The following is a 115,343-nucleotide window of genomic DNA, read 5'->3' as shown; positions in this document are numbered from 1 at the left end:
GCCGAGAAAGCAGGAATTGGCGTCATGGCCAAAATGGATGCGGTCGCCGACGGCGATGCGCTTGCCCGGCCGCATGAAAGCCAGCCAGCGGTCGGGAGCCACCCGCATGTGCAGCGTGGCTTCGACCTGCGCCGCTGCTTCGCCGCGCCGCCTGATGCCTTTCAGCTGCGCCGGGATGACCTTGGTATCGTTGAAGACCAGCACGTCACCGGTCTCGAGCAGGGACGGCAGCTCGCGCACCGTCCGGTCCTCAAGTCCCTCACCCGGTCTGACAACCAGCATTTTGGCGCTGTCGCGCGGTTCCGCCGGTCGAAGCGCGATGCGCTCCTCCGGCAGATCAAAGTCGAATAGATCGACGCGCAAGAAAACCCCGCCTCAAAATTCCGGGCAGGTCACCGCCCAGGCGCCAACACCGTCGATGCTCAGCGTGCCGCCCATTGCGAAATTGGACTGTTCGCTGGCCTTGACCAGTCGCAATTTGGCTACGATCGAGCTGATGCCCTCATTGGTGAGATCGATCGCCATCTGCTGGTCGTCCTCGAATGCCTGTCCGACGATGACTTTCGTCGAACCCGGCTGACCGTCGGTGGTCCAGTTCCTGCCGCCGGCATCAAGCCATACGCGCGCAACCGCGATGACGGCAGTGTGCCCCATCAGGACGTCGATCGATGCCGCGTTGCCCTCAGCGCTGCAAACAATCGATTCTGTCGCCAGCGCCGGAGTAGCCGCCGCGACAAGCATCAGAGTGATCGCCGCGACAGCTCGGTAGGTCATTTTACGTCGGCCGCCACCTTCAGCGACACGATCTTGTCAGGATCCGGCACCGGCTCGCCGCGCTTGATCTTGTCGACATTGTCCATGCCTTCGATGACCTGGCCCCAGACCGTGTATTGGCGGTTGAGGAAGGCGGCATCGTCGAAGCAGATGAAGAACTGCGAGTTGGCCGAGTTCGGGTTCTGCGAGCGCGCCATCGAGCAGGTGCCGCGGCCGTGATTGGCGTTGGAGAACTCCGCCTTCAGGTCGGGCTTGTCGGAGCCGCCCGTGCCGGCGCGCGACGGTGCGAAAGAGGGCTTGCTGGAATTGCCGAATTTCACGTCGCCGGTCTGCGCCATGAAGCCGTCGATGACGCGGTGGAACACCACGCCGTCATAAGCGCCTTCGCGCGCCAGTTCCTTGATACGGCCGACATGGCCGGGTGCCAGATCGGGAAACAGTTCGATGACGACCTTGCCCTTGGTCGTTTCCATGATGAGCGCGTTCTCGCGGTCCTTGATCTCGGCCATGTCAGAATATCCTTTGAAACAAATGGGTTTACTTGCCGTCGGCGGCGATGCGCACCTTGATCATGCGATCGGGATCGGTGACGACCCCGTTCTGCGCCGCGTCGCCTTTCTTGATCTTGTCCACCAACTCCATGCCGTTCTCGACATTGCCGACGATGGTGTACTGGCCATCGAGCGGCGGCGCCGGCGCGAACATGATGAAGAACTGCGAATTGGCGGAATCCGGGTCCTGCGAGCGGGCCATCCCGACCACGCCGCGCTGATAGCGCTCGGTCTGAGAGAATTCGGCCGGCAGGTCGGGAAGATCGGAACCGCCGGTGCCGACAGCATCGGCGCTGAAGCCGTTCTTCATGTTGCCGAACTTCACGTCGCCGGTCTGCGCCATGAAGCCGTCGATGACACGGTGGAAAGCGACGTTGTCATAAGCGCCTTGGCGCACCAGCTTCTTGATCTGCTCGACATGCTTCGGCGCGAGATCGGGCCTGAGCGCGACGGTCACGTCGCCGTCCTTCAGCGTGATGACCATGGTGTTTTCCGGATCGGCGGCGAACGCCGAAACGGATGCGGTCACAAGACCGAAAAGAACGACAAAGCAGATGGCGAGCCTTTTGAGCTGCATGGATCTTTCTCCGAAAACCTTTGTTTCACGCATGTCGTTGCCCCAAAACCGGGTTCCACGTTGGGCGACATGCATTATTTCGCAAACTTGGCGGTGAGTGCGCCAGCCACAGCCGCCGGCACGAAGGCGCGGACGTCGCCGCCCATCGAGGCTATCTGACGGACAAGTGTGGCGGTAATGGTTCGCACCGAAGGGCTGGCGGGCAGAAAAACCGTCTGCAGTTCAGGCGCCATGGTCTCGTTCATACCGGCCATCTGCATCTCGTAGTCGAGATCGGTGCCGTCGCGCAGACCGCGGATCATGATCGAGGCGCCCTGCTTCCTGGCAGCGTCGATGACCAGCCCGTCGAAAGCCACGATTTTGATGCGCGCGCCGTCGCGGCCGAATTCGGCCTTCGTCGCAGCTTCGATGAGGCCGACCCGTTCCTCGAAAGAAAACAGCGGCTTCTTGCCGGGATGAATGCCGATCGCCGCATAGACGGTGTCCGCCACGGCCAGCGACGCCTTCAGCACGTCGAGATGGCCGTTGGTCGGCGGGTCGAAGGAGCCGGCATAAAGGGCGATGCGTTCGGTCATGGCAGGTGCTTCTAGCGAGCCTCTCTCGCAAAGGCAAATCCGATCGGCGAGCCGCCAATCCATGTCGCCGCAAAAGCCTGCCCTTGGGCCTGACTCAGGGCCCGACCCGAGGTGCACAGCCGTTTGGAACAACGGCATGCACCCAAAACAGGACTTCAAAGCGCATCGCCTGAGCCACGGTAATCGCGATGCGCTTTGAGTGAACCTTTTGGCCGAGATGAACGACCAATGAATGGGCCGATCACGAAGGCTTCACGCAGCGTTCATTAGATTGCAGCTTCAGAAGATGAAACCAAAACCCCATTTGATCGTTGCTAGGTGCAGGAGAACACGCACATGCTGATCTACATGCTCGCCACCGCAATGACCGTCGCCATGCTCATCGCCACCGTATTCGGGCTGCATCAGGAAGCAGAGCGCGTCCGCGCCAAGTCCAATGCCAAGCGGTTCGGAGGCTTCGGTATCCACAAGCCTTCACGCCACTTCTAGACCGGTCGCCGCCTGTTAACGGCGCCGGTCCATCGGGCCGGCATCGCCCATCAAGACCTACTCGGCGTTCAAGACCTACTCGGCGTTATTGTCCGGGCCAGCGCCTTCAGTACCGGTATCCAGAGTTGCGTCGCCCTCGACACTCTCTTCGGCTTCCTCGTCCGACTGCGGTTCCGTTATCCGCTCCACCGAAACGACCTTCTCGCCGTCAGCAGTGTTGAAGATGGTCACGCCCTTGGTGGCGCGGCTGGCGAAGCGAATTCCGTTGACCGGCACGCGGATGACGGTGCCTCCATCCGAGACGAGCATGATCTGGTCGTCATTGCCGACCGGGAAAGTCGCGACCAGACGGCCGATCTCAGCCACTTTCGACACATCGGTGGCGCGGATGCCCTTGCCGCCGCGCCCTATCTGGCGGAAATCATAGGAAGACGAGCGCTTGCCGTAGCCATATTCCGTCACCGTCAGCACGAACTGCTCGTGTGCCTTGAGGAATTCGTAGCGCTCGTCGGAAAGCTCCGTCTCCTCGCCGACCTCCTCATTGGTGAGCTGGAAGTCTTCGTCCTCGCCCGCCGCAATGCCGGCGGCGAGCCGCCGTTCGGCCGCCACCCGCTTGAGATAAGCCGCGCGTTCGGCCGGCGACGCATCGACATGTTCGATCACCGCCATCGAGATCACCCGGTCGCTGGCAGCCATGGCGATGCCGCGCACGCCGACCGAGTTGCGGCTCTGGAAAACGCGCACGTCGCTGACCGAGAAGCGTATGCACTGGCCGGAGCTTGCGGTCAGCAGCACGTCATCATTGTCGGTGCAGGTCTCGACGCCGAGTATCTCGTCGCCCTCCTCTTCCAGCTTCATGGCGATCTTGCCGTTGCGGTTAACCTGGACGAAATCCGACAGCTTGTTGCGGCGCACCGTGCCGCGCGTCGTGGCGAACATCACGTCGAGTTCGCCCCAGCTGGTCTCGTCCTCGGGCAGCGGCATGATCGTGGTGATGCGTTCGCCCTGCTCCAGCGGCAGCATGTTGATCAGCGCCTTGCCGCGCGACTGCGGGTTGCCGATCGGCAGGCGCCACACCTTTTCCTTGTAGACGATGCCGCGCGAGGAGAAAAACAGCACCGGCGTGTGCGTGTTGGCGACAAACAGCCGGGTGACGAAATCCTCTTCCTTGGTCGACATGCCGGAGCGGCCTTTGCCGCCGCGGCGCTGGGCCCGGTAGAGCGACAACGGCACACGCTTGATGTAGCCGGAATGGCTGACCGTCACGACCATGTCCTCGCGCTGGATCAGGTCCTCGTCTTCCATATCCGCCCCGCCATCGGACAGCTCGGTGCGGCGCGGCGTGCCGAACTCGTCGCGCACGGCGGCAAGCTCGTCCTTGACGATCTGCTGAATGCGGGCGCGCGACGACAGGATGTCCAGGTAATCCTTGATCTCGTCGCCGATCGTGTTCAACTCGTCGGCGATCTCGTCGCGGCCGAGCGCTGTCAGCCGCTGCAGGCGCAGTTCGAGGATGGCGCGCGCCTGTTCCTCGGACAGATTGTAGGTGCCGTCCTCGTTGATGCGGTGGCGCGGATCGTCGATCAGCAGGATCAGCGATTCGACGTCGCCCGAGGGCCAGCGCCGCTCCATCAACTGCTCGCGCGCCGTCTGCGGATCCGGCGCGCTGCGGATCAGCTTTATCACCTCGTCGATGTTGGCGACGGCAATGGCAAGGCCGACCAGCACATGGGCACGGTCGCGCGCCTTGCGCAGCAGGAATTTCGTGCGCCGGCTGATCACGTCCTCGCGGAAGGCGACGAACGCCTTCAGCATGTCGGTCAGCGTCAGCAATTCCGGCTTGCCGCCGTTCAGCGCCACCATGTTGGCGCCGAACGACGTCTGCAGCGGCGTGAAACGGTAGAGTTGGTTGAGGATGACGTCGGCGACCGCGTCGCGCTTCAGTTCGATGACGACACGGTAGCCCTGGCGATCACTCTCGTCGCGGATGTCGGAAATGCCTTCGATACGCTTGTCGCGCACCAGCTCGGCCATCTTCTCGATCATCGACGACTTGTTCACCTGGTAGGGAACCTCGGTGATGACGATCGATTCACGGTCGTTGCCGCGCGCCTCGACGTTGACGCGGCCGCGCATGACGATAGAGCCGCGGCCGGTCGAATAGGCGCTGTAGATGCCGGAACGGCCGAGCACGATGCCGCCGGTCGGGAAATCCGGCCCTGGAATGATCTCCATCAGCGCCGGCAGATCGATCGCCGGATGGTCGATGAGGGCAATGGCGCCGTTGCAGACCTCGCCCAGGTTGTGCGGCGGGATGTTGGTGGCCATGCCGACGGCGATACCGCCGGAGCCGTTGACCAACAGGTTCGGAAAGCGCGCCGGCAGGACTTTCGGCTCGCTGCCGGACGCATCATAAGTGTCCTGGAAATCGACGGTGTCCTTGTCGATGTCTTCCAGCAACTCATGCGCGACCTTGGTCAGCCTCGATTCGGTGTAACGCATCGCCGCCGGCGGATCGCCGTCGATCGAGCCGAAATTGCCCTGCCCGTCGATCAGCGGCACGCGCAGCGACCAGTCCTGCGCCATCCGCACCAAGGCGTCGTAGATCGAGGCGTCGCCATGCGGATGGTATTTACCCATCACGTCGGCCACCGGGCGCGCCGACTTCACATATTTGCGGTTCCAGTGGTAGCCGCTCTCATGGGCAGCGTAGAGGATGCGGCGATGCACCGGCTTCAACCCGTCGCGCACGTCGGGCAGCGCACGGCTGACAATCACGCTCATCGCGTAATCGAGATAGGAGCGCTGCATCTCCTCGATGATGGATATCGGCTCGATGCCGGTGGGCCCGCCGTCGGCGCCGCGCGGTGTCTTCTGGTCGGTCAAATCAGGTCACAATCAAATCGGGAATCACTCGGTGCTTATATAGGAAGCCGGGGCGAAACTCCAACGTCCGCGGCAGTTTTCCAGTGTCGGTTTTTGTGGTGATTTCAAAAGGATATCACTGATTGCGACGATATGGCCGAGGCGCTTTCGTGGCCGCCGGGGCAAAGCTCATTGGCAGGCCGATTTTTTGCTTCACAAGCCGGAACCACGGATGCGTTCGGCAATTTATCGCCTCGCCGCCGGAGCCGGTAGGCACCGGGCGCCTCCCCCATCACGCGGCGGAAACGGCGGTTGAAGGTCGACAAATCGTTGAACCCGGCTTCGAAGGCGATCGTCGAGATCGCCTCGTCCGACATGCGCAGCCGCACCGCCGCCCTGTGCAGCCGGGTTTTCAGCACGAACTGGTACGGCGTCATGCCCGCGACATGCCGGAAGCTGCGCAGGAAATGGTAAGGACTGGTCGCCGTTTCGCTTGCAAGCTCGGCGAGCGAGACCGGGCTTTCGGCATCCTTTTCGATGCGCCGCACCGCCTCCGCGACGCGTTTCTGATCGCGGCGGCTCGGTGACCGGGCAGCGGGCGTGAGACCGGAGGCGACGGCTGCGCCGGCAATCCGCAGTCCGAGTTCCTCGAACGCCTCGATCTCGGCCATTTCGCGCGCGGCTTCCGCCTCGGCCAGCAGCCGTGCCAGCGTCGGCAAGGGCGGCAGAAGCGGCGTCTCGAAGGCCAGCTTCTTCGCGCCCGGCGTGTCGGCGACGATCTGTTCCATATAGGCCGGGCTGAAATGATAGGACATGCAGCGGTCGCCGGCGCCATGCTCGTGCCCACACTCGTAGCAAGTGCGGGGGTTGCCGAGCAGAATTGCGCCCGGCGTCAGCATCGCCGTGCCTTGGCGTGCGCGGTAGCGGAAGGTGCCGTTGGTCACCACCGCGACACAGAAGGTGCGATGCTCTTCCTCGAACGGGCGATCAGCGACGCCGGCAGTGCAGACCACATCCGACACCCGCCAGCCTTTTCCGGACGCCAGTGTATGCACGCTCGTCGTCATGGCCGAAAGATAGCAATTTTTCCCAAGCGCAAGAAGACTGCCAGGGCCTATTCTTCCCGGTCTCCTGACAATGTGAGCAGAAAACCATGTTCAATTCATCCTCCTTTGCCGAAGCCCTGCACAGTGACGGGCCAGCCGCAGGCCTTGCCGAAAAACTGAACCTTTACGGCCGCTTCGTCGGCGCCTGGACGTTCGATGCCACGCGCCATCTCGAAGACGGCCAGGTGCTGACCGGACGCGGCGAGGTGCATTTCGGCTGGGTGCTCGAGGGCCGCGCGATCCAGGACGTATGGATCTTGCCCGTGCGGAACAGTGGCGCACAGAGCTCGCTCGGCAAATGGACCTTTTATGGCACGACACTGCGCGTCTATGACCCCGGCGTCGACGCCTGGCATATCATCTGGAGCGATCCGCGCACCCAGTATTACAGCCGCCAGCTCGGCCGCGCCGAGGGCGACACCATCGTCCAGCAAGGCGCCGACGGCACCGGCGCCTCGGTGCGCTGGAGCTTTTCTCGGATCACCGAAAATTCGTTCCGCTGGCTAGGGGAACGCTCTCAGGACGATGGCGCGACCTGGCGGCTCGAAGTCGAGTTCCTGGCGCGGCGCGTCGCCAGCGCCTGACCTGCACGGTTCCCCCTGACGCCGCTTTGCTCTACCAATGCTGGGGTCTCGGGCACCGCCCGGCGGGGAGGGTCAGAGATGCCGAGCTTCGACAGCCTGTTCAACGCCTTCGTCACCATTCTGGTGACCATCGACCCGCCTGGCCTGGCGCCGCTCTTCCTCGCCGTGACGCGCGGCATGAACCGCGAGGAGCGTAACCAGGTTTCCGTGCGTGCCTCGATCATCGCTTTCCTGGTGATGGCGCTGTTTGCAATCGCCGGCGCATCGATCCTGTCGGTGTTCGGCATCACGCTGCCGGCGTTCCGCGTCGCCGGCGGGTTCCTGCTGTTCTTCATCGCCTTCGAAATGGTGTTCGAGCGCCGGCAGGACCGCAAGGAGAAGATCGGCGACGTCGCCATCACCAAGGACATGATCCACAACATCGCCGCCTTTCCGCTGGCGATCCCGCTGATCGCCGGTCCGGGCGCAATTTCAGCGACAGTCCTGCTGTCCGGCTCGTTTCCAGGTTTGGGCGCGCAGGCAGCCCTTGTCGGCATCATCGCGATCTGCCTTGTCATCACCTATCTGGTGTTCGTGCTGGCCGAACGCATCGACCGCATCCTTGGCCAGACCGGCCGCTCGATCCTGACCCGGCTGCTCGGTGTCATCCTGGCGGCGCTTGCCGTGCAGTTCGTCGCCGACGGCGTCAAGGCGCTGATGGCGGCATGAAAATGAAAGCCGCCTCGCGCTTGATTGCCGAGGCCGTCATTTTCGTTGTCCATCTCGCGCAACGCCACTGGACGCTATCCTACTTCGCCGTCGTATCAATAACTTCGAAGTCGTGGGTGATCTCGGCGGTCTTGGCCATCATTGCCGAGGCCGAGCAGTATTTTTCGATCGACAGGTCGATCGCCCGCCTGACCTTGTCATGCGAAAGCGCGCGGCCCTTGACGATGAAATGCATATGGATGCGGGTGAACACCCGCGGCTCCTTCTCCGCCCGGTCGGCGTCGAGTTCAACCACGCAGTCTTCGACCGCCTCGCGGCCCTTTTCGAGAATGTGGACGACATCATAGGCCGAGCAGCCGCCAGTGCCGAGCAGCACCAGTTCCATCGGGCTCGGCCCCGGCGTCTTGCCGTCCGGTCCGAACGCGGTTCCCAGCACCACCTTGTGACCGCTGCCGGACTCGCCGACGAAAGTGCGCTCCTCGACCCATTTGACCCGTGCTTTCACCTGATACGTCCTTTCACCGCACACCGCTCAAACGCACAACGTCCCGAAAATCCAAGACAGATTTTCGGGACGCCAATGCGTGGCCTCAAATAGCTGGCTGTCAGCTCGCGCAGAGCCGCTCGCTCCAAGCGATCAGAACGGAATTTCGTCGTCGAGTTCGCGCGACGAACCGCCGCCACCCTTGTTGCCGCCGCCGCCGCGATTGAGACTCTCGCCCGGGCCGGACTGGCCGAAATCGGAACCGCGGCTGCTGCCGCCACCGGCATAGCTGCCGACCTGACCGCCCTCGCCCTGCCCGCGTGCGTCGAGCATCTGCAGTTCCCCACGGAATTTCTGCAGCACGATTTCGGTCGTGTAGCGGTCATTGCCGGTCTGGTCCTGCCATTTGCGCGTCTGCAACTGGCCCTCGACATAAACCTTGGCACCCTTCTTCAGATACTGCTCGGCGACCTTGGCGAGTTGCTCGTTGAAGATCACGACATTGTGCCACTCGGTCTTTTCCTTGCGCTCGCCGGAAGTCTTGTCGCGCCAGCTTTCCGACGTGGCGACGCGGATATTGACGACCGGCTCACCCGAATTCAAACGGCGGATTTCCGGGTCCGCTCCGAGATTGCCCACCAGAATGACCTTGTTGACGCTACCCGCCATGATACTTCTCCGCGCTCATCCGAAACAAATTTTCTCGCTCTCACCTTATAGACTGCGGACATTCCCCGCCTGCCGTGGCTGGCTTTTCCCACAAGGTTTTTGTTCTCTTTTCGTTCTATAACCATCAATCCGTTTTGTCAAGGAATGTCAGCAATCGATGGGTTCCGCCGTACCGTTCCATATGGGCGCGAAAAGACTGCTTGCCAATTCAATAAGCGTAGACTTATGCTTCCGGCATGATCGAAGCCGAGATTTTTCGAGCGCTTGCCGACCCGACGCGCCGCGCCGTCTACGAACGGCTCGCCGCCGGCGAGATGACGGTATCGGAACTGCGCAGCGGCCTGAGCGTGTCGCAACCGGCCGTGTCGCAGCATCTCGCAGTGCTGCGCGGCGCCGGCCTGGTGGCCGAGCGGCGAGCCGGCCGCAACGCCTATTATCGCGCCGATCCGCAAGGGCTTGACCCACTGCTCGGCTGGATCGAGCGCTACCGTGCGTTCTGGCCCGAGCGTATCGAACGGCTCAAGGCGGTTTTGAAGGATATGGACCAATGACGGCAAAACAGCATTCAGACATGACCGCAGATTCAATCGAGTTCGAGTGCGAGCTTCCAGAGCCGCCGGAAAAAGTGTGGCGGGCGCTCACTGTGCCGGACCTGCTCGCGGCCTGGATGATGCCGAACGACATCAAGCCGGAGATCGGCGGCCGCTTTGCCTTTGCCAGGCCGGATGCACCGATCGAGTGCGAAATCCTGGACGCCGAGCCCGAACGCCTGCTGCGTTACTCCTGGCGGGAGCGGCCGGCGCCTGGCAATATAGCGGATCCGCTCACCAGGCCGCTGGACAGTATCGTCACCTTCACGCTCGACCGCACTGTGTCGGGCGGCACCCATCTGCACATCGTCCACAACGGATTTGCGCGAGTAGCCACGCCTGCAATTGCCGGCGCCGGTTGCAGGCTTTCGCTCAACGCACACAGCCCCAGACAGACCATAGCCGCAAACACGCCTCGCCTCTCCCTGCGCGCGGCCTGAGCAGCACAACGGAGAAAAAGCGATGAGCGGTTTTGCCAATCTGGTGCCGATGGTGATCGAGCAGTCGAGCCGCGGCGAACGCGCCTTCGACATTTTTTCGCGGCTGCTGCGCGAGCGCATCGTCTTCATCAACGGTCCGATCGACGACAATGTGTCGGCGCTGGTCTGTGCCCAACTCCTGTCGCTGGAATCCGACAATCCCGATAAGGAGATTTCCCTCTACATCAATTCGCCGGGCGGCGTGGTGACCAGCGGTTTCGCCATCTACGACACGATGCAGTATATAAGCAGTCCGGTATCCACCGTCTGCATGGGCTTTGCCGCCTCGATGGCCTCGTTCCTGCTGATGGCCGGCACACCGGGGCGACGCATCGCGCTGCCCAACGCCAGCATCCTGCTGCACCAGCCGTCAGGCGGTTTCCAGGGCCAGGCCTCCGATATCCAGCGCCACGCCCAAGGCATCCTCAGGACCAAGCGGCGCATGACCGAGCTTTACGCGCACCACTGTGGTCGCACGTTCGAAGAAGTCGAACGCACGCTCGACCGCGATCATTTCATGACCGCCGCGGAGGCAAAGACATGGGGCCTTGTCGACCATGTTTTTGACACGCGCAAACAGGCGGCTTGAAAGCGCCAAAGAGCGAAAGCCGCCAAGCCGTTCGGCCAGTTTGATCGCCACCGGTCTGGCTTCGGCCAGAGTGCGGCGATACAGTCCGCCGATGTCTGAGATCTCACGCATTTGCTTGAACCGGCTGATTATCGGTATCGCCGTCGCGGCGATGACCTCCGGCGCGGCGTTCGCCGAAGACAGTTCACCGCCTTCGCAGAACGGCACGCTGCCCGGTGTGACCAACGACTATCGCATCGCCAAGCCGGTGCCGAACCCGACGAGGCCGTGTCCAGCAACGGCCAGTTCAAGATCGGCGATACCGATGTCAGGATTTCCGGCAGCATAACCTTCGATGTCGGCGCGGGCTCGATGAAGGCCCCCCGGTGATAGGACACCTCCATCGGCCTTCATCGCTGCGGCTCTGAAACGAACAGCCCCGCCGCTGCTTCCGCAAACGGTCGGGGCTTTTTTGGATCTGAAATCCAAACTTGCCGGGAGTACACTGCCGGCTTTTGATTTCGGATGCTTCGCGGCATTCAGCCGACGATCCGACTAGTAGTCTCTGATTTTAATGGGATCGGCAGGTCACGGTTTGTCGGGCGGCGCAAAACGCCTAGCCCTGGCACTTATGCCTGCCGCGGCTCCAGCGACACGTGGAGCCTCAAGGGACTGTCCGGTGGAGTCATTCCTTTGCTCTCCTTTTCTGTCCATTGCGACTGGTGTCGTCCGAAGCGCATATCGCAAAGCCTGCGGCGTCTCGCAGGCCGCCTTGGGGCAGCGAGGCCATCGAAAGACGGTCGGCTTCGGTTGACGTTTGGAGTCTGCCCCCCTGAGTCCGAGACGTCAACAGTTGGATAGCCGATTTACCAAAAACGTGATCGCTTGTGTGGCGAATCGGAACTTTGCATCCGTTTTGAGCAGCGCGACGTCGGCTGTGGATTACATGAACGCATTTGTCAGGAGCGTGTTCGGCCTTTGTTCTTTCCGCTTGCTCGCCCGCGCGAAAGACGGTTAAAGGCTTGGTCGAGAGTTCTCTCGAAACGGTGGCGAAATTACCTACATAGGGGATGGCCGGGACAACCCGCCATCCCACGAGATTCCAGATCTGAGGCGGCGACCGGCGATGGCCGACCATAAATATCTTTCCATTCGCGGGGCGCGCGAACACAATCTGAAGAATGTCGATCTCGACCTGCCGCGTGACAGCCTGATCGTCATGACCGGGCTGTCGGGGTCAGGCAAGTCGTCGCTCGCCTTCGACACCATCTATGCCGAGGGCCAGCGCCGCTACGTCGAGAGCCTGTCGGCCTATGCGCGGCAGTTCCTCGAAATGATGCAGAAGCCTGATGTCGACCAGATCGACGGCTTGTCGCCGGCCATCTCCATCGAGCAGAAGACCACGTCGAAGAACCCGCGCTCGACGGTTGGCACCGTCACCGAGATCTACGACTACATGCGGCTGCTGTTCGCGCGCGTCGGCATCCCCTATTCGCCGGCCACCGGCCTGCCGATCGAGAGCCAGACGGTGTCGCAGATGGTCGACCGCGTGCTGGCGGTCGAGGAAGGCACGCGTCTGTTCATCCTGGCGCCGATGGTGCGAGGCCGCAAAGGCGAATACCGCAAGGAACTGCTGGAGCTGCAGAAAAACGGTTTTCAGCGCGTCAAGGTCGACGGTGTCTTTTACGAAATCGCCGACGTGCCGGCGCTGGACAAGAAGTACAAGCATGACCTCGACGTCGTCGTCGACCGCATCGTCGTGCGCGGCGATCTGGCGACGCGGCTTGCCGATTCCATCGAGACCGCGCTGAAGCTCGCCGACGGGCTGGCGGTGGCCGAATTCGCCGACCGGCCGCTCGACGCCAGCCAGACCGGCGAGGATTCGGTCAACAAGTCGAAGAACGAGACGCATGAGCGCATCCTGTTCTCTGAAAAATTCGCCTGCCCGGTGTCCGGCTTCACCATTCCCGAAATCGAGCCCAGGCTGTTCTCCTTCAACAACCCGTTCGGCGCCTGCCCGACCTGCGACGGCCTCGGCAGCCAGCGCGCCATCGACGCCAGCCTGATCGTGCCCGACGACAATCTGTCGCTGCGCGCCGGCGCCGTCAGCCCATGGGCGAAATCGACCTCGCCCTATTACGTGCAGACGCTCGAGGCGCTGGGCAAGGCTTATGGCTTCAAGCTCGGCGACAAGTTCCGCGACCTGAGCGATGAGGCAAAGCAAGCCATCCTGCACGGCACCGGCGAGCGCGAGGTCACTTTCCAGTACGATGACGGGCTGCGCTCCTACCAGACGACAAAGACCTTCGAAGGCGTGATCCCCAATCTCGAACGGCGGTGGAAGGAAACCGAATCCGCCTGGATGCGCGAGGAGATCGAGCGCTTCATGTCGGCCACGCCTTGCCCGGCCTGCCGCGGCTACCGGCTGAAGCCGGAAGCGCTGGCGGTGAAGATTGCCGGCAAGCACATCGGCGAGGTCACCGAGCTTTCGATCCGCAAGGCCGACCAATGGTTCACCGAGCTGCCCGCCGCACTCACCGACAAGCAGAACGAGATCGCGGTGCGCGTGCTCAAGGAAATCCGCGAGCGGCTGCGCTTCCTCAACGATGTCGGGCTCGACTACCTGACGCTGTCGCGCAATTCCGGCACGCTGTCGGGCGGCGAGAGCCAGCGCATTCGGCTGGCCTCGCAGATCGGCTCCGGCCTCACCGGCGTGCTCTATGTGCTGGACGAGCCGTCGATCGGCCTGCANTCGGCTGGCCTCGCAGATCGGCTCCGGCCTCACCGGCGTGCTCTATGTGCTGGACGAGCCGTCGATCGGCCTGCACCAGCGCGACAATGCGCGCCTGCTCGACACGCTGAAGCATTTGCGCGACATCGGCAACACGGTGATCGTCGTCGAGCATGACGAGGACGCCATCCTGCATGCCGACTATGTCGTCGATATCGGCCCGGCCGCCGGCATCCACGGCGGCCACATCATCGCGCAGGGAACGCCGCAGCAGATCATGGCCAGCCCCGCCTCGATCACCGGCAAATATCTGTCCGGCGAGCTCGAAGTGGCGACGCCGGCGGTGCGGCGCGAGGCCAAGAAGAACCGGCGCCTGAAGATCGTCGGCGCGCGCGGCAACAATCTGAAGAATGTTACCGCCGAAATCCCGCTCGGCACCTTCACCGCCGTCACCGGCGTCTCCGGCGGCGGCAAGTCGACCTTCCTGATCGAGACCTTGTTCAAGGCAGCGTCGCGCCGCATCATGGGTTCGCGCGAGCACCCGGCCGAGCACGACCGCATCGAGGGCCTCGAATTCCTCGACAAGGTCATCGATATCGACCAGTCGCCTATAGGGCGGACGCCGCGCTCCAATCCCGCCACCTATACCGGCGCCTTCACGCCGATCCGCGACTGGTTCGCCGGGCTGCCGGAGTCCAAGGCGCGCGGCTATCAGCCAGGCCGCTTCTCGTTCAACGTCAAGGGCGGCCGCTGCGAGGCCTGCCAGGGCGACGGCGTCATCAAGATCGAGATGCACTTTTTGCCCGACGTCTATGTCACCTGCGACGTCTGCCACGGTAAGCGCTACAACAGAGAGACGCTCGACGTCCTGTTCAAGGGCAAGTCGATTGCCGACGTGCTCGACATGACGGTCGAGGAAGGCGTCGATTTCTTCGCCGCCGTGCCCGGCGTGCGCGACAAGCTGGAGACGCTGAAGCAGGTCGGCCTCGGCTACATCCATGTCGGCCAGCAGGCGACGACTTTGTCGGGCGGCGAGGCGCAGCGCATCAAGCTGGCCAAGGAACTGTCGCGCAAGGCGACCGGCAAGACGCTCTACATCCTCGACGAGCCGACCACCGGCCTGCATTTCCACGACGTCGCCAAGCTCTTGGAAGTGCTGCACGAGCTGGTCGACCAGGGCAACACGGTGGTCGTCATCGAGCACAATCTCGAGGTGATTAAAACCGCAGACTGGGTGCTCGACCTCGGTCCCGAGGGCGGCGACGGCGGCGGCGAGTTGGTGGCCTCAGGCACGCCGGAGGATATCGTCCGCGAAAAACGCAGCTACACCGGCCAGTTCCTCAGGGAACTTTTGGAGCGGCGCCCCGGAGGCAAGCGCGAAGCGGCGGAGTGAGTGAAGACTGGCTGGCGTTTGGAAGAACCTTCAAATGAAGATCAGAAGAGCGCTTGCCGGTGATCCTGATGCTGTCGTCCGGCTGACGCAAGCCGTCTTTGCGCCCTACGCCCAATCCGCACCGGCTGACGCTTGTCGACATGGCTAAAGCTGTCGAGACGCTCGCTACGGTCTGATCCATTTCAACTCGGGAGGACGACCATGACTCAATCTGGAAAAATCCGCGCCGGCATGGGCGGCTGGACCTTCGAGCCCTGGGACAAGTCTTTCTACCCGGACAAGTTGTCCAAGGCGAAGCAACTGCACTATGCAACCCGGCAGGTGCCAAGCATCGAGGTCAACGGCACCTACTATTCGAGTTTCAAGGAGCCGACCTTCGTCAAATGGGCAAACGAAGCGCCGGACGGTTTTGTCTATTCGCTGAAGGGCAACCGTTTCGTCACCAACCGCCGCGTGCTCGGTGAAGCCGGCGAGTCGATGACGCGTTTCCTGGGTTCGGGCGTCGCCGCGCTCGGCGACAAGCTCGGGCCGATCCTGTGGCAGTTCGCGCCAACCAAAAAATTCGACCCGGACGATTTCGAGGCTTTCCTCAAGCTGTTGCCTGAGAAGCAGGACGGCGTTGCGCTGCGCCATGCGGTCGAGGTGCGCAACGACAGCTTCGTCGTGCCGGAATTCGCCGCCCTGGCGCGCCAATACAAGGTCGCGATCGTCTATGCCGACCACGCCAAATATCCAGCAATAGCCGACGTCACCGGCGATTTCATCTATGCCCGGCTGCAGACCGGCAGCGACGACAATCCCGACTGCTACACGCCAAAGACGCTCGACGAATGGGCGGCGCGGGCAAAGACCTGGGCCCAGGGCAAGGCGCCGGCCGACCTGCCGCGTGCCGATCCCTCAACCGAAGCGCCGCTCAAACCGCGTGATGTGTTCGTCTACTTCATCACCGAAGGCAAGGCCCGCGCGCCGTTCGGCGCCATGGCGCTGATGAACCGCGTCACAGGCTGACGTTGGCGGCACATCGCGTCCACCCCTTCGGTCATGCCGCAACCACGACTTCGTTGTAGGCATCGAGATCGACGAAGAACACCTTGGTGAGCTCCGCGATCAGTTCGTCGTGGTCGTATCCTTGCGATTTCAGAATATCGACGGCGGTCATGATGTCGACGCGCTCGGTAAGCCGTCGTTTGTGGTGGTCCTCGACGTAACGTTCCATCGGCTGCCCTGGCCCAAGTGCCCCAAATGCGTTTGAACAACGATCAGATCGCAGGAAGGGGCTGCTTGCACGGAACGTGCCGGCTGAGCCTGCGCCTGATCTGTCGACGTGACTGATACGGAAAGCGGCCGACTCAACAAGGCCAAGTAAAGCCTAGCACGCAATCTTCAGCGCGCCAGAGTTGCACACGGTGTCGTTGAAGAAAAACTGAGCAGATCTCGCGACTTCGTCATCCTTGGGCGCAGCGACGCGAAGCGGAGCGAAGACCCAAGGATCCATGCCGTAACTTCAGAGCGTCGCCACGGGGCAGAATCCAGGATACTGTACGCTGGAAAACGGCTTCTGTTCTTGACCGCTGCACTCTTTGGCTGACTGCACGGCATGGATCCTGGGGTCTGCGCCGCGTCGCTTTGCTCCTTGCTTCGCCCCAGGATGACGACGGGATGAACCCTACACCGTAAGAAATTTCCTCACATCCGCCCGGTCGAGATCCTCGGCCGGGCCGGTGTGGACGATCAGGCCGCGGTCCATGATGTTGACCTCGTCGGCCAGTTCCCGGCAGAAATCGAGATACTGTTCGACCAGCAGCACGGCGATATCGGCCTGGTCGCGCAGATAGCGGATGGCGCGGCCGATATCCTTGATGATCGACGGCTGGATGCCTTCGGTCGGCTCGTCGAGCACCAGCAGTTTCGGCCGCATCACCAGTGCCCTGCCAATGGCAAGCTGCTGCTGCTGGCCGCCGGAAAGGTCGCCGCCGCGGCGCGCGAGCATCTGCTTCAGCACCGGGAACAATTCGAAGACGTGGCCGGGAATGTTGCGGTCGGCGCGCTTCAATGGCGCAAAGCCCGATTCGAGGTTTTCCCGCACTGTGAGCAGCGGGAAGATCTCCCTGCCCTGCGGCACGAATGCGATGCCCGACCGGGCGCGATCATACGCCGCGCTCCGGTCGAGCGCCTTCCCCTCGAAGGCAACGCTTCCGCTCGTCAGCCGGTGGTGGCCGACGATCGATCTCATCAAACTGGTTTTGCCGACGCCGTTGCGGCCGAGCACGCAGGTGATCTTGCCGGCGCCGGCCTTCAGCGAGACGCCACGCAACGCCTGGGCGGCGCCGTAGTGCAGCGTGGCGTTGGAGACTTCGAGCATGGTCAGCGCCTTCTCCAGCGCTTGAAGAACGAAAGATCGAAATGATGGAACGGAACGCGCCAGACCATGATCATCTCCCCAGATAGACTTCGACGACACGTTCGTCGGCCGAAACGAAATCGAGCGAGCCTTCGGACAGCACCGAGCCTTCGTGCAGGCAGGTGACCTTGACGCCGAGCTCGCGCACGAAGTGCATGTCGTGCTCGACGACGATGACCGAGTGGTCGCGGGCAATATCCCTAAGCAGCCGCGCGGTCTCCTCGGTCTCGGCGTCGGTCATGCCGGCGACCGGTTCGTCGACCAAAAGCAGCTTCGGATCCTGCGCCAACAGCATGCCGATCTCGAGCCATTGCTTCTGGCCGTGGCTGAGATTGGCGGCAAGCTCGTCGCGCTTGTCACCGAGCCGGATGATGCCGAGGATGCCGTCGATCCGCCGCGCCTCCGCCGCCGATCGGCGATGGAACAGTGCCGGGAAGATCGAGCGTGGGCCCTTCAGCGCCAGCATCAGGTTGTCCTCGATCGTGTGGCTTTCGAACACCGTCGGCTTCTGGAATTTCCTGCCGACGCCCATCATGGCGATCTCGGCCTCGTCATGTTTCGTCAGGTCGACCTGCCCGTCGAAGTAAACCTCGCCCGAGTCGGGGCGCGTCTTGCCGGTGACGATGTCCATCATCGTGGTCTTGCCGGCGCCGTTCGGACCGATGATCGCCCGCATCTCGCCCTTATCGAGCACCAGCGACAAATTGTTGATGGCGCGAAAGCCGTCGAAGGAAACCGAGACGCCGTCGAGATAAAGGATGGTGTTGCTCTTCGGCATCGCTCACTCCGCCGGCTGCGGTTCGGGGCCGGATGCGGACCAGTCGCCCGGCGTTCTCGCAGCCGAGCGAACGATCTTCGGCGGTGGCGGGACGGCAGGATCGGTGCCGGCCTCCCCAATGATCGGGTCGGCGATCGAGGCTGCCCGCAGCGCCCTGGCATTGCCGCGCCAGGAATCCCACATGCCGACGATGCCCTTGGGCAGGAACAGCGTGACGGCGACGAACAGTCCGCCCAGCGCAAACAGCCAGAACGCCGGCAGCACGCCGGTGAACCAGGATTTGCCGGCATTGACCACGAGCGCGCCGATGATCGGCCCGACGATGGTGCCGCGCCCGCCGACGGCCGCCCATACCACGACCTCGATCGAATTGGACGGCTCGAACTCGCCTGGATTGATGATGCCGACCTGCGGCACGTAGAGCGCCCCGGCAATGCCGGCCATGACAGCCGACACGGTGAAGGCGAACAGTTTGACGTTTTCCGCCCGCCAGCCGAGAAAGCGCGTGCGGCTCTCGGCGTCGCGCACCGCCATCAGCAGCTTGCCGTATTTGGAACCGACGATCGCCCAGGTGACGAAGACGGCGAGGGCCAGCGTGACGGCGCTGGCCGCGAACAATGCCGAGCGTGTCGCATCCGCCTGCACGTTGTAGCCGAGAATATCCTTGAAGTCGGTCAGGCCGTTGTTGCCGCCGAAACCCATGTCGTTGCGGAAAAAAGCAAGCAGCAGCGCATAGGTCATCGCCTGGGTGATGATCGACAGATAGACGCCGGTGACGCGGCTGCGGAAGGCGAACCAGCCGAAGACGAAGGCGAGCAGGCCAGGCACCGCAAGAACCATGATCGCGGCAAACCAGAATTGGTCGAAACCGTACCAGAACCACGGCAATTCCTCATAATTCAGGAACACCATGAAGTCCGGCAGCAGCGGATTGCCGTAGACGCCGCGCGAGCCGATCTGGCGCATCAGATACATGCCCATCGCATAGCCGCCGAGCGCGAAGAAGGCGCCGTGGCCGAGCGAAAGGATGCCGCAATAGCCCCAGACGAGATCGAGCGCCAGGGCGAGCAGCGCATAGCAGAGATACTTGCCGGTGAGCGCGACGACATAGGACGGCACGTAGAACGCACTCGTCGGCGAAACCGCAAGATTGAGCAGCGGCACGATGATGGCGACCGCCAAAAGGATGAAGATCGTGATGGCGATGCGGCGGTCGGCGCCGGCGGCGAAGAAGCGTCCGGTGATCATGCTTCCACCGACCTGCCTTTCAGCGCGAACAGGCCGCGCGGGCGTTTCTGGATGAACAGGATGATGAGGACGAGCACGACGATCTTGCCGAGGACCGCCCCAGCATAGGGTTCGAGGAACTTGTTGACGATGCCGAGCGAGAAGGCGCCGACCAGCGTGCCCCAGAGATTGCCGACGCCGCCGAAGACGACGACCATGAAGCTGTCGATGATGTAGCCGCGGCCGAGATTGGGCGAGACATTGTCGATCTGGCTGAGCGCCACACCGGCGATGCCGGCAATGCCGGATCCCAAGGCAAAGGTAAGCGCGTCGACCCACGGCGTCCTGATGCCCATCGAAGCGGCCATGCGGCGATTGGCGGTGACGGCGCGCATCTGCAGGCCCCAGGGGGTGCGCTTCATCACATAAAGCAGCACCGCGAACACGCCGAGCGCGAATACCAGTATCCAGAGCCGGTTCCAGGTCACCGCAAGCTGGCCGATATAGAACGAACCCGACATCCACGACGGATTGCCGACCTCCTGGTTGGTCGGCCCGAAGATGGTGCGCACGGCCTGCTGCAGGATCAGCGAGACGCCCCATGTCGCCAGCAGCGTCTCCAGCGGCCGGCCGTAGAGAAAACGGATCACGCCCCGCTCGATGACGAGGCCGACGAGCGCCGCGACCGAGAAGGCGAGCGGCAGCGCGATAACCAGCGACCAGTCGAACAGGCCGGGAAAGGAGGTTCGGATCACCTCCTGCACGACAAAGGTCGTGTAGGCGCCGAGCATCACCATTTCGCCATGCGCCATGTTGATGACGCCCATGACGCCAAAGGTGATGGCGAGGCCGATCGCCGCCAGCAGCAGCACCGATCCGAGCGAAATGCCGTACCAGATGTTCTGGCCCGCATCCCACAGCGCCAGCGTCGAATTGATGTTGGCGATCGCCGCCGTCGCCGCGTCCTTGACCGCGCCTTCGGAATTGGCCTCGACGGCGGTGAGCAGGGACAGGGCGTTGCGATCGCCGCGCCCGCCAATCAGGGCGACCGCCGCCAGTTTGTCGGTCTCCGGCCTGTCGGACACCAGAACCGATGCGGCGCGGGCCTGTTCGAGCAGCGCTTTGACGCTTGCCACGCTCTCGCTGGCGATTGCGGCATCGAGCGGCTCGATGTTTGTCGCGTCGGGCGTCCTGAACATGGTGTCGGCGGCGGCAATGCGCGCGGCCGGATTTTTTGCGCCGAGCGTCAGCGTGCCCAGCGCATCGCGGATGGCGCGGCGCAGCGTGTTGTTGACCTTGATCTTGGTGATCTCGCTTTTGGCCGCGTCACCGGATTTTTCACCGCTCAGCGGGTCGAGCAGCTCAACGCTGCCGCCAGCTGCCTTGCCGATGAAAACCAGCGAATCGGCCTTGCGGACGTAAAGATCGCCCTCGGCAAGCGCGCCAAGCGGACGTTCGACGGCAGTATCACCGGTGGCCGCCAGCTCGCGAACGACAGCTTCGGTGGCCGAGAAATTCGAGGCAGTGGCAAATTTGGCAATGATGGCGCGCAGATCCGCTTCGGCAGCGTTCGACGGCGACAGCATCCCCAGGAGGAGCAGCAGCGTCAGGCCGATCGCGCGGGTGAGGATCATCGATTTCTGCGATTCTTGAGGGTTGAAACTTCGCGTCCGGGCGAACTGGAGGAGAGGACGAGTTCGCCCGGACGCGTCGCGGTCCAGGTCGTGGAGAAATCCACGACCGTCAGACCCGGGAGGATCAGTTGGTTCCCTTGCCGCCGCATTTGCCGGTGGCGACATTAAAATTGCCGCAGGACAGAGGCGCGCGCCAATCGGAAATCAGGTCCTTCGAATCGGCCAGATAGTCGGACCACTCGTCGCCCATCACCAGGTCAGGCGTCTGCGAGACGGTCTCGAACTGGCCATCGGCCTGGATTTCGCCGATCAGCACCGGCTTGGTGATGTGATGGTTCGGCATCATCGTCGAATAGCCACCGGTCAGGTTCGGCACCGAGACGCCGATCACGGCGTCGATGACCTTGTCAGGATCGGTGGTGCCGGCCTTCTCGACCGCCTTCACCCACATGTTGAAGCCAACATAATGGGCTTCCATCGGGTCGTTGGTGGTGCGCTTGTCGCTCTTGATGAACTTGTGCCAGTCGGCGATGAACTTGGCGTTCTCGGGCGTATCGATGCTCTGAAAATAGTTCCAGGCGGCGAGATGACCCACGAGCGGCGCGGTATCGAGGCCGGCAAGCTCTTCCTCGCCGACCGAGAAGGCCATGACCGGGATATCCTCGGCCTTGATGCCCTGGTTGCCAAGCTCCTTGTAGAACGGCACGTTGGCGTCGCCGTTGACCGTCGAGACGACGGCGGTCTTCTTGCCGGCGGAGCCGAACTTCTTGATCGCCGCGACCTCGGTCTGCCAATCCGAGAAGCCGAACGGCGTGTAGTTGACCATGATGTCTTCGGCAGCGACGCCCTTGGCTTTCAGATAGGCTTCGAGGATCTTGTTGGTGGTGCGCGGATAGACGTAGTCGGTGCCTTCAAGCACCCAGCGCTTCACCGAACCGCCGTCCTCGCTCATCAGATAGTCGACAGCCGGAATTGCCTGCTGGTTCGGCGCCGCGCCGGTGTAGAACACGTTGCGCTCGCTCTCCTCGCCCTCATACTGGACGGGGTAGAACAGGATGTTGTCGAGTTCGCTGAACACCGGCAGCACCGACTTGCGCGACACCGAGGTCCAGCACCCGAACACCGCCGCGACCTTGTCCTTGGAGATCAGCTCGCGCGCCTTTTCGGCGAACAGCGGCCAGTTCGAAGCCGGATCGACGACGACCGCTTCGAGTTTCTTGCCGAGCAGGCCGCCCTTTGCATTCTGCTCTTCGATGAGCATCAGCATGGCGTCCTTCAGCGTCGTCTCCGAAATCGCCATGGTCCCCGACAGCGAGTGGAGGATACCCACCTTGATCGTGTCGTCAGCCGCCTTGGCCGGGACGCTCATCAGCAGGCCGGCCGTGACCGCGCCTGCCGAAAACATTTTTGTTATTGTCGAGAAACTGCCCCGCATATTTCAAAACTCCCTGACTGGTTGATCGCATCGCGAACAGACCATGCAACGGCTGTGCCAACCGCAGGAGCAAAATCAAGCGGGTCTGGATTTCCTAGCCCTATCAGCCGGTTAATATATTAGCCGCCAAAGATAAGCGCCGCTGCCAGTGCTCTGCTTGAGAAAAAGTCCCCCGCTATCGCCCAATTTTTGATCACTCGCGAATTAATGCATGAATTTTGAGCAAAAGACGGCGAACCGTTGCGGCGCTGCAGGAAAATGGGGCAAGATCGATCTTCAAAAGAGCGACCGCATGACCTCCAGGATTTCTCGCATTTTCAGCACCATGCTTCTGGTTGCGGCAACCGGCAGCGCCCGCGCCGACTTCACCGATGGCAAATTGCCGGACGGCACCTATCACTGCGAAGTCTATCTGCTTGGCATGTTCCTCAGCCTTGGCGACATCACCGTCAAGGGCAATGTCTATAGCGGCCCGGTGAGCTTCGGAACCGCCCGGCAGGGCTACAACTATCAGATGAATGCAAATGGCGAGATCACCTGGTTGGGCCCGTTGGGCGGCTACACGACCGGCGGCAACTCGATCTCGCTCACGCAAGCCACCCTGGACGGCCAAACCAGCCCGTCCTTCGACATCATCATGAAGCAGCCTGACGGCGCCTTCACCGCCTCGACCTGCACGAAGCGGTGAACGGCCGACAAGAAAGAGGCGCGAAACCTTGTGAGGTTCCGCGCCAGCAGGCAGTCGGGAGGCTATGGCTAAATGCTTTTGGCCGACATTTGTCCGGCAATGTACTCGGCCTGACGGATCGCCAGCGACACGATCGTCAATGTCGGATTTTCAGCCCCGCCCGTGGTGAACTGGCTGCCATCCGACACGAACAGGTTCTTGATATCGTGCGCCTGGCCATGCTTGTTGACGACGCCGTCGGCCGCCTTCTCGCTCATCCGATTGGTGCCGAGATTGTGGGTCGACGGATAGGGTGGCGTCGGGAAGGTCCGCGTCGCCCCGACCGCCTCGTAGAGCGCCGAGCCCTGTTTGTAGGCGTGGTTGCGCATCGCCGTGTCGTTGGCATGGTCGTCGAAATGGACGTCCGCCACCGGCATGCCGTGCTCGTCCTTGATATCGGCATGCAGCGTGATGCGGTTTTCCTGGCGCGGCATGTCCTCGCCGACGATCCACATGCCGGCCATGTGGTCGTAGTGGTCGAGCGCCGTGGTGAAGGAACGCCCCCAGCCGCCGGGATTGAGGAAGGCGGCCATGAACGGCAGGCCGAGCGACAGCGTCTCGAGTTCATAGCCGCCGACGAAACCGCGCGAGGGATCGTTGCGGGCCTCATCGCGGATGATACCGGCCATGGTGGTGCCGCGATACATATGCACCGGCTTGTCGAAGATGCCGTAGACCGAGCCGGTGGTGTGGCGCATGTAGTTCTTGCCGACCTGCCCCGACGAATTGGCAAGGCCGTCGGGAAACTGGCTCGATGCCGAATTCAGCAGCAGCCGCGGGCTCTCGATCGAATTTCCGGCGACCGCGACGATGCGGGCCTTCTGTTCCCTCAGTCTGCCGTCCTTGTCGGCATAGACGACCCCGGTTACCTTGCCCGACGCATCGTGGTTGATCTTGATGGCCATGGCATTCGGCCTGACCTCGAGATGGCCGGTCGCCTCGCCCTTGGGAATTTCGCTGTAGAGCGTCGACCATTTGGCGCCCCATTTGCAGCCCTGGAAGCAGAAGCCGGTCTGCTGGCAGGCATTGCGGTCGTCGCGCGGCTCGGAATTGATTGCCATCCGGCCGGTGTGGCACTCCTTGTAGCCGAGCTTGTCGGCGCCGGCCTTCATCACCTTGAAGTTGTTGTTGCCGGGAAGGCCCGGGATGTTGCTGGTGAGCGTCACGCCTAGCTTGTCTTCGGCCTTTGCGTAGTAGGGCTCGAGCTCGGCAAGCGTGATCGGCCAGTCGAGCAGGTTCGCGCCTTCCAGTTTTCCGTAGGTCGAAAGCGTTTTGAATTCGTGCTCCTGAAAGCGCAGCGAGGCGCCCGCCCAGTGCGTGGTCGAGCCGCCGACCGCCTTGACGATCCATGCCGGCAGGTTGGGGAAATCCTTCGCCACCCGCCAGTCGCCCGAGGTCGTGCGCTTGTCCGTCCAGGCGAGTTGGGCGAATGAATCCCACTCGTCATTGATGAAATCCTCGTATTCGTGACGGGCGCCCGCCTCCAGCATGACGACATCGATGCCCTTCTGCGCAAGTTCATTGCCGAGCGTGCCGCCGCCGGCGCCCGAGCCGATGATGACGACCACGCCGTCGTTGTTGAGATCAAATGGTGCTGCCAAGGTTTCCTCCCATTGATGTCTGTGTGCGGTTGCGACGATGGGGCTCAGAGCCACTCGATGTCGTCGAACCCGCGCGCCATGTAGCCGCCCTTGGAGTAGGATTCGCCCTCGTAGCCGAAGATCGGCCAGACCTCCTTCTGGTTGTAGAGGCTGACGACAAGCCCGCCGCGGACGGCCTGGAAGAACGGCGTGTCCTCGATATCCCTGAGCACGGCAACGCGCTGCTCCTCCCAGCCGAGACCGGTGTAGCCGTCCTTGCCCGATTTCAGGTCGAGATCGGCGATACCCTTTTCGATAAGGTCCTTGTGGGCAGGGTCCTTGCCGGCCTGCTCATCGTGCGCCTTGACGGCGATTGCGTAATATTTGTCAGGCACTTGGTCGTGCGGGTAGATGTCGCGCGACATCTGGATCAGGGTCGCCATGGTTTCGGGCTTGAGCGCGGATGTTTCGAGACCCCAGGCATGTTCCGGGCTGATGACGGCTCTGCCTGAAATGACCAGCAGCGCGCCGACACCGCCGCGCTTCAGTAGCTCGCGGCGCGATAGAACAGGCTTCGTTTCATGGACCGGCTTGCTCTCATAAATTGTGACCAATTGTTCCTCCCTTGCTTGCTATCTGCACCCGAAGGTGCCCTGGCTGGCGCCGCGCTGGCCGGCGCGGCCGAGTATCTCCTATTTGAACCGGCCCTGACGCTGCAGAACCTCGATCTTGTAGCCATCGGGATCCTCGATGAAGAAGAAGCGTGCGAGCAGCGCTCCGTCGCGGTTGAACTCGACGATCTTCTTCGGGTTCAGGCCAAGCGCGCCGAGCCGGTCATGCTCGCTGTCCAGATCGGCGACCGAAACCGCGAGGTGGCCGTAGCCGTCGCCGAGCGCATAAGGCTCCTGGCGGCCCTTGTTGACGGTGAGCTCGACCTCGAGCTCCGCCTCGGCATTGCTCAGATATACGAGCGTAAAAGTTTCGAAATCGAGCCGTTCGGCGACGTCCAGTCCAAACGCTTTTCGGTAGAAGTCGACGGACCGGGCCTCGTCGAGAACCCGAATCATGGTGTGGATCACCTTCGCCAAATGACACTCCGTGCGGTAAGCGCGATGTGCGCGTCGGCGTGATTATGCGCGGGTTGCGGCAAACGTGGTGGCAGCCGATTACCACGCGCTAATCTAACGACGGGGAAAACCGCTTAAGGACGAAAGTCCGATTGCTGTTTTCCGCTTTCCAGCTGAAGATAATTGGCCACGACAAGGTACTGCCAAAGGCGCGAATCACTGCTGATTGCGCCCAAAATCAATAAGAACGGCCAGATCAATTAGAACGGGAGGTAACGATGTGCAGGGTTTTTGCCGGGCAGGATCCGGATGGCTACCGGCAGATCAACCGGTCTATTCGTATCGACGGGCATTCGACCAGCATCCAGCTCGAGGCGACGTTCTGGGCATTGCTCGACGAGATCGCCGACAGCCAGGGCCTGACGACGCCGAAATTCATCTCGAAGCTTTATGACGAGGCCATCGAGATCAATGGCCAGATTCCCAACTTCGCCTCGATGCTGCGGACGACCTGTGCTCTCTATCTCCGCGGCCATCGGCCCGCCATCGAAGAACACACGGCGCCGAAGCGGCAAGCAGCTTAACTTTCGATCGCGACATCGAGTGCCAGGCGGGTCATATCGGTGAAGAGCGCCTGGCGTTCGGAATAATCGGTTTGCTCGCCGGTCACCACATTGTCGACGACAGTCAGCATCGACAAGGCCCTGGCGCCGAAATGCGCGGCGATGCGATAGAGCGCGCTGGTCTCCATATCCACGGCCAGCGCGCCCTGTGCCTGCGCTTCGGCGAAGCGGTCGCGCCCCTTGGGGTGATAGAATATGTCGCTGCAGATGGTCAGTCCGGCCTGATGTTCGATGCCGATTTCGGCAGCCCGGGCCAGGGCTTGGGAAACCAGCTCCGGATCGGGTCCGGCATCAGCACCATAAAGCCCAAAAACCTGGCCGCTCTCGGCACTTTCACCCCGCACCGCTTGCGAGATCACTAAACTGCGCAATTTGACCGCGGCAGTCAAGGCACCACAGGTACCGGTGCGGATCAGTGTCCTCACGCCATGGAAGTCCAGCAATTCATGGGCGTAGATCAGGAACGACGAGACGCCGATGCCGGTGGACTGGATGCTGACGGGCTTGCCGCGAAACAAGCCGGTAAAGCCGAGGGCCTGCCTTCGACGGTTGACGCAACGCGGCGCCTCGAGAAAGGTTTCCGCCATCCATTCGGCACGCTGCGGATCGCCCGGCAACAGCACTGTTGCCGCATAATCACCCTTGCCTGCTTCATTGTGCGGCGTCACGGCATGCTCCCCCAAAACCCGCCGTCTGTTTGGCCCCATAATCATGGCAGTCTCACACCATTTCGCAAGTGCGAATTAGTGAGCCCTAAGATTCCAGCACGTCCTTGACGATTGTGGCCAGTTGCTTGAGCGAAAACGGCTTCGGCAGGAAACCGAAATGCGCGTCTGCCGGCAGGTTCTTGGCGAACGCGTCCTCTGCGTAGCCGGAAACGAAGACGAATTTGATGTCCGGCTGCCGCTTGCGCAATTCGCCAAGCAGCGTCGGCCCATCCATCTCAGGCATCACCACATCGGAAACGACAATGTCGACCTTGCCGCCGAGCGCCTCGAAGATTTCCAGCGCCTCGACGCCCGAGGACGCTTCGTGGACGGTGTAACCGCGCGACGTCAGCGCCCGCATGCCGCCCATGCGCACGGCATCCTCGTCCTCGACGAGCAGCACCGTGGCCGAACCTGACAGGTCCTTGGCTGCGTCGGCGACCTTTGCCGGTGCAGCCGGCGCCTCGCCGGGCTCGCCTGCCGTTCTCGCCTCTGCAATGTAGCGCGGCAGGAAGATGCGGAACACCGATCCCTTGCCGACCTCGGAATCGCAGAAGATGAAGCCGCCTGTCTGCTTGATGATGCCATAGACCATCGACAGGCCGAGGCCGGTGCCCTTGCCGACCTCCTTGGTGGTGAAGAAGGGTTCGAAAATCTTCTTGAGCACTTCGGGGGCGATGCCGCTGCCTGTGTCTTCAACTTCGACCACCACATAATCGGCAGGCGCAAGTTCGCGGTAGGGAAGGCTCTTGCTCTCCTGTGTGGTCACGTTGCGGGTGCGCACGGTGAGTTCGCCGCCGTTCGGCATCGCGTCGCGCGCATTGACCGCCAGGTTGACCACCACCTGCTCGAACTGCCCGATGTCGACCTTCACCGGCCACAGATCGCGGCCATGATCGACCTTCAGCTTGATGTCGTTGCCGACCAGACGGGCCAGCAGCATCCGCAGATCGGCAAGCACGTCGGTCAGGTTGAGCACCTCCGGCCGCAGCGTCTGCTTGCGCGAGAAGGCCAGAAGCTGCCGCACCAGCGAGGCCGCCCGGTTGGCGTTCTGCTTGATGTTCATGATGTCGGGGAAGGACGGGTCCGACGGGCGGTGGTTGGTCAACAACAGGTCCGACGCCATGATGATGGCGGTCAGCACATTGTTGAAGTCGTGTGCGATGCCGCCGGCAAGCTGGCCGACCGCCTGCATCTTCTGGCTTTGCGCCATCTGGCCCTCGAGCGCCTTCTGCTCGGTGGTCTCGACGGCGTAGACGATGGCCGATTCTTCGGCGCCCTCGCCGGTGCCGTCGGCAACCGCGTTGACGTAGAAGCGCATGTGCCGTTCTTCATTGCCGGGCAGCAGCGTATCGATCGGTTCGATATCGGCCTGCCGTTGTCGCGCTTTTTCGAACGCCGCGGCAAAGGCGGGGCGGTCGCGCTCATGGATCACCGTGTCCAGCCGCACGCGCCGATCGACCGCGTCCCCGTCGACGACGGAGGAAAACAGCGACAGGAAAGGCGCGTTGGTGCGCAGGATGCGCCCGCGGTTGTCGACAGCCGCTATTGCCATCGGGGTCGAATTGAAGAAGCGGGTGAAGCGGATCTCCGAGGCGCGCAGATCGGCGGAAGCGTCCTCGCCTTCCGTCCGGTTGAGCACGATGGTGCGCGTCGGACCGTTGGCGCCCTCGCGGCTGGCCGAAACCCGATGCATGAAACGCACAGGCAGCGCCTCGCCCTTCACTGTCGTCAGATCGAGATCGATGACCGCATTGCGGGTGGTGCCGGGATCGGCCTTGACCGAGCGGACCAGCGCCATGCCGTCGCCAGCGACGATCTCCGCAAGCGTGACGGCACCAGGCGTGAAGCTCGTCAGGTCGATGCCCAGCCACTCCGCAAGCGTGGCGTTGATGTAGGTGACGCGGCCTTCCTGGTCGGCCGAAAAGAAGCCGGCAGGCGCATGGTCGAGATGGTCGATGGCCTCCTGCAGATCAAGGAAGAAGCGCTCCTGCTCGGCCCGTTCTTTCGAGATGTCGGCGAGTTGCCAGGCGAGCAAGGGCAGCCGCTGGCCCGGAACGCTGAAGGCGCGGGCGCGGACACGGTACCAGCGCGCGCCCGGCTCGGCGCCGGGTCGAATGGATTGGGCAAGGCGAAACTCACCGTCGCCGGGCTGGCCGTCGCGCAGGCCGGAGGCGAGCCGGTATATGGTCACCGAGGCCTCGGGAACATCGGACAGCAACCCTTCGACGGTCTTTAGATCCGCCGCAGAAGCCGCGCCCGTCATGTCGGCATAGGCCCGATTGGCGTAGACGACACGACCCTTGGTGTCGGTGACCAGAAGGCCTTGCGACATTGAATCGACGAAGGCCTTCGACAGCTCGTCACTCGTCGAGCGCGGTCTGATCTGCACGAAGCCGATGGCGGTGGCGAACAGGAAGCCGACACCGATCATCGCCAGCACGCCAAGCATTCCAAGCAGGAATGGATCGCCAAGACGTTCTCGGAAAAGGCCGAAAACGATCGCCGCCCCTGTCAGCACAACGATGAAGACGATGAGCCGGGTGACCGCGCCCGGTCGCGTGTTCTGGTCGACGATCGGTACCGGATAGAAATCGCCGCGCGCTTCCTTGGCCATCTGCCCCCTGCTCGTGAATTCCGGTACTTGCCCCTGCCCGGTTGAATCACATTCTCAGGGTCCGGAAAAGGCCTTGGCGGCAACTGTCCGCTAAAAATGACACCCGTTCGGCGCCTGGTGCGGCGAATCCGAAATTCGCATCATTCCTGGTCCGACGCGAGCGAATTTCGGATTCATCACGCCAGCAACTTGCTGAAAATCCAGCGTCGTGGATTGAAGTGGGGACGCTGACGCCCTCAATTCGCAGGAGCTTGAAATCCACCACATGGGTGTTTCAAGCTGTTCACGAAGCGCGAAACGTAACTTGCAGTCGCGTGCCGCAACAGTCTAGTGTCGCGTCTTCTTCGAAAGCTGATTTTGGGTGCACCAATGCTGCAGTGGCTGGATAGCGTGGCGGGTCCCGGTTATGCCGCGGCGATCCTGTGGACCTTTGTCGCGCTTGTCCTTGTGGTCATCGTTCTCTTCATCATCAAGCTGGTCCGCAATCTGACTTTTGGAACATTCGTTGCCGGCGGCAGGAACCGCAAGACGCGGCTGGCGGTGATGGACGCCACCGCAGTCGACAGTCACCGCCGGTTGGTGCTGGTGCGCCGCGACGATATCGAGCACCTGCTGCTGATCGGCGGCCCGACCGACGTCGTCGTCGAACGCGACATCAGGCTGTCGGCGCTGCGCCGTCCTGCCCTGACCGGAGATGGCGGCGGCCATCAGCCGGCACCGCCGCCGCGCGCGCCGCAACCGGCTCCCGCGCCAGTGAGGCAAGCACCGTCTCCGCAGCCGGCAAGCAACGCCCCAACGCCTGGCCGGGCGCATCAGCCCGCGCCGGCGCCGAGGCCAGCAGCGCAAAGCCCTCAATCGGCGACCATCACGCCGCTGCCCGCCTACACCAATGCTGTTCGGTACGCGCCATCTCCGGCAAGACAGGATTCCCCGGCAAAGCCGAATTCCCCGGCAAAAGAGGATTCCATCGACGATACGCTGATGAGGGAGCTCGAGGTCCCGTTTGATGACCCGCACCCCGCCAAGCCGGAGAGCAAGCCGGCGGCGAAAGCGCCGTCGTCTCTCGATGACGAGATGACGAAGCTTCTCGGCGAGTTGTCCAGCCAGAAGAGATAACCGGCCAACAGCCAACAAAAAAATGGCCGGAGACCGGCCAAGACAAATTCGCTGGCTGCTTTCAGACGCTTCGCCCGTTTGGACGCTTCGCCCGTGCTTCAGTCGTCGCGGTAGACCTTCTCGCGGCGTTCGTGGCGCTCCTGCGCCTCGATCGACAGGGTCGCGATCGGACGCGCGTCGAGCCGCTTCAGCGCGATCGGCTCGCCGGTTTCCTCACAATAGCCGTAAGTGCCTTCATCGATGCGCTGAAGCGCAGAATCGATCTTTGAAATGAGTTTCCGCTGGCGATCTCGGGCGCGAAGTTCGATGGCGCGGTCGGTTTCCGAAGAGGCGCGATCGGCGAGATCGGGGTGGTTGGCGTTTTCCTGCTGCAGGATTTCGAGAGTTTCGCGCGCTTCGCGCAGTATGTCGTTCTTCCAGGTGACGAGCTTCAGGCGAAAGTAGGATTTCTGCCGCTCGTTCATGAACGGCTCGTCTTCGGAGGGTACGTAATCGGCGGTAACGATGTCGTTCATTCGACTCACCCAGACAGCCCCAAATTTGGCGCCTATATATTCACGGACCGAATGCTGCACAAGCGCAATCGACGACTGATTCACGCAATTGTTAATCTCGGCCAAAATGCCTTGGGCCGCATCATTCGCATGAAGGGCGCGACCGAATTCGCGTATGATTCGTTAGGTTTGTAGGGCGCCGGCCATTGTGCGCAAGGCGTTTCTCATGACTAATCCCGCAGCGCCTTTTGACGAGTTTCGGTGTTTGGCACAAGCGAGGGACCGGTGAGCAAGCTTTATCTGCTGAGGCATGCGAAGGCCGGATGGGCCCTGCCGGGCATGCGCGATTTCGATCGTCCGCTCGACGCATCCGGCGTCGCCGACGCCGAAACGATGGGTGCGGTCATGCGGGCCTGCAGCTACATTCCGGACCTGACCCTTTGCTCGAATGCAAAGCGAGCGCGCCAAACGCTTGAGGGCCTGGCCGGTCACACCGATACGGGCCGGGTCCTGTTCCTGGAGACGCTCTACAGCGAGGATGCCGCCGGCTATCTCAACCTCATCCGCGGCAATGGCGAGCCAGGCTCGCTGCTCGTCGTCGGCCACAATCCGATGACGGAAGATCTCACTATCGCGCTTTCGGGCGATGGCGAGGAGGCTGCCAGGGGAATGCTGAACCACGGCTTCCCGACCTCCGGCCTAGCGGTCGTCCGTTTTCCAGGCAGTCTTGCCAACGCCGCGCAAGGCACCGGCTATCTCGAAGCCTTCCTGTCGCCGGCCGATATCTGACGCCATTTCAAACGTAGCGTGGTGGATTTGACGTTCCTGCCACTTCAATTTCGTCAGCGTTCAGGAACTTCAAATCCAAAACCACGCTAGAAACGATGGTTTGCCAGTGTGACTTAGAATCCGAAATTCGCTCACTGCGATGCTCCAAGGTACTGCGAATTTCGGATTCGCCACACTAGCCGGCAGCGCCTATATCGGGGCGGACCGAAGCCCCGAGAGACCGCATTTTGGCATCATCGCTGACCACTTTCACCGACGAGGCGAAGATTGCCCTGGATACGCTGTCGGGGCGCGCTACCGGGCTTTTTTCGCCATCGCTGCGGCTGGGTGTTACCGGCCTCTCCCGCGCCGGCAAGACGGTGTTCATCTCAGCCTTTGTCCACAATCTGATCCACGGTGGGCGGTTGCCGCTGTTCGAGGCGCAGAAATCGGGGCGTATCGCCCGTGCCTTCCTCGAAGAGCAACCCGATGACGCCGTGCCGCGATTCCAGTACGAGGACCACATCGCGGCCCTGGTCAACGACCGCCTGTGGCCGGATTCGACACGTGCCATTTCCGAGCTGAGGCTTACCATCGAATATGAATCGGCCTCCGGCTGGAGCCGCATGTTCTCAGCAGGCAGATTGTCGGTCGATATCGTCGACTATCCTGGGGAATGGCTGCTTGACCTGCCGCTGCTCGGGAAATCCTACGCTGATTTCTCATGCGAAGCCTTTGACATGGCCGTGCTGCCGGTGCGCGCCGACCTTTCGCAGGAATGGCGCGCGCTCTCCGCCGCAATCGACCCGAATGCCGACGCCGATGAGATGACGGCGCGACGCCTGGCCGAGAGCTTCGCCGCATATCTCAAGGCATGCAAGCTCGACGAGCGGGCGCTTTCGACCTTGCCACCCGGCCGTTTCCTGATGCCCGGCGACCTTGAGGGCTCACCGGCGCTGACCTTCGCGCCGTTGCCGGGCCTGAGCGAGCGGCGGGCGCGGCCCGGGTCGCTTCCGGCGATGATGGAGCGGCGCTACGAGGCCTACAGGACGCATGTCGTAAAGCCGTTCTTCCGGGAGCACATCACGCGCCTCGACCGTCAGATCGTTGTGATAGACGCCTTGCAGGCCTTGAATGCGGGGCCCGGCGCGATGGCCGATCTCGAACGTGCGGTGACCGAAATCCTCGCCTGCTTCCGCCCCGGTCGCGGCAATTTCCTGACCGACTTTTTTTCAAGGCGCATCGACCGCATATTGGTGGCGGCGACAAAGGCGGACCATCTGCATCACGAAAGCCATGACCGGCTGCAGGCGATCGTGCGGCGGCTTGCCGACCGTGCCGTGGCGCGCGCAAATTTCACCGGCGCCGAAGTCGACGTGGTCGCCCTGGCGGCGGTGCGGGCGACCCGGGAAGGCACGGTCAAGCAAGGCCGTGAAACGCTGCCGGTCATCATCGGTACACCGTTGAAAGGTGAAAAGATCAACGGCGAAACATTCGATGGCAGAACAGAAACAGCCATATTTCCAGGTGACTTACCGGAGAAAATTGATGCAGTGTTCGATGTCTCTGGACCAGACCGTCGGCAGAACCCAAGCCATCGGCAGAGCCCAGGTCATCGGCAGGGCAATGAGGACCCGGCGATCCGCTTCGTGCGCTTTCGCCCGCCAAAACTCGAACGCACTGCCGAAGGCGTCACGCTGTCGCTGCCGCATATCAGGCTCGACCGCGCCCTGCAGTTCCTGATCGGAGATCATCTGGCATGACCGCGCCCCGCAAGCCGGCGGCATTTCGCATCGAGCCGGAAGCCCCGCCAAAGCAACAGGCGGCCTTGCGCCAGCCCGACACCGCTGCGGCCAGAAAACCACGCACCGTAAACGCTGACCTTGCCGTCGTCACGCCGGCGGAAATCGACGTTTTCGACGAGCCGGACATCATCGCCGCCGAACCGCCGCCGGCGACCGCGCCGAGGCAGCGCTCGATATCAGGCAGCCTGTTTTTCGGAGCATTGGGCGTTCTGGTTTCGCTGGCCCTCGGCCTTTGGACCGACCAGCTGATTCGCGATCTGTTTGCCCGTGCCGAATGGCTGGGCTGGCTGGCCGCCGGCATGGCCGTGATCGCGCTGCTCGCGCTTCTGGTCATCCTTGCCCGCGAGTTCCTGGCGATCGCCCGCCTCGCCGAGGTCGAAAAGCTGCAGAAGCTGGCGCTCGACGCCATCGCCCGCGACGATCCGAAAGCCGCTCGCGCCGTGGTCGACGAATTGTCGGCCTTTGTCGCGGCCAAGCCCGAAACCGCGGCCGGCAGACGCGCCCTGGCAGACTTGCGCGACGAGATCATCGACGGTGGCAATCTGGTGCGCCTGGCCGAGACCGAAATCCTCGGCCCCCTCGATGCGCGCGCCAAGGTGATGATCCTCGAAGCGGCAAAGCGTGTATCGCTGGTGACGGCGGTCAGCCCTCGCGCTCTGGTCGACGTCGCCTATGTCGTGTTCGAAGCCGGCCGGCTGATTCGCCGCCTGTCGGAGCTTTATGGCGGCCGGCCGGGCACGCTGGGGTTCTTCCGGCTGGCACGCAGCGTTCTCGCCCATCTGGCGGTGACCGGCTCGATTGCCGTCGGCGACAGTTTCGTGCAGCAGATCGTCGGCCATGGCCTTGCCGCCCGGCTCTCGGCAAAACTTGGCGAAGGCGNGAAGGCGTCGTCAACGGCATGATGACGGCGCGCATCGGCATTGCTGCGATGGAGACCGCAAGGCCCCTGCCCTTCAGCGCCGCGAGGCGGCCCGGCATGGGCGATTTCCTGTCCGCGCTGACATCATTTGCAACCAAAAAGCAGAAGGAAACATCCGCTTCCGACACCTGACGACCGTCTCCGACGCGGCACGTCCTGGTGGCGCGCGAAGGGATGCTGCAGCACGTTTGTTCTGCCCATGATCCGAGCGCAAACCGCGTCCGATTTTCGGGGTCATGCGCAAGCGGTGACGAAGCATTAACCAATCTTGTTCATGGTCGGACGGGTTCCAAACCAGTCTCTTTGTTGCCGGGTGTCGTCGATGAAAAGCGTGATCTTGTCTAGCGTCCTGCCCATGGCAGTCGTGGTTTCAACAACCGCCGGCATGGCTGAAAAGACCTTTGCGGCAGAACGGGACAAGAAGTTCTTTCAATCGGTGAAAGGCGAATGGGTCGGCCCGGGGGAAATCGTCGCAGGCAAATACAAAGGCACGAAATTCACCTGCAATTTCACCGGTTCGACGCCGGACGGCAAGATCGGCATGTCGCTCGACGGCGGTTGCCGGGTCGGCATGTTCACCCAGCAGATGTCGGCGACGATCCAGCACAAGGGCCGCGAGGGCTACAAGGGCAGCTTCATGGGCGGTGCCGCCGGTTCCGGGCTCGACATCATCGGCGGCAATGTGGTCAGCGCCAACAAGGTCGTCTTCACCATCAACCGTAACCAGTTGCGCGGCGTCATGCAGGCTCTTGTCCCCAACGACAATTCGATGACAGTGACGGTTGCGGTGCGCGTCGACCAGCAGTTGGTGCCGGTCATCGGCATGAAGCTGAAGCGCGTCGATACGCTCGAAGTCGGCTCCATCGCGCCGAACTGAACGATCCTCTGCGCATCCAGTGAAAATGCAACGCGCTGTGCAATTTAGTGAATGGTGAATGGTGAATGGTGAATGGAATTAGATACTCACTACTGACTACTGACTACTCACTATTCACTATTCACTATTCACCAAAAAAGCGGCAGCCACCGCCACCGCTTCTTTTAGCAAAACTCAAATCGGTTCTCAGGCCTTGATGGCGGCCGTCAGCTCGTCATAGGCCTTGCAGGCCTCCTCCGCCGTCGTCGCGCCCTGATACTTGGTTGTGACCGCCTGGACCTTGGCGGTGAGATCGGCTGCCTTGGCCGGATCCTTGGTAATCGCCTCCTGAAGGGCTGCGGTCATGTCCTGGGCCTTCTTGGTCAGCATTTCGGTGGTGCAGTCCGGCGCCTTCGAGCAGGCCGATCCGGCAAGCGCCGCGATGCCAACGGCAACAAGCAAAAATGTCTTCATGTCAGTCGTCTCCCTCAAAAAGGGCGGCCGACTTGATCGTCATCCGCCCTTCACGGCCAAAGCCGCGGCGTCCTTAGCGCCCGATTGCTGCAACACACAACGCAGCCGGTGGATAAAGTTGTGGAGCGCGCCTGCAACACTGCTGCACCAGTTTCCGGATTCGGACTGTTCGATCTCAGCCGAAGCCCCTATCTTGGCGGCTCGATGCCGCAGCACGTGCAGCGGTCCCTAGAGAGAACGGAACGGCAGGCATGGCGGCAGAAGCAGCGGGCAGCGATCTGATCCACGTCGTGGCGCTGCTCGCCGCAGGTGTTGTCGCCGTGCCGATCTTCAAGCGCATCGGGCTTGGCTCCATCCTCGGCTATCTGGCGGCCGGCGTGGTCATCGGCCCGTTCGGCATCGCCATCTTTTCCGAATCGGAAGCCATTCTTCACGTCGCCGAGCTCGGCGTCGTCATGTTCCTGTTTATCATCGGGCTGGAGATGCAGCCGTCACGGCTGTGGGGCCTCAGGCGAGAGATCTTTGGCCTTGGCGCATTGCAGGTCGGCGTCTGCGCGCTGTTGCTGACCGGGCTCGGACTGGCGGGAGGTTTTCCGGTCTCGCAATCCTTCGTCGCCGGCGCCGGTTTCGTGCTGACCTCGACGGCGATCGTCATGCAGCTTCTGGAGGAACGCGGCGAGATCGCCGCGCCAAAAGGCCAGCGCATTGTCTCCATCCTGCTGCTCGAAGACCTGGCGATCGTGCCGCTGCTGGCGCTGATCGCTTTCCTGGCACCGGGCGGCGCCGATATGAGCTTGACGCAGCGGCTGACGGACGTGGGCATCGGTCTTGCCGCCATCGTCGGGCTGGTGCTGGCCGGGCGCTACCTGCTCAATCCGTTTTTCCGCATCCTGGCGGATGCCCGCGCCCGCGAAGTGATGACCGCCGCCGCCCTTCTGGTCGTTCTGGGGTCGGCGCTTGCCATGCAGCTCAGCGGCCTGTCGATGGCGATGGGCGCTTTCCTGGCTGGCGTGCTGTTGTCGGAATCCACCTTCCGCCATCAGCTCGAGGCCGACATCGAACCATTCCGCGGTGTGCTGCTCGGGCTGTTCTTCCTCGCTGTCGGCATGTCGCTCGACCTGCACGTGGTTGCCCAGAACTGGCGGCTTGTCGCCATCTACGTCGTCGCCTACATGGTGATAAAGGCGATCGGCATCTACCTCGTCGCCCGCATCCTCAAGACCGGCCACAGGGAAGCGCTCGAGCGCGCCGTCTTCATGGCGCAAGGCGGCGAATTCGCCTTCGTTCTCTATTCCGCCGCCGCGGCGGTCGGCATCATCGACAGCCAGGCTAACGCGACGCTGACGGCGATCGTCATCATCTCCATGGTGCTGACGCCGCTGGCCATTCTGGCATTGCGGTATCTGACGCCACGCGACGAGCAGTCGCTCGAAGGCGTCGACATCGCCGATGGCCTGACCGGCAGCGTGCTGATCATCGGCTTCGGCCGCTTCGGCCAAATCGCCAGCCAGCCGCTTCTGCTGCGCGGGATCGACGTCTCGATCATCGACAATGAGGTCGAGATGATCCAGGCGGCGGCCGATTTCGGTTTCAAGGTCTATTATGGCGACGGCACGCGGCTGGACATTCTGCGTGCCGCCGGCGCCGGCCGCGCGCGCGCCGTGTTGATCTGCGTCGACAAGCCCGATGTCGCCGTCCGCATCGCAAAGCTGATCAAGGCGGAGTTTCCCCTGCTCACCGTGCTGGCACGCGCTTTCGACCGCGGAACCGCACTGCAGTTGATACGTGCCGACGTCGATTTCCAGATTCGCGAAACCTTCGAATCAGCGCTTGTCTTCGGCGGCTCCACGCTGGAAGCACTGGGCGTCGACCCCGAGGAAGTTGCCGAGGTGATCGAGGACGTCCGCCACCGCGATTCCGCCCGTTTCGAGTTGCAGCTCGCCGAAGGGGTTCGCGCCGGAGCGCGCTTCCTCAAGGGCAATATCGGCACACCCATTCCGACACCGCTCAGCCAGCCGCGCCGCTCCGGTCAGGCGCTCAATGAAGAAACCGCCGGCGTTCTGCACAAATCCGAGCCTGCCGACTAAACATTGGAGAGCAAACAGATGATCGAACTGGACGAGCGCGCGCTCTCCGTCACCAAATTCTGGCGTGACGCCGGGAAAGATGCATGGTTCGAGAAGAATGACGCCTTCGACGCGGAGTTCCGCAACTGGTTTCTTGAGCTGCATTACGCTGCCGCGCGGCGTGAATGCGACGGATGGTCGGAGCATGCCGAAGGCTCACTGGCGCTGATGATCCTGCTCGACCAGTTCCCGCGAAACTGCTTTCGCGGCACCGGCCATATGTATGCCACCGACCCGCTGGCAAGGCATTTTGCCGAAAAGGCGATCGCCGCCGGCCAGGATCTGGCGCTCGACGAAGAGCTTCGCGTCTTCCTCTATTTGCCTTATGAGCATTCGGAGCATCTCGCCGACCAGCTCAAATCGGTGGACCTCACCACCGCCAAAGCCCAATCCTATCTGAAGTATGCCGTCGAGCACCTGGAGATCATTCAGCGCTTCGGCCGTTTTCCGCATCGAAACAGGATGCTTGGCCGCGAGACGACGCCGGAGGAACAGGTGTTCCTCGACGGCGGCGGGTTTTCCGGCTGAGCTCAGTGCATCGGAGCCAAAAATGGTTAGAGGTTTTGGTTCGATGCTTTAGGTCAGCCACCAATCCCGGCCGGACGACAATTGCTCGATGCCGGCGCTGTCGAGAGCGGCAAGCCGCTCTGCCACGCTTCTGCCGTCGACGGTGAGGTCAGGCGCGATCTCGGCCAGCGGCGCAAGAACGAAGGCGCGCTCCAGCATGCGCGGATGCGGCACTTCCAGCCCGGTTTCGTGGATGATCCGATCGCCGAACACCAGAATGTCGATGTCGATCAGCCGTGGACCCCAGCGCTCCTCGCGCACCCGCTTCAGCCTGCGCTCGACGTCGAGACAGAGATCGAGCAATGCATGTGGCGCGAGCACGGTCGAAATTTCGGCGGCCGCATTGAGAAAATCCGGCTGGTCGAGCTTGCCCCAGGGCGGCGTGCGGTAAAGCGAGGAGACGACAACGACGCTCGTGTTCCCGTCGGCGTCCAGCATGCGCAGCGCCGCGCCCATCGACCTTGCCGGGTCGCCGAGATTGCCGCCAAGGCTGAGGTAGACCGTGTTATTGGGGCCAGGCAACGGTCACCTCGACATGATCGAGCACGCCGGGCACCGGCGCGTTCGGCTTGCGCACAGTGATCTCGGCCTTTTTTATCTGGGGAAAGCGGGCTGTCAGCGCCCGGGCCACCTCCAGCGCCAGCGCTTCTATCAGAAAACGCCTCTCCCCGGTGATGATCTTTTCGATCACCCCGAAGGCAATGCCATAGTGGACGGTATCCTCAATGGAATCATCGACCAGCGCGCGGCCGGGTTCGACGGTGAGCGCAGCGTCGACATAGAAGCGCTGGCCAAGCGTCTCCTCCTCATCCAGCACGCCGTGCCGAGCGAAGAAGGCGCAATTTTTCATGCGGATGATATACATCGCTCAGCGTCCTGCTCGATTGGAGCGATGCGCGTCCGCTTGGGTACTACGCTCTAAGGCCTTTGATCTACGCATTTCGATTTGCGGGCTATTCGGCGGTTTCACGCGCCAGCATAGCATCCGCAACCGCCAGCGCATCCACATTGATTGCGACATCGTGGACGCGAAAAAGCCGCGCGCCCTTGAGCCTCAGTATGACGCTCGTCGCCGCTGTTCCGGCGTCTCTGGCCGAGGCGTCGCGGCCGGTGACGGCGCCGATGAAGCGCTTTCGCGATGTACCGGCCATCAGCGGAAAGCCCAAGACATCGAGCTCGGAAAACCGTGCCATCAGGTCGAGATTTTCCTCCGCGGTTTCCTTGGCGAAGCCAAAGCCCGGATCGAGCACGATCTGGTCGTCGGCAACGCCGCTTCGCCGGGCGATTTCCAGGGACTTCCCGAGGAAGAAAAACTGATCCTCGATCACGTCGGGCAGTTTTTGCCTGTCACGCCCGGTGTGCATGATGACAAGCCCGGCGCCGGTTTCGGCCGCGACCCGCGCGATGCCCGGTTCGCGTTGCAGACCCCAGACGTCGTTGAGGATATGCGCGCCGGCGGCGACGGCAAGCCGGGCGGTGTCCTCGCGATAGGTGTCGACCGAAATCAGCGCCTCGCCGAGCCCGGCGAGCGCCTCGATGACAGGCAGCACGCGGGCCTGCTCTTCCTCGATGGCTACCGGAGATGCGCCGGGGCGTGTCGATTCGCCACCGACGTCAATGACGGAGGCCCCCTCTTCCGCCATCCGGCGCGCCTGGGCAATCGCCTGTTCGGGCGCGACGAACAGTCCGCCGTCAGAAAAACTGTCCGGCGTGACATTGAGTATACCGACGATCACCGCCTTGCCGCCAAGGTCGAGATGGCGCCCATGCGCCAGCTGCCATCGCCCTGTCGTCATTGTCGATAAACCATGTGTGATCCACCAAAGATCAATTCCGTTGCGTCGGCAACGGCCGTAGCGCAAGGTAGGCAAAGAGGCAACATGATGAAACGATCCCTGCTTTGCGCCCTGATGCTTGCTTGTTCCGCCTTGCCGGCGGGCACGGCGAATTTGGTGAAGACATATAGCTATTTCAGCATCGGCGGCAGAACGCTCGATGATATCGGATCCCAGCTTACGAAACTTGGACCTCGGGTGAAAAGCACCGGGATGCGGCATCCAGGCGCCACGCAGATGGCGTTCACCACCCGCGTCAGCTATGCGGAAAGATCTAACTCCTGCGCGATTGCCGACGCCGATGTCACCGTCAAGGTCAAGGTGATCCTTCCCGAGTGGCGCCGCCCGCGCAAGGCTGATGCCGGCGTAAGGCTGTTTTGGGATACATTGTCGGCCGACATCAAGCGTCATGAGGACCGCCATGTCGAGATCGCCAAGAACCATGCCGGCGAACTCGAGGATGCGCTGAAGGCGACCCACCCGCGCAAGACGTGCCAGGAGGCCAAGGCCAAGGCAGCGGAGATCTCCGCCGCTATTCTTGCCAAGCACGACCGCGCTCAGATGCAGTTCGATCGCGTCGAAACCATCAATTTCGAAAGCCGCATCCTGCGGCTGCTGCGCTATCGCATGAAGCGCATCGAAAACGGCCGGCTGCCGGGTTAGCTTCGGCCAGACGGTAAGGGCGATTCTCGTCGAGCGAGTAAGAGACTCAGCCGGCGACGCCGAGCTTCTTCTGCAGGCTGGTCGACGACGTTGTATACTGGAATACGATGCGCTCGCCGGGGCTGACGATGCGCTTGGCCGCCTGCGCCATCAGCGCGACCTCATGGAAGCCCGACAGGATCAGCTTCAGCTTGCCGGGATACCAGTTGATGTCGCCGACGGCGAAGATGCCCGGTACCGACGTCTGGAATTTCTCGGTGTCGACCGGGATCAGGTTCTCATGAAGATTGAGCCCCCACTCGGCGATCGGTCCGAGCTTCATGGTCAGGCCGAAGAACGGCAGCAACCGAGTGCACGGCACCTCGCTGTCACCGTCGGGTCCCTTGATGGTCGCCGCCGAGAGATGGCCGTCCGTGCCGGTCAGCCCAGTCACCTGCCCGACATGGAAATCCAGTTCCTTCTTCTCCTGCATGGCGTACATCTTGTTGACGCTGTCGGGCGCCGCGCGGAACTCCGGCCGCCGGTGGACCAGCGTCACGCTCTTGGCCACCGGCTGCAGGTTCAGCGTCCAGTCGAGCGCCGAATCGCCGCCGCCGACGATAACCAGGTCGTGGCCGCGGAATTCCTCCATCCGGCGCACCGAGTAGAAGACGCTCTTGCCCTCATAAAGCTCGATGCCAGGAATTGGCGGCCGCTTCGGCTGGAAAGAGCCGCCGCCGGCGGCGATAACCACAATCTTGGCTTCAAACACCTCGTTCTCGTCGGTGATGACGCGAAAGCTGCCGTCCTCGAGCTTTTCGAGGCTCGAGACCATGCGGTTGAAGGTGAAGTCGGGCTTGAACGGCGCGATCTGCTCAAGCAGTCTGTCGACCAGGCCCTGGGCCGAGATCGATGGCCAGCCGGGAATGTCGTAGATCGGCTTTTCCGGATAGAGTTCGGCGCATTGCCCGCCGGGCCGATCGAGTATGTCGATCAGATGGCATGTCATGTCGAAGAGGCCGAGCTCGAACACGGCGAACAGGCCGACGGGCCCCGCCCCGACAATCAATACGTCCGTCCTGATGATATCGGTCATGAATGCGCCTTCGATGCGCATGACCCCGAAAATCGGAATCGATTCTCGCCGGGGATCCTGCGCCAAATCACCGTGCTACAGCGTGGTTTGCGTGGTCCAGGGAACGTGCGGCGCTGTAGAGAACGGCGCGACACTGCATGACCATTGGCCCGCTGCCAAGCCGGCGCCGGAAAAATCGGCTATATCCCCCGCTTAAGCCTCCACGCTTCAGCCCTGGCGGGCGGGCACGCGCACAACCAGGCCGTCGAGAGCGTCGCGCACCTTGATCTGACAGGAGAGCCGTGAGTTCGGCTGGACGTCGTAGGCGAAGTCCAGCATGTCCTCTTCCATCGCTTCCGGCTCGCCGACCTCCGCCGTCCATGCCTCATCGACATAGACATGGCAGGTCGCGCAGGCGCAAGCGCCGCCGCATTCGGCCTCGATCCCCGGCACGGCGTTGCGGATCGCGTTCTCCATGACGGTCGAGCCGTTTTCGGCATCCACGTCAAAATGTGTGCCGTCATGGGCGATGAAGGTCAGCTTGGTCATTTGTCACCTGAAGGGAGTCCCAGCCGAGATAATCACTCCCGCAGACAAGTCAACTGCGGCGCGAAAGCGGCGCTCCATGCCGTTTTTTTCGGAAATGGGTTTAACGGCTGATGGCGGCGACGAAATCGCGGACTTCTTCGATCAGGGAGCCAAGCCGCTTGAGGCTATTGGTATCTTCAGGTTGAAGTTCGATCGCGCCGGCGCAATCGGCAACAGCGAAGGCGCCGACGCCGCGCGCCGAGCCTTTCAGCCCGTGCGCCAGGAGCAGTCTTTGTTTCACATCGGCGTCGACGATCCTGTCGCGAACCGACAATGCCTGCTGCACGAACAGCGCCAGCACCTCCTGTTCGAGGCTGCGGTCGCCCATCGTCTGGCGCGCCAGATGCGCCAAGTCCACGGGCCGCGACCCGGCCGTTCCCGACACATCGCCGCCGGGCATCGAGAAGGCAATGCCGTTTTCGCCACGCATGACTCTGCAACTCCGTTCTTCCAGCCGCCAAAAATAGGCAGCCGCCAAAAAATAGGCCCATCCTGTGGACGACGGGTTAACGATTGGCCCGGAAAAATGTTGCGATAGGGGCGCCGGAATCACAGTTCTGTTAACCTTATATTTAAAGTTTTACGTATCGCACCGAATGCGTGTTTTCTTTACCCCGGTGTGTCATTACGATACGAAAGGTCCATTTTCAGCCTCTTGCGTGGGACACGAAAAGCAAAATCACAAGTCCCGCGGCAGCTTGTACAGGGTAGCGAAGGCATGGCGAAGAAAACAACGACGACAAGAACGCTCGACAACGACGTAGCCAGGGAACTCGAAAAAGCACTTGAAATCGATCTGAACAGCGATGCCGACGGCGACCTCGACATCGCCGCGTCGATGGAGGATCTGGAAGCGCAGATATCGCAGGCGGCCGACGAGTTGGCACGCGAGGGCCGTGACCAGGATGCCGAGGCTGTCGCCAACCAGAACCAGGATGCCGNGATGCCGAGCCTGTCGTCAACCAGAGCCAGAATGCCGAGCTTGCCGCCAATCAGGACCAGAAAGCCCAGGACCAGAGAGAGGCGGCAAACGCCAAGCAGGCTGAACCGCGCCCTGCTGAGCTGCGCCCTGTTGAAACGCGCCCCGTTGAAATGCGCCCTGTCGAAACGCGCAATGGCACGCAGTCGGCCGGCTTCACGCCGGCCAACGATCCTCGTCAAAAAGATTACAAGACGCTGCTGCACACCCTCAATCGGCGTGCCTCGAACACGATCTACTGGGTCGTGGCGCTCGTTTCGCTCGCCTGGGTCGCGGGCGCCGGTGCATTGGCAAACCTGCTGTTTGGCCCAGGCATTTGGCAAATCCGCACGCCCGGCCAGTTTTTCGCCCGTCCCGAACTGATTGGCCTGGCAATCGCTGCGATCCTGCCGGTCCTCCTGTTCTGGGCGTTTGCAGCCATGATTCGCCGCGCGCAGGAGATGCGCATCGCCGCTCAGTCGATGACGGAAGTGGCTTTCCGCCTGACCGAGCCGGAGCAAATCGCCCAGGATCGCGTCATGATGATCGGGCAAGCCGTGCGCCGCGAGGTTGCGGCCATGGGTGAAGGCATCGAGCGCACGCTTGCACGTGCCGTCGAGCTCGAAACCCTGGTCCACAGCGAGGTCAACCAGATCGAGCGCTCCTATTCGGAGAATGAATCCCGCATCCGCTCGCTTGTCGACGGGCTGGGCAGCGAGCGCGAAGCGGTGGTCACCCACGCCGAACGCGTGCGCGCCTCGATCACCGGCGCGCATGAGACGCTGAAGGACGAAATCGGGGCTGCCAGCGACATCATTCGCGACAGCATCCTCAACGCCTCGACCAACCTGTCGATGACCATCACCAATTCCGGCGACACGCTGATCGACAGGATCAACCAAAGCTCGCTGTCGATCTTCGATTCGGTGGAAGGCCGGCTCGAATCCATCACTGACCGGCTGTCGACCTCCGGCGAGGCCTTCGCCAGCCTTCTCGACACACGCATTGCCAAGCTGACGGAGACGACCGACGGCCTCACCCGGTCGCTGACCGATCTGCTCGACGATCGGACCTCCGGCATGGTGTCGCTGCTCGGCGGCGCCGCACGCACGCTCAACTCCGAATTTGAAGCCAGCCTTGACGGCATCGAGCGGACGCTGGCCGAACGCGGCCAGGTGCTGATCAGTGAGTTCCAGACCCGCGCCGAAGCGCTGGACACCGGCACCCAAAAGCTCAACGCCGCGCTCGAGGCCCGCGCACGCCAGATCAACGAGACCCTGGTCGAGCGCGCGCGCGAAATCGCCCATACCTTCCAGGAGAGCAAGGAGACGCTTTCGGCGATGATCGATCAGGGCAAGACCCAGATCGGCGCCGACATGGCCGACATCGTTTCGTCGACCTCGTCGATGCTCGAAGCACGCGCCGGCGATTTCGCCGGCCGCATGGAAGCGGCCCGTCATGTGGTGTCGCGCGCCTTCGACGCCGACATCCAGCGGCTTGCCGATGCCCGCGTCGGCATCGAGGAGGCTGTCGAGAACCACAGCCGCAAGCTTTCCGAAAGCCGCGAACACATGACGGCGGCCATGCAGGCCGATCTGGAGAAATTCGCCGAAAGCCGCGCCGGCATCGACGCGGCTGTCACCGACCAGGTGCAAAAGCTTTCCGAAGGCCGCAACCTGATCTCGCGCGCCCTGGAGGAGGATCTGCGCAAGGTCAACGAGTCGCGCGCCGCCATCGATGCGTCGCTCGGCAGCCATCTCGAACGGCTCGAAGAGGGCCGCAGCAGGCTTTCGCAGGCCTTGAATGAAGACTCCGGAAAACTTGTGCAAGCCCGCACGATCATTGACGAAATGGTTGCCGGCCATGTTGGAAAGCTCGCCGAAGGCCGCAGCATTCTTTCACGCGCTCTCGATGCCGATCTCGGCAAGCTGGCCGACAGTCGCGCCAGCATCGACGGCCTGGTCGCTGGCCAGGTCGAGAAGATCGCCGAAGGTCGCGCCTTACTCGCCAAGGCGTTGGAAACCGACATTGTCGGCATCAAGGGTCTCATCGAGACCCATTCCGCCAAACTGGCGGAAGACCGCAGCGAGCTTTCGCGTTCGCTCCAAGACGACCTGTCGGGCATCCGAGGCCTGATCGAGGATCATTCGGGCAGGCTCGCCGACGATCGCAGCCTGCTTTCGCAAACGCTCGAGGCAGACCTTGCCAAATTGGCGGAAAGCCGGTCGAGCATCGACGGGCTGGTNACATCCTCAAGCGCGCGCTCGAATCCGATCTCAACACGATCAAGGAGGTCATATCAGGCCAGTCCGAAAAGCTGGCGGAAGACCGTGGTCAGCTCTCGAAGGCGTTGGAAACCGACCTGCAGAGCGTCAATGGCCTTATCTCTGATCACATGAACAGGCTCTCCGAGGACCGTTCAATCCTGTCGAAGGCGCTCGAAGACGATCTCGCCAAGCTGGCGGAAAGCCGGTCGAGCATCGATGGGCTGGTCACCGGGCAGGTCGAGAAACTGGCCGAAGGTCGCGACATCCTCAAGCGCGCGCTCGAATCCGATCTCAACACGATCAAAAGCGTTCTATCAGACCAGTCCGAAAAGCTGGCGGAAGATCGTGGTCAACTGGCGCGAGCGTTGGAAACCGACCTGCAGGGCGTGAATGGCCTTATCTCCGATCACATGAACAGGCTCGCCGAGGACCGTTCAATCCTGTCGAAGGCGCTCGAAGACGATCTCGCCAAGCTGGCCGAAAGCCGGTCGAGCATCGACGGGCTGGTTGCCGGCCAGGTCGAGAAGCTGGCCGAAGGCCGCGACCTGCTCAGACGCGCATTGGAAGCCGACCTCAATACCATCAAGGGTGTCGTCGCCGATCAGTCTCAGCAGCTGACCGACAATCGCGCAGAGTTCGCGCGGGCGCTGGAGGCCGATCTCGGCGGTGTCAATGGTCTTGTGAACAGCCACGCCGAGAAGCTCATCCAGGACCGCTCAATCCTGTCCAAGGCGCTCGAAGACGATCTCGCCAAGCTGGCGGAAAGCCGGTCGAGCATCGACGGGCTGGTTTCCGGCCAGGTCGAGAAGCTGGCCGAAGGCCGCGACATCCTCAGACGTGCGCTGGAAGCAGACCTCNGGGCTGGTTTCCGGCCAGGTCGAGAAGCTGGCCGAAGGCCGCGACATCCTCAGACGTGCGCTGGAAGCAGACCTCAACACCATCAAGGGTGTCGTCGCCGACCAGTCTCAGCAGCTGACCGACAATCGCGCAGAGTTTGCGCGGGCGCTGGAGGCCGACCTCGGCAGCGTCAACGGTCTTGTGAACAGCCACGCCGAGAAGCTCATCCAGGACCGCTCAATCCTGTCCAAGGCGCTCGAAGACGATCTCGCCAAGCTGGCCGAAAGCCGGTCGAGCATCGACGGGCTGGTTTCCGGCCAGGTCGAGAAGCTGGCCGAAGGCCGCGACATCCTCAGACGTGCGCTGGAAGCAGACCTGCAGAAAATTGCAGCGAGCCGCAGCGACATAGACGACATCATCGCCGGGCACGTCGGCAAGCTGACCGAAGGCCGCGACGCGCTGACCCGTGCGCTGGAGGACGACCTCTCCAAGCTCGCCGACACGCGCAAGGAAGTCGACCGTTCCCTGTCCGGCCATATCGACCAGATCGCCGCCAGGAGCACCGACATCTCGGACGCCATTGCCGCCGACGTCGAAAAGATCGAGCAGGCGTTCAGCCGCCAGACCGGCATCATCGAGGAGCGTGCCGGGACCATGGAGCGCGCGCTGTCGACCGGGGTCGACAACGTCCGCAGCGTGCTCGAAAAGAGCGCCGTCTTCGTTGCCGGAGCGCTGCGCGAAAAGGTCATGGAAGTCACCAGCGCACTGCATGAGCAGGCAGGCGCGGCTTTCAGTGACGCCGATCGCAAGATCGCCGAACGGGCGGAGCAGACCTCTGCTGCCCTGCTCGCCAGGGCGGAGGATATCGCACGCACCTTCGAGGAAGCGGATCGCCGCCTCGCCGCACGTGCCGAAGACACGTCAACCGCGCTCGTTGCCCGGGCGGAGGGTGCATCGAGCGCAATCATGGCCCGCGTCGACGACACCTCGAACTCGTTGCTGGCGCGCGCCCAGGAAACGGCCGACCAGCTGGCTGCCCGTGCCAGCGAGATCGCCGGTACATTCGATGCGGCGGACCAGAAGCTGGTTGCCCGCGCGGTCGAAACGGCACAGTCGCTGGCGGAACGCGCCGGCGACATCCTGCGCAATTTCGAAGGCGCCGACGAACGGCTCAGCGTGCGCATCGGCGAATCGGCCGAAGCGCTCGCAGCGCGTGCATCGGACCTTGGCCGCATTTTCGATGCTGCCGACCAACAGCTGATCTCGCGCATCGCCGAAGGTTCGGAAGCGTTGTCGGCCCGCGCGTCCGAGATCGCCCGCATCTTCGATGAGGCGGATCACCGCCTGGTGTCGCGTATCGCCGACAGCACGTCGACGATCGGAGAACATGCCGACAACATCGTCGGGGCCTTCGCCAGCACCGAGCAGCGGGTTGCCGAACGTGCAAAGCAGACCGGGCAGGACCTGGCCGTCCACGCCCGTGACATCGAGCAGGCGCTCGCCGGCGCCGACGAGCGCCTGGCCTCCAGCGCGGCGGCCGCGGCGGCTCGCGTCGAGGAACAGGTTGCCGGCGTCGAAAACCGTCTGGTCAACACCACCGAAACGATAGGCCAGAAGCTCAACGAGCAGGTTTCGACCGCCGAGGCGCAGCTCATTTCGCGCGCCAACTCGATCGCCGAAACCTTCACGGCGGTCGGCCAGCATATCGGCCAGAGCACCAACGACGCCGCCAAGACCATCGGCACCAACACCCGCGAACTCAACACCATGCTTGCGGCACGTTCGGCCGAGATCTCGAAAATTCTCGACGAAACGGCACGGCCTCTGGTCGAGCGCTTCGCCCTGGGCGGTTCGGAACTGCAAAAGAGCATGGAAGAGGTGACCGAACGCGCCACCGAAAAGCTGCGCAGCGAAAACGCCGCTTTGGTCGACGCGCTCGCCAGCCGCACGGCCGAAACATTGTCGGCCGTTGAAGGGGCGCGTTCGACGCTCGCCGACAGCGTCGCCGACCTCATCGGCCGCATGAGCACCTCGAGCGCACAGCTCGGCCAGCTGATCGAACAGGCGGCGGCCAATCTCGGCCAGGTCGACGAACGCCTGACTGGCAGCACGCAAAGCTTTGCGGCGACAACGGAAAAAGCCGCGCAGACTTTCGCCAGCTCGGCGCGTCTTGTCGATTCGAATACGACACGGCTTACCGAGCTGTCGTCCTCGACCTTGCGCGAGGTTGCCTCGATCGCCACCAAGTTCGACGAGCACAGCCGATTGCTGTCGAGTGCTTCGGACCTGTTGAGCTCGGCCCAGAGCAACCTCGAACACACGCTGGAAAGGCAGTCGTCGCTGGAGGACCTCGCCGTCGGCTTGGTCAAGAAGTCGGAGGATCTCGAAAAAGTCATGCGCTCGTTCGAGGATCTGGTCGGCCAGACGTTGCAGAACGCCGAAGGCAAGACGCTGGAGTCGGCGGACAAGATCCGTACCTCCATTGCCGACGTCGTCGATTCGGCAACCAAGCGCTTTGCCGACGCGACCGAGGAGATGCGACGCACCGCCAGCTCGATCAAGAGCGAGCTCGACCTTACCCGCGCCGAGCTCAAGAAGGGTGTCATCGAGATGCCGGAAGAGGCAAAGGAATCGACCACGGCCATCCGCCGTGCCGTTTCCGAGCAGATCAACGCCCTGAAGGAACTCTCTGATATCGTTGCGAAATCTGGCCGCAGCACCGACTCCTCGGAGCCGCGCAACCTGCGCCCGGCACAGCAGGCGCCTGCCCCGCGCGCCACTGAGCCGCTGCGCCGCCCTCCGGCCCCGGAACCCCTTGCCCCGCAGGCGCCGTCGGGTGACACCACACTGCGCGGCGACCTGGAACGCCCGCCGGAGACGGCGCCGCGCCAGCGCGACCCTAATGGCCGCGCGCCGCAGGGCGGCTGGGTGCGCGATCTCTTGACCGGGGCATCGCGCGAAGAGGCCGCCAAGCCAGCAGCACCTTCGGAAGCGCCACGCTCGGCAGCCCCTGCCCAGCGCTCGCCGCTTCATGTCGTGGAGTCGCTCAACTCGCTTTCCGTCGACATCGCCCGCGCTATCGATCACGACGCCTCGATCGAACTGTGGAACCGCTACCGGAGCGGTGAGCGTGACGTGTTCACCCGGCGTCTCTACACGCTGAAGGGACAGCAGACGTTCGACGAGATCCGACGCAAATATCAGATGGAGGCGGAATTCCGCGCCGCCGTCGACCGTTACTGCGACGACTTCGAAAAGCTGCTCAAGGACGTCTCGCGCAACGACCGCGACAACATGATGGCGCAGACCTACCTGACGTCGGACACCGGCAAGGTCTATACGATGCTAGCCCACGCCAGTGGCCGCCTGCATTGATCAGACGATAAGCGAACGGAAAAAGGCGGGAAATTCCCGCCTTTTAGAGCAATCGCTTCGGGTTTGAATTTCACATCGTTACCGGCGCCGGCAGCGACAATTGAGTGCCCGGCCGTTCCGGCTGTGGTCAGATCACCGAATCGGTCCAGCGGACGATGTCCTTGGCGGCATCGCCGAACGCCCTGTCGAGCGCGTCGACATAGGCCTGGTTGCCGCTGCCGGAGACGGGCGCGGTCGCGTTGAAGCTCTTGGAGGCGCGCACCTCGCCATTGCGGTCGTTCAGTATCCGCACGAACAGCTCGACCTCGGCGTGTTGGCCGCCGTCGACGCGGACTTCGAAGGAACGGACCTCGACGATCACCTGATAGTCGATCGCCAGGCCCTCGCCCGGCTTGCCGACGCCGGCGAAACTGCCCGAGCGCTGGAATGTCTCGGCCAGCCGCGCCTGCACGATCAGCGGCAGCCGGTCGGCCCATTGCGCTCCCTTGAGGTACTGGATCGAGCGCACCGACGGCTTGATGACGATGTTCTGGCTGTCCAGCGCCTTGAGCGCGGAAGGCTGGGCGATGAGGATTTGTTGGCGGCCGCGGCCGCGCGCATCGAGCGACGGCGCCGACAGTTCGAATGTGTCCAGGGGCGCCGGCCCGCCGCCCGGCAAAAACGCGCAGCCGGCCAGCGAAAGCGCAAGCAATACCACACCCGCAGTGGGCCCGCCCGCTTTGACCCCGCCCAATCTAAGCACGCCCAATTTAAGCACGACCGACTTCACACGCGATCCCCGTCGTCCCCGAATCGAATGAGCAAATCGCACCCGCAGCGTACTTGCCTGCCGTTCTTGGGGCCGGCGAAAGCCGAAGTCAACGCCGCACCCTGCCATCGAATTGCCGAACCTCACCTTCGCCGCCTGACAGGATTCGCTGCGGATTGCGGCTGAGATCCGTTACCGCCTCTTCGATGCGGTTGATCGAGCGACGGCTGTCTTGGACCAGCGCTTCGACGTCCTGCAGGCCCTGGCCGGAGAATCGCGCCAGATTGTCGGTGATGGTGCCGAGGCGGGCGTTCAGCGTGTCGGCGACCTGCTTGAACGATTTCAGGGTATTCCTTGCATCGGCTATCATGCCGTCGGCCTGGCCTGAGCCGAGCAATGTATCGACCTTGACGAGGATGCCGTCGACACGCACCGAAGCGTCGTTGAGGCGCTCCGCGAGCTGCTGCGCGTCCTTGATCGTCTGGTCGATATCGTCGGCCCGGTTGGCGAATTTGTTGGTCACCTTGGCGATGTCGGCGGCAGCCTCGTTGGCGTTTTCGCTGGCCTTCTGGATGTTGGCCAGCGCGGTGCGGACCTGTGCCGGATCGATGCCGTCGAGAACGCCGTCGACCTTGGCCAGCGTGCCTTGCGTCCTTTGGGCGAAATCGTTGATCGACCCCACCGCGGTGTCGACATTCCTGACGACCGTGTCGAACTGCTTGCTGGTTTCCTTCAGGTTCTCGGTCACCGTATCGACGTTGGCGACAATACTCTTGATCTGATCCTTGTCGACGGCGTTGAGCAGCCCTTCCGCCGCCTTCAGCGTGCCGTCAAGCTTGCCCGAGACGCCCCTCAGTTCCTCCGACAGCGAACTGACGCTGGCGAGGAATTTGTCGATGCCGTCAGAGTTCTTGGCCAGCGCATCGGAGAAGGTCTGCACATTCTTGACGGTCTGCGTCAGCGGCCCACGAACGTCGCTGGTGAAGCCTTCGAGCTGGGAGAGAACCGTATCGGCGCGGGTGAAGATGTTCTGCGCCGTCTGCAACAGGTTGGTGACCGCCGACGGGTTGGCGACGATCTCGGCGACGCGGCCCTCCTGCTCCGCCTGGTCGAGAAGGTTGACCTCCTTGGGGTCAGCGCCCCTGAGCTCGATACTCGCTTGGCCGGCGAGGCTGACGATCCCGATATCGGCCTGCGTCGATTTGGTGATCGGCGTCGTGCGGCCCACTTCGGCTTCGGCTATGGCGTCGTTCGGATTGGCGGGGTCGATATAGACGCGCCTGACATCCCCGACCCTGACGCCGTTGAACAGCACGAAACTGCCGCGGCCGAGGCCGGAAGCCGATCCCGGAATGCGCACCCGCAGCATCGCCGTCTCACCCCTGTCGCCGATCGCGGCCGTCCAATAGACGAACGCGAATGCCGCCAGGATCGCGGCTAGCGTGAAAATGCCGACAATGACGTAGTTGGCTCTGGTTTCCATTTATCCACTTATGGCTACGCGCGGGCCGCAAGATCAAGTTGCCGCGCACGTTTTCCGCGAAAATAGGATTTCACCCAAGGTTCCTCGCTCTTGAGCATGTCGTCGATCGTGCCTTCGACCAGCACTTTTTTATTGCCGAGCACGGCCACCCGATCACAAGCGGTGAACAGCGTGTCGAGATCGTGCGTGACCATGTACACGGTCAGATCCATGGTATCGCGCAGCTTGACGACCAGTTCGTCGAACTCAGCCGCGCTGATCGGATCGAGGCCGGATGTCGGCTCGTCCAGGAACACGATGTCGGGGTCGAGAGCCAGCGCGCGCGCCAGCGCCGCACGCTTGATCATGCCGCCGGAAAGCTCGGACGGGAATTTCTGCGCCGCATCCGGCGGCAACCCGACCAGTTCGACCTTGAGCATCGCCAGCTCGTCCATCAGCTTTTTCGGCAGATCGAGATATTCGCGCATCGGCACCTGCACGTTTTCGAGCACCGTGAGCGCCGAAAACAGCGCGCCGTGCTGAAAGAGGACGCCAAGGCGCATGTCGATGCGAAGGCGCTCCCTCTCGCTCGCCTTTTCGACATCGACGCCGAACAGCTTGATCGTTCCCGACTGCTTGTGCACCAGGCCGAGAATGGTGCGCAGCAGAACCGACTTGCCGGCGCCGGAGGCGCCGACGAAGCCGAGAATTTCGCCACGCCGGATATGGAGCGACAATTTATCGAGAATGACCTTGTCGCCGAAGGAGACGGTGACGTCGTGCGCAGAAAGCACGATCTCGTCCTCGTCGGCCCTTTGCGTAGTCGTGGTCGGCTTTGTGCCAAGCAGCGCCATGTCAGAACTCGATCGCTGCGTAGAACATGGCGAAAAGCCCGTCGAGGATGATCACCACGAAGATCGACTTCACCACCGAAGCAGTCACGTGCTGCCCGAGCGATTCGGCGCTGCCGCCGACCTTCATGCCTTCGACCGAGGCGATCGTGCCGATGATCATGGCCATGAACGGCGCCTTGATCAGCCCGGCAAAGATGGTGCTGAGATCGATGGCGACGCGCAGCCGGTCGATGAAGGCGGCCGGTGCGATGTCGGAGTAGAGCCATGCCGCCAGTATGCCGCCGCCGAGTGCGGCGAAATTGGCAATGATCGTCAGGCAAGGCAGTGCGATCACCAGCGCGACTAGCCGCGGAAACACCAGAACGCCGATCGGATTGAGCCCGATGACCTTCAGCGCGTCGACCTCCTCGCGCATTTTCATCGAGCCGATTTCAGCCGTGATGGCGCTGCCCGAACGGCCGGCGATCATGATCGCAGTCATCAGCACGCCGAGCTCGCGCAGGATCAGCACGCCGACAAGGTCGACGACGAAGATATCGGCGCCGAAATAGCTGAGCTGATAGGCGCCTTGCTGGGCGACGATCGCCCCGACAATCGCCGACATCAGCACGACCACCGGGATGGCGCCGACGCCCATGCGGTCCATCTGGTTGAAGATCGCCGCCGGATTGACCGCATGGCCGCGGCCAAGCTTCATCTGCGCGCCGCGTATGGTGGCGCCCAGTATGTTCATCGCGGCCAGGAAATCGTCACGCATCTCATAGACGCGCCGGCCAACCGCCTCGAGCGCGCGAATGACGATGTTCGGCGGCCCAACGGTGCCGGAATCAGGTTCGCGTCGAACGGCGTCACCGACGGCGCCGAGCAGGATCGAGGCAACCTCGCTTTGCCCCTGCATCGTGATTTTCACACCCTGCTTTTCGAAGGCGCTGACCAGACGGTCGATCACCCAGGCCCCGGCGGTATCCATTTTCTCGATATGCGAGAGGTCGAGCGCCAGCGTCTGAAAGCCGCTGCGTTGCTCGATCTTGCGCATCTCGGCATCGACGAGCGCCACGGTGCGTGTCGTCCAGGTGCCGGAGAAAGCGCAGCCGAGGACGCCGCCGTCCTCGCCGACCACAACGCGCGGCTGGTGGTCGGCCTCCTTGGCGGTCGTGCCGCTTGCGTCGCGTTTGCGGATCGTCAACATGGCGTCCTGTTTAGCCTGACGGGCCGATCTGTTTAACCTGACAGAACCCACCTGTCGATTTGCCGACAAGATTGTTGTCGCACAGCCGGAGCAGAAAAATATGGCGCGTGTCATTTCGGTCGAGTCCGAGCGCTTTCCTATCGCCGGCACCTTCACCATCTCGCGCGGTTCGAAAACCGAAGCCGAGGTCGTCACAGTGACGATCCGCGAGGACGGCCAGAGCGGGCGCGGCGAATGCGTCCCCTACAAACGCTATGGCGAAACCATCGAGGGTGTGCGCGATGCGATCGAGGCTATGCGGGAGCAGATTGCGGGCGGCATCAGCCGGGCCGCGCTGCTCGACGCCATGCCGGCAGGCGCGGCGCGCAACGCCGTCGACTGCGCGCTGTGGGATCTGGAGGCGAAGATCACAGGCAAGCCGGTGGCTTCCAGCATCTGCACAGCACCACCGAGGGCGCTCGAAACGGCTTACACGCTGTCGCTCGGCGAGCCCGAAGCCATGGCAGCCCAGGCCCGCGCCAATGCCCTGCGCCCGCTGCTCAAGGTCAAGATCGGCGGCGACAACGACATGGCCCGCATCCGCGCGGTCAGGGAGGCGGCACCGGCGAGCCGCATCATCCTGGATGCCAATGAGGGCTGGAGCGACGACAACATCGTTGCAAACTTGGCCTTTGCCGCCGAGCACGGCATCGCGCTGATCGAACAGCCGCTGCCGGCGGGCCGTGACGGCGTCCTTCGCAACATCGTGCATCCGGTACCGATCTGCGCCGATGAAAGCGTTCATGAGGCTAAAGACATTGCCTCGCTTGTCGGCCTTTACGATGCCGTCAACATCAAGCTCGACAAGTCAGGCGGCTTGACCGCTGCCCTCGTCCTTCGCGATCACGCCCGCGAACTGGGTTTTGGCGTCATGGTCGGCTGCATGGTCGGCACGTCATTGGCCATGGCGCCGGCGATACTGTTGGCCCAGGATGCCGATATTGTCGATCTCACGGGCCGCTGCTGCTGGCCTGCGACCGTGCGCCTGGCCTTGTCTACCAAGGTTCGCTGGTGTCACCGCCCGATCCGGCGCTGTGGGGCTGAACGCGCCGCAAGCCCGATCAGCACAAGGCCGACCAGGGCGATCGGGATCATGGCAAAAAAGCCCTCGACGCCGAAGCGGTCGTAAAGCGGGCCGCACAGGAGCGTCACCACAGCGGTGAAGAAGCCGTTGGAGAAATAGGCGATGCCTTGCGCGGCCCCGGTGCGCTCCTCCGCGACCGTCTCGCCGATCATTTTCTGCAGGCCGATCAGCACCAGCGCCACCGAAACCGCGTGCAGCGTCTGGACTGCGAAAAACCCGCCTACGCCAAGGCCAAGCGGCCAGATCAAGGGAAAGGCGATCCAGCGCACGATCGCGCCAATTCCCGCCATCACCATGATCGATACGACCGAGAAGGAACCGAAAACCCGGGTAAAGATCATGAACATGCCGATCTCGGCCAGGACACCCCAACCCCAAAGCAGCCCGACAACAGAATCGCCGATGCCGATCGATTTCCAGTAGATCGAGACGAAGCCGTAGAAAAACGCGTGGCTGGCGGTGATGACGCCGACGCCGACGGAGAAATACAGGAAATAGCCGTTGAGGAGTTTTGGCGCCGATTGCTGGATGTCGGCAGCCGAAAGCGGCGAGGCACGGCGGGGACGGCCGAGCCGCGGCGCGATCAGTGCGACGACAAGTGCGGCGCCAAACGCCACGAAGATGATCACCGGAACAGTCTGGGCGCCGGTCACCGACAGGATGAAACCGCCGGCAAGATTTGCGCACAGATAGGAGATCGATCCCCATTTGCGCATGTTTGCATAATTCGAGCCGAAGCGACGCACCCCCGACAGCGCCAGCGAATCGGCGATCGGCGAATGCGGTGTCCAGGCGACGGTGAGGGCCAGCGAAACGGCCAGCACCATGGCATAGCTCGGCGTCAGGAAATAACCGGCGGACAGCGCCAACGATGCGGCCGTCAGCGCGACATAGACATGGGCGCGGTCGCTCGCCCTGTCGGCCAGTGCCGTAAGCAATGGCGTCGTCACCACGCGCAGGAACATCGGTGCCGCGAGAATGATCGCTATCTGCTCAGCATCAAAACCGTTTGCCTGCAGCCACAACGGAAAGTACGGCAAATGTATCCCGAGCGGCACGAAAAGCGTAAAGAAAATCAGGCCCATGCGCAGTTCGAACTGACGCGGCTTGACGAGCTGTTCGGGTGAAAGCGGCGGCAGGGAGGACATCAACAGGCAATCCGTCGGCGCAGCATTCGACCGGCCGGCCAGCCAACGCACGCCGATCCCATAACATGGCGAAAAAAGCGATGAAACCGCCTGGGCTAAAGCGCGTCGCGTTTGACCGGCCCCATGCGACGCGCTTTTAGGTTGTTGTCTTATGCATGTCGTTATCGCAAAACCGCTGCACACTCTCGGGTCAGGCCCGAGGGCAAGCTTTTGCGCGACATGCATGAATGCATCATTGCGTCAGGCAGCCTGGACTGCCCTGCCCTTGATGGCGACGATGTCGATCGGCACCAGCACTTCGCCGCCGACCGGAGCCTCCGGCAGGACGTGCGCCCAGTGCAGGATCTCCATCTGGCCGTCGAAATGCTCGACCACCGCGGTGCAGCTTTCCACCCAGTCGCCGGTGTTGATGTATTGCACGTCCTCATAGTTTTCGATCGCGGCATGGTGGATGTGGCCGCAGATCACGCCGTCGACATGCGAGCGGCGCGCTTCCTCGGTCAGCATGGTCTGGAACGAGCCGATGAAATTCACCGCCTTCTTGACGTTGACCTTGGCCCAGGACGAAAACGACCAGTAAGGCAGGCCAAGCAGCTGGCGAAGCCGCGTCACCACGCGGTTGACCAGCATCGCCGCGTCATAGGCGTAGTCGCCGAGATAGGCCAGCCAGCGCGCATTGTGGACGACCGTGTCGAACTGGTCGCCATGGATGACAAGAAAGCGTTTGCCGTTGGCGGTCTCGTGGACGACGCGGTCGGCGACGACGATGCCGCCGAAATGCACGCCCTGGAACTGGCGCGCGAATTCGTCGTGATTGCCGGCGATGTAGGTGATGCTGGCGCCCTTGCGCGCCTTGCGCAGCAATTTCTGGACGACGTCATTGTGGCTTTGCGGCCAGTGCCAGTTCCGTCTTAGCCGCCAGCCGTCGACGATGTCGCCGACGAGATAGATGATATCGGCGTCGTGATGGCGCAGGAAATCGATCAGGAACTCGGCCTTCGCCGCCTTCGATCCGAGATGGACGTCGGAGATGAACATGCTGCGGAAAGTGCGGGGCTCTGCGCCAGGCATTGGATTCTCACCGTTGCTTCCGAACAGGCTATGCCTCGATTCATGCAACAACCGTATGACGGTTGCGATTCGTCCAGCCCCAAGAGTAGGTTGCGACCCAAATCAGAGGAGAAATCGCATGGATCTCGGTATTCGTGGAAAAAAGGCCATCGTCTGTGCTTCGAGCAAGGGCCTTGGGCGCGGTTGCGCCATGGCGCTCGCCGAAGCCGGCTGTGACCTCGTCGTCAACGGGCGCAACTCCGACCAACTGGCGAAGACCGCCGCCGAACTGCGCGAAAGATTCGGCATCGAGGTGACCGAGATCGTCGGCGACGTGTCGAAGCTCGAGGTGCAGAAGGCGCTGCTTGCCGCCTGCCCCGATCCCGATATCCTCGTCAACAACAATGGCGGACCGCCGCTTCGCGATTTCCGCGAGCTCGACCGCGAAAAGATCCTCGAAGGCGTCACCCAGAACATGGTGACCCCGGTCGAACTGGTTCAGGCTGTCATCGACGGCATGGCCGAGCGCGGCTTCGGCCGCATCGTCAACATCACCTCGCTGTCGGTCTATGTTCCCATTCCCGGGCTCGATCTGTCGTCGGGCGCGCGCGCCGGCCTGACCTCGTTCCTTGCCGGCGTCGCGCGGACGGTGATCGACCGCAATGTGACGATCAACAACATGCTGCCGGGCAAGCTCGACACCGACCGGCTGCGCCCCCCGCATGAAGCCGGCACACCGGAAGACCCGGCTGCTGCCGCAGCACGCAAGACCCAGGCAGCAGTCAACATTCCGGCCAAGCGGCTCGGCACGCCGGAGGAATTCGGCCAGATTTGCGCCTTCCTGTGCTCGGTTCACGCCGGCTACCTGACCGGGCAGAACATACCGGTGGATGGCGGCCTCTACGTCAGCGCGTTTTAGTGGCAGAATCCAGGGTTGATAGCGGCTGGGAGCGGCGAGAAAAAGGATGTTTCTCCGACCGTCTTTCACGACGGATCCCGAGGCTTGCTGCGGCCGCCCCTGATCCGCCTCCACGCTCTGATGAGAGTGCGACTAGTCTCGCCCCATCAGCGTTTTGATCAGCGTCTCGGCGAGCCAGCTTTCATATTCGTCCGAAGACCAACCCCGCTCCAACACGAGCATGCGATATACGTCGCGGCCGGTATACATCCATAGGATGTCGCGCACGCGGGCTAAGCCGAGTTGGCGCGCGACAGCGACGGATGCGACGAGACGCTTGGCACGCGCTTCCTGGAGCTTGAAGCGGACGGTCTTCAACTCCGTCTCGATCGCCTTCAGCTCGGGAGACAGGGCCGAGACGCCGCGCATAAGGCCGATCTCCTCGCGTTCCGCATCAAGGATGACCCGAGAGATCGAGGCAGTAATACGCAGAATCTCCTCGGGGTCTCTCGCGTTCTCGGCCTGCTTAGCGATCTCCGCATAGCCCAGGCCGAAGAAGGATCGCTCGACCACGGCTCTTAGAATGCCGGTCTTCGACTGGAACAGGGCATAGACGGTCGGTGCCGAAACCCCGGCGGCTGATGAGATGTCATTAATCGTGACCTTTTCCACTCCGCGCGCAGTAAAAAGCTCTTTCGCCACATCGAGAATGCGTTGACGCGTGCCGGAAGCGCGCTCCGACCGCAGCCGTGCGTCGTAGCGCCTGCGGGTCTTTGAATTGTCATTCATATTGGATATAGTAAGCTATACCCAATATACCGCCAGATCATTGAATCGGTAGGCTGGAAGGAGGAGCAGCATGATCGAGTTTGTTCCGATAAACCTCTGGGGGATCGGAACTGCGGTACTCGCAGCCTGGGTTGTCGCTGGGCTTTGGTATTCGCCGCTGCTCTTTATCCGACCGTGGGCCGAGATGTCGGGCGTCGACGGCGCGAAATTCGCCGCCGGCCTGCGGCGGGCGATTGCGGTCGACCTTGCCTCGTTTGCGGTCATGGCGTTTATCCTCGATCAGGTACTTCACGCCTGGGGCGCGCTGACAATCGTCTCGACCGTCCTCTGCACTTTCCTGCTCTGGCTCGGCTTCGTCGCTGTCACGCTGCTGCATTCGGTGACCTATGAGCACCGGCCTCTGTACTATTATGCGATCAATGCCGGCTATCGCTTGGTCAGCATGGTGGCAATGGGTGTGATCCTGACCGTGTTAGGGTAACAAAGGCGCTGTTGTCGACCTGTTCCAGGCATCCGGATTTGCTCGCACTGCGGCGCAAGTTGACCCAAAGGCGACCTTCCGGAGCCGACTTTCCTTCCCCAAACCGGACTTTGAACGCAACCAGCGCTCATGACCCGATGCGGCCAAATATCAGATGGAACATTCGACCATGTGCGGGGCAGTGCTAAAAGGTGACGAGCGGGTTTACGGTCGTGTCGCGAGTCTAACGAAAAATTCCAAGCGCTGGCATTGGCACTTTATGGATGACGTGTGGCTGTTGCTGTCCGCCGGTTTTCTAGGCTTGATGAGAGGCTAGGTAAGCAAAATGAGCGATGTGGACGAACACCTCGATCTGACGGAGATCAACGCCGTCCGCAGTTTGCTGACGTCAAAGCCACGACCGGTGGGCTGGGACGAACGCCGGGCACGGCTCGACGAGGTTGGTTCGGTCTGGCCGATTGCGGACGACATCCGATGCGAGGATGCGGTTCTCGACGGCCTTGGGGGAGAGTGGTCGCTAGCGCCTGAGAGTGACAGCGATAAGGTTCTGCTCTTCTTCCATGGTGGTGGCTACTGCTCCGGCTCGCTCAAAAGTCATCGTCGAATGGTGACCGAGGCAGGTCGAGCAATGGGAATGCGCACCCTCGCGATCGACTATCGACGCGCACCGGAACATCCTTTCCCTGCGCAACATGAAGACGCACTCACCGCATGGCGCTTTCTGGGGCGGCAAGGGATCGCGCCGGATCGCATCGTGGTTGGCGGCGACAGTGCGGGCGGCAACCTCACCCTGTGCCTGGTCAATATATTGTGCGCGGCAGGGGAGCGGTTGCCGCGATGTCTTTGGCTGGTTTCGCCCTGGACGGACCTCTCGATGGCCGGCGCGACACTATCAACTAAGGACGCAATCGACCCTATCATCCACCGGGCGTATTTGGAGGAACTGGCCACCGCCTATGTTCCCCATGGCGTTGGTCGGCGCGATCCCCTGATCTCGCCATTGTTTGCCGATCTGAGCGGATTTCCCCCAATGCTGATACAGGTCGGTTCGGCCGAGACGCTGTTGTCGGACGCAACTCGGCTCGCGCAAGCCGCTGGCGCGGCTGACGTCAAAGTACGTCTCGAAATTTGGCCGCATATGATTCACGCCTGGCCGGTTTGGAATGCAGGATTGAGTGCCGGTCGCCGCACTCTTCACAGCGCGGGCGCGTTTGTCCGCGAATATTTATAACCCTGGGTGAGGCATCTGCTGGCGCCACTTTCTCGTTCCCAATCGACGAGACGAATGACAGCATTCCGCAGGCTGCACCCGTTGCAGACATCAAACTGGGCGATGGCGGCCTCTACCATCTCGGCCGTTCTTGTCAGGAAGTGACGGCTCTGAACGCAGGCGTTGCAGGTGCCGTGCCAGACCATAAGGAGCCGATTTATCGTCCGAAGTCTCAAAGACATCGGCTGCGCTGGCGAGGGGGCGGGTGTGGTGTTGAGCAGCGGGGCTATGATGGCCCCTTCCCGCGCCGGCCGCCGCTACAGTGCATAGGGCCATTCGTCCGGCACGAAGCGATAGGCGTCGCCATCGCGCGCCACATGGCCGATGCCGGGGAACGGCAAATGCATGCCGGCGATCAGCATCCGGTCGGCAGCGACCCGGTCGAGGGTCCGCTTGCGCGTTTCGGCAGCCAGCTTGGAATCGACATCGAAGGCGATGCTCCAATCCGGGCGCGCGAACTGGTAGGTCGCCCTGTGCACGACATCGCCCCAGATGAACAGCGCCTCACCGTCCGATTCCACGATGAAGCCGGCATGGCCCGGAGTGTGGCCGGGCAGCGGCACGGTGCGGATCGAGCCGAGCGCCTCGCGCTCGCCGTCCACTTGCCGCAGGCGATCCGCATAAGCGGCGGCAGCCTTGCGTGCCCCGATGAAGAACGGCTTCGCTTCGTCCGGCGCCTGGTTCATGTTCGCATCGTCGTGCCAGAAGGCGTAGTCGGTGGCGGTGACGACGAGTTCGGCATTGGGAAACAGCGCCTGGCCGGCGGTAGTCAGCACGCCGTTGATATGGTCGGGATGCATGTGGGTAATCAGCAATGTATCGATCTGGTCCGGAGAGACGCCGGCCGCCTCGATAGCGGCCGGGAGTCGGCCGAGTGACGGGCCCATGCTGTCCGACGTACCGGCGTCGACGAGCACCAGACGGTCGCCCAGATTGATGAGATAGGCATTGACCGGTGCGCGGCGCGGTCCGGGCTGCTGGAAGCTGGCCTCAGCCAGCCGCTCCGCATCGGCCTCAGCGAGCCCGATGACCAGCTCGGAACCAATGTCGATATAGCCATCTAGTAGCGCCGTAACCTGGACCGATCCCACGTTGCGGCGCAGCGCGCCAAGCGTTGCGGCGTCGACCAGCGGCGCTCGGGCCACCGCCGGAACGGATACATTGGCTAGGAGAGTACCGCCGGTTAGGCCGGCACCGGCGAGAAAATGACGGCGGGAAAGCGGCATTGCATCGTCTCCAGTTTGGGGATCTAGAGCTCCAGGCGGAGCAAGGCGGGTCTATGTCATAGGCTCAGCTTTTTGAACTTGCCGATTCCTTATATGTCTTATTACTCTTGTTTATTAATCACGACGGAGAGTTGCCATCATGGACCGCTTGACCGAGCTGACCAGCTTCGTACGCGCCTGCGATACCGCCAGCTTCTCGGCGGCAGCGCGCGAGTTGGGCTTGAGCCAGCCGGCCGTCAGCCAGCAGATCCGCGCACTGGAAAAGCGTCTAGGGGTCCGGCTCTTTGACCGTACGACTCGCCATGTTTCGCCGACGGAAGCCGGCCGGCGTTATCTGGAGCGCGCCCGCGACATCATCGAGCGCCTCGAGGAGGCGGACCGCAGCGTCGGCTGCCTCGAATCGAAGATGTGCGGACGTCTTGCCGTCGGCGCGCCGGCCAGCTTCGGCGCAGGTGTGCTTGGCAGCTACCTGATCGAGTTCAAGCGCGCCTATCCGGAACTGTTGCTCGACGTGGCGCTGACCGACAGTTTCGTCGATGTGATCGCAGAGGGGCTCGACGTGGCGATCCGTATGGGGACCATCGATGACGACCGGCTGATCGTGCGCAAGCTCGGCGTGATCGGGCGCTGCCTTGCGGCGACGCCAGAGTATCTCGACCGCAGGGGCCGGCCGCGACGCCCGGAAGATCTCGCCGACCATGATTATCTGCTTTACGCCCACATCAGGAAGCGCGATGTCGTGCCGCTCACCGGCCCGGGCGGCGAAAAGGCCGAGGTGCGAATCCGGCCGGCCATGCGCTCCGACAATTCGCTGCTCAATCATCAGGCGTTGCTGTCCGGCGTCGGCATCGGCCTCGGGCACAGGGTGATACTCGATCCGCTCATCGCCGAAGGCTTGCTCGAACATGTGCTGCCGGACTGGCACTATGCGCCGCACCATGTGCATGCGGTCTATCCATCGAACCGCTTCATTCCGTTGAAGGTTAGGCGGTTCGTTGCCGGCTTCGCCGACCACCTCGCCGCGATCGGTGCGTTCATCGATGACAAAAAAGCATGTACATCCAAGGAAACGGCGCCGGCCCAGTGAAGTCTGACGTTTGTACGCGCAGGGAAATGGCGGAGACCGGGGGAGTCGAGATGTGGCGCGGCGGAGGTAGGCGTAGTCCCGCAACCGCGCAGTGAGTAGCTGTCGGGTGGACGGTAGCCGCAAAGCCTGGAGGCGGTCGACCTGACACCGTTGCGGCTGCTGCTCCCGCAGGACACATGAACTGCCCTTCATGGTCATTCCTCCTGCCGATCGAGAAACCGCTTCACGGCGCCGAGGAACACACCGCGCCCTGCGGCCTCGCGGTCGAGATGCACGAAGTGGGTAGCGTCCGGGATGTTCAGGCGTTCCGCTTTTGGTGCTTCGTCCACAATTGCCTTCGCATCCTCCGGTCGGCTCCAGAAATCCCGTCCGGAACGGATGACGGGCACCGGCATGGTGAGCGCCGCCGCCGACCATTGCCGGCGATCGAACGCGAGTTCGAAGCTGTCGGCCATGGCGCCGCTCGGTGACCGGAAACTCGGCGGCTGGCGCGTCGACGCCGTCTCGTCGGAGGCGAGTGCCGCATCACCATAGGCCGCGGCCACCGCGGGATCGCGCCACTGAGCCTTGTCCGCGACCGGGATGCTGTCGTCCCAGGCGGTGAACAGGCTCGGACGTGTATTCAGCCGATAACCGCCGAACGCATGGACATTGAACGTCCCAGGCCGATCCGGATTTTCGAGCAGCGAGCCGGTGCCAAGAGTGGGATGCTGGTCTGAGCCTCCATACAGGGTGTTGTAGAGGATGAGCCGATCAACCGTCTGCGGAAACCGGCTGGCATAGGCGCCGGCCCAATGCCCGCCGGTGGCCCAGCCGACGAGGCTGATCCTCGAAACGTCGCTCCATTTCGCGACGCCGTCGACCGCTGCGGAAATATCCGCCACGACGTCTTCGGTGCGCATCAGGGGAGCGGACTTGTCCGGCGGCCTGTCCATGGCCACAGGACGGCTCGATGCGCCGTAGCCGCGAAGATCCAGGACATAGACAAGGTGCCCGCCCGCCGCGAGGTCGGCGGCAATCGATCCGCCCGCAACCGGCAGATCGAAGGACGCGACGCCGGGCACGCATGCGCCATGGATGAGGAGGACGGCGGACTTGGGTTCGGACGCTGCGCCAAGACGGCGCACCTCCCGGACGAAGAGGCGCTCGCCCGTCGGTAGTTCGACGAACCTGTCGGCCCTGACGAGATCCGGCTCGCCTGCCGGGACTGGAGCCGCAGCCATGATGGCTGCGGCGAGCACAAGGGGAAAGGCGGTGAAATGGGACATGATGATATCTCCGATCGCAATCGCGTTTCGCAAAGATTGCCAGCTATTCGATATCTTATCGATGACGTATTTGAGCGCGTTTGATATCGTCAAGATATGGAACTTCGGCACTTGCGACATTTCCTCGCCGTCGCGGAGGAATTGCATATGGGGCGTGCCGCACTGCGGCTGGCCATGGCGCAGCCTCCGCTTAGTCAATCGATCGGTCGCCTGGAGAAAGAACTCGGCGTCAAACTGTTCGAGCGGGCCAACCGCCGCCTGACCTTGACGCGCGCCGGCGCGGCCTTCGTGGAGGAGGCGCGGGCATCGGTACTGCACGCCGATGCGGCGCTTCACGTCGCCCGCGCAGCGCATGACGGCGAAGCTGGCGAGATCAGGATCGGCTTCGTGTCGGCGGCTCTGTACGAACATCTGCCGCATCTCCTATCCCGGCTTCGCGAGACATATCCGGACATCCATCCAAAGCTCATCGAGGTGTCCACCAATGAGCAGATTGCGGCGCTGTCGCGGAATGAGATCGACATCGGTTTCGTGCATCCACCGCTCGGTACTGACGAACGTCTCGACGTCCATGGCTATCCTGCTGAGGATCTTATCGCGGTTCTGCCTGATGACCGGCACACGCACGGGGTGACGCTGACGGACATCGCCCGCCACGGCCTCATCATGTTTCCGGCTGCACAAGGCCCGGCACTCCACGCCCACATCATGGACACGTTCACCAAGGCTGGTCTCGAGGTGCGGATCGTCCAGGAGGCAGCGCGGGCACTGACCATGCTCTCGCTCGTAGCCGCCGGCTTTGGAGCGGCGCTGCTGCCACGATCGACCCAGCGCCTTGTGTTTCAGGGCGTCCGCTATGCAGCGATCGCAGACGTATCGCTGCCCGCCTGGCCACTTGCCGTGATCGCGAAACGGCGGCCACGGCCGGCGATTGTCGATAGCGTCTGGAAACTGCTTGAGGCTCGTTCAGACGTGAGTTGACCGCCCGCGACTGGACACGCCCGGCGGCGCGACGCGCTCGATGACATCCGCGCCGGCCGCGACAAGGCAGGTGAGGATTTCAGCGCAACAATCTGACATGGTATGGTTTTCCACGATCCTTCCCTCTAATTGGCGGTTGCGTCATTTGGCATCGTGAAAAACCAGCGCTGCACGCTAAAAGTACTTAAGGCAGGATCGCAGGGAGGCCCGTATGCAAGGCGAAAACAAAAAAGCAGCCCGGTCGGACCTCGACGAAGCCGCCCTCTATTTCCACAAGCACCCACACCCTGGAAAGCTTGAAATCCAGGCGACAAAGCCGCTCGGCAACCAGCGCGACCTGGCGCTTGCCTATTCGCCGGGCGTGGCGGTGCCCTGTCTCGAAATCCGAGACTAGACGGCTGCCGTAAGCTCCTTGCATTGGCCCTCATTGCGTCTTACGTTTGGCGCATCGATCAAGTGAGGGTATGATAATGCCCGAGACTGCAACCCTGTCCTCGAAGTTCCAGATATCGATCCCCAAGGCGATCCGGACCGCCCAGCATTGGGAAGCGGGTTTGACCTTGGCCTTCATCCCGAAGGGAACGGGCGTGCTACTCGTCCCTGTGCCGAAGCGGGAAGCGCTGAAGGGGCTGGCGAAGGGCGCTTCGGCGACGGAATATCGCGACCGGTCGGACCGTTTCTGATGGTGCTCGTCGATACCTCGGCTTGGATCGAATGGCTGATAGGCTCTCCGACTGGAGAGCAGGTGGCAGAGCATCTGCCCGAGCGAGCCGACTGGCTCGTTCCGACCATTGTGCAGTTGGAACTCGCAAAATGGCTCACTCGCGAAGTAGGCGAAGACAAAGCCGATCAGACCATCGCCTTTACGCAGGTCTGTACGGTGGTCCCGCTTGACACGGAAATCGCCCTAGCGGCCGCCGAAGCCTGCCGGAAGCACAAATTGGCGACCGCAGATGCGATCATTTTCGCGACCGCTCGGGCGCATGACGCGACGCTCCTGACTTGCGACAAGCATTTCGAGAGCCTGCCAGTCGTCACCCTCATCGAAAAGATTTAGCGCTGACATTGTTGGGCCGCGGGGTGATGTCGGCTCCGGCAGTTCACGACCGAGGGCGTGTGAAAACTCGGCACGTCGGTCAAGACGTAGAATTTTCTCCTCCGCCCAAGCGAACAGAAGCGCGCTCGTATTCGATGCGGCTCGCGCGTGAAGGTCGTTTTCCACCCGTTGCAGACATTCAAACTGGGATGTCGGCGTAGCTCGCCGCAGCGCGCCGCCCCGCGTCCAGCATTTCGATGGGACCACGCAGCGGGACGCTATGCGAAGCCAAAGGCCGCACTTTGCGACATATCACCTCTCGAAAAGCCTCGGCTGCATGCTAAGAGACTCAAAACAGCAAACGGACTGGACTGAGGAGCGGCCGGCATGCAAGGCGAAAACAAAAAAGCAGCCCGGTCGGACCTCGACGAAGCCGCACTCTATTTCCACAAGCATCCACGCCCTGGAAAGCTTGAAATCCAGGCAACAAAACCGCTCGGCAACCAGCGCGATCTGGCGCTTGCCTATTCGCCGGGCGTCGCGGCGCCCTGTCTGGAAATCCGCGACAATCCGGCAGCCGCCGCCGACTACACGGCGCGCGCCAATCTGGTTGGTGTCGTCTCCAACGGTACGGCGGTGCTCGGCTTGGGCAATATCGGCCCGCTGGCCTCCAAGCCGGTGATGGAAGGCAAGGCGGTGCTGTTCAAGAAATTCGCCGGCATCGACGTCTTCGACATCGAGATCGACGCGCCTGACATCGAGCGGATGGTCGAGACGATCTCGGCGCTGGAGCCGACCTTCGGCGGCATCAACCTCGAGGACATCAAGGCGCCCGAATGTTTTGAGGTCGAGGAACGGCTGAAGGCCCGCATGGCCATACCGGTCTTCCACGACGATCAGCACGGCACTGCGATCATCGTCGCCGCCGCCGTGCTCAACGGGCTGGAATTTGCCGGCAAGACGATCTCCGACATCAAGATCGTCACCTCCGGCGCCGGGGCAGCGGCCCTCGCCTGCCTCAACTTGCTGGTTTTGCTCGGCGCGCGCATCGAAAACATCTGGGTCACCGACCGTTTCGGCATCGCCTACAAGGGCCGCGTCGACGAAATGGACCGCTGGAAGGACCCCTATGTGAAGGACACCGAGGCGCGCACGCTGGCCGATGTGCTGCCGGGCGCCGACGTGTTCCTGGGCCTTTCGGCCGCCGGCGTGCTGAAACCGGAATTGCTCCAGCACATGGCGCCAAAACCACTGATCCTGGCCTTGGCCAACCCCAACCCCGAGATCATGCCGGAAGCGGCGCGGGCGGCGCGACCCGACGCGATGATCTGCACTGGCCGTTCCGATTTTCCCAACCAGGTCAACAACGTACTCTGCTTTCCTTACATTTTCCGTGGCGCCCTGGACTGCGGCGCCAGCGCCATCAACGAAGAGATGAAGATGGCTGCGGTGCGGGCGATCGCAGCCCTGGCCCGCGAGGAACCGTCTGACGTCGCCGCCCGCGCCTATTCCGGCGAAACGCCGATCTTCGGGCCCGATTTCCTGATCCCCTCGCCGTTCGATCCCAGGCTGATCCTGCGCATCGCGCCGGCGGTGGCCAGGGCAGCCTGCGACACCGGCGTCGCGACACGGCCGATCACCGATTTTGCCGCCTATATCGACACGCTCAACCGCTTCGTCTTCCGCTCCGGCCTGGTCATGAAGCCGGTGTTCACGATGGCCAAGACGTCGAGCGCCAAGCGCGTCATCTATGCCGACGGCGAGGACGAGCGCGTGCTGCGCGCCGCCCAGGTAGTGCTGGAGGAAGGCATCGCCGAGCCGATCCTGATCGGCCGTCCGCATGTCATCGAAGTCAGGCTGAAACGCTACGGGCTGCGCATCAAGCCGGGCGTCGATTTCGGCCTGATCAATCCCGAGGACGATCCGCGTTATCGCCACTATGTCGACCTTTTGATCGAGCTCGCCGGCCGGCGTGGCGTGACGACGGAGGCCGCGCGCACCATGGTGCGCACCGACAACACGGTGATCGCCGCACTTGCCCTCAAGCGTGGCGACGCCGACGCCATGGTCTGCGGCCTGGAAGGACGGTTCGAGCGGCATTTGCGCAATGTCACCCTGATCATCGGCCCGCGCGCCGGCATCAAGGATCACGACCTGTCGACGCTTTCGATGCTGATCTCGCAGCGCGGCATCATTTTCCTCACCGACACCCATGTCACCGTCGATCCGACCGCCGAGGAGATCGCCGAGATGACGGTGCTGGCGGCCGAGGAAATCCAGCGCTTCGGCATCGAGCCAAAGGCCGCCCTGCTGTCGCATTCGGATTTCGGCTCGCGCGATTCGCCAAGCGCGCTCAAGATGCGGCAGGCAGCGGCGATCCTGGCGCGCATCGCGCCGGACCTGCAATGCGACGGCGAGATGCATGCCGACTCGGCTCTGTCGGAGCCGCTGCGCCAGCGGGTCTATCCGCATTCGCGGCTGAAGGGCGAAGCCAATCTGCTGGTCTTCCCCAATCTCGATTCGGCCAACATCACGCTCACTGCGCTGCGCGCGATGATGGACGCGCTGCATGTCGGCCCGATCCTGCTCGGCACCGACAGGCCGGCGCATATATTGACGCCGTCGGTGACGTCACGCGGCGTCGTCAACATGACGGCGCTCGCGGTGGTCGAAGCGGCCCACAAGGCGCAGGCGGTCGTAACTCTGGGCGAAGCCGGCCTTTCGAGGTAAGATAAATGAACAGTTAACCGCAGACGCGGTAACCTTCGCAACCGACGAGGCAAGCGGAGTTCCGGATGGGCGCGAGGTGGAAGCTGACGCATGCCGCCGCATCAACTGTCAAAGGCGGCGCCGCCCCTCATCGCCCTGCCCGTCCTCCGCAGCAGCTGCGCTGCAGCTGCGGAGGGTGGACCGGGTACTTCTCCCCGTATGGTAACGGGGAGAAGGGGGCTGGCCGCAGTCTCGGCTCCCTTACTGCGACGCTGGTGATTGGCGAAACCGGTGACAAAAGCGCCCCTCTCCCCGTCCCTATACGGGGAGAGGATGCCGGCAGGCAGGTGAGGGGCAGCACCAACGCCCNGTCCCCTCTCCCCGTCCCTATACGGGGAGAGGATGCCGGCAGGCAGGTGAGGGGCAGCACCAACGCCCGGGGCGAGAAACCGCTAAAACTGACGCGTGCCGCAGCGCTGCTCGGTGCCCTGGCGCTATCAGCCTTTGCCGCCACCGAACTGCAGGCCGCCTCCGGTGTTTGCCGGCAGCTGGAAGCCGATCTCGCGGCCGCTTCGCGCGGTGGCGGCACCAAGCCAGCCCTGCTCAGGAAATATGACGATGCAATCGTGCGGCAGCGCCAGCAGATTTCAAAGGCCGTCAGCCAATCCAGCCGCGCCGGCTGCGGCTTTTCGCTGTCGCGCCGCAACGCCAACGCATGCGCCACACTCGACGCCACCATCGATCGCATGGCAGCCAATCTCGACGGCTTGCAAGCCACGCGCGCTGAACTCGCCGGCGACGGCTCGCACCGCAATCGCGCACGCATATTGGCTTCGCTCGACGCCAATGGCTGCCGCGATGATGCGGCGCCGCCAAAGCCGGCACCGGGCCGCGACGCCAGCCGTGGAACCGGCGAGAAAAACTTGCTCGACCAGCTTTTGGGCAGCGACGCAATTGGACCCGGCGCGTCCGACCGGCCTGAAGAGCCCGATCAAGCCATGGGTCCGCGCGACATCCGCACTATGCTCGATAATGGCGACGACATGGGCCAGCCGCACGGCGAATTCCGCACCATGTGCGTGCGCACCTGCGACGGCTATTTCTTCCCGATGTCGAACGCCGCCTCGCTGGGCGATTTCGAGCGCGACCAGAAGAACTGCGATTCGAGTTGCCCCGGCACCGAGATGCAGGTGTTTTATGCGCGCGGCTTTGGCGACGACTCGGGCGGCATGACGTCTTCGGTAACCGGCAGGCCCTACAGCGAGCTGCCGACCGCCTATCTCTACAAGCAGCCCGCGCGTCCGCCGGCCTGCGGCTGCAACGCCGCGCGAAATTTCGAGATCATTGCCGGCAACCCGCCAGGCCCGGAACAGCCTGACCCCGCCGACCCCGCGAGTTTGGCCAATGGCGAAGGCCGGCTCGAAGCCATCGAGCCCCGTGCCGCAAAACCCTCGCCGACGACCTTGCCGCCGCCGGAACAGCGCAAGGTCAGGGTCGTCGGGCCAACGTTCCTTCCCGACCCAGCAGCGGCAACAGATCTGCAAGCTCGGGTCCCGAGGGCTGGCCCGTAAGCGCCAGCCTGAGCGGCGTGAACAGCGCTTTGCCCTTGCGGCCGGTTGCTTCCCTGATCCTGCCGGTCCACTCGTTCCAGACCGACCCGTTCCAGGGGTCTTCCGGCAAAAGGTCGAACGCCTGGCGAAGGAACTCGCGGTCGGGGTCGGAAAAGTCCGGCTGCTCCTGCGGGCCGTCGCGAAGTGTGCGCCACCAGATTGCGGCGTCGGCCAACCTGTCGAGATTGCCGCGCACCGCCAGCCAGAACGGCTCCGCCTGTTCGCCGGAAATGCCGAGCACGATCAGCCGGTCGCGCGCCTCGGAAAACGGCATATGGTGCAGCAGCGTGCGATTGAGCACGAAAAGCTCGTCCGGATCGAATTTGGCCGGGGATTTCGATGTCGCCGCCGGATCGAATCGCTCGGCAAGCTCAGCCATCGTCTGCACGGCGGCGACGTTTTCCGAGGTGCCGACGAGCACCGCCAGCGAGGCGACCGCCATCGGCTCGATGCCGGTCTCGCGCAGGCTTTCGATGGACAGCCCGCCGCTCCGCTTCGACAGGCCCTCGCCCGATGCGGTGGTCAACAGATTGTGGTGGCCGAACACCGGCGGCTCGGCACCCAGCGCCTGGAACAAGGCCAACTGCACGCCGGTATTGGTGACGTGGTCGTCGCCGCGGATGACATGGCTGATCCCCATCTCGATGTCGTCGACCACCGAAGGCAGAGTATAGAGATAGGTGCCGTCCTCGCGCATGAGAACCGGGTCGGAAAGCGAGGCTAGGTCGACGGTTTCCTCGCCGCGCACCAGATCGTTCCAGTGGATTTCAGTGCGCTCCGGCTGCAGCGGATCGCTGGTGAAATTGGGCAGCAGAAAGCGCCAATGCGGCCGGCGGCCATCGGCTTGGTATTCGGCGACCTGCTCGGCCGTCAGCGTCAGCGCCTCGCGGCCGTAGACCGGCGGCAGGCCGCGTGTGCGGCGCACCTTGCGCCTGAGATCAAGCTCTTCCGGTGTTTCGTAGCAGGCATAGAGAAGGCGCGCCGCCTTTAATTTCTCCACCGCCGCATCGTAGATCTCGAAGCGCCGTGACTGGTATTCCGTGGCGTCGGGAAAGATGCCAAGCCAATGCAGGTCGTAGAGGATGGCGTCGGAGAATTCCTGCGTCGAGCGTGCGACGTCGGTGTCGTCGAAGCGCTGGATGAAGCGGCCCTTGTTGTTCATGGCGAACAGCCAGTTGAACAGCGCAGTGCGCGCATTGCCGATATGAATGCGGCCGGTGGGTGATGGGGCGAAACGGACGGTAACTGTCATGAATGGGGCGTACCGGATGGTTTTGCTGTTGACAAGACACGCCCCCGCGCTTGGCCGCAGACATAAGACATGACGAAGGCGATGAAAAGGCGGCAGCGCCGCGCGTTTAGCGCATCGGCCCGAAAATCGGAACCGATCTTCGGAAAGCACGATGCGCAGATTCAAAGTTGTTAGAGCGTACTTTGTGCGTCCAAGTGGACGCACGTCGCTCTAACGCATCGGCCCGAAAATCGGAACCGATTTGCGGAAAGCACGATGCGCAGATTCAAAGTTGTTGGACGCGCGCGGCGCTGCAAGTCGTCAGATCGCCAGCCCCTTGGTCAATTCGAGCGCCTGGCGCTCGAACAGCCGGCGGTAGATGCCGCCTTGCAGCCGGATCAGCTGATCATGCGAGCCCTCCTCGACGATGCGGCCGCGATCGAACACCAGAAGCCTGTCAAGCGCTCGCACCGTCGAAAGCCGGTGCGCGATGACCAGCGTCGTGCGGCCGACCATCAACCGCTCCATCGCCTGCTGGATCAGCACCTCCGATTCCGAATCGAGGCTCGACGTCGCCTCGTCCAGAATGAGGATCCGCGCATCGGCGAGGAAAGCCCTCGCGATCGCCACCCGCTGGCGCTCGCCGCCCGATAGTTTCACGCCGCGCTCGCCGACCAGCGTGCCATAGCCTTTCGGCAGATCGATGATGGAGTCGTGCGCGCTTGCCAGCCGTGCGGCACGCTCAATCTCAGCCTGCGTCGCGCTCGGCCGGGCATAGGCGATGTTTTCGGCCAGCGACCGGTGGAACAGGATCGGCTCCTGCTGGACGATAGCGATCTGCCCGCGCAGCGACGCCTGCGCCACCCCGGAAATATCCTGGCCGTCGATCAGGATCGTTCCCGCGTTCACGTCGTAAAGCCGCTGGATCAGCTTGACGAAGGTCGTCTTGCCCGAACCCGAATGGCCGACCAGCCCGACGCGCTCGCCCGGCGCGATGTCCACCGAAAAGTCGCAATACAGCGGCAGTCGGTGGCTGCCATAATGGAAGGTGACGTTGTCGAAGCTGATGCGGCCGTCGGTGATGCGGATCGGCCTGGCGCCGGGCACATCCTCGATGCCGAGCGGCTCGAACTGGAAGTCGACCAGTTCCTCCATGTCGTTGATCGAGCGCTGCAAATTGCGGATGTGCGTGCCGATATCGCGCAGATAGCCTTGCAGCACGAAGAACGAGGTCAGCACGAAGGTGACATCGCCGGCGCTCGCCTGCCCCCACGCCCACAAAAGCAGCGAAAATCCGATCACCGCTGTTCGCAGAAGCAGCAGCATCGATCCTTGCGTGGTGCCGTTGATGGTGCCGCGCACCCAGGTGCGGCGCGTGCGGGCGCGCCATCTGGCGACGACCTTGGCGAGGCGTGTTTCCTCGCGTTCCTCGGCGCCAAAGCCCTTGACCACGGCGTTGCAGCTCACCGCATCGGCCAGAGAGCCGCCAAGGCGCGTGTCCCAAGCATTGGCAAGCCTTGCCGCGGGCGCGACATAGCCAAGCGACAGCAGCGCCGTCACCGCGATGAACAGCACCGAGCCTGCGGCGACGACAGCACCCATCAGCGGCCAGAACCAGCCGAGCAGCAGCGTCGAGCCGACGAGCATGACGACGGACGGCAGCAGCGCGATCAGGATGGTGTCGTTGAGCAGGTCGAGCGCCCACATGCCACGGGTTATCTTGCGCACGGTCGATCCGGCGAAGCTGTTGGCGGGCCAGTCGGTGGAGAAACGCTGGACCCGGTGGAAGGCGTCGGCGGCGATATCCGCCATCATCTTCAGGGTCAATTCGACGATGGCCATGAAGGCGAGGTTGCGCAGCACGACACCGGTGAGCGCCAGCGCCACCAGCATCGAAAAGGCCGCCATCGCCGCGTCCCAGGCGACATCGTCGGCCGCAGCACTGCTGGCGACGGCGTCGACCAGCCGGCCGGAATAGAGCGGCGTCAGCACGTCGGCCAAGGTCGACAGCAGGAATGTCCCCATGATGAGCGAAAGCCGCCACGGCTGGCGCCGCCAATGACTGAGCGTGAAGCCAAGGACGCTGCGAAAGGCGCCGGCGCGCAAATCGATCTGAAAACGAGCCATGATGTCATTCGGGCGCAAACGAGCCCGGTCCCGGTAAGGTCGAAGTTGAGAAAACCGCGTTGGGCGAATTAGTGCCCAGGAATGCGGGAGGTTCGGCATATTGGCGGCTCGCCCGAATACGGGCGGCGACCGGCATCGTTGAATGCCTGCTGTCAGATTGCCTGGCCGTGAAGCTGAAAAACCTTCCGGCGCGCCCCTCTGAGACCTAGGCTTCGCGGCCTCGCATAACGATGTCAAATCCTGGCATTCGGTCCTCCCATTAGAGCGACGTGCGTCCATTCGGACGCACGAAGTACGCTCTAACTTCTTGAATCTGCGCATCGTGCTTTCTGAAAATCGATTCCGATTTTCAGGCCGATGCGTAGGGATCGCGGAGACGCCGTTATAGAGACGCGTCTACGCCGCGCCAAGCCAGCAGGTTGCCGAAAGCGCATCTGGTCCAACTGGTGAGGCGATTTTGCAACAATCGCGGGTTGTGCACTTCCTCGCGGCAGCCATTTTCACAGGAGCAAAAAACGGCGATCTATCCGCCGTCCCTGAACCGGTTGGTGATGGGATAACGGCGGTCGCGGCCGAAATTCTTTTTGGTGATCTTCACGCCCGGCGCTGCCTGCCGGCGCTTGTATTCGGCAATGTAGAGCAGGTGCTCGATGCGCGTCACCGTTGCCCGGTCGTGGCCGCGGGTGACGATTTCGTCGACACCCATCTCGTTCTCGACCAGACACTCCAATATGTCGTCCAGCACCGGATAGGGCGGCAGCGAATCCTGATCCGTCTGGTTCTCGCGCAGTTCCGCCGACGGCGCCTTGTCGATGATGTTGTTCGGGATCACCTCGCCGGATGGGCCCAGCGCACCCGGCGGCACATGCGTATTGCGCCAGCGCGCCAGCGCATAGACCTGCATCTTGTAGAGGTCTTTTATCGGGTTGAAGCCGCCATTCATGTCGCCGTAGAGCGTGGCGTAGCCGACCGACATCTCGCTCTTGTTGCCGGTGGTGACCACCATCGAGCCGAACTTGTTGGAGATCGCCATCAAAATGGTGCCGCGCGCGCGGCTCTGCAGGTTTTCTTCGGTGATGCCTTCCTTTGTTCCCTCGAAAAGCTGCGTCAGCGTATGCAGGAATCCCTCGACCGGCTCGAAGATCGGCACGATGTCGTAACGGCAGCCGAGCGCGCGGGCGCAATCCTCGGCGTCTTTGAGCGAGTCCTTAGAAGTGTAGCGGTAGGGCATCATCACGGCGCGCAGCCGCTCCTCGCCGAGCGCATCGACGGCAAGTGCGGCGCAGATCGCCGAATCGATGCCGCCGGAAAGCCCGAGCACGACATTCCTGAAACCGTTCTTGTTGACGTAGTCGCGCAGGCCCAGCATGCAGGCGCGGTAATCGGCCTCCTCCTTTTCCGGGATTTTCGACATCGGTCCTTCGGAGCAGACCCAGCCATCAGGACCATTTCCAAGTTGCGCGCCTGCGGCGGCGTTATTTCTATTTTGCGCGCCTGCGGCGGCGTTATTTCTATTTTGCGCGCCTGCGGCGGCGCGGTTGCGTTTCCAGGTGGTGACGTTGACCGTTTCCTCGAACTGGCTCATCTGGAAGGCCAGCGTCTTGTCGGCGCCGATGGCAAACGACGCGCCGTCGAAGATCAGCTCGTCCTGGCCGCCAAGCTGGTTGGCATAGATGATCGGCAATCCGCATTCGATGACCTGGCGGATGACAATCTGGTGGCGAACATCAACCTTGCCGCGATAATAGGGCGAGCCGTTCGGCACCAGCAGGATTTCAGCACCGCTTTCGGCCAGCGTCTCGCAGACGCCGACATCGCCCCAAATATCTTCGCAGATCGGAATCCCCAGGCGCACGCCGCGGAAATTGACCGGCCCCTGGATTTCAGGGCCGGCCTGGAAGACGCGCTTCTCATCGAATTCGCCGTAGTTCGGCAGATCGAGCTTGTAGCGCTCGGCAAGGATCTTGCCGCCATCGGCAAAGATGATCGAATTGTGCGTGCCGCTCTTGCGCTTCAGCGGCGTGCCGATGATGACGCCCGGCCCGCCATCGGCAGTGTCGCCAGCGAAATCCTGCGCCGCCCGCTCGCAGGCCTTCAGGAACGCCGGTTTCAGCACCAGGTCTTCGGGCGGATACCCAGCAAGGAAAAGCTCGGTGAACAGCACGATGTCTGCGCCCTGGCGAGCGGCATCCGCCCTCGCCTCGCGCGCCTTGGCGAGATTGCCGGCGACATCGCCAACCGTTGGATTGAGCTGGGCGACGGCGATGCGCAATATGTCGGAAGCGGTCTTGTCGGTCATGCCTGCTGACTTAGCGCGACAGAATTGGCCGGGCAATGGCGTTTGCTTGGACCACCCCAGACCGAATGACCTAGGTCATTCGTGTCAGACCGTATGACACATGTCATTCGTAAGACCGATCGGACCGCCGGATACCGATCGCGTCCTATTCGCCCATATATTCGCGCAATGCCTGCGGCGAATGGTTTTCGCCGATCGACATCGCCAGGATGCGCGAAATATGCCGGCGCGGCAGCCCGGTGTCCGCCGCCCAGGCATTGATCTGGTTCTGGATCTTGTCGAGATCGCGCTTCGAGGTCGGGTGTTCGGCGATGTCCAGGCCGGCGTCGCGCAGTGCGGCCGCCATGTCGCCTGAGATGATGAGGGCGTCCCACTCCAGCCACCTCAAAAAATACTGGCCGGTATTGCCGCCGAGCCGGCTGCCATGCTTGCCGAGATAGGCCATCAGTCCAACCTGGTCGTCTTCTGGCCAGTCGGCGAGGAACCTGCCAAAGCCGCCGTGCTCCTTCGACACAAGCTCGACGAAAGCCGCGTTGTCGCGAACCGCCTTGATCTTCTGCGGATTGCGCACGATGCGCTCGTCGGCCGTCAGCTCGTGCCAGAAATCGTCAGGCTGGAACAACAGCCGCTTCGGCTCGAAGCCGAGAAACGCTTGTTCGAAACCCGGCCATTTCTGCTCGATGACGCGCCAGACGAAACCGGCGGCGAAAACACGCTCGGCCATCGTCGACAGGATGCGGTCATCGGAAATGTCAGCCACCGCGGCATTGTCGGGCATCGGCCCCAGCAGCGATGCCAGCACCGATTCCCCGCCCTTGCGTCTGGCCGCGCGGGCGCGGATTTTCTGAAAATCCATCATTGTTTCCTCACCCTGTCGCGTCAATCTACCACTTCCCGCGCGAACCGGCAGCCTCTAGGTCTATGCGGACGCTGACGACGGAGGCGACAATGAACAAGACGATCGAAGATTTGGCAAACCGCTGGCTGCGGCGAAGGCCGGATGGCCTAAGCCAGGTCGAGAGCCAGGTGCTGCAAAGCACGCTCGAACGCACCACGATCGCGAAGGACACCAACAAGGCCGTCGCTTTTCACCAGACGTTTGGCGACCGCCTCGCCGATACCATGGCCCGGATCGGCGGTTCGTGGTCCTTCATCCTGGTCTTCATCGCCTTCCTGATCCTGTGGACGTCAGGCAATGCCTGGCTTTTGTCGCGCGACGCCTTCGATCCCTATCCCTTCATCTTCCTCAACCTTATCCTGTCGATGGTCGCTGCGCTGCAGGCGCCGGTGATCATGATGGCGCAGAACCGCCAGGCCGAGCGCGACCGCATCGACGCCGCCCACGACTACGAGGTCAATCTCAAGGCCGAGATCGAGATCATGGCGCTGCATGAGAAGCTGGACGAACTGCGCCACAGCCAGATCGTTGGCATGCGCGACGAGATCGCGCAGCTGGCCGAACAGGTGAAGCGGATCGACGAGATACTGTCGAAGCAGCGGACGCCTTCATGACGGATGCCATCCACAATCTCATCGAGCAATATGGGCTGATTGCCGTCTTCCTAGGCTGTGTCGCCGAGGGCGAAAGTGCCGCCCTCCTCGGCGGTTTTTTCGCGCATCAGCATGTTTTCGTCCTGTGGCAGGCGTTCCTGGCGGCCGGCATCGGCGCCTTTGCCGGCGACAGCTGTTTCTTTATCCTCGGACGAAGCTTCGCCGACCATCCATTCGTGGTCAAACTGAAGGGCCGCCCGGGTTTCAGCCACGCCTATCGTCTTGTCTCCACCCATCCCGACATTTTCGTGCTGACGAACCGCTTTATCTATGGCCTGCGCCTTGTCGGCGGCATCGCGGCCGGATTGTCCGGCATGGCCGTGACGCGCTTTGTCATTCTCAACGCCATTTCATCGATGGTCTGGGCCGGATTGTTCACCACCATCGGCTATGTGTTCGGGCTGGGCGCGGAGCGCATCGTCGGCCAGGCGTTGGTCCGTCACGAGCGATTGTTGATCGCCCTGGCGATTGGCCTGGCAGCAGCGATCCTCGCCTGGTTCATCGCTCACACCATTGCCAAGAAGGAGCGCAGCAAGGAGACGTGAGGATCAGTCGATGCCGAGCGCCCGGTCGCCGCGATCAAGGATCAGCGGGATGATCAGGTCTTCCTCGTCGGCAAGATGCCGGGTCAGCATGGCGATCAGCCGGCTGTTCTCGTCGGCATAGGCATCGGCGGCAAAGCGCTGCTTGTCCTCGCTCTCGCTTAGCGTGCGGATGAAAGCGTTTGCCGCCTCGGCATTGCGCTCCAGCCCTTCATGGATCGTATGATGATCGGCATCGAGAATCTCGAAGCCGCGCTTCAGCCGGGTCTCGGCCTTGGCGAAGACCGGAAAATAATGGATATCCTCGAGATTATGGTGGCCATCGAGATGACCGAGAAAATGGTTGAGGCGCGGCGCGAACCAGCGCGCGAACTCCCGCGCCGTCAGCCTGCCCTCGCGATAGTCGCCAATGCCGTTGGTCAGCATGCCGCCGAGCTCGCGGAACATGTCGTGCCGCTGCAGCCACATGTTGGCGATGCCATGGATATTGGCGTGGCACTGCCAGACCTCGCGCGGGTATTTTTCAGCCAGCCAGCGCAAATCGTCCGGCAGGCCTGCGCGTTCGAGCAGCAGGGAATCGGCGGTCATGTCGGTCTCCTCAGACCATGATCCCGGAAAGTGGATACCGGTTTTCGGAACAAATCATGGGATCAGGTTGTGATGACCGGCATGTAGGGATTTGATGGCTAGACCGGTAGCCCGACGATTCGCTCGATGATGGCGATGCCCCAGACGCCGGCAACGATCACCACCGAAATCAGCACCGCCAGCGAACCGCAGTCCTTGGCGAGTTGGATATCGACGTTGAACTCCCGGCTGAACGCATCGCATGCGGCCTCGATGCCGGTGTTCAGCACTTCGACCATGATCAGCAGCAGCACCGCGCCGATCAGCAGCGCATAGCCGCGCCACGACACCGAAACAAACCAGCCGACCGGCAGCGCCAGCACGAGCAGCATTAGTTCCTGCTGGAAGGCTTTTTCGCTGGAAGCCAATTTGCGAAATGCCCGCACTGAATTGAAGAAAGCATCGATCAGCCGCTGCATGCCAAACCTTTCCGAACCACCGGCAGGGGATAGCGCAATGGCCGGATCAAGGGAATAAGGCGATGGCTGCAAAAATCATTTGCCGGCGAGCTTGTCACTCATCGGCGACCTTGATCGACGGCGTCGACTTTTCGAACTGCGGCAGCCCATCGTCGATCATGTAGTAGTCGCCCTTGTCGCCGACGAATATGTGGCATTGGCCCTGAAGTCCGGTGGGCTTGTCGAACAGTCCGGCGAGAACCGAAACATATTCATCATCCTGCGGCTTCCAGAACAGCAACGAGCCGCATGTCTTGCAGAAACCGCGCCTGGCAAACGAAGATGCTTCGTACCAGGTGATGCTTTCCGCGCCCAAAATCGTGATGTCTGCGTTGGCAACATTGGTTGCAGCGTAGAAATGCCCGCTCTGCTTCCGGCATTGCGAGCAGTGGCAGTAGATGACGCCGCGCAAGGCCCCTCGCGTCTTGAACCGCACAGCCCCGCACAGGCAAGAGCCGCTATGTGTGTTGTCCATCTCGGGCCTCCCGACGCTGCCGTGATCCTCGGCGTCCCTGGCCAGGATTCCAGTTTTGCAGCGGCCGTGCTCAAGCGAATGCGACATTCGACGGGCGTGTTCCGCACAGCACGGTTTGGACAAAGCGGCAGGCCGCGCCTACAGCCTCTCGACGGTCCGGCAATTGTTAAAGCAATATCTTTCCATATGAATTTTTATGGGCTATATTTTCATCAGAAAGGAGACGCTGCCGACAATGCAACCCAATCTCGCCGCCAACACGGCCGAAAATGTAGTGCTGACCAAGGCGACGCTGCGCGCCGCCGACCTGCTGGACATTACCGCCAGGATGCTGGCCTCCATCATCGGGGTTTCGGAAGCCACGGTTTCGCGCATGCGCAGGCAGGAATTCCTGCTGGAGCGTGGAACCAAGCCGTTCGAGCTGGCCGTGCTGTTCGTCCGCCTGTTCCGCTCGCTCGACGCCATTGTCGGCGGCGACGAGACCGTCGCCCGGACGTGGCTGAAGAATGCCAACACGGCCTTCGATGGCACCCCGCTCGAAAAAATCGTGACGATATCAGGGCTTATCGATGTCATCGCCTATCTGGACTCCCGACGCGCTCTCGTCTGAAGCCGCCAAACGAGGTGGCAAGCATGGGCTCGATGGCAAGGATGGGCTCGACGGCAAATACTGGCGCATGGTCGAGGCGCAGCACCGCGTCTCGACATTGAAAGTCGTTGACACGCTCGACGAGCAGGCCCTCCTCGAAGACCTGATCGAGGAAACCAAGCCGCAAATCCCCTTGGAATGCCGGCATCTGCATTATCTCCTGGCAACGCCCTTCCGCTACGGCTCGATCTACCCGCACGGTTCGCGCTTCCGCCGCGCCGGCAGGACCAAGGGCGTCTACTATGCGGCGGAAACCATTATGACCGCCGTCTCTGAGATGGCTTTTTACCGCCTGCTGTTCTTCGCCGAATCACCGGCTACGCCGTGGCCGCGCGACGCCGCCGAATACACCGCCTTCGCCGCAGCGATACGCAGCACAAATGTGATCGACCTGACGCGGCCGCCGCTCGACCGCGACGCGGCGGCGTGGACGCACCCGACCGACTATGCGGCCTGCCAGAATATTGCCGATGTCGCGCGCGAAGCCGGGCTGGAGGCGATCCGCTATCGCTCCGTGCGCGACCCGAAAGGCGCTAACGTGGCGCTGCTGGCATGCAGCGGCTTTGCCAAGCCGAAACCGCTGGAACCCCACACCTGGCGCATCAGGCTGGGCGCCTTCGGCGTGCAGGCGATCTGCGAGTTCCCGCAAAACCGGATCGAGTTTTCCAGGACGGCGTTTGCCGCCGATCCCCGGCTCAACGGACTGCGCTGGGAGCGCGGGCGCTGACCGGCGAGTGCGTAACGCAGCAGCGTCACGCCCTGGGTAAGGCTTTCCTTACCGAGCGGCTTCAAGGTCAGAAGTACGGCTTGCCGCCAGCGCCTCCGTTTATGTCCTCGCACGAAAATGCACGATTGCATTGCCCAAGGCGGGTAGCCCGAAGATACCCGACGGTGATGAGCCGTCCAGTGGTCCGGGTTCCTCAGGGGCTGGGGCTTTCTCCGGCGCCTCTTAATCGATGGCGACTGAATCAGCCGTTGACGGCCTGCTTGTGCTGGACCGGGTGGCTTTTCTTGAGCAGGTCCGAGACCAGGAACGCCAGTTCGATCGCCTGGTCGGCGTTGAGGCGCGGGTCGCAATGGGTGTGGTAGCGGTCCTGCAATTCCTCGGCGGTGATGGCGCGGGCGCCACCGGTGCATTCGGTGACGTTCTTGCCGGTCATCTCGATATGGATGCCGCCCGGATGCGTCCCTTCGGCACGATGCACCTCGAAGAAGCTCTGCACTTCCTTCAGGATGCGGTCGAATGGCCGTGTCTTGTAGCCGGCGGCCTCGATCGTGTTGCCATGCATCGGGTCCGACGACCACACCACGCTGCGGCCTTCCTTCTGCACCGCGCGCACCAGCTTCGGCAGATGCTCGGCGACCTTGTCGGAGCCGAAGCGCGCGATCAGCGTCAGCCGGCCGGGCTCGTTTTCCGGGTTGAGCAGGTCGATGAGCTGCAGCAACCCGTCCGGCGTCAGCGACGGGCCGCATTTCAGGCCCAGCGGGTTCTTGATGCCACGGCAGTATTCGACATGGGCATGGTCGGGCTGGCGGGTGCGATCGCCGATCCAGATCATGTGGCCGGAGGTTGCATACCAGTCGCCGGAGGTCGAATCGACGCGGGTCAGCGCCTCCTCGTAGCCGAGCAGCAGCGCCTCGTGGCTGGTGTAGAAGTCGGTCTCGCGCAGCGCGTAATTGGTCTCCGAGGTGATGCCGACAGCCTTCATGAAGTCCATCGTCTCGGTGATGCGGTTGGCGAGCGACTCGTATTTCTCGCCCTGCGGGCTGTCGGACACGAAGCCCAGCATCCATTGATGCACGTTCTCCAGGCTGGCGTAGCCGCCCTGCGCAAACGCGCGCAACAGGTTGAGCGTCGCCGCCGACTGGCGGTAGGCCATCTCCTGGCGCGCGGGATCGGGAATGCGCGACTTGGCGTCGAATTCGATGCCGTTGATGATGTCGCCGCGATAGCTGGGCAGCGTCACGCCGCCCTTGGTCTCGTTGTCGGACGAGCGCGGCTTGGCGAACTGGCCGGCAACACGGCCGACCTTCACCACCGGCTGCGCGCCGGCGAAGGTCAGCACCACGGACATCTGCAGGAAGACACGGAAGAAGTCGCGGATGTTGTCCGCGCCATGCTCGGCGAAACTCTCGGCGCAATCACCGCCCTGCAGAAGGAATGCGTCACCGGCAGCAACGGTCGCAAGCTGCTTCTTCAGCTTGCGTGCCTCACCTGCAAAAACCAGCGGTGGAAAGGTGGCGAGCTGGGCTTCCGTGTTCTTCAGCGCGGCAAGATCCGGATAGGCAGGAACCTGCTGGATCGGCTTTGCTCTCCACGAATTCGGCGACCATTTCGTCATCGTTGCACCCAAAATTCCTTCCAGCGGGTGTTATAGCCCGCCATTTCGCCCCAATATGGGGATCGCGGCTCCATACACGAAGCCGATTTCCTATTCTAGACCGGAATTTCGGCGGTGGCGAACGGCGCAAGCTCGCCGCCTGTCTTTCCTTCTCCCCTTGTGGGAGAAGGTGGATTGGCGGGCAGCGCCAAGACGGATGAGGGGTGTTGGCCGGAGCGCGGTTTTGCCAAGCTGGAACACCCCTCATCCGACCGCTTCGCGGCCACCTTCTCCCACAAGGGGAGAAGGGGGAGCCGGCTGAGCCGCGCTAAGCCGCCTTCTCCACCAGCCTTGCCAGCTGCGTCATGACGACCGCTGAACCGGCCAGCCGCTTTTCAGGTGTCGGCCAGTCGCGGACGAAAACGACGCTGTGGTCCGGCCGGATCTTGGCCAGCGAGCCCTGCTCGCCGATGAACGTGACCAAACCGACAGGATTGGAAAACTCGCGCTTGCGGAAATGGATGACGACGCCCTTTGGTCCGGCATCGAGCTTTTCGACATTGGCCTTGCGGCACAGCGCCTTGATGAAGACGATCTTCAGCAGATGCTTCACTTCCTCCGGCAGCGGTCCGAAGCGGTCGATCAGCTCGGCGCCGAAAGCGTCGATCTCCTCGGTGTTTTCGAGATCGCCGAGGCGGCGGTAGAGCGCCAGCCGCAGCTGCAGGTCCGGAACATAGCTTTCGGGGATCATCACCGCCGTGCCGACGGCGATCTGCGGCGACCAGCCGCCATCCTGCACCTCGCCGGAATCCTTGACCTCGGCAACGGCCTCCTCCAGCATTTGCTGGTAGAGCTCGAAGCCGACCTCCTTGATGTGGCCGGACTGCTCCTCGCCGAGAAGATTGCCGGCACCGCGGATGTCGAGATCGTGGCTGGCGAGCTGGAAACCGGCGCCGAGCGTGTCGAGCGACTGCAGCACCTTCAGCCGGCGCTCGGCGGTATCGGTCAGCTTGCGGTTGGCCGGCAGCGTGAACAGCGCATAGGCGCGCACCTTCGAGCGGCCGACGCGGCCGCGCAGCTGGTAGAGCTGCGACAGGCCGAACATGTCGGCGCGATGCACGATCAGCGTGTTGGCGGTCGGGATATCGAGGCCGGATTCGACGATGGTCGTCGACAACAGCACATCGTACTGGCCGTCGTAGAAGGCGTTCATGATGTCGTCGAGCTCGCCGGGCGGCATCTGGCCGTGAGCGACAGCCACCTTTAGCTCGGGTACGGATTCACGAAGGAAATCATGAATTTCCGCCAGATCGCTGATGCGCGGCACGACATAGAAGGAATGACCGCCGCGGTAGCGTTCCCGCAGCAGGGTCTCGCGGATGACCAGCGGGTCGAAGGGCGAGATGAAGGTGCGCACCGCCAGGCGGTCGACCGGCGGCGTGGCGATCAGCGACAGTTCGCGCACCCCGGTCAATGCCAGTTGCAGCGTGCGCGGGATCGGCGTTGCCGACAGCGTCAGCACATGCACATCGCTCTTCAGATCCTTCAGCCGTTCCTTGTGCTTGACGCCAAAATGCTGTTCCTCGTCGATGATCAACAGGCCGAGATTCTTGAACGAGATCGACGAGCCGAGCAGCGCGTGAGTGCCGATGACGATGTCGACGGTGCCGTCGGCGATGCCTTTCTTGGCCTCTGCCAGTTCCTTGGCGCCGACCAGCCGCGAGGCCTGGGCGACGCGGATCGGCAGGCCGGAGAAGCGCTGCGAGAAGGTCTTGAAATGCTGGCGCGACAACAGCGTCGTCGGCACCACCACCGCGACCTGAAAGCCTTCCATCGCCGCAATGAAGGCGGCGCGAAGTGCGACCTCGGTCTTGCCGAAGCCGACATCGCCGCAGATCAGCCGATCCATCGGCTTGCCGGCGCCCAGGTCGCCCATCACCGAATCGATCGCCGTCTGCTGGTCGTCGGTCTCCTCATAGGGAAACCGCGCGGCGAATTCGTCATAGAGACCGTCTGCCGGCACCAGCGAAGGGGCAGCGCGCATATGCCGCTCGGCGGCGATGCGGATCAACTGCCCGGCCATGTCGAGCAGCCGCCGCTTCAGCCGCGCTTTTCTGGACTGCCAGGCGCCGCCGCCAAGCTTGTCCAATGTCGCTTCGGCCGAATCCGAGCCATAGCGCGACAAAAGCTCGATGTTCTCCACCGGCAGGAACAGCCGGTCGTCGCCGGCGTAATGGATTTCGAGGCAATCATGCGGTGCGCCGATCGCCTCGATGGTGCGCAGCCCGATGAAGCGGCCAATACCGTGGTCGCTATGGACGACGATGTCGCCGGAGGACAAAGCCGAGGCCTCGGCGATGAAATCGGAAGGGCGCTTCTTGCGCTTCGAGCGACGGATGAGCCGGTCGCCCAGAATGTCCTGCTCGGCGACGACGACCAGTTTCTCGGTCTCGAAGCCGGATTCGAGCGGCAGCACGGCAAGTCCCGCCTGCCCCGGTTCGAGCTTTTCCGCCTCGGCCAGCGTAGCCACCGGCTCGAGGTTGCCGAGATGATGCTCGGCCAGGATCTGGCCGAGCCGGTCGAGCGAACCTTCGGTCCAGCCGGCGACGACGACGCGACGGCGGGCGGCGCGCTCGTCGGCGATGTGTTTTACAACGACGTCGAAGACGTTGACGTTGGGGTCGGCGCGTTCCTCGACGAAGCTGCGGCCGTGCCGCGACCCGGCATGGAAGATTTTCCTGGCGCCGGCGTCGGGCGCGTCGAACGGCGTGAAGTCGATCGCCTCGCGCGGGCCAAGCGAGGCGATGAGGTTTTCCGGCGACAGATAAAGCAGGTCGGGCGGCACCGGCTTATAGGGGACGGCGTCCTTCAGCGCGCCGTCGGCCTGCTTCCTGCGCGCCTCGTAATGGTCGAGGATCAGCGCATGGCGCTCCGCCAGCGCCTCATGCGCCAGATGATCGAACACGACAGGCGTGTCCGGCAGATAGTCGAACACCGTCTCCAGCCGCTCGTAGAAGAACGGCAGCCAGTGCTCCATGCCGGCAAAACGCCGTCCCTCGCTGACCGCCGCATAGAGCCCATCGTCACGCGAGGGCGCGCCAAAAGCGTCGATGTAGGAGCGGCGGAAGCGGCTGATGGTCTCCGGCGTCAGCGCCACTTCGCTCATCGCCTGCAGCGCCATCGACTTGCGCTGGCCGGTGGTGCGCTGCGTGGCGGCGTCGAAGACGCGGATCGATTCCAGCGTATCGCCGAAGAAATCGAGCCTGAGCGCTTCCGTCCAGCCCGGCGCCAACAGGTCCAGAATGCCGCCGCGCACGGCGAACTCGCCGACGCCGCGCACGGTCGGCACCCGCTCGAAGCCTGATATCTCCAGCCGCGACGCCAGTGCGTTCATGTCGATCTGGTTGCCGGGTTTGGCGTGAAATGTCTGCGCCTCGACAAGGCTTGCCGGCGGAATGCGCTGCAGCAGCGCGTTGGCGGTGGTCAGGATGACGGCGCGGTGCGGGTTTTTTGCCAACGCGATCATCGCGGTGAGCGCGTCCAGGCGCCGCGCGGCTGCATCCGAGCCGGGCGAAACGCGGTCATAGGGCAGACAATCCCAGGCCGGCAGTCCGAGCACCGGCAGGCCAGGCGCGGCGAAGGAAAGCGCCTCGACGATCGCAGGCAGGCGCTGGCCGTCACGTGCCACGAACAGCACCGGCTTGTCGGGCGCGATCTCGTGCGCGGCCTGCACCAGCGCGAAGGCTTCGTAACCATCGGCGACGCCGTCGACGATGAACTGGCCGGCGCGGCCTTTCGGCAGGCCGATTGTGGGGATCAGGCTCATGGAATCACGTATTTCAGAATGTCATCGCCTGGCGCGACGCCAGGATTTTTTGCAGGACGGCACAGTCGATGTCAGCCGGAATCGGCCGCTCGCCGGTGATCACGGGCAGGAATTCGGTGTCGGCAATTTCGAGGAGCCTCTCATATTGGTCGAGTTCGTCGCCGGTCAAGCCGCCGATCTCGGCGTCTGCGAAACTGCCGAGAATAAGGTCCATTTCGCGCATGCCGCGATGCCAGGATCGAAACAGAAGCTTGCGGCGGCGGGCGTCGAGCCCCTCGCTTGATCGTCTTGTTCCGGTCATTGTCCAGCATCCTTGCCTGAAGCGGCGCATATAGCGTGGATAGAGCGCGGTGTCAGCCTTGCAACGGTCCGGCGGGTGTCTAACATCCCGGTGTGACATACACTCCTGACACCGTCGGCGCTAAGACCCCCCTCTGTCCTGCCGGACATCTCCCCCTCAAGGGGGGAGATTGGATGTTGTTTCTGCTTTCGCAAATCTCCAATGCTGTAGAAGGCACGCTGTCGGCAAAGCTGCCGATCTCCCCCCTTGAGGGGGAGATGGCCGGCAGGCCAGAGGGGGGTGAGCGCCGACATCGCGTGGTCTCTCACCCGTGAGACCTTCCCTCCTCGATCCGATGTTTGTCCCGATCACCTCGCTTGCCGGCGTCGGGCCGAAGGTCGGCGCCCTGATCGAGAAAATCGTGCCGGCCGATCTCGGCGACCGCCGCCCCGCACGTGCCGGCGATCTTCTGTTCGTGCTGCCGCATTCGGTGATCGACCGCCGCAACCGGCCGGGCATCGCCGGTTCGGTCGAAGGCGCGATCGTCACCCTCGAAGTGCGCATCGATCACCACCAGCCGCCGCCGCGCGGCAACCGATCGGTGCCGTACCGGGTTTACGCCCATGACGACACCGGCGAGATCGCGCTGACGTTCTTCCATGCGCATGCCGCCTATCTCGAAAAGGCGATGCCGGAGGGCGAGCATGTCGTGGTCTCCGGCCGCATGGAATGGTTCAACGGCCGCCCGACCATGGTTCATCCCGACCACATCGCGCTGGCCAGCGAAGTGGAAAACCTGCCGCTGGTCGAGCCGGTCTATCCGCTCACCGCCGGCCTCTCGGGAAAAGTGCTGCGCCGGGCAATCGGCCAGGCGCTCGCTCGCTTGCCGGTGCTGCCGGAATGGCAGGAGAGTGAGTTTCTGCGCCGCCGCAGCTTTCCCGCCTTCGGTGATGCTCTCTCCCGCATCCACAATCCCGCCGACCCGATCGACGTGTCCGTCGACGGCGCGGCCTGGCGGCGTCTCGCCTATGACGAGTTTCTGGCAGGCCAGGTGTCGCTGGCGCTGGTGCGCGCAAAAATCCGCCGCCTGTCCGGCCGGCCGCTGGTCGGCGACGGCCGCTTCGTCGAAAAGCTGCGCGCCGCCCTTCCCTATTCGCTGACCAATTCGCAGGAAATGGCGCTTGCCGAAATCAATGCCGATCTCGGTGACCCCGAACGCATGCTGCGCCTTCTGCAGGGTGATGTCGGGTCAGGCAAGACGGTTGTCGCGCTGCTCGCCATGGCGCGCGCTGTCGAGGCCGGCGGCCAGGCGGCATTGATGGCGCCGACCGAAATTTTGGCGCGTCAGCATCTTGCGACGATTGCGCCGTTGGCGGAACAAGCCGGCCTGCGCATCGCCATCCTCACCGGCCGCGAAAAGGGCCGCGAGCGCGCCGAGACGCTGACCGGCCTGGCCAGTGGCGAGATCGACATCGTCGTCGGCACCCATGCGCTGTTCCAGCAAACGGTGACGTTCCACGACCTCGTCCTCGCCGTCATCGACGAACAGCACCGGTTTGGCGTCCACCAGCGGCTGGCCATCACCGCCAAGGGCGACGCGCCCGACATGCTGGTGATGACGGCGACGCCGATCCCGCGCACGCTGGTGCTGACTGCTTTCGGCGACATGGATGTGTCGAAGCTGACGGAAAAACCGGCCGGGCGCCAGCCGATCCGCACCGTCACCCTGCCGCTCGAGCGGCTCGACGAACTTGTCGGCCGCATGCGCGACGCAGTCGCCGACGGCCAGAAGATCTATTGGATCTGTCCGCTGGTCGAGGAATCCGAAGAGATCAAGCTGATGTCGGCGGAGGACCGTTTTGCCTCCTTGAAGCCGCTGTTCGGCGACCGGATCGGCCTGGTGCACGGCCGCATGAAGGGCGCCGAAAAAGACGAGGCGATGCGCGCCTTCAAGGCCGGCGAGACACGCATCCTGATCGCCACCACGGTCATCGAGGTCGGCGTCGATGTGCCGGATGCGACGATCATGGTCATCGAGCATGCCGAGCGCTTCGGCCTCGCTCAGTTGCACCAGTTGCGCGGCCGGGTCGGTCGCGGCGAAAAACCGTCGTCCTGCGTGCTGCTCTACAAGGATCCGCTCGGCGAGACGGCAACGCGCCGGCTGTCGGTGATGCGCGAAACCGAGGATGGGTTTCGCATCGCCGAGGAGGATCTGAAGCTGCGCGGCGAAGGCGAGTTGCTCGGCACCCGCCAGTCCGGCACCCCTGGCTTCCAGGTGGCGCGCATCGAGGCGCATGCCGACCTGCTCGAAGCCGCTCGCGACGACGCGCGGCTGATCCTGTCGCGCGATCCGGAACTGCAATCCGAACGCGGCGCCGCCCTTCGCATGCTGCTCTATTTGTTCGGACGCGACGAGGCGGTGCGGCTCTTGCGCGCCGGCTGAGGCTCGGCATCCACCGGCGGATTGCCGATCTGGCCGCCGATCGGCTTGCCGTTCAACGTCACCATGTTCGTCTTGACCGCCGGCGCCACCAGCCCTGCCGAAACGATCAGCTTGGCGCCGTCCTCGATCGTCATGTCGAGCAGCACGATATCGGATTTCGGCACATACATCAGGAAGCCGGTGGTCGGGTTGGGCGTGCACGGCATGAACACCGCGATCAGCGGATCACCCTCCTGGTCGAGCTTCTGGTTGATCTCGGTTTCCTTCTCGCTGGCAACGAAGACCAGCGACCAGACGCCCTTGCGCGGGTATTCGACCAGCCCGACCTGGCGGAACATGTCGCCCTTGTTCGACAGCACGGTCTCGAAGATCTGCTTCAGCGACCCATAGATGCCGCGCACCAGCGGCATGCGGCCGAGCAGCCGCTCGCCGAACAGGACGATAGCCCGGCCGACGATATTGGCGGTCAGGAAACCGATCAGGGTGATCAGGATCAAGGCGACAATGAGCCCGAATCCCGGAACCGGCGCCGGCAGATAGCTATCGGGGTTGTAACGCGCCGGAATATAGGGTTTCACCCAGGAATCGACCCAGCCGATGAACGACCAGGCGATGTAGGCGGTGATCGCCAGCGGCGCGCAGACGACAAAGCCTGTCAGAAAGTAATTCCGCAGCCGGGTCATGCCTGAGGTCTTGGAAGCATCGGACATGGTTCACCGCAGCGCTGATTGCGGCGCGACATTAATGAACCGCATCCGGCTTTGGAACTGCGAATTTTTTAAACCACGCCTATTCCACCGTCACCGATTTCGCCAGGTTGCGCGGCTGGTCGACGTCGGTGCCCATGAACACCGCGGTGAAATAGGCCAGCATCTGGATCGGCAGCGCGTAGATGATCGGCGAGATGATTTCCGGCACGTCCGGCAGCACGATCGTCTCCATCGTCTTCACCGTGGCGTGCGCGGCACCCTTGCTGTCGGTGATCAGGATGATCTTGCCGCCCCGCGCCGCCACTTCCTGCATGTTCGACACGGTTTTTTCAAAAATCCGGTCATGCGGGGCAATGACGATCACCGGCATGTTCTCGTCGATCAGCGCGATCGGCCCGTGCTTCAGCTCGCCGGCAGCATAGCCCTCGGCATGGATATAGGAGATTTCCTTGAGCTTCAGCGCGCCTTCCATGGCCAGCGGGAAATTGGTATCGCGGCCAAGATAGAGCACGTTCTTGTAGTGCGAGAGGTGGCGCGCGACCTTTTCGATCTGGCCGTCGAGTTTCAGGACCTGGTTGGCATAGCGCGGCGCTTCCGACAGTTGGCGGACCAGCGTCGTTTCCTGTTCCTGCGAAATCGTACCGCGCGCCACGCCGGCCCGCACGGCAAGCGAGGCCAGCACCGACAGTTGACAGGTGAAGGCCTTGGTCGAGGCGACGCCGATCTCCGGCCCGGCCAGCGTCGGCAGGATAACGTCGGATTCACGCGCCATCGTCGATTCGCGGACATTGACGACCGCGCCGATCTTCATGCCCGCTTTGCGGCAATAGCGCAGCGAGGCTAGCGTGTCGGCGGTCTCGCCCGATTGCGAGATGAAGAAGGCGGCGTCTGTCTTCGACAGCGGCATTTCACGGTAACGGAATTCCGAAGCGACATCGATGTCGACCGGCAGCCGCGCATAGCGCTCGAACCAGTATTTGCTGATCAGGCCGGCCAGATAGGCAGTGCCGCAGGCCGAAATCGCCAGCCGGTCGATTTTGGCGAAATCGAACGGCAAGTCGAGCGGCTTCGAGACGCCGCCAACGAAATCCACATAATGCGCCAGCGTGTGCGAGATCACCTCGGGCTGTTCATGGATTTCCTTCTCCATGAAATGGCGCCGGTTGCCCTTGTCGACCATGAAGCTGGTGCTGAGCGACTGCTGGCGCTTGCGGTCGACCTTGTTGCCGTCCATGTCGAAGATGGCGACGTCGTTGCGGCGCACCACCGCCCAGTCGCCATCCTCCAGATAGGTGATCGAATTGGTGAAGGGGGCAAGCGCGATGGCGTCGGAGCCCAAAAACATCTCGCCATCGCCATGGCCTACGGCCAGCGGCGGGCCGTTGCGCGCGCCAACGATGAGATCCTCGTCTCCCGTGAACATGATGGCCAGCGCAAAGGCGCCTTCCAGCCGCTTCAGCGCCTGGTGCGCGGCCTCGACCGGCTGCAGGCCCCTGGCCAGTTCGCGCCCCACCAGGTGTGCGACGACCTCGGTATCGGTCTGCGATGAAAATGTGTAGCCGTCGCGCATCAGTTCGTCGCGCAATTCGGCGAAATTCTCGATGATGCCGTTGTGGACGATGGCGACGCCGTCGGAAAAATGCGGATGCGCATTGGTCTCGTTGGGCACGCCATGCGTCGCCCAGCGCGTATGGCCGATGCCTATCATGCCGTCGAGCGGTTCGTCCTTCAGCCGGCGTTCGAGATTGATCAGCTTGCCCTCGGCGCGGCGACGCGCCAGCTGGCCGTGCTCGACGGTGGCGACGCCGGCCGAATCATAACCGCGATACTCGAGCCTTTTCAGCGCATCGACGATCAGTGGCGCGACCGGCGAGTGACTGACGATTCCGACGATACCGCACATAGACGTTGCCCCCGATTCCGGCATGAAAACCCGGCGCTATTTAGGGTTGGCCGGGCTGCCGCGAAAATCACATTGCGTTTTGTTCCGTATCAGCCGGAACGGTTCTGCACAGATGCACCATGACCGAGTGCGCTGGCAATCCGATTACCGCAGCCAGGCTAGCCTTTTTTCCGGGCAGCCGCAGCCGAAGCAAAACGCTCGCGCAATTCCTTGCCCTTGCCGGGCAGCGTCCTCTGGCGGGCGCGGCCGAAGGCGAGCGCATCGTCGGGCACGCTTTCGGTGATCACGCTGCCCGAAGCGATGTAGCCGCCCTTGCCGATTGTGACAGGCGCCACCAGCGACGAATTCGAGCCGACGAAAGCGCCCTCGCCGATATCGGTGAAGAACTTCGAGTAGCCGTCATAATTGCAGGTGATGGTTCCAGCGCCGATGTTGGCGCCGGCGCCGACGCGAGCATCGCCGATATAGGTCAGGTGATTGACCTTGGCGCCCTCCTCGACCGTCGCCTGCTTGACCTCGCAGAAATTGCCGACCTTGGCTTTTTGCCGGAGATCGGCGCCCGGCCGCAGCCGTGCAAACGGGCCGACATCGCAATTCGAAGCGATCGTGGCGCCCTCAATATGGCTGAAGGCATGGATCCTGGCGCCGGTGGCGATTGTCACGCCCGGTCCGAACCAGACATTGGGCTCAACGATCGTATCGGCGCCGATCTCGGTATCGTATGAAAAGAATACGGTTTCGGGCGCGATGAGGGAAACCCCGGAGAGCATGGCTTCGCGCCGCCGGCGCGCCTGCCAGATGCCTTCCGCCGCAGCGAGTTCGGCACGGTTGTTGATGCCGAGCACATTCTCAAAGCCGGCTTCTGCGGCGATGACATTAAGGCCTTGCCCGCTTGCGATCTCGACGATGTCGGTGAGGTAATATTCGCCCTTGGCGTTGTCGTTGCCGACCTGGTCGAGCAGCTGCAGCGCGTGCTTGCCTGCAACCGCCATCAGCCCGCCATTGCAGAAGGTGATTTTCTTCTCCTCGTCGGTGCAGTCCTTTTCCTCGCGGATGGCGATGAGCTTGCCGCCCTTTTCGATCAGCCGGCCATAGCCGGACGGATTTGAGCTGCGGAAGCCGACCACAACGACGGCAGCGCCATCAGTCAGCTTCAGGCGCGCAGCCGTCAGCACCTCCGGATCGATCAGCGGCGTATCGCCGAACATTACGAGGATGTCGTCGTAACCCTTTGAGATCGCATCGCGAGCCGCCAGCGCGGCATGCGCCGTGCCGAGCCGCTTGTCCTGGACGAAGGTCTCCGCCTTCGGCGCGAACTTTTGCGTGGCCTTGCGCATCTCGTCGGCGCCATGGCCGATCACCAGCGCCAGATCGCCGCTGCCTGCGGCTTCCGCAGCCTTGACGACATGGGCGACCATCGGCAGGCCAGCGATCGGGTGCAGCACTTTTGGCACGGCGCTTTTCATGCGCGTGCCTTCGCCGGCGGCGAGAATGACGGACAGGCAGGTTCTCTGGCTCATGGAATCCGACCGTATGAAGAGGGTTGGGAATCAAGGCATGTCTAGCCCAGAATTTCACTAGCATTTGGCGCCATGCTGCACCAATGCGGTTAAATTCCGGTGAGGTGGTCGAGCAACTGACTTTTGATCAGTAGGTCTAGGCGGGCGATCAGGTGGTTACCCTACATCTCCGGTTTCAGCTTTTGCAGCGGCTGCAGCCGCCAAGCCTTGGCGTTTGCGCGGAAATTGGCATCGGAGATGGAATGAATTCAAACAGCCACCCTGCACGACTTACGCTCCTTACGTGGAAGCATGGGCAATGATCTGGCCATTTCCTGCCAGTGATAGGTCTTTTCCGTTATATTAGCATCTGATACGTTCGCTCGGGGGGAGTTGTTCCTGCCATGCGCAGCGTTCGTTTTATCCTCATCTTATTGTTTACAGCTGTTTCGGCGGATGCGCTCGCAGATAGGCGCGTTGCGCTGGTGATGGGTAATTCGGCGTACCAAAACGTACACGGACTTCCTAACCCCACGAACGATGCCAGCGACATGACCGCCAAATTGAAAGATTTGGGCTTCGAGGTAGTGACCGGTCTGGATCTCGATTTGGCCAGGATGCGTGTCACGATACGGAACTTTATCAAGAAGCTCGATAGGGCGGACATTGCGCTGTTCTATTATTCCGGGCATGGCCTGCAGGTTAACGGCAACAATTATATGGCGCCTGTGGATGCTCACCTGTCGTCCTATGACGACCTCGATTTCGAGACACTGCCGATGGACCTTGTTCTTGCGGCGATGGAGCGCGCTTCTAAGGTCAATCTTGTCTTCCTCGATGCCTGCCGGGACAACCCGCTCGCCGAGAATCTTGCCCGGTCGATGGGAACACGATCCGGTTCTGTGGGTCGGGGTCTAGCCAAGCTTGGCAGCGGTGTCGGTTCTCTCATCGCATTCGCAACGCAGCCGGGCAACGTGGCATTCGACGGGTCAGGTAGAAACTCCCCCTTCACAACTGCATTGCTCAGGCACCTCGGCACGCCGGGGCAGGATATCACCCGCGACCTCGTTCATGTGCGACGAGATGTGCTCGAAGCGACGTATGGAAAGCAAGTTCCATGGGACAATTCCTCGCTCACGGGCGATGTGGTGTTGAATCCTCTCCCGATTCAGGAGCCGAAGGCGGAATCCGCCCGCACGCCGGTACCAGTCGGGCCTGACAATGCGGTTGAGATCGCTTATTGGGAAACGATCAAGGACTCGGCGGACAAGAGTTTCTTTCAAGCGTACCTACAGCAATATCCGAATGGCGCGTTTGTAGCCCTAGCCAAGTTAAAGATCGACGCAATAAACAGTCGGGTCGATTTGCAACGGCAGGCGACTGAACGACAAAAGGCAGAACAAGATCGCGTGCAAGGGAGGCCTGTCGCAAAGGCTTCAGACGACGTCAAGACCGTCGCCAGGCTTGAACATCCCAATCCGGAAGTCCAACCGGAGAGGTCTTCAGTAGATTCTGATGGCTCCGGCGAACTTGCTCTTTCCACCCAGAGGGAGTTGGCCCGAATCGGATGCCTTACTGGCCAGGTCGACGGAAAATGGGGTTCCGCCAGCCAGAAAGCTTTGAACGACTATGCGAAGCGGCAAGGGATTAAGCTCGCGTCGGTCGAGCCGACGGGCGACCTTCTAAAAGGGCTGAAAGCAATTCGGGCTAGGGTCTGCCCCCTTCTTTGTGCTGACGGAATGGAGGCACGAGAGGGTCGTTGCACGGGTGCAGGGTCTGCCGGTTTAAGTGCTTTCGACGGAAGATGGGCTTTGACGAGACGTGCCACCAATTCGTTGTGCGGGTGGCGGGAGATTACAGCAAATGTTTCGATCAAAAGCGGTAAGATTTCTGCCCCAAAGTGGGAAGGAAAAATCGCGAGCGATGGCACCTTAAGAATAATACATCGCTTTGTTCACGAGGGGAAAAAAGAAAGCAATATTTTAAACGGAAAGATAAACGGTAACAGAGGTAAAGGGAAATTCTACCATGTAGGCGGAGAGTGTGCAGGCGTTGTTGAAATAGACAAAATGGCACCAATTCAGTAGCAGTATCTTTGTCGCAGATTGAGTATAGGTCAAATTCTGTGGGCCAGCATGGGTTTGCGGGTACAGACCTACCCCAACTGCCCCAGCACCGGGAAATTCTCCAGCAGCCAGTAGGATGCAGCCTGCACGCCGCCGGTCAGAAAAAGCACGCCCGCGACGACCAGCAGCGCGCCCATTGCCTTTTCGACGCGGCCGAGATGGACGCGGAATTTTGCGAGAAAGCGCATGAAGGCGCCGGAAAACAGCGCCGCGACCAGGAACGGTATGCCGAGGCCAAGCGAATAGGCGGCAAGCAGAGCCGCGCCCTCGCCGACCGTCTCGCGGCCGCCGGCCAGCGTCAGGATCGGCCCCAGCACCGGTCCGATGCAGGGTGTCCAGCCGAAGGCGAAGGCCAGTCCCATGACATAGGCGGCAACGATACTGGCCGGCTTGCCCTGCGACTGGAAGCGCGCCTCGCGCGACAGCATCGGGATGCGCAATATGCCGAGAAAGTTCAGACCCATCAGGATGATCAGCACGCCAGCCGCCATCCCCAGCGGCTCCTGCCAGACGCGCAGCAGCCGGCCAATGGTCGAGGCGCCGGCGCCCAGCGCCACGAAGACGGTCGAGAAGCCGAGAACAAAGGCGATCGAGGCAAAAAGCAGCGCGCCGCGTGCGTCGGCCTTGGCGGTGACGCCGGCATTGCCGCGGAAATCATCGACCGACACGCCGGCCATATAGCAGAGATAGGGCGGCACCAGCGGCAGCACGCAAGGCGACAGGAACGAGATCGCCCCCGCCCCGACCGCGCTGACATAGCCGATATCCAACGCCATTCCCGAACTCCTGATGGTTTGCGCTGCCATATAGCCGCGACCGCGCCGATCCGCCAATCACCATCGCGTGGCAAGTCGCAGACGGCCGCTTGCCACGCCTGTCTCGCCCGTCAACGTCGCATCATGCCGCCCGTCTCTTCAAACCAGGGCTGGCGCGTGATCGATGTTTCTCTTATATCGGCGGAAGTATTTGTCCCGTTCTCCCGGATTCATTGCCGGTTTGTCCAACGATCAGGGCAGCCGCTCTCCCTATCCAGGATAGCGGATATCACATGACGCATCCCTAGGTTGCGCGCTCAAAGCAGGACTGCATTTTGGGCGCTTCCCCTTGACCGGATGCAAAAGCACGGCCATGTGAGCGACAATTATACGAGATTTCGTCGCGCGCAGCGGAATTCTTCTGCCGCACCACAGCTGATATGAGACCTCATGGACGTCGTCGTCGTCGAATCGCCGGCCAAAGCGAAGACAATCAACAAGTACCTCGGAAAGAACTACAAGGTCCTGGCCTCGTTCGGCCACGTCCGCGATCTGCCGGCCAAGGATGGCTCGGTGCGTCCGGACGAGGATTTTGCCATGTCCTGGGCTGTCGACACCGCCTCGAGCAAACGTCTTGCCGACATCGCCAAGGCGGTCAAGGACGCCGACGGCCTGATCCTCGCCACCGACCCGGATCGCGAGGGCGAAGCCATTTCCTGGCATGTTCTGGAAGTGCTGAAGCAGAAGCGCGCGCTGAAGGACAAGCCGGTCAGCCGCGTCGTCTTCAACGCCATCACCAAATCGTCGGTGCTGGAAGCGATGGCCAATCCGCGCCAGATCGATGCGCCGCTGGTCGACGCCTATCTCGCCCGCCGCGCGCTCGACTATCTCGTCGGCTTCACGCTGTCGCCCGTGCTGTGGCGCAAGCTGCCGGGCGCCCGCTCCGCCGGCCGCGTCCAGTCGGTGGCACTGCGCCTCGTCTGCGACCGCGAATTGGAAATCGAGCGCTTCATCCGCGAGGAATACTGGCAGATCGCCGCCATTCTCGGCACGCCGCGCAAGGATAATTTCGAGGCGCGGCTGACCGCCTTCGATCGCAAGAAACTGCAAAAGCTCGACATTTCGAACAAGGCGCAGGCCGACGACATCAAGGCGATGCTGGATGGCGCGACCTTCAAGGCGCTGTCGGTCGAAGCCAAGCCGACCAGGCGCAATCCAGGCCCGCCCTTCACCACCTCGACGCTGCAGCAGGCCGCCTCCTCGCGCCTCGGTTTTTCGGCAAGCCGCACCATGCAGGTGGCGCAGCGGCTCTATGAAGGCATGGACATCGGCGGCGAGACCACCGGCCTGATCACCTATATGCGAACCGACGGCGTGCAGATGGCGCCCGAGGCGATATCAGCCGCGCGCGATGCGATCGCAAAAGAGTTCGGCCCAAAATACCTGCCCGAAAAGCCGCGCAACTACACCACCAAGGCCAAGAACGCCCAGGAAGCGCACGAAGCCATCCGCCCGACCGACTTCATGCGCACGCCGGCTTCGGTCAGGCAATATCTCGATGCCGACCAGGCGCGGCTTTACGAGATTGTCTGGAAACGCGCCATCGCCAGCCAGATGCAGCCAGCCGAGATCGAGCGCACCACGGTCGAAATCGAGGCGGTCAACGGCGCCCGCAGCGCGGAGCTTCGCGCCGTCGGTTCGGTCGTTCGCTTCGATGGCTTCATTGCCGCATATACCGACCAGAAGGACGAGGATGCGGAAGACGAGGAAGACCGCCGTCTGCCCGAGATCCGTGCCGGCGAACAGCTCGACCGCGAGGCCATCAGCGCCACCCAGCACACCACCGAACCGCCGCCGCGCTATTCGGAAGCCTCGCTGATCAAGAAGCTGGAAGAGCTCGGCATCGGCCGGCCGTCGACCTACACGGCGATCCTGAAGACGCTGGAGGACCGCGACTACGTCAGCATGGACAAGCGCAAGCTGTTGCCGCAGGCCAAGGGCCGACTGTTGTCGGCCTTCCTCGAGAGCTTCTTCGAGCGCTATGTCGAATATGACTTCACCGCCTCGCTCGAGGAAAAACTCGACGAGATTTCCGACGGCAAGCTCGCCTGGAAGGATGTGCTGCGCGATTTCTGGAAGGATTTTTCAGGCGCCGTCGCCGACATCAAGGAATTGCGCGTCACCGACGTGCTCGACGCCCTCAACGAGGAACTGGCGCCTCTGGTGTTTCCCGCACGGGAAGACGGTTCAAATCCGCGGATCTGCCCGAAATGCGGCACCGGCAACCTGTCGCTGAAGCTCGGCAAATTCGGCGCCTTTGTCGGCTGCTCGAACTATCCCGAATGCTCCTTCACCCGCCAGCTCGGCGACGCCGCCAACCCCAATGCCGAAAACGGCAATGGCGAGGATGGCACCAAGGTGCTGGGCAAGGACCCCTACACAGCGGAGGAAATCACGCTGCGCAGTGGTCGTTTCGGGCCCTATGTCCAGCGCGGCGACGGCAAGGAAGCCAAGCGCTCCAGCCTGCCCAAGGGCTGGACCGTCGATTCGATCGACCACGAAAAAGCCCTCGCCCTGCTGTCGCTGCCGCGCGACGTCGGCAAGCATCCGGAATCCGGCAAGATGATCTCGGCCGGGCTGGGGCGCTACGGTCCGTTCGTGCTGCATGACGGCACCTACGCCAATCTCGACAACATCGAGGACGTGTTCTCGATCGGTCTCAACCGCGCCGTGTCGGTGATCGCCGAGAAGCAGTTGAAAGGCCCCGGCGGTCGCAATGGCGGCACGCCCGCCGCCTTGAAGGAACTTGGCGAGCATCCGGCGGGCGGCGGCAAGATCGTCGTGCGTGACGGCAAATACGGGCCTTATGTTAATTTCGGCAAGGTCAATGCGACGCTGCCGAAGGGCAAGGACCCGCAGTCGGTGACGATCGAAGACGCGGTGGCGCTGATTGCCGAAAAGGAAGCCAAGGGCGGCAATGGCGGCAGAAAGCCCTTCCGCAAAGCGGCCGCACCTGCCAAAAAGCCTGCGGCCAAAAAACCGGCGGCCCAAAAAATGGCGGCCAAGAAAGTGGCCAACAAAAAGGGATAGTGCATCGTGGCGCGCAGGGTATCCGGAAGAAGTCATGGCGATCTGCGCACCGCCGACACCCGGGCCAAGGTCAAGGATGATTACCGGCCGTCCCGCGACGAAATCCTACGCTATATCGCCGAAAATCCGGATCGCTCAGGCAAACGCGACATCGCCAAGGCGTTCGCACTGCGCGGCGAGGACCGTATCTGGCTGAAGGACGTTTTGCGCGACTTGCAGGATGAAGGCCTGCTGACCAAGGAGCGCAAGCGGCTCGCCCGCGTCGGCTCCCTCGCCCATGTCGCCGTGCTCGACATCTTTGGCCGCGATGCCGACGGCGTGCTTTTGGCGCACCCAACCGAAGCGGTGGGCAACGGCGAGCCTCCTGTCATAGCGATACGCGTGTCGCGCGGCGGCGGCGGCCCGACACCGGGCATTGGCGACCGCGTGCTGGCCAAGACCTTTCCAACCGATGATGCGACCGGCCCTGCCTATACCGGGCGGGTGATGAAGATCTTCGAGAAGCGCACCGATGCTGTTCTCGGCGTTTTTCGCGTGCTGCAGGACGGTACCTTCCGCATAGAGCCTGTCGAAAGGCGCCAGCCGGAGCTGGTCGTCGACAAGGAATTCCAGAACGGCGCCAAGAACGGCGATCTGGTCGAGGTCGAGCCGGCGCGGGCCTCCCGCTACGGGCTGCCCAGGGCCAAGGTGCTGGCGGTGCTGGGTTCGCTGACCAGCGAAAAGGCGGTCTCGATGATCGCCATCCACGCGCACGACATTCCGCATATTTTCCCGGCAGACGTCATCGCCGAGGCGGAGGCGGTCAAACCGGCGACGGTGGCCGGCCGCGAAGACTGGCGCGACCTGCCGCTGATCACCATCGATCCGGCCGACGCCAAGGACCATGACGACGCCGTGTTCGCGACAGCAGATCCAGACGAGAAGAACCCCGGCGGCGTGGTCGTTACCGTGGCGATTGCCGATGTCGCCGCTTACGTGCGCTATGGCACCGCGCTCGACCGCGAGGCGCTGAAGCGTGGCAACTCGGTCTATTTCCCGGATCGCGTCGTGCCGATGCTGCCGGAGCGCATCTCCAACGACCTTTGTTCGCTGCGCGAAGGCCAGGACCGCCCGGCGCTGGCGGTCCGCATGACCTTCTCGGCCGATGGCCGCAAGCTCAGGCATTCGTTCCACCGCATTATGATGAAATCGGCGGCAAAACTCGCCTATCGCCAGGCGCAGGCCGCGATCGACGGCGCGCCGGACGACAAGACCGGCCCGATTCTCGACACGGTGATGAAGCCGCTGTGGGACGCCTATGCCGTGGTGAAGCGCGGTCGTGAGACGCGCCAGCCGCTTGAGCTCGAACTGCCGGAGCGGAAAATCCTGCTCAAGGAGGACGGCACCGTCGACCGCGTCGTCGTGCCGGAGCGGCTCGACGCGCACAAGCTGATCGAAGAATTCATGATCCAGGCCAATGTCGCGGCGGCCGAGACGCTGGAGGCGAAACGACAGGCGCTGGTCTACCGCATCCATGACGCACCTTCGCTGGCCAAGCAGGAATCGCTGCGTGAATTCCTGCAGACGCTTGGCCTTTCGCTGGCGCGCGGCGCCCAGATGCGGCCAAACCAGTTCAACGGCATCCTGGATCGCGTCCGCGGCGCCGACCATGAGGGGCTGGTCAACGAGGTGGTGCTGCGCACGCAGATGCAGGCCGAATATTCGCCAAGCAATATCGGTCATTTCGGCCTCAACCTGAAACGCTATGCGCACTTCACCTCGCCGATCCGCAGATATGCCGACCTGATCGTGCATCGCGGGCTGATTGCCGCGCTCGGCTTCGGTGAAGGCGGACTGACGCAGGATGAAGCGGAGCGGCTGGAAGAAGTTTCTGCGCTGATCTCAGCCACCGAGCGCCGCGCCATGGCCGCCGAGCGCGACACGGTCGACCGGCTGATCGCCGCCTATCTGGCAGAGCGTGTCGACGATCGCTTCGATGCACGCATTTCGGGCGTCACCAAATCGGGACTATTTGTCCAATTGCCGCAGTATGGCGCAGATGGTTTCATTCCGGTGTCAAGTCTGGGCGGCGATTACTATATATACGACGAAACTGCCCGATCGCTTTTCGGAGAACGCACCGGCAAGGGCTATCAGCTTGCCGACCGCGTCGAGGTTCGCCTGATCGAGGTGGCGCCTATGGCCGGCGCGATGCGTTTCGAGATGCTGACCGACCCAAAGCCGCTGCCCGGCTCCAAACGGTCGTTTCACAAGGCCAAGGGCCGCGCCCGTGCGTCGCAATCGCGTCCAGGCTCGCGCGGCAGGAGACGGTAATGCCAAGCGATCTGAAAAAGAACGAACAGGTTTTCGGCGGCCAACAGCACTCGGGCCGGATCGCCCGCCCGCTGTGGACGGCGATGAAGCGTGGCGCGCTTGGCCGTTGCCCGCATTGCGGCGAGGGAAAGCTGTTTCGCGCCTTCGTCAAGACCGTCGACAAATGCGATCATTGCGGCGAGGCGCTTCATCACCACCGCGCCGACGACCTGCCGGCCTACCTGGTGGTGGCCATCGTCGGCCACATCGTGCTCGGCGCCTTCATGGGTGTCGAAGCGGCCTCCACTCTGTCCACATGGCAGCACGTCGCCATCTGGGTGCCGCTGACCATCCTCATGGCGATCGTCTTGCTGCAGCCGGTCAAGGGCGCCGTCATCGGCCTGCAATGGGCGTTCTATATGCACGGCTTCGGCGGGGAAGAAGATCAGATCGAGTCGCATCCCGAGGCTTGAAACCGAGGCTGGCGCAAATCGGCATGGCTGGACGCCACTTTCGCATCGAAGAAGATTCCGCTAGGTCGTGCGCATGGACGTTATGACCAAGGCGGAAGTCGACAAGGTTGAGCCGATCGCGCTCGACGCCAGGCCTATACGCCCGCGCGACGCCGCGACGCTGATCCTGCTCGACCGCAAGGGCGCCGAGTTCCTGGTGCTGATGGGCAGGCGCCACGCCCGTCACGCCTTCATGCCGGGGAAATTCGTCTTTCCCGGTGGCCGCACCGATCCGGCCGACAGCCGAATTCCCGTTGCTACAGCGCTGCACCCTGAGGAACAGGCGAGGCTGACCGCCGGCGTCGGCCGCACCAGCCCGGCCCGTGCCCGCGCCATCGCCCTGTCGGCGATTCGCGAGACCTATGAAGAAGCCGGCCTGCTGATCGGCCAGAAGGGCGCCTTCGCCACGACCAGGCGCGATTGGCAGGGTTTTGCCGAGCACGGCGTAAGGCCGTCGCTGGAAGCGCTGCGCTTCATTGCGCGCGCCATCACCCCGCCGAACCGGGTGCGGCGCTTCGACACGCGCTTCTTCAGCGCCTGGCGCGAAGACGTCGCCGTGGAGCTGCCGGACGGCGGTCCGACCAACGAGCTGGAGGAACTGGTCTGGCTGCCGCTCGCCAAGGCCAGAGAAGCTGATGTGCCCGACATCACCAGGGCTATCCTGGGGGAGCTGGAAAAGCGACTCGTCGACGATCCGCTGCTGCGCCCCGGTGGTTCCGTGCCGTTCTACCGGCTTGTCGGCAATCGCTTCGTTCGCGAAATTCTGTAGAACATAGAGCATTCACATCCCATGACAGTCGATACCCAGCAAGAGGTCGAAGAACGCGTCCATTGGCTGCCAATGATCGCGGCGATCTCGTCGATCAGCGTCGTCGGCATCGCCATCGGCCTCGGCATGCCGCTGCTCAGCGTCATTCTCGAAACGCGTGGTCATTCGGCGTCGATGATCGGCTTCAACACCGCTGTCGCCGGCCTCGCCTCGATCGCCGGCGCACCGCTCGCCACCCCGCTGGCGATGCGGTTCGGCGTCGCCAGGACGATGCTCGCCATGATCGCCACCGGAGTGCTGGCCTTTGTCGGCTTCCATTTCGCACCGGACTTCTGGATGTGGTTTCCGTTGCGCGTCCTGCTGCACATCGCGCTGACGGTGCTTTTCATCCTGTCGGAATTCTGGATCAGCACATCGGCGCCGCCGCACCGGCGCGGTCTCGTCCTCGGCATCTACGCCACCGTGCTGTCGCTCGGCTTTGCCGCCGGGCCGTGGCTGTTCGCCCAACTCGGCAGCGCCGGCTTCCTGCCCTTCGGCGTCATCATGGCGCTGGTGACGCTGGCCGCCATTCCAGTTCTGGCGGCACGCAACGAGAGCCCGACGATCGTCTCCAACGGCGAAACCAGCAACTTCCTGCGCTACATCTGGCTGGTGCCGACGGCGACCGCTGCGGTGCTGGTGTTCGGCGCGGTCGAGACCGGTGGCTTTGCGCTGTTTCCCGTCTATGGCAACCGCATCGGCTACTCAGAGGCCGATGCCGCCCTCCTGCTCACCATGATCGGCCTCGGCAACGTGCTGTTGCAGATCCCGCTCGGCATGATCAGCGACCGTGTCAGCGACCGCCGTTATCTGCTTCTGGCCTGTGCAACCATCGGGCTTGCCGGCACCATCTTCATGCCGCACTTCGCGCAGAACTGGCATCTGATGGCGGCGCTTCTGTTCGTCTGGGGCGGCGTCGTCGCCGCCATGTACACGATCGGCCTGGCCCATCTCGGCTCGCAGCTTTCCGGCCACGACCTGGCCTCGGCCAACGCTGCCTTCGTGCTCTGCTACGGTGTCGGCATGGTGCTCGGCCCGCAGGCGATCGGCATCGGCATGGACCTTTTCGGCCCTTCCGGTTTCGGCTGGGCGCTCGGCTTGTTCTTCGCCTTCTATATCGCGCTGGTCGGCGCCAGGCTTATCCGAAAAATCCTGTAGAAAGACCCGATCGATGCCTCAGGTGGCGCAAGGCTGCTGACATAACCGTGTCAGCAGGACCTGGGTAGATTGTCAGCAACACGCCACGAATTTGAGGATGCCGCCATGATCGACTCCGGGTTTGAAACGAAATCGCTGCGGATGGAATTGCTGCTGCTTGTGACCTTCCAGGCGCCGGCTTCCGATGTCGACCGTATCATGGAAGCGGTGGTCGCGATCGCCCCGCTCACCATGGGCAAATACGACAGCAATGCCTACCAGTCGGCGCACGGCATCGAGCGCTACCGGGCGCTCGAAGGTGCTGCTGCCGGCGCCGAGACCGAATTGCGCCGACGGCATGGCACGGTGGAAGTGTCGTTCGAACTGCCCGACGACCAGGCGTTGGCCGCCCGCATCGTCGAGGCGATCTTCCAGGTCCACACCTATCAGGAGCCGGTGATCCGCATCCAGCCGATCCTCGCCAGCCGCTCCAAGGGATTGGACGACCGCTCCAACCCGAACCGCTGGTGGAACACCACGGGAGACTGGAAGAAGACCGCTCCAGTTAAAGAAGATGCGTAGAATCGGAACGCGGCCGGATGAGGGGTGCTCCGGCTTGGCACCGACAGCACTCCGTCCAACACCTCTCTTCGGTCTCGGCGCTACGCGCAGATCCACCTTCTCCCACAAGGGGAGAAGGAAGAGGTCGCCTCACAGGGTTGACTTTCCGGGCGCGTTGTTTATGTGTCGCGCCAAGTTTCCCGCGTCCGGGTGTTTTCCCGTGCTCCAGCGGCCAAGACTCCACGAACATAATGGACTGATACAATGGCCAAAGCCGCAAACATCAAGATCAAGCTTCTGTCGACCGCCGACACCGGTTTCTTCTACGTCACCAGCAAGAACAGCCGCACCAAGACCGACAAGCTGTCGTTCCGCAAATACGATCCGGTCGCCAAGAAGCACGTCGAGTTCAAGGAAACCAAGATCAAGTAATCTGCTTCCTGCCTAGACAAAAACGCCGCCCCGTGGGCGGCTTTTTTGTTTTCAAAGCTCGAAAGTCCAGAATTTCCAATGGTTGGCGCAGAGACTTGATGTCATTTTGAGAATGGGGGCCGGCCGGCGTTTGGCAGCGGTACGAGGAGGCCACTATGTGCCAGCGCCGGCCGGCCGACCCCACGGACCCAGGAGATGCGGCGGACCTGAATCATGGGGTATTCTTCGGATCGATCCGGCGATCTACCCTCGCGCCGGTCCCGTCATCGGCCTGCACATTTGCGCAACAGCCTGCGAAAATCAACAATTTCTTAACCAAGCCCGGCGAATCGCTTGCGTTAAGGTAAATTCGTAACCCTGTCACATTGACAGGATAATCGGACTTTTACGCCGCCTTGGCGACGACCCGGTTGCGGCCGGCGCTCTTGGCTTCGTAGAGCGCGAGGTCGGCTCGCTTCATCAGCCCGGCAACCGAGTCGACACCCTTCAGCACCGACGACACGCCGACGCTGACGGTAACCTCGATCGTCTTGCCGTCCTGACCGACGGCAAACGGCATCTGGGCGATTTCGGCGCGAATCCGCTCCGCCACCTTTTCGGCGACGGCGCCGTCCGTGTCCGGCATCACCACGACGAACTCCTCGCCACCGAAGCGGCAGGCGAGATCGATGCCGCGCACATTCTTGCGCAGCCGCCGCGCGAATTCGCGCAGCACCTCGTCGCCGCCGTCATGGCCATGCGTGTCGTTGACGGTCTTGAAGCGGTCGAGATCGGTGATCATCACCGACAGCGGCCGCCGCCGCGCCACGGCGCGGTCGAACAGGGTCTGCAGATGGCTGTCGAGGTAACGGCGATTGTGCAATCCCGTCAGCGGGTCGGTCACCGCCATCTCGATGGTCTGGGTGACGCTGGCGCGCAACTGGTCGTTGTAGCGCTTGCGGCGCACCTGCGTGCGCAGCCGCGCGGTCAATTCATGCTGGTCGATCGGACGCATCAGATAATCGTTGATGCCAAGCTCGAGGCCGCGGACGATGCGTCCCTCCTCACCCTGCTCCGCCAGAAGGATGATCGGCACGAAACGGGTGCGATCGAGCGAACGCAGTTGCGAGCAGAGCCTGAGCGGATCGAAATCGGCAAAACCCGTCGAGATCATCACGCATTCATAGGGCGTCTCGGCGGCCTGGAAGAAGCCCGCATGCGGATCGGTGGCGATGTCGAGGTCGGCGCTGCTGCGCAGCATCTTCTGGACGCGCTCAATGGAGGATTTGCGCTCGTCGATCAGCAGAACCTTCGGCGTGGTGTCCGCGGACGCGAAGTTGCGGCTCAACAGCTCCTCAATGCCGATATTGCGCGTGGTCGAGGCGCGCAGGCGCAGCTCATCGGTCAAAGTCTTCAGCCGGACCAGGCTTTTGACGCGGGTCATCAATTGCAGATCGTTGACCGGCTTGGTCAGAAAATCGTCCGCACCGGCCTCGAGGCCGCGCACCCGGTCCGAAACCTGGTCGAGCGCGGTGATCATGACAACCGGGATGTGCGACGTCGCCGGATCGCTCTTCAGCCGGCGGCAGACTTCGAACCCGTCCATGTCAGGCATCATCACGTCGAGCAATACGACATCGACCTTGCCGTTTTCACAGGTCTCGATCGCGTCCGGCCCGTTGGTGGCGGTCAGCACCTCGAAATATTCGGCAAGCAGCCGGACCTCGAGCAGCCTGACATTGGCAGGGATGTCGTCGACGACGAGGATCCGTGCAGTCATCTCATAAAGCTCCGGCTCGGCTGGAAGGGCGCATCAGGCGTCGCCCAGGTAGGATTTGATGGTTTCGATGAAACGCGGCACCGAGATCGGCTTGGAAATATAGGCTTCGCAGCCACCCTGGCGGATACGCTCCTCATCGCCTTTCATCGCAAATGCGGTGACGGCAATGACCGGGATAACATGGAGGTCGTCGTCCTCCTTCAGCCATTTGGTCACTTCCAGCCCCGACACTTCGGGCAGCTGGATGTCCATCAAAATGAGGTCCGGCTTGTGCAGTCGCGCCAGATCCAGCGCTTCCAGACCGTTGCGCGTGCGTACCGTCTCGTAACCGCTCGCTTCAATGAGGTCGCGAAAGAGCTTCATGTTGAGCTCGTTGTCCTCGACGATCATGACCTTCTTAGGCATCAAATTCCCGTCCCGGCCTGCCTTCCGCTCGAAGGATGCCGCCATGCGCCCTCGCCGGTACGCACCAAACCCTGCTCAACTCTACCGCGAGATAATTGACGAAACGGAAACCGGCTGCCGGAAAAGCTTCGGATTTCACCGCGAACTCCGCATTGCAGAGACAGATGGCTTGCCGCAGGCGACGCTTGCGATTACTGCCAAAAACAGACTCATTCAACCCACAAGAAGGTAGTGATGGCAACCCCGGGGTCAATGCGCGAGGAAGCGGAAACCATTGCCGTGAAGGCATTGGGCTTCGTCGCCGCCGATCCGGAACTTCTGCCCCGCTTCCTGGCGATCACCGGCATCGAGGCGCATTCGATCCGCCAGGCCGCCGGCGAGCCGGGATTCCTGGCCGGCGTGCTGCAGTTCATCCTCGCCCACGAGCCGACGCTCATGCGGTTCGCGGCGGAAACCGGCACGCCGCCGGCTTCCGTCGGCAGGGCGCTGCGGGCGCTGCCGCTTGGCGACGACGATCATGAGCATTCGATATAAGCGACGACCGGATCGCGAAAACGCCTACGGCGTCGTTTCTTCTTCGCCGTCGTCGCCGTCAGCATCCGCAACCGGATCGGCCGGTTTCACCATGACACCATTGACGGTGACCGAACCGTCCGGCTTGCCGTTGACGACCCATTCGATGCGGCCGTCCGGCAGCGTCTTGCCGAATCCCTTGATCGCAAGCGCCACCGGCACATATTGCGCGGCTTCCGGCTCCGACTTCGCTGCCGCCCGCAGGCTTTCCACGATCTTGTCATAGCCTGCGACATCGATGGTCACATTGGCCTCCGGCTTCATGCCGGCGAAGGTCATCTCGCCTTCCATCGCGATTTCCATATCGCCGTTTTTCACCGTGCTGTGGCCGATGACAAATTTCGGCATCCTGGCCATGAAATCAGCGGTCAAGGTATCGCCGAAGTCGGCCGGCAGCGGTGGATTCTTGTTCAGATCAAAGGCTTCGATCGCCGTCTTCGCCATGCTGTCGAGATCGATATTGGCGCCGCCGAAACTCAGATTGACATCGGTGGGCAGCAGCGCCGTGCTCCAGGCGGGCGCGAGATTGTCAGGGATCTTCAGTCCCGCGGCCCTGATCGAGTAGTTGATTGCTCCGTTCTGGGCGATGCCGTCGGTCCCGAAGCCTGTGTCCAGCTCAGTCGCCCCGAAAAGCCCGACCGGGCTTTCGACGGTGAGATCCTTGAACCCGTAGGTTCCGTCGAGCCGCTCCCACAGCGGCAGCGCGGCGAGCAGCAGCGATTTGAGCTGCGCCTGGTTGGCCTTCAGTCTGGCCTCGTCTTCATTGGCGACGGCAAATGCCAGCAGATCGAGAAGCGGCTTGGTCCGCACGCCTTTGCCGGTCGCGTTCACCGACAGCTTTGGCGATTTGATCGTGAGCGGGAATTTCAGCCCGCTCTTGGGATCGTCAAAGTCGAGCGCTTCGGCGAAATCGGCGAGCGACTGCGTCGCGGTAAAATCCACGCCGCCATTCGCAGCTTTGCTTGCGTTCATGGTGGCCGTACCGGCGCCGGTGCTCACCTTGGCGCGCTGCACGGCGTCCCGGGAATTCATCGTCATCCCGGCTATCGACTGTGTGGCGCTGGTGAAAGCCGCCAGTTCGGGATCGTAGACGCCGGAAAACTTGCCGTCTGTAATCGAGAACTGCATGCTTTGCGGGCCCTCTGGCCCCTTGAACTCGAAGGACCCGCTTTGCGACACGTCCGCCGAGACGCTCCATGTCCCGTTGCTGCCTGGCTTGACGAGCAATGCGTAGGGGCTGAAGTCGAACTTGAAGGAATTCTGCGCCGCCAGCAGGTCGACGACAGGTTTGAAGTCGACGGCGAGTTTATAGGCGTCGCCTTCCACCGAAACCTTCAGGAAGCCGCTGTCGATCGCCTTGCTGCCGAAATAGCGGGACAGATCTTCGGAGAGCTGCTTGGCACCCTCGCCGTCGACGGTCTGGCCGAAGGCAGGCGCGCTGAGCGCGAGGACAAAGACGGCCGGCAGAACACGATTCACGCAGAATCTCCGTTGCTGTTTCTGTGGTAAAAACTCCAGCCGCAACCGTAATCGGAAACCGTCGGGGTGCAATCCCCTCGTTGGGGCTGGAAGCCGGTCTATAACCAGCCTTCGCCCTCCGCGCTATCCTCCGGCATCGACAGTGGAGCTTCAGGTCGCCTTCTTCGACGTGACGAGGCAAGCGGCGCTGGCATTGAGCAGGCCCCAGCCGAAGACGTCGTCCTTGCCCGGCGCGCCGAGATCTTCCGCCGACTTGCCGAGCGCGTCTTGAATGTCGGCTGCGGTGGCGTTGCCGTTTGCAGATTTCATCAAGGCAGCGGCTGCGGTGACGAAGGGCGCCGCGAAGGAGGTGCCGGTCTTCGGCCGTGCGCCGCTGACCGACGCGGCCGTCCACACTTGGACGCCGGGAGCGGCCAGGTCGATATGCTCGCCGCGACCGGCGCGCCTGTAGGGGCGTTTCATGCGGTCGACCGCCGTCACCGCGATCACTTCAGCATAGGCCGCCGGATAGGCAGGCCCGGCTTTTGGGCCGCCATTGCCGGCGGCGGCGACGATCACCATGCCGCGTTCGGAGAGTCTTCGGACAACCTGCTCGAGAAGCGCATTCGCAGGACCCGACAGGCTCATATTCGTCACCTGCACGCCGCGCGCCGAAAGAAGGTCGAGCGCGCGAAGCAGATCCTAGGCGTCCGAGCGGTCATCCTGGCGATCGCCCCGATGAAACGCATCGACCGCGATGAGCCTGGCGTGCGGCAGCAGGCCGGGAGTACGGCTGTCGGCGCCGCCGACAAGCAGGGCCGCGACGGCGGTGCCGTGCTGGCGGCCGGACTCGGGAACGCCGTCGTCCGACAGGCGAAGAACTTCGACCCGGCCTTTCGAGAAGGCGTCATGCGCAGGATTGATCGCGGTGTCGATAAGGCCGATCGTGACATTGCCACCGCAGCCGGCTGGCAGTCCGCTACCGGCCGGCCAGCCGATCAGGCCCGCGGCGGCGCAGTGCGGCCCGGCACATTCAGCTTCCTGTCCGGGCCGGTAGTAATGCACGAAATCTGCCGTCGACTGCGGAGCGGCATCGATGACAAGATCGCGCGCAGCCTCCAGCGGCATGTTGGGTGGAATGCGCAGCCGAATCAGCTCCGATCCAAGAAGCTGAATGTCGGCACGGTCCAGTACGGTGAAGCCGGTTGCCTGAAGCCGACCGATCTCAGCCGAATTCAGCCCGGTCGCCACGATCTGGTCCGGTACCCGAGACGGCAAAGGGGCGGCTGGCCGTTGCGCGCGCCTGCCGCTGCGCCTTGGCGGGCGCGGAAGAAACCGATCCGTCAGCGCGCGAAACAGGTTCGGGCCGGTCGATCGGCTGGACGTCGTTCGCGACCCACCGGGCGAAGCGCCGGACCGACCGCCGTCATCACCACCGCCATCGTCACCGCCACCGTCGTCATCGGCCAACGCCGATCTTGGCCCGAACTCGCCGAGCGCCAGCTGGCCGCCCGGCGCCTGAGGATCGACGAGCAATGCGACGGCGACCCAGAAAAGCAGCAGGGCTTTTGGTCTCAACCAGGAGGTGGTGCGCATGGTCTCCCTCACATTTCCGGCCGTCGCCGATTTTCAACGTCACGAGGCTAGCGGAGCTGTCCGGCAATAAGCTAGCCTTGCGAGGAACGGGCGCGGGGCCGCTTTATTCCAGAACCTGGAGCAACATGCCGGAACAAGCCGACCGCGTCCAAGATCAGCTTGTCGCTTTTCTGCCGAATCTGCGCCGGTTCGCGATTGCGCTGTGCCGGTCCCGCGACATCGCGGACGATCTTGTCCAGCGCGCCTGCGAACGGGCGCTCGCCAACGAGCAGCGTTTCGAGCCAGGGACGCGCTTCGACGCGTGGATGTTCAAGATTCTGAGAAATCTGTGGATCGACGACATCCGCAAGCGCAAGGTCGCCGGCCCGCAGGACGATATCGACGAGCGCCATGACATCGCCGGCGTTTCCGGTGAGCGCGAGATGGAGGCGCGGCTGGCGCTGAACAGCGTGGCGCAAGCCATAGGCGAGCTCGCCGCCGACCAGCGCGACGTGCTGCTTCTGGTCTGCGTCGAAGAGCTTTCCTACAAGGAGGCCGCGGAAGTCCTTGCCGTGCCGATCGGGACGGTGATGAGCAGGCTGGCCCGAGCGAGGAGGAATCTGGCGGAGGCGACTGGAATATCTTCGGCGCCCACCCGTTCTCCGGTCACAAAAGGGGCTGCAAAATGACCGAAGAGACTTTTTCGGACGAAATCCTGATGCGGTTCGCCGACGGTGAGCTTGATCCAGACATGGTCGCCAGGATCGAGCAGGCGATGGAAACGGACGACCGTCTGGTTGCCAGGATTGCTGTGTTCATCGAAACCAGAGCGCAGGCGCAGGCCGCGCTGAAGCCGCTGCTCGACGAGCCGGTTCCCGAAAAACTTGTCGCGGCCGTCGAGCAGATGATCGAGGCCAGGCGTGCCGGCGAGAAAGCGGCGACGGCATCGATATTGCCCTTCGGCAGCAGGCGCTTGGCAGGGCCTGCTTCGAGGTCTCGATGGATGCTGCCAATTGCCGCCTCTCTCGCGGCGGCAATTGGCGGCGGGCTCGCCGGCTATTGGGCAGCAGGCACCAACGAACGCACGCAGGGCGGCTTGTGGGTTGCCGGCGTCATCAGGCCGGGCTTGGCCCAAGCCCTTGAAACGGTCGAGTCCGGCAAGGAAATCAAGCTCGCCGGGATCAGCGACCGGTTCCGGGCCATCGCTACGTTCCGTAACGATTCGCAGGATTTGTGCCGCGAATTCGAGGTCGACTCGCGGGACCGCTCCACGGTGATGTCGGTCGCCTGCCGTTCCGGCGACGAATGGCGCGTCAGCTTCGCGGTCGTGGCGCCCGGCGACGCCGGAGGCTATGCCCCGGCCTCGTCGACCGAAGCCCTCGACGCCTATCTTTCGGCGATCGAAGCAGGCGCTCCGATGTCAGCCGAGGAGGAAGTCAAAGCGCTGGACGAGATCCGTCAAAAGGACCGGAAGTGAAACTGCGACGGCCCGGCCCGCTCTGACCCGGCTTGCTCTGGCCCGGCTTGCTCTGAAATGGAATCCAACTTTCTTTGAATGGAATAAAGCCGGCGATCGCCCGTTACTCCGCCGGGCCGCAACTGCCGGTCCGGTCTGAAACAAGGAGTAACTACCATGACAAGACACTGGAAGCTCAAGTCGACACTGGTCGCAGGAATGGCAGCGCTCGCGAGCACCACGGCGCAGGCGAAGGAGTCTCCCGCGGGAGCGCCGGAAACCGAGCGTCCGCCGGCGGCAATGTCCAGCCAAAGCGACGGTTCCTTCATCGTCGCTGGCAACAGCTCTTCAAATTCGAGCTCCAATTCGTCGTCCAACGGTTCGTCGAATTCCAGCTCTAATTCGTCGAGCAATTCGAATTCGAACTCGTCTTCGAACTCCAGCTCCAATTCCTCGAGCAATTCGAATTCGAACTCATCGTCGAACAGTTCCTCCAACTCGAACTCGAACGGTTCGGATCGCGGGTGGTCGCGCAACTGGCGGCGTTGACATCGGCCGGACGATAGAGCGGCGGCGCGCTTCGACTTGTATCCGCCGCTTCAAAACAATCCACAGACAAACGGGGGCCAGCCGGCCCCCGTTTCGCATTCGCTGGCGATTGGCATAGGCCACCACGACGTCGTCAGGGCGCAGCAATGAGCGAAGCGACGCGGCGCAGACCCTGGGATCCATTCCGTTACCTTGGAGCGCTGCTGCGGTGCAGAACCTTTGATCGCCGAGGGACAGCGCCCCCCTCTGTCCTGCCGGACATCTCCCCCACAAGGAGGGAGATTGGCCTTCATCACTGATTTCGCCAATCACAAACCTTGCAAAAAGGACGCTGTCCCGCGAAGCTGCCAATCTCCCCCCAAGTGGGGGAGATGTCCGGCAGGACAGAGGGGGCGCGAAGGATCGCTACAGAGCGCTTTTATTCTGAGCGGCGGTGCGCTTCGACTAAAAGTCGGCCGCGCTCCACAAGGAAACGGGACCTAGCGGCCCCGTTTTGCATTGTTCTCCAGAAAAAGCCTAGCGGGCCGCGCGGGCCCATTTGCGATACCAGCCTTCGCTGGCAATCGTGTTGCGGTAGACCGTTTCGCGCTCGGTCGCCTCGGCTCCGGTCTCCGCCTGGATCTCGGCCTTGAGCGCCGCATCTTCGCGGCGAAACGGTATGACCTGGACCAGCGGCGTTCCCTTTTCGATGACGTAGAGGCCATCCGGCGCCGTCGCAAAGAACGGAAAATGGATGTGGGCTGCGTAGGTGTCGGTATCGACGATGCCGGCGACGCATTCGAAAGGCTGAGCCGGCCGATTGAGCGGCGGCAGGAACAGACAACTCCAGCCCGGCGGGGTACGGATCGACCATTAATTGTGAAATTTGCATGGCGGTGCCGGTTCCTTCGGATTGCCGGCGACCTGATGCGCGCCATGATTGCTGACCATCACCCTGTCGAACTCCCAGCCGGCATCGACGGCGCTGCCGCCATCCTTGACCTCAAGGCGGACGGTCGCCGCGAGCGGCAGGATCCAGCCGGTTGTCATCGCGTCGAGAAAAGGCATGCAGCGCTTGACGGTCAGGCCATTGTTGGTGGCCGAGGCTTGCTGCGCATCGACCGGCGGCAGTTTGCGGAACCAATCTGGCAGGACCGTCTTGGCCGCCACTGGCGGCGCGATGACCCCATGATCTTTCGGCCGACAGGAAAACCGGATCGAGCGAGAAGTCTTCTGAGAAGTCTGGGAAAAATGAAACATCGATGGCCTCCTTGGAAAAATCCGAGGAGAAACGGGCCGCAGCCGGATTTATTCCCGGGTGGGCGTCTGATATGCAGGCCGACGACGATAGTTCGGTCGCCGCGG

At 62.7% G+C, this 115,343-nt stretch carries 97 protein-coding genes and 7 pseudogenes (1 of these 104 only partly in view); 47 read left to right on the top strand and 57 right to left on the bottom strand.

Annotated elements, in window-relative coordinates; all coding sequences use genetic code 11:
• The 5 genes from queA to coaD form a co-directional block, all read right to left on the bottom strand.
• Window positions 1-363, bottom strand: the start of a protein-coding gene (gene queA, locus X738_RS67000; RefSeq protein WP_023801173.1) for a tRNA preQ1(34) S-adenosylmethionine ribosyltransferase-isomerase QueA. 750 nt of this gene lie to the left of the window's left edge; the window shows 363 of its 1,113 coding nt (coding positions 1-363); it begins with the start codon at window positions 361-363; its stop codon lies off the left edge, out of view.
• 12 nt (window positions 364-375) lie between these two features.
• The gene (locus X738_RS66995; protein WP_023801172.1) at window positions 376-774 is read right to left on the bottom strand and encodes a hypothetical protein; all 399 of its coding nucleotides are present in this window, start codon (window positions 772-774) and stop codon (window positions 376-378) included.
• Window positions 771-1,283 (bottom strand): peptidylprolyl isomerase, encoded by a 513-nt coding sequence (locus X738_RS66990; RefSeq protein WP_023801171.1) that lies wholly within the window; start codon window positions 1,281-1,283, stop codon window positions 771-773. Before X738_RS66990 ends, X738_RS66995 begins: the two co-directional genes overlap by 4 nt.
• Before the next feature lie 28 nt (window positions 1,284-1,311).
• Window positions 1,312-1,902, bottom strand: a complete 591-nt coding sequence (locus tag X738_RS66985; protein ID WP_023801170.1) for a peptidylprolyl isomerase — start codon at window positions 1,900-1,902, stop codon at window positions 1,312-1,314.
• A 74-nt stretch (window positions 1,903-1,976) separates the two neighbouring features.
• Complete coding sequence (coaD, locus tag X738_RS66980) at window positions 1,977-2,477, bottom strand: pantetheine-phosphate adenylyltransferase (protein WP_023801169.1); 501 nt, start codon at window positions 2,475-2,477, stop codon at window positions 1,977-1,979.
• 336 nt (window positions 2,478-2,813) lie between these two features.
• Here coaD and X738_RS83050 point away from each other — a divergent pair, with 336 nt between their 5' ends.
• A complete protein-coding gene (locus X738_RS83050) occupies window positions 2,814-2,966 on the top strand; it encodes a hypothetical protein (RefSeq protein ID WP_023801168.1) in 153 nt (50 codons plus the stop codon).
• Between the two features lie 75 nt (window positions 2,967-3,041).
• On the opposite strand, the gene gyrA is transcribed toward X738_RS83050, so the two are convergent.
• Entirely contained in the window at window positions 3,042-5,852 is a 2,811-nt protein-coding gene (gene gyrA / locus X738_RS66975) for a DNA gyrase subunit A (protein ID WP_023801167.1), read from the bottom strand.
• A gap of 104 nt (window positions 5,853-5,956) precedes the next feature.
• Window positions 5,957-6,898, bottom strand: coding sequence for an AraC family transcriptional regulator (locus X738_RS66970; protein WP_023801166.1), 942 nt, complete (start codon window positions 6,896-6,898; stop codon window positions 5,957-5,959).
• Window positions 6,899-6,984: 86 nt separating this feature from the next.
• On the opposite strand from X738_RS66970, the gene X738_RS66965 reads away from it, so the two are divergent.
• Window positions 6,985-7,521: a hypothetical protein gene (locus X738_RS66965; RefSeq protein WP_023801165.1), complete on the top strand. Its 537-nt coding sequence runs from the start codon at window positions 6,985-6,987 to the stop codon at window positions 7,519-7,521.
• A 78-nt stretch (window positions 7,522-7,599) separates the two neighbouring features.
• Window positions 7,600-8,229, top strand: coding sequence for a MarC family protein (locus tag X738_RS66960; RefSeq protein ID WP_023801164.1), 630 nt, complete (start codon window positions 7,600-7,602; stop codon window positions 8,227-8,229).
• A 79-nt stretch (window positions 8,230-8,308) separates the two neighbouring features.
• On the opposite strand, the gene X738_RS66955 is transcribed toward X738_RS66960, so the two are convergent.
• A complete protein-coding gene (locus X738_RS66955; protein WP_023801163.1) occupies window positions 8,309-8,734 on the bottom strand; it encodes an OsmC family protein in 426 nt (141 codons plus the stop codon).
• Between the two features lie 132 nt (window positions 8,735-8,866).
• Window positions 8,867-9,382, bottom strand: a complete 516-nt coding sequence (locus X738_RS66950) for a single-stranded DNA-binding protein (RefSeq protein WP_023801162.1) — start codon at window positions 9,380-9,382, stop codon at window positions 8,867-8,869.
• A gap of 236 nt (window positions 9,383-9,618) precedes the next feature.
• On the opposite strand from X738_RS66950, the gene X738_RS66945 reads away from it, so the two are divergent.
• The 6 genes and pseudogenes from X738_RS66945 (at window position 9,619) to X738_RS66920 (ending at window position 16,151) form a co-directional block, all read left to right on the top strand.
• Complete coding sequence (locus X738_RS66945; RefSeq protein WP_023801161.1) at window positions 9,619-9,933, top strand: ArsR/SmtB family transcription factor; 315 nt, start codon at window positions 9,619-9,621, stop codon at window positions 9,931-9,933.
• Window positions 9,930-10,412, top strand: coding sequence for an SRPBCC family protein (locus tag X738_RS66940; protein WP_023801160.1), 483 nt, complete (start codon window positions 9,930-9,932; stop codon window positions 10,410-10,412). The genes X738_RS66945 and X738_RS66940 overlap by 4 nt, the downstream gene beginning before the upstream one ends.
• A gap of 22 nt (window positions 10,413-10,434) precedes the next feature.
• Window positions 10,435-11,040: an ATP-dependent Clp protease proteolytic subunit gene (locus X738_RS66935; RefSeq protein ID WP_023801159.1), complete on the top strand. Its 606-nt coding sequence runs from the start codon at window positions 10,435-10,437 to the stop codon at window positions 11,038-11,040.
• A 91-nt stretch (window positions 11,041-11,131) separates the two neighbouring features.
• A complete protein-coding gene (locus tag X738_RS66930; RefSeq protein ID WP_306454974.1) occupies window positions 11,132-11,368 on the top strand; it encodes a hypothetical protein in 237 nt (78 codons plus the stop codon).
• Between the two features lie 777 nt (window positions 11,369-12,145).
• Window positions 12,146-15,143 (top strand): annotated as a pseudogene (locus X738_RS66925) (excinuclease ABC subunit UvrA).
• Window positions 15,144-15,344: 201 nt separating this feature from the next.
• Entirely contained in the window at window positions 15,345-16,151 is an 807-nt protein-coding gene (locus X738_RS66920) for a DUF72 domain-containing protein (RefSeq protein ID WP_023801158.1), read from the top strand.
• A gap of 31 nt (window positions 16,152-16,182) precedes the next feature.
• Here the strand turns inward: X738_RS66920 and X738_RS86220 are convergent, their stop codons facing one another.
• From X738_RS86220 to urtA, 6 genes are all read right to left on the bottom strand, one after another.
• Complete coding sequence (locus X738_RS86220; RefSeq protein WP_023801157.1) at window positions 16,183-16,359, bottom strand: hypothetical protein; 177 nt, start codon at window positions 16,357-16,359, stop codon at window positions 16,183-16,185.
• Between the two features lie 450 nt (window positions 16,360-16,809).
• Window positions 16,810-17,505, bottom strand: a complete 696-nt coding sequence (gene urtE / locus X738_RS66915; RefSeq protein WP_023801155.1) for an urea ABC transporter ATP-binding subunit UrtE — start codon at window positions 17,503-17,505, stop codon at window positions 16,810-16,812.
• 70 nt (window positions 17,506-17,575) lie between these two features.
• Complete coding sequence (gene urtD / locus X738_RS66910; RefSeq protein WP_023801154.1) at window positions 17,576-18,322, bottom strand: urea ABC transporter ATP-binding protein UrtD; 747 nt, start codon at window positions 18,320-18,322, stop codon at window positions 17,576-17,578.
• 3 nt (window positions 18,323-18,325) lie between these two features.
• Complete coding sequence (gene urtC / locus X738_RS66905) at window positions 18,326-19,570, bottom strand: urea ABC transporter permease subunit UrtC (RefSeq protein WP_023801153.1); 1,245 nt, start codon at window positions 19,568-19,570, stop codon at window positions 18,326-18,328.
• Window positions 19,567-21,183: an urea ABC transporter permease subunit UrtB gene (urtB, locus tag X738_RS66900; RefSeq protein WP_023801152.1), complete on the bottom strand. Its 1,617-nt coding sequence runs from the start codon at window positions 21,181-21,183 to the stop codon at window positions 19,567-19,569. Before urtB ends, urtC begins: the two co-directional genes overlap by 4 nt.
• 124 nt (window positions 21,184-21,307) lie before the next feature.
• Complete coding sequence (gene urtA, locus X738_RS66895) at window positions 21,308-22,618, bottom strand: urea ABC transporter substrate-binding protein (RefSeq protein ID WP_023801151.1); 1,311 nt, start codon at window positions 22,616-22,618, stop codon at window positions 21,308-21,310.
• Between the two features lie 292 nt (window positions 22,619-22,910).
• Here urtA and X738_RS66890 point away from each other — a divergent pair, with 292 nt between their 5' ends.
• Entirely contained in the window at window positions 22,911-23,306 is a 396-nt protein-coding gene (locus X738_RS66890; RefSeq protein WP_023801150.1) for a hypothetical protein, read from the top strand.
• 68 nt (window positions 23,307-23,374) lie between these two features.
• Here the strand turns inward: X738_RS66890 and X738_RS66885 are convergent, their stop codons facing one another.
• The 3 genes from X738_RS66885 to X738_RS66875 all read right to left on the bottom strand — a co-directional run bounded on the left by X738_RS66885 (window position 23,375) and on the right by X738_RS66875 (window position 26,013).
• On the bottom strand, window positions 23,375-24,946 hold the full coding sequence (locus tag X738_RS66885; protein WP_023801149.1) for a GMC family oxidoreductase: 1,572 nt from the start codon (window positions 24,944-24,946) through the stop codon (window positions 23,375-23,377).
• A 44-nt stretch (window positions 24,947-24,990) separates the two neighbouring features.
• On the bottom strand, window positions 24,991-25,539 hold the full coding sequence (locus X738_RS66880) for a twin-arginine translocation pathway signal (protein ID WP_023801148.1): 549 nt from the start codon (window positions 25,537-25,539) through the stop codon (window positions 24,991-24,993).
• 78 nt (window positions 25,540-25,617) lie between these two features.
• Window positions 25,618-26,013, bottom strand: coding sequence for a VOC family protein (locus X738_RS66875; RefSeq protein ID WP_023801147.1), 396 nt, complete (start codon window positions 26,011-26,013; stop codon window positions 25,618-25,620).
• 257 nt (window positions 26,014-26,270) lie between these two features.
• Here X738_RS66875 and X738_RS66870 point away from each other — a divergent pair, with 257 nt between their 5' ends.
• Window positions 26,271-26,576, top strand: a complete 306-nt coding sequence (locus X738_RS66870; RefSeq protein WP_023801146.1) for a ribbon-helix-helix domain-containing protein — start codon at window positions 26,271-26,273, stop codon at window positions 26,574-26,576.
• On the opposite strand, the gene X738_RS66865 is transcribed toward X738_RS66870, so the two are convergent.
• Together X738_RS66865 and cckA are read right to left on the bottom strand one after the other, a co-directional pair.
• Window positions 26,573-27,283, bottom strand: a complete 711-nt coding sequence (locus X738_RS66865) for a DeoD-type purine-nucleoside phosphorylase (protein WP_023801145.1) — start codon at window positions 27,281-27,283, stop codon at window positions 26,573-26,575. The genes X738_RS66870 and X738_RS66865 overlap by 4 nt on opposite strands.
• 85 nt (window positions 27,284-27,368) lie before the next feature.
• Window positions 27,369-29,939 (bottom strand): cell cycle histidine kinase CckA, encoded by a 2,571-nt coding sequence (gene cckA, locus X738_RS66860; RefSeq protein WP_023801144.1) that lies wholly within the window; start codon window positions 29,937-29,939, stop codon window positions 27,369-27,371.
• A 369-nt stretch (window positions 29,940-30,308) separates the two neighbouring features.
• Between cckA and X738_RS66855 the strand changes: the two genes are divergently transcribed.
• Window positions 30,309-31,055, top strand: a complete 747-nt coding sequence (locus X738_RS66855) for a flagellar biosynthetic protein FliO (RefSeq protein ID WP_031255675.1) — start codon at window positions 30,309-30,311, stop codon at window positions 31,053-31,055.
• 98 nt (window positions 31,056-31,153) lie between these two features.
• On the opposite strand, the gene dksA is transcribed toward X738_RS66855, so the two are convergent.
• Window positions 31,154-31,570: an RNA polymerase-binding protein DksA gene (gene dksA, locus X738_RS66850; RefSeq protein WP_006202025.1), complete on the bottom strand. Its 417-nt coding sequence runs from the start codon at window positions 31,568-31,570 to the stop codon at window positions 31,154-31,156.
• A 264-nt stretch (window positions 31,571-31,834) separates the two neighbouring features.
• Between dksA and X738_RS66845 the strand changes: the two genes are divergently transcribed.
• The 4 genes and pseudogenes from X738_RS66845 (at window position 31,835) to X738_RS66830 (ending at window position 35,918) form a co-directional block, all read left to right on the top strand.
• Window positions 31,835-32,338: a SixA phosphatase family protein gene (locus X738_RS66845; RefSeq protein ID WP_023801142.1), complete on the top strand. Its 504-nt coding sequence runs from the start codon at window positions 31,835-31,837 to the stop codon at window positions 32,336-32,338.
• 227 nt (window positions 32,339-32,565) lie between these two features.
• Window positions 32,566-34,080, top strand: a complete 1,515-nt coding sequence (locus X738_RS66840) for a YcjX family protein (protein ID WP_023801141.1) — start codon at window positions 32,566-32,568, stop codon at window positions 34,078-34,080.
• Window positions 34,077-35,173: pseudogene (locus X738_RS66835) on the top strand (YcjF family protein). The gene X738_RS66840 and the pseudogene X738_RS66835 overlap by 4 nt, the downstream one beginning before the upstream one ends.
• Before the next feature lie 190 nt (window positions 35,174-35,363).
• On the top strand, window positions 35,364-35,918 hold the full coding sequence (locus X738_RS66830) for a hypothetical protein (RefSeq protein WP_023801140.1): 555 nt from the start codon (window positions 35,364-35,366) through the stop codon (window positions 35,916-35,918).
• Between the two features lie 186 nt (window positions 35,919-36,104).
• On the opposite strand, the gene X738_RS66825 is transcribed toward X738_RS66830, so the two are convergent.
• Window positions 36,105-36,371, bottom strand: coding sequence for a hypothetical protein (locus X738_RS66825; RefSeq protein ID WP_023801139.1), 267 nt, complete (start codon window positions 36,369-36,371; stop codon window positions 36,105-36,107).
• A 251-nt stretch (window positions 36,372-36,622) separates the two neighbouring features.
• On the opposite strand from X738_RS66825, the gene X738_RS66820 reads away from it, so the two are divergent.
• On the top strand, window positions 36,623-38,458 hold the full coding sequence (locus tag X738_RS66820) for a monovalent cation:proton antiporter-2 (CPA2) family protein (RefSeq protein WP_023801138.1): 1,836 nt from the start codon (window positions 36,623-36,625) through the stop codon (window positions 38,456-38,458).
• A gap of 18 nt (window positions 38,459-38,476) precedes the next feature.
• Window positions 38,477-39,025, top strand: a complete 549-nt coding sequence (locus X738_RS66815) for a DUF924 family protein (RefSeq protein ID WP_031255672.1) — start codon at window positions 38,477-38,479, stop codon at window positions 39,023-39,025.
• A 48-nt stretch (window positions 39,026-39,073) separates the two neighbouring features.
• Here X738_RS66815 and folK read toward each other — a convergent pair whose 3' ends face one another.
• The 3 genes from folK to folP form a co-directional block, all read right to left on the bottom strand.
• The gene (gene folK / locus X738_RS66810) at window positions 39,074-39,586 is read right to left on the bottom strand and encodes a 2-amino-4-hydroxy-6-hydroxymethyldihydropteridine diphosphokinase (RefSeq protein WP_023801136.1); all 513 of its coding nucleotides are present in this window, start codon (window positions 39,584-39,586) and stop codon (window positions 39,074-39,076) included.
• Entirely contained in the window at window positions 39,570-39,929 is a 360-nt protein-coding gene (gene folB, locus X738_RS66805; RefSeq protein WP_023801135.1) for a dihydroneopterin aldolase, read from the bottom strand. Before folB ends, folK begins: the two co-directional genes overlap by 17 nt.
• Window positions 39,930-40,017: 88 nt before the next feature.
• On the bottom strand, window positions 40,018-40,860 hold the full coding sequence (gene folP, locus X738_RS66800) for a dihydropteroate synthase (protein WP_023801134.1): 843 nt from the start codon (window positions 40,858-40,860) through the stop codon (window positions 40,018-40,020).
• An 84-nt stretch (window positions 40,861-40,944) separates the two neighbouring features.
• Here folP and X738_RS66795 point away from each other — a divergent pair, with 84 nt between their 5' ends.
• Window positions 40,945-41,562 carry a DUF922 domain-containing Zn-dependent protease gene (locus X738_RS66795; protein ID WP_031255671.1) on the top strand — a complete coding sequence of 206 codons (618 nt, stop codon included), beginning with the start codon at window positions 40,945-40,947 and terminating at the stop codon, window positions 41,560-41,562.
• Between the two features lie 46 nt (window positions 41,563-41,608).
• Here the strand turns inward: X738_RS66795 and X738_RS66790 are convergent, their stop codons facing one another.
• The 3 genes from X738_RS66790 to X738_RS66780 all read right to left on the bottom strand — a co-directional run bounded on the left by X738_RS66790 (window position 41,609) and on the right by X738_RS66780 (window position 43,634).
• The gene (locus tag X738_RS66790; protein ID WP_023801132.1) at window positions 41,609-42,637 is read right to left on the bottom strand and encodes an NAD(P)/FAD-dependent oxidoreductase; all 1,029 of its coding nucleotides are present in this window, start codon (window positions 42,635-42,637) and stop codon (window positions 41,609-41,611) included.
• A 207-nt stretch (window positions 42,638-42,844) separates the two neighbouring features.
• Window positions 42,845-43,165: a 2Fe-2S iron-sulfur cluster-binding protein gene (locus tag X738_RS66785; RefSeq protein ID WP_006334837.1), complete on the bottom strand. Its 321-nt coding sequence runs from the start codon at window positions 43,163-43,165 to the stop codon at window positions 42,845-42,847.
• Between the two features lie 100 nt (window positions 43,166-43,265).
• Window positions 43,266-43,634, bottom strand: coding sequence for an Hpt domain-containing protein (locus X738_RS66780; RefSeq protein WP_023801131.1), 369 nt, complete (start codon window positions 43,632-43,634; stop codon window positions 43,266-43,268).
• A 288-nt stretch (window positions 43,635-43,922) separates the two neighbouring features.
• On the opposite strand from X738_RS66780, the pseudogene X738_RS87330 reads away from it, so the two are divergent.
• Window positions 43,923-50,641, top strand: a pseudogene (locus X738_RS87330) (kinesin).
• A 127-nt stretch (window positions 50,642-50,768) separates the two neighbouring features.
• Here the strand turns inward: X738_RS87330 and X738_RS66765 are convergent.
• The 4 genes from X738_RS66765 to X738_RS66750 all read right to left on the bottom strand — a co-directional run bounded on the left by X738_RS66765 (window position 50,769) and on the right by X738_RS66750 (window position 54,894).
• Window positions 50,769-51,389, bottom strand: coding sequence for an ABC-type transport auxiliary lipoprotein family protein (locus X738_RS66765; protein WP_245277748.1), 621 nt, complete (start codon window positions 51,387-51,389; stop codon window positions 50,769-50,771).
• Window positions 51,390-51,498: 109 nt separating this feature from the next.
• Window positions 51,499-52,872, bottom strand: a complete 1,374-nt coding sequence (locus X738_RS66760; protein ID WP_023801129.1) for an MlaD family protein — start codon at window positions 52,870-52,872, stop codon at window positions 51,499-51,501.
• A 14-nt stretch (window positions 52,873-52,886) separates the two neighbouring features.
• On the bottom strand, window positions 52,887-53,705 hold the full coding sequence (locus X738_RS66755) for an ABC transporter ATP-binding protein (protein WP_023801128.1): 819 nt from the start codon (window positions 53,703-53,705) through the stop codon (window positions 52,887-52,889).
• A gap of 1 nt (window position 53,706) precedes the next feature.
• Window positions 53,707-54,894, bottom strand: a complete 1,188-nt coding sequence (locus X738_RS66750) for an ABC transporter permease (RefSeq protein ID WP_023801127.1) — start codon at window positions 54,892-54,894, stop codon at window positions 53,707-53,709.
• A 100-nt stretch (window positions 54,895-54,994) separates the two neighbouring features.
• On the opposite strand from X738_RS66750, the pseudogene dgcA reads away from it, so the two are divergent.
• Window positions 54,995-55,977: pseudogene (gene dgcA, locus X738_RS66745) on the top strand (N-acetyl-D-Glu racemase DgcA).
• On the opposite strand, the gene X738_RS66740 reads toward dgcA, so the two are convergent.
• Window positions 55,948-57,165 (bottom strand): MFS transporter, encoded by a 1,218-nt coding sequence (locus X738_RS66740; protein WP_031255667.1) that lies wholly within the window; start codon window positions 57,163-57,165, stop codon window positions 55,948-55,950. The pseudogene dgcA and the gene X738_RS66740 sit on opposite strands and share 30 nt — an antisense overlap.
• A 240-nt stretch (window positions 57,166-57,405) precedes the next feature.
• Window positions 57,406-58,236, bottom strand: coding sequence for a UDP-2,3-diacylglucosamine diphosphatase (locus X738_RS66735; RefSeq protein WP_023801125.1), 831 nt, complete (start codon window positions 58,234-58,236; stop codon window positions 57,406-57,408).
• A 118-nt stretch (window positions 58,237-58,354) separates the two neighbouring features.
• Here X738_RS66735 and X738_RS66730 point away from each other — a divergent pair, with 118 nt between their 5' ends.
• Window positions 58,355-59,134, top strand: coding sequence for an SDR family oxidoreductase (locus X738_RS66730; RefSeq protein WP_023801124.1), 780 nt, complete (start codon window positions 58,355-58,357; stop codon window positions 59,132-59,134).
• 132 nt (window positions 59,135-59,266) lie between these two features.
• On the opposite strand, the gene X738_RS66725 is transcribed toward X738_RS66730, so the two are convergent.
• Window positions 59,267-59,902, bottom strand: coding sequence for a TetR/AcrR family transcriptional regulator (locus X738_RS66725; RefSeq protein WP_023801123.1), 636 nt, complete (start codon window positions 59,900-59,902; stop codon window positions 59,267-59,269).
• A 70-nt stretch (window positions 59,903-59,972) separates the two neighbouring features.
• Between X738_RS66725 and X738_RS66720 the strand changes: the two genes are divergently transcribed.
• Both X738_RS66720 and X738_RS66715 read left to right on the top strand, forming a co-directional pair.
• Window positions 59,973-60,383 (top strand): DUF1761 domain-containing protein, encoded by a 411-nt coding sequence (locus tag X738_RS66720; RefSeq protein ID WP_023801122.1) that lies wholly within the window; start codon window positions 59,973-59,975, stop codon window positions 60,381-60,383.
• A 325-nt stretch (window positions 60,384-60,708) separates the two neighbouring features.
• Window positions 60,709-61,614, top strand: a complete 906-nt coding sequence (locus X738_RS66715) for an alpha/beta hydrolase (protein ID WP_031255665.1) — start codon at window positions 60,709-60,711, stop codon at window positions 61,612-61,614.
• A 296-nt stretch (window positions 61,615-61,910) separates the two neighbouring features.
• Here X738_RS66715 and X738_RS66710 read toward each other — a convergent pair whose 3' ends face one another.
• Window positions 61,911-62,879: an MBL fold metallo-hydrolase gene (locus X738_RS66710; RefSeq protein ID WP_023801120.1), complete on the bottom strand. Its 969-nt coding sequence runs from the start codon at window positions 62,877-62,879 to the stop codon at window positions 61,911-61,913.
• Window positions 62,880-63,018: 139 nt separating this feature from the next.
• Here X738_RS66710 and X738_RS66705 point away from each other — a divergent pair, with 139 nt between their 5' ends.
• A complete protein-coding gene (locus X738_RS66705) occupies window positions 63,019-63,966 on the top strand; it encodes a LysR family transcriptional regulator (RefSeq protein WP_023801119.1) in 948 nt (315 codons plus the stop codon).
• 194 nt (window positions 63,967-64,160) lie between these two features.
• Here X738_RS66705 and X738_RS66700 read toward each other — a convergent pair whose 3' ends face one another.
• Window positions 64,161-65,234, bottom strand: coding sequence for an alpha/beta hydrolase (locus X738_RS66700; protein WP_023801118.1), 1,074 nt, complete (start codon window positions 65,232-65,234; stop codon window positions 64,161-64,163).
• 111 nt (window positions 65,235-65,345) lie between these two features.
• Between X738_RS66700 and X738_RS66695 the strand changes: the two genes are divergently transcribed.
• The 6 genes and pseudogenes from X738_RS66695 (at window position 65,346) to X738_RS66670 (ending at window position 71,531) form a co-directional block, all read left to right on the top strand.
• Complete coding sequence (locus X738_RS66695; protein ID WP_245277742.1) at window positions 65,346-66,215, top strand: LysR family transcriptional regulator; 870 nt, start codon at window positions 65,346-65,348, stop codon at window positions 66,213-66,215.
• A 211-nt stretch (window positions 66,216-66,426) separates the two neighbouring features.
• A pseudogene (locus X738_RS66690) lies at window positions 66,427-66,606 on the top strand (hypothetical protein); the annotation flags it as partial.
• 73 nt (window positions 66,607-66,679) lie between these two features.
• Entirely contained in the window at window positions 66,680-66,898 is a 219-nt protein-coding gene (locus X738_RS66685) for an AbrB/MazE/SpoVT family DNA-binding domain-containing protein (protein WP_268929459.1), read from the top strand.
• On the top strand, window positions 66,898-67,272 hold the full coding sequence (locus X738_RS66680; protein WP_023801114.1) for a type II toxin-antitoxin system VapC family toxin: 375 nt from the start codon (window positions 66,898-66,900) through the stop codon (window positions 67,270-67,272). Before X738_RS66685 ends, X738_RS66680 begins: the two co-directional genes overlap by 1 nt.
• Window positions 67,273-67,638: 366 nt before the next feature.
• A complete protein-coding gene (locus X738_RS66675; protein ID WP_023801113.1) occupies window positions 67,639-69,981 on the top strand; it encodes an NADP-dependent malic enzyme in 2,343 nt (780 codons plus the stop codon).
• Window positions 69,982-70,376: 395 nt separating this feature from the next.
• On the top strand, window positions 70,377-71,531 hold the full coding sequence (locus X738_RS66670) for a DUF2865 domain-containing protein (RefSeq protein ID WP_023801112.1): 1,155 nt from the start codon (window positions 70,377-70,379) through the stop codon (window positions 71,529-71,531).
• Here X738_RS66670 and gltX read toward each other — a convergent pair.
• The 4 genes from gltX to X738_RS66650 all read right to left on the bottom strand — a co-directional run bounded on the left by gltX (window position 71,449) and on the right by X738_RS66650 (window position 78,086).
• On the bottom strand, window positions 71,449-72,822 hold the full coding sequence (gene gltX, locus X738_RS66665) for a glutamate--tRNA ligase (protein WP_023801111.1): 1,374 nt from the start codon (window positions 72,820-72,822) through the stop codon (window positions 71,449-71,451). The genes X738_RS66670 and gltX overlap by 83 nt on opposite strands.
• Window positions 72,823-73,122: 300 nt before the next feature.
• A complete protein-coding gene (locus tag X738_RS66660) occupies window positions 73,123-74,928 on the bottom strand; it encodes an ABC transporter ATP-binding protein (RefSeq protein WP_023801110.1) in 1,806 nt (601 codons plus the stop codon).
• A 523-nt stretch (window positions 74,929-75,451) separates the two neighbouring features.
• Complete coding sequence (locus X738_RS66655; protein ID WP_023801109.1) at window positions 75,452-77,227, bottom strand: NAD+ synthase; 1,776 nt, start codon at window positions 77,225-77,227, stop codon at window positions 75,452-75,454.
• A 145-nt stretch (window positions 77,228-77,372) separates the two neighbouring features.
• Window positions 77,373-78,086, bottom strand: a complete 714-nt coding sequence (locus X738_RS66650) for a DNA-3-methyladenine glycosylase I (RefSeq protein ID WP_023801108.1) — start codon at window positions 78,084-78,086, stop codon at window positions 77,373-77,375.
• A gap of 89 nt (window positions 78,087-78,175) precedes the next feature.
• On the opposite strand from X738_RS66650, the gene X738_RS66645 reads away from it, so the two are divergent.
• Entirely contained in the window at window positions 78,176-78,739 is a 564-nt protein-coding gene (locus X738_RS66645) for a DUF1003 domain-containing protein (RefSeq protein WP_023801107.1), read from the top strand.
• Window positions 78,736-79,323 carry a DedA family protein gene (locus X738_RS66640; RefSeq protein ID WP_023801106.1) on the top strand — a complete coding sequence of 196 codons (588 nt, stop codon included), beginning with the start codon at window positions 78,736-78,738 and terminating at the stop codon, window positions 79,321-79,323. Before X738_RS66645 ends, X738_RS66640 begins: the two co-directional genes overlap by 4 nt.
• A gap of 3 nt (window positions 79,324-79,326) precedes the next feature.
• Here X738_RS66640 and X738_RS66635 read toward each other — a convergent pair whose 3' ends face one another.
• The 3 genes from X738_RS66635 to X738_RS66625 all read right to left on the bottom strand — a co-directional run bounded on the left by X738_RS66635 (window position 79,327) and on the right by X738_RS66625 (window position 80,880).
• Window positions 79,327-79,908, bottom strand: coding sequence for a hemerythrin domain-containing protein (locus tag X738_RS66635; RefSeq protein WP_023801105.1), 582 nt, complete (start codon window positions 79,906-79,908; stop codon window positions 79,327-79,329).
• A gap of 98 nt (window positions 79,909-80,006) precedes the next feature.
• Window positions 80,007-80,366 carry a diacylglycerol kinase gene (locus X738_RS66630; protein WP_023801104.1) on the bottom strand — a complete coding sequence of 120 codons (360 nt, stop codon included), beginning with the start codon at window positions 80,364-80,366 and terminating at the stop codon, window positions 80,007-80,009.
• A gap of 94 nt (window positions 80,367-80,460) precedes the next feature.
• Window positions 80,461-80,880 (bottom strand): GFA family protein, encoded by a 420-nt coding sequence (locus X738_RS66625; protein ID WP_023801103.1) that lies wholly within the window; start codon window positions 80,878-80,880, stop codon window positions 80,461-80,463.
• Window positions 80,881-81,115: 235 nt separating this feature from the next.
• Here X738_RS66625 and X738_RS66620 point away from each other — a divergent pair, with 235 nt between their 5' ends.
• Both X738_RS66620 and X738_RS66615 read left to right on the top strand, forming a co-directional pair.
• Complete coding sequence (locus X738_RS66620) at window positions 81,116-81,490, top strand: MbcA/ParS/Xre antitoxin family protein (RefSeq protein ID WP_023801102.1); 375 nt, start codon at window positions 81,116-81,118, stop codon at window positions 81,488-81,490.
• Window positions 81,450-82,256, top strand: coding sequence for an RES family NAD+ phosphorylase (locus X738_RS66615; RefSeq protein WP_023801101.1), 807 nt, complete (start codon window positions 81,450-81,452; stop codon window positions 82,254-82,256). The genes X738_RS66620 and X738_RS66615 overlap by 41 nt, the downstream gene beginning before the upstream one ends.
• A gap of 241 nt (window positions 82,257-82,497) precedes the next feature.
• On the opposite strand, the gene X738_RS66610 is transcribed toward X738_RS66615, so the two are convergent.
• The 3 genes from X738_RS66610 to X738_RS66600 form a co-directional block, all read right to left on the bottom strand.
• Window positions 82,498-83,871, bottom strand: a complete 1,374-nt coding sequence (locus X738_RS66610) for a class II 3-deoxy-7-phosphoheptulonate synthase (protein ID WP_023801100.1) — start codon at window positions 83,869-83,871, stop codon at window positions 82,498-82,500.
• A gap of 307 nt (window positions 83,872-84,178) precedes the next feature.
• On the bottom strand, window positions 84,179-87,676 hold the full coding sequence (mfd, locus tag X738_RS66605; RefSeq protein ID WP_023801099.1) for a transcription-repair coupling factor: 3,498 nt from the start codon (window positions 87,674-87,676) through the stop codon (window positions 84,179-84,181).
• Window positions 87,677-87,689: 13 nt separating this feature from the next.
• Complete coding sequence (locus X738_RS66600; protein WP_023801098.1) at window positions 87,690-87,977, bottom strand: FAD assembly factor SdhE; 288 nt, start codon at window positions 87,975-87,977, stop codon at window positions 87,690-87,692.
• A gap of 334 nt (window positions 87,978-88,311) precedes the next feature.
• Between X738_RS66600 and recG the strand changes: the two genes are divergently transcribed.
• Entirely contained in the window at window positions 88,312-90,399 is a 2,088-nt protein-coding gene (recG, locus tag X738_RS66595; RefSeq protein WP_245277747.1) for an ATP-dependent DNA helicase RecG, read from the top strand.
• Here recG and X738_RS66590 read toward each other — a convergent pair.
• The 3 genes from X738_RS66590 to glmU all read right to left on the bottom strand — a co-directional run bounded on the left by X738_RS66590 (window position 90,351) and on the right by glmU (window position 94,532).
• Window positions 90,351-91,109: a DUF502 domain-containing protein gene (locus X738_RS66590; RefSeq protein WP_031255660.1), complete on the bottom strand. Its 759-nt coding sequence runs from the start codon at window positions 91,107-91,109 to the stop codon at window positions 90,351-90,353. The genes recG and X738_RS66590 overlap by 49 nt on opposite strands.
• Before the next feature lie 79 nt (window positions 91,110-91,188).
• Window positions 91,189-93,012, bottom strand: a complete 1,824-nt coding sequence (gene glmS, locus X738_RS66585; protein ID WP_023801094.1) for a glutamine--fructose-6-phosphate transaminase (isomerizing) — start codon at window positions 93,010-93,012, stop codon at window positions 91,189-91,191.
• 158 nt (window positions 93,013-93,170) lie between these two features.
• On the bottom strand, window positions 93,171-94,532 hold the full coding sequence (gene glmU / locus X738_RS66580) for a bifunctional UDP-N-acetylglucosamine diphosphorylase/glucosamine-1-phosphate N-acetyltransferase GlmU (protein WP_023801093.1): 1,362 nt from the start codon (window positions 94,530-94,532) through the stop codon (window positions 93,171-93,173).
• Window positions 94,533-94,915: 383 nt separating this feature from the next.
• Between glmU and X738_RS81040 the strand changes: the two genes are divergently transcribed.
• A complete protein-coding gene (locus X738_RS81040; protein ID WP_023801092.1) occupies window positions 94,916-96,598 on the top strand; it encodes a caspase family protein in 1,683 nt (560 codons plus the stop codon).
• A gap of 68 nt (window positions 96,599-96,666) precedes the next feature.
• On the opposite strand, the gene X738_RS66575 is transcribed toward X738_RS81040, so the two are convergent.
• Entirely contained in the window at window positions 96,667-97,413 is a 747-nt protein-coding gene (locus X738_RS66575; RefSeq protein ID WP_023801091.1) for a cytochrome c biogenesis CcdA family protein, read from the bottom strand.
• A gap of 429 nt (window positions 97,414-97,842) precedes the next feature.
• On the opposite strand from X738_RS66575, the gene topA reads away from it, so the two are divergent.
• The 7 genes from topA to rpmG all read left to right on the top strand — a co-directional run bounded on the left by topA (window position 97,843) and on the right by rpmG (window position 106,224).
• Complete coding sequence (gene topA, locus X738_RS66570; RefSeq protein WP_023801090.1) at window positions 97,843-100,482, top strand: type I DNA topoisomerase; 2,640 nt, start codon at window positions 97,843-97,845, stop codon at window positions 100,480-100,482.
• Window positions 100,483-100,488: 6 nt separating this feature from the next.
• Window positions 100,489-102,795: a ribonuclease R gene (rnr, locus tag X738_RS66565; RefSeq protein ID WP_023801089.1), complete on the top strand. Its 2,307-nt coding sequence runs from the start codon at window positions 100,489-100,491 to the stop codon at window positions 102,793-102,795.
• On the top strand, window positions 102,795-103,247 hold the full coding sequence (locus X738_RS66560; RefSeq protein WP_023801088.1) for a DUF983 domain-containing protein: 453 nt from the start codon (window positions 102,795-102,797) through the stop codon (window positions 103,245-103,247). Before rnr ends, X738_RS66560 begins: the two co-directional genes overlap by 1 nt.
• A gap of 73 nt (window positions 103,248-103,320) precedes the next feature.
• On the top strand, window positions 103,321-104,055 hold the full coding sequence (locus tag X738_RS66555) for an NUDIX hydrolase (protein ID WP_023801087.1): 735 nt from the start codon (window positions 103,321-103,323) through the stop codon (window positions 104,053-104,055).
• 21 nt (window positions 104,056-104,076) lie between these two features.
• Complete coding sequence (locus X738_RS66550; RefSeq protein ID WP_023801086.1) at window positions 104,077-105,252, top strand: MFS transporter; 1,176 nt, start codon at window positions 104,077-104,079, stop codon at window positions 105,250-105,252.
• A 105-nt stretch (window positions 105,253-105,357) separates the two neighbouring features.
• A complete protein-coding gene (locus X738_RS66545; RefSeq protein WP_023801085.1) occupies window positions 105,358-105,813 on the top strand; it encodes a hypothetical protein in 456 nt (151 codons plus the stop codon).
• A gap of 243 nt (window positions 105,814-106,056) precedes the next feature.
• On the top strand, window positions 106,057-106,224 hold the full coding sequence (gene rpmG, locus X738_RS66540) for a 50S ribosomal protein L33 (RefSeq protein WP_006201775.1): 168 nt from the start codon (window positions 106,057-106,059) through the stop codon (window positions 106,222-106,224).
• A 385-nt stretch (window positions 106,225-106,609) separates the two neighbouring features.
• Here the strand turns inward: rpmG and X738_RS66535 are convergent, their stop codons facing one another.
• Together X738_RS66535 and X738_RS66530 are read right to left on the bottom strand one after the other, a co-directional pair.
• A complete protein-coding gene (locus tag X738_RS66535) occupies window positions 106,610-107,983 on the bottom strand; it encodes a PleD family two-component system response regulator (protein ID WP_023801084.1) in 1,374 nt (457 codons plus the stop codon).
• A gap of 33 nt (window positions 107,984-108,016) precedes the next feature.
• Window positions 108,017-108,373, bottom strand: coding sequence for a response regulator (locus X738_RS66530; RefSeq protein ID WP_287247952.1), 357 nt, complete (start codon window positions 108,371-108,373; stop codon window positions 108,017-108,019).
• A 249-nt stretch (window positions 108,374-108,622) separates the two neighbouring features.
• Between X738_RS66530 and X738_RS66525 the strand changes: the two genes are divergently transcribed.
• Window positions 108,623-108,922 (top strand): DUF3572 domain-containing protein, encoded by a 300-nt coding sequence (locus X738_RS66525; protein WP_023801082.1) that lies wholly within the window; start codon window positions 108,623-108,625, stop codon window positions 108,920-108,922.
• A 24-nt stretch (window positions 108,923-108,946) separates the two neighbouring features.
• Here the strand turns inward: X738_RS66525 and X738_RS66520 are convergent, their stop codons facing one another.
• Complete coding sequence (locus X738_RS66520; RefSeq protein ID WP_023801081.1) at window positions 108,947-110,440, bottom strand: hypothetical protein; 1,494 nt, start codon at window positions 110,438-110,440, stop codon at window positions 108,947-108,949.
• Window positions 110,441-110,590: 150 nt separating this feature from the next.
• A pseudogene (locus X738_RS89145) lies at window positions 110,591-112,015 on the bottom strand (S8 family serine peptidase).
• A 125-nt stretch (window positions 112,016-112,140) separates the two neighbouring features.
• On the opposite strand from X738_RS89145, the gene X738_RS66510 reads away from it, so the two are divergent.
• Together X738_RS66510 and X738_RS66505 are read left to right on the top strand one after the other, a co-directional pair.
• Window positions 112,141-112,683, top strand: coding sequence for an RNA polymerase sigma factor (locus X738_RS66510; RefSeq protein ID WP_023801080.1), 543 nt, complete (start codon window positions 112,141-112,143; stop codon window positions 112,681-112,683).
• Window positions 112,680-113,471 (top strand): anti-sigma factor family protein, encoded by a 792-nt coding sequence (locus tag X738_RS66505; protein ID WP_023801079.1) that lies wholly within the window; start codon window positions 112,680-112,682, stop codon window positions 113,469-113,471. Before X738_RS66510 ends, X738_RS66505 begins: the two co-directional genes overlap by 4 nt.
• Here X738_RS66505 and X738_RS84980 read toward each other — a convergent pair.
• Window positions 113,453-113,947, bottom strand: a complete 495-nt coding sequence (locus tag X738_RS84980) for a hypothetical protein (RefSeq protein WP_156942628.1) — start codon at window positions 113,945-113,947, stop codon at window positions 113,453-113,455. The genes X738_RS66505 and X738_RS84980 overlap by 19 nt on opposite strands.
• A gap of 568 nt (window positions 113,948-114,515) precedes the next feature.
• Window positions 114,516-115,238: pseudogene (locus X738_RS66495) on the bottom strand (DUF6065 family protein).
• Window positions 115,239-115,343 lie beyond the last annotated feature (105 nt).

It is taken from the genome of Mesorhizobium sp. L48C026A00 (genome assembly GCF_000502375.1).
Classification (GTDB): Bacteria; Pseudomonadota; Alphaproteobacteria; order Rhizobiales; family Rhizobiaceae; genus Mesorhizobium; species Mesorhizobium muleiense.
Note: the sequence above shows the minus strand (reverse complement) of the source record. Positions and strands in the feature narration are given on the sequence as shown.

Excerpts from the sequence above, each read along its gene's own strand:
- X738_RS66995 (WP_023801172.1), bottom strand. The coding sequence starts at position 774 with ATGACCTACCGAGCTGTCGCGGCGATCACTCTGATGCTTGTCGCGGCG.
- X738_RS66990 (WP_023801171.1), bottom strand. The coding sequence starts at position 1,283 with ATGGCCGAGATCAAGGACCGCGAGAACGCGCTCATCATGGAAACGACC.
- X738_RS66985 (WP_023801170.1), bottom strand. The coding sequence starts at position 1,902 with ATGCAGCTCAAAAGGCTCGCCATCTGCTTTGTCGTTCTTTTCGGTCTT.
- coaD (WP_023801169.1), bottom strand. The coding sequence starts at position 2,477 with ATGACCGAACGCATCGCCCTTTATGCCGGCTCCTTCGACCCGCCGACC.
- X738_RS83050 (WP_023801168.1), top strand. The coding sequence starts at position 2,814 with ATGCTGATCTACATGCTCGCCACCGCAATGACCGTCGCCATGCTCATC.
- X738_RS66970 (WP_023801166.1), bottom strand. The coding sequence starts at position 6,898 with ATGACGACGAGCGTGCATACACTGGCGTCCGGAAAAGGCTGGCGGGTG.
- X738_RS66965 (WP_023801165.1), top strand. The coding sequence starts at position 6,985 with ATGTTCAATTCATCCTCCTTTGCCGAAGCCCTGCACAGTGACGGGCCA.
- X738_RS66960 (WP_023801164.1), top strand. The coding sequence starts at position 7,600 with ATGCCGAGCTTCGACAGCCTGTTCAACGCCTTCGTCACCATTCTGGTG.
- X738_RS66950 (WP_023801162.1), bottom strand. The coding sequence starts at position 9,382 with ATGGCGGGTAGCGTCAACAAGGTCATTCTGGTGGGCAATCTCGGAGCG.
- X738_RS66945 (WP_023801161.1), top strand. The coding sequence starts at position 9,619 with ATGATCGAAGCCGAGATTTTTCGAGCGCTTGCCGACCCGACGCGCCGC.
- X738_RS66940 (WP_023801160.1), top strand. The coding sequence starts at position 9,930 with ATGACGGCAAAACAGCATTCAGACATGACCGCAGATTCAATCGAGTTC.
- X738_RS66935 (WP_023801159.1), top strand. The coding sequence starts at position 10,435 with ATGAGCGGTTTTGCCAATCTGGTGCCGATGGTGATCGAGCAGTCGAGC.
- X738_RS66930 (WP_306454974.1), top strand. The coding sequence starts at position 11,132 with ATGTCTGAGATCTCACGCATTTGCTTGAACCGGCTGATTATCGGTATC.
- X738_RS66920 (WP_023801158.1), top strand. The coding sequence starts at position 15,345 with ATGACTCAATCTGGAAAAATCCGCGCCGGCATGGGCGGCTGGACCTTC.
- X738_RS86220 (WP_023801157.1), bottom strand. The coding sequence starts at position 16,359 with ATGGAACGTTACGTCGAGGACCACCACAAACGACGGCTTACCGAGCGC.
- urtE (WP_023801155.1), bottom strand. The coding sequence starts at position 17,505 with ATGCTCGAAGTCTCCAACGCCACGCTGCACTACGGCGCCGCCCAGGCG.
- urtD (WP_023801154.1), bottom strand. The coding sequence starts at position 18,322 with ATGCCGAAGAGCAACACCATCCTTTATCTCGACGGCGTCTCGGTTTCC.
- urtC (WP_023801153.1), bottom strand. The coding sequence starts at position 19,570 with ATGATCACCGGACGCTTCTTCGCCGCCGGCGCCGACCGCCGCATCGCC.
- urtB (WP_023801152.1), bottom strand. The coding sequence starts at position 21,183 with ATGATCCTCACCCGCGCGATCGGCCTGACGCTGCTGCTCCTCCTGGGG.
- urtA (WP_023801151.1), bottom strand. The coding sequence starts at position 22,618 with ATGCGGGGCAGTTTCTCGACAATAACAAAAATGTTTTCGGCAGGCGCG.
- X738_RS66890 (WP_023801150.1), top strand. The coding sequence starts at position 22,911 with ATGACCTCCAGGATTTCTCGCATTTTCAGCACCATGCTTCTGGTTGCG.
- X738_RS66870 (WP_023801146.1), top strand. The coding sequence starts at position 26,271 with ATGTGCAGGGTTTTTGCCGGGCAGGATCCGGATGGCTACCGGCAGATC.
- cckA (WP_023801144.1), bottom strand. The coding sequence starts at position 29,939 with ATGGCCAAGGAAGCGCGCGGCGATTTCTATCCGGTACCGATCGTCGAC.
- X738_RS66855 (WP_031255675.1), top strand. The coding sequence starts at position 30,309 with ATGCTGCAGTGGCTGGATAGCGTGGCGGGTCCCGGTTATGCCGCGGCG.
- dksA (WP_006202025.1), bottom strand. The coding sequence starts at position 31,570 with ATGAACGACATCGTTACCGCCGATTACGTACCCTCCGAAGACGAGCCG.
- X738_RS66830 (WP_023801140.1), top strand. The coding sequence starts at position 35,364 with ATGAAAAGCGTGATCTTGTCTAGCGTCCTGCCCATGGCAGTCGTGGTT.
- X738_RS66825 (WP_023801139.1), bottom strand. The coding sequence starts at position 36,371 with ATGAAGACATTTTTGCTTGTTGCCGTTGGCATCGCGGCGCTTGCCGGA.
- X738_RS66820 (WP_023801138.1), top strand. The coding sequence starts at position 36,623 with ATGGCGGCAGAAGCAGCGGGCAGCGATCTGATCCACGTCGTGGCGCTG.
- X738_RS66815 (WP_031255672.1), top strand. The coding sequence starts at position 38,477 with ATGATCGAACTGGACGAGCGCGCGCTCTCCGTCACCAAATTCTGGCGT.
- folB (WP_023801135.1), bottom strand. The coding sequence starts at position 39,929 with ATGTATATCATCCGCATGAAAAATTGCGCCTTCTTCGCTCGGCACGGC.
- folP (WP_023801134.1), bottom strand. The coding sequence starts at position 40,860 with ATGACGACAGGGCGATGGCAGCTGGCGCATGGGCGCCATCTCGACCTT.
- X738_RS66795 (WP_031255671.1), top strand. The coding sequence starts at position 40,945 with ATGATGAAACGATCCCTGCTTTGCGCCCTGATGCTTGCTTGTTCCGCC.
- X738_RS66790 (WP_023801132.1), bottom strand. The coding sequence starts at position 42,637 with ATGACCGATATCATCAGGACGGACGTATTGATTGTCGGGGCGGGGCCC.
- X738_RS66785 (WP_006334837.1), bottom strand. The coding sequence starts at position 43,165 with ATGACCAAGCTGACCTTCATCGCCCATGACGGCACACATTTTGACGTG.
- X738_RS66780 (WP_023801131.1), bottom strand. The coding sequence starts at position 43,634 with ATGCGTGGCGAAAACGGCATTGCCTTCTCGATGCCCGGCGGCGATGTG.
- X738_RS66760 (WP_023801129.1), bottom strand. The coding sequence starts at position 52,872 with ATGGAAACCAGAGCCAACTACGTCATTGTCGGCATTTTCACGCTAGCC.
- X738_RS66755 (WP_023801128.1), bottom strand. The coding sequence starts at position 53,705 with ATGGCGCTGCTTGGCACAAAGCCGACCACGACTACGCAAAGGGCCGAC.
- X738_RS66750 (WP_023801127.1), bottom strand. The coding sequence starts at position 54,894 with ATGTTGACGATCCGCAAACGCGACGCAAGCGGCACGACCGCCAAGGAG.
- X738_RS66740 (WP_031255667.1), bottom strand. The coding sequence starts at position 57,165 with ATGTCCTCCCTGCCGCCGCTTTCACCCGAACAGCTCGTCAAGCCGCGT.
- X738_RS66735 (WP_023801125.1), bottom strand. The coding sequence starts at position 58,236 with ATGCCTGGCGCAGAGCCCCGCACTTTCCGCAGCATGTTCATCTCCGAC.
- X738_RS66730 (WP_023801124.1), top strand. The coding sequence starts at position 58,355 with ATGGATCTCGGTATTCGTGGAAAAAAGGCCATCGTCTGTGCTTCGAGC.
- X738_RS66725 (WP_023801123.1), bottom strand. The coding sequence starts at position 59,902 with ATGAATGACAATTCAAAGACCCGCAGGCGCTACGACGCACGGCTGCGG.
- X738_RS66720 (WP_023801122.1), top strand. The coding sequence starts at position 59,973 with ATGATCGAGTTTGTTCCGATAAACCTCTGGGGGATCGGAACTGCGGTA.
- X738_RS66715 (WP_031255665.1), top strand. The coding sequence starts at position 60,709 with ATGAGCGATGTGGACGAACACCTCGATCTGACGGAGATCAACGCCGTC.
- X738_RS66710 (WP_023801120.1), bottom strand. The coding sequence starts at position 62,879 with ATGCCGCTTTCCCGCCGTCATTTTCTCGCCGGTGCCGGCCTAACCGGC.
- X738_RS66705 (WP_023801119.1), top strand. The coding sequence starts at position 63,019 with ATGGACCGCTTGACCGAGCTGACCAGCTTCGTACGCGCCTGCGATACC.
- X738_RS66700 (WP_023801118.1), bottom strand. The coding sequence starts at position 65,234 with ATGTCCCATTTCACCGCCTTTCCCCTTGTGCTCGCCGCAGCCATCATG.
- X738_RS66685 (WP_268929459.1), top strand. The coding sequence starts at position 66,680 with ATGATAATGCCCGAGACTGCAACCCTGTCCTCGAAGTTCCAGATATCG.
- X738_RS66680 (WP_023801114.1), top strand. The coding sequence starts at position 66,898 with ATGGTGCTCGTCGATACCTCGGCTTGGATCGAATGGCTGATAGGCTCT.
- X738_RS66675 (WP_023801113.1), top strand. The coding sequence starts at position 67,639 with ATGCAAGGCGAAAACAAAAAAGCAGCCCGGTCGGACCTCGACGAAGCC.
- gltX (WP_023801111.1), bottom strand. The coding sequence starts at position 72,822 with ATGACAGTTACCGTCCGTTTCGCCCCATCACCCACCGGCCGCATTCAT.
- X738_RS66660 (WP_023801110.1), bottom strand. The coding sequence starts at position 74,928 with ATGGCTCGTTTTCAGATCGATTTGCGCGCCGGCGCCTTTCGCAGCGTC.
- X738_RS66655 (WP_023801109.1), bottom strand. The coding sequence starts at position 77,227 with ATGACCGACAAGACCGCTTCCGACATATTGCGCATCGCCGTCGCCCAG.
- X738_RS66650 (WP_023801108.1), bottom strand. The coding sequence starts at position 78,086 with ATGATGGATTTTCAGAAAATCCGCGCCCGCGCGGCCAGACGCAAGGGC.
- X738_RS66645 (WP_023801107.1), top strand. The coding sequence starts at position 78,176 with ATGAACAAGACGATCGAAGATTTGGCAAACCGCTGGCTGCGGCGAAGG.
- X738_RS66640 (WP_023801106.1), top strand. The coding sequence starts at position 78,736 with ATGACGGATGCCATCCACAATCTCATCGAGCAATATGGGCTGATTGCC.
- X738_RS66635 (WP_023801105.1), bottom strand. The coding sequence starts at position 79,908 with ATGACCGCCGATTCCCTGCTGCTCGAACGCGCAGGCCTGCCGGACGAT.
- X738_RS66630 (WP_023801104.1), bottom strand. The coding sequence starts at position 80,366 with ATGCAGCGGCTGATCGATGCTTTCTTCAATTCAGTGCGGGCATTTCGC.
- X738_RS66625 (WP_023801103.1), bottom strand. The coding sequence starts at position 80,880 with ATGGACAACACACATAGCGGCTCTTGCCTGTGCGGGGCTGTGCGGTTC.
- X738_RS66620 (WP_023801102.1), top strand. The coding sequence starts at position 81,116 with ATGCAACCCAATCTCGCCGCCAACACGGCCGAAAATGTAGTGCTGACC.
- X738_RS66615 (WP_023801101.1), top strand. The coding sequence starts at position 81,450 with ATGTCATCGCCTATCTGGACTCCCGACGCGCTCTCGTCTGAAGCCGCC.
- X738_RS66610 (WP_023801100.1), bottom strand. The coding sequence starts at position 83,871 with ATGACGAAATGGTCGCCGAATTCGTGGAGAGCAAAGCCGATCCAGCAG.
- mfd (WP_023801099.1), bottom strand. The coding sequence starts at position 87,676 with ATGAGCCTGATCCCCACAATCGGCCTGCCGAAAGGCCGCGCCGGCCAG.
- X738_RS66600 (WP_023801098.1), bottom strand. The coding sequence starts at position 87,977 with ATGACCGGAACAAGACGATCAAGCGAGGGGCTCGACGCCCGCCGCCGC.
- recG (WP_245277747.1), top strand. The coding sequence starts at position 88,312 with ATGTTTGTCCCGATCACCTCGCTTGCCGGCGTCGGGCCGAAGGTCGGC.
- X738_RS66590 (WP_031255660.1), bottom strand. The coding sequence starts at position 91,109 with ATGTCCGATGCTTCCAAGACCTCAGGCATGACCCGGCTGCGGAATTAC.
- glmS (WP_023801094.1), bottom strand. The coding sequence starts at position 93,012 with ATGTGCGGTATCGTCGGAATCGTCAGTCACTCGCCGGTCGCGCCACTG.
- glmU (WP_023801093.1), bottom strand. The coding sequence starts at position 94,532 with ATGAGCCAGAGAACCTGCCTGTCCGTCATTCTCGCCGCCGGCGAAGGC.
- X738_RS81040 (WP_023801092.1), top strand. The coding sequence starts at position 94,916 with ATGCGCAGCGTTCGTTTTATCCTCATCTTATTGTTTACAGCTGTTTCG.
- X738_RS66575 (WP_023801091.1), bottom strand. The coding sequence starts at position 97,413 with ATGGCGTTGGATATCGGCTATGTCAGCGCGGTCGGGGCGGGGGCGATC.
- topA (WP_023801090.1), top strand. The coding sequence starts at position 97,843 with ATGGACGTCGTCGTCGTCGAATCGCCGGCCAAAGCGAAGACAATCAAC.
- X738_RS66560 (WP_023801088.1), top strand. The coding sequence starts at position 102,795 with ATGCCAAGCGATCTGAAAAAGAACGAACAGGTTTTCGGCGGCCAACAG.
- X738_RS66555 (WP_023801087.1), top strand. The coding sequence starts at position 103,321 with ATGGACGTTATGACCAAGGCGGAAGTCGACAAGGTTGAGCCGATCGCG.
- X738_RS66550 (WP_023801086.1), top strand. The coding sequence starts at position 104,077 with ATGACAGTCGATACCCAGCAAGAGGTCGAAGAACGCGTCCATTGGCTG.
- X738_RS66545 (WP_023801085.1), top strand. The coding sequence starts at position 105,358 with ATGATCGACTCCGGGTTTGAAACGAAATCGCTGCGGATGGAATTGCTG.
- rpmG (WP_006201775.1), top strand. The coding sequence starts at position 106,057 with ATGGCCAAAGCCGCAAACATCAAGATCAAGCTTCTGTCGACCGCCGAC.
- X738_RS66535 (WP_023801084.1), bottom strand. The coding sequence starts at position 107,983 with ATGACTGCACGGATCCTCGTCGTCGACGACATCCCTGCCAATGTCAGG.
- X738_RS66530 (WP_287247952.1), bottom strand. The coding sequence starts at position 108,373 with ATGATCGTCGAGGACAACGAGCTCAACATGAAGCTCTTTCGCGACCTC.
- X738_RS66525 (WP_023801082.1), top strand. The coding sequence starts at position 108,623 with ATGGCAACCCCGGGGTCAATGCGCGAGGAAGCGGAAACCATTGCCGTG.
- X738_RS66510 (WP_023801080.1), top strand. The coding sequence starts at position 112,141 with ATGCCGGAACAAGCCGACCGCGTCCAAGATCAGCTTGTCGCTTTTCTG.
- X738_RS66505 (WP_023801079.1), top strand. The coding sequence starts at position 112,680 with ATGACCGAAGAGACTTTTTCGGACGAAATCCTGATGCGGTTCGCCGAC.